Source organism: Brevundimonas sp. Bb-A (assembly GCF_009394735.1).
Lineage (GTDB): Bacteria > Pseudomonadota > Alphaproteobacteria > Caulobacterales > Caulobacteraceae > Brevundimonas > Brevundimonas aurantiaca.
In genome coordinates this window covers 167,000-275,337 of record NZ_CP045456.1, presented here as the reverse complement: position 1 = coordinate 275,337, position 108,338 = coordinate 167,000, and the positions used below count along the sequence as shown (strand labels likewise).

Sequence of the window (108,338 nt, the reverse complement as noted above, 5' to 3'; positions counted from 1 at the left end):
GGAATGACGAAAGGAGAGGGCAGCCCCAAACCAAAACGGGCGACCCGAAGGCCGCCCGTTCCGTACTCACACTTTCCGCGGCCGATCAGGCGGCGGCCTTCTCCGGGGCGAACCTGCCGTAGAAGGTCTCGTTCTTGGCGGCCATGTCGCGCAGCAGGTCCGGGACCTTGAACCGGTCGCCATAGGTCGCGGCCAGGCGATCCGCCGTTTCGACGAACTTGGCCAGGCCGATGCCGTCGATCATGCTGATCGGGCCGCCGGTCCAGGGCGCGAAGCCCCAGCCCAGGATGGCGCCCAGGTCGGCCTCGCGCGGGTCGTCGATGACGCCCTCGGCCCAGCAGCGGGCGACCTCGACGGCTTGGCGATACAGCAGGCGGGTCTTCAGCTCGTCGATCTGGGCGAAGGCGCCGGGCTCCTCGGGCGCATCGATGCCCTTGGTGGTCGGCGCCAGGTCGCTCAGCCCCTTCCAGATCGTCTTGGGCTTGGTGTCATAGTCATAGAAGCCCTTGCCGTTCTTGCGGCCGTAGCGTCCGCCCTCGACCATCTTGGCGACAATGTCGGCGCCTTCGGTCGGGACGTATTTGTCGCCCAGGTCCAGCGCCGTCTGTTTGGCGATCTTGTAGGACAGGTCCAGGGCGACGTCGTCGTGCATCTCCAGCGGGCCGCGCGGCATGCCGGTCATGCGGCCGACATTGTCGATCAGGGCCGGGCCGTAACCCTCCTCCAGCATGGCCATGCCTTCCATCAGGAAGGTGGAGAAGCAGCGCGAGGTGTAGAAGCCGCGCGAATCGTTGACCACGATCGGCGTCTTCTTGATCTTCAGCACATAGTCCAGCGCCTTGGCGATGGCGGCCTGACCCGTCTTCTCGCCCAGGATGATCTCGACCAGCATCATCTTGTCGACCGGCGAGAAGAAGTGGATGCCGATGAAGTCCTCAGGCCGCACGCTGGCCTCGGCCAGGCCGGTGATCGGCAGGGTCGAGGTGTTGGAGCCGAAGACGGCGCCTTCGACCAGCTGGGCCTCGGCCCGCTTGGTCACATCGGCCTTGATCTCGCGGTTTTCGAACACCGCCTCGATCACAAGGTCCGACCCCTTGATGTGGTCATAGTCGGTCGTCGCCGTGACCAGGGCCAGGGTGGCGTCATACTTCTCCTGGGTCATCTGACCGCGCGACAGACGCTTCTTCAGCAGCTCCTCGACATGGGCCTTGCCCTTGTCGGCGGCTTCCTGGGTCTGGTCGATCAGCACGGTCTCGATGCCGGCCATGACCTGCACATAGGCGATGCCGGCGCCCATCATGCCCGCGCCCAGGACCGAGACCTTCTTGGGATCGGATTTCGGCACGCCGGCGGGCCGCACGGCGCCCTTGTCCAGCTCCTGCTTGGACAGGAACAGGGACCGGATCATGGCCTGGGCCTGGGGCGTCATCAGGGTCTTGATGAAATAGCGGGTCTCGATCCGCAGGGCCGCGTCCATCGGCACCTGGGTCCCTTCGTAGACGGCCTTCATCAGGTTCACCACGGCCGGATAGTTGCCGTAGGACTGTTTGCGCAGCATGGCGTTGCCGACCATGAAGTTCTGGATGCCGGCCGGGTGATAGGGGCCGCCGCCGGGCAGTTTGAAGGACTTGTCGTCCCAGGGCTGGACGGCCTTGCCGCCGTTCTTGATCCAGGCCTTGGCCGCCTCGACCGCTTGGCCCTTCTCGACCACCTCATGGACGATGCCGGCGCCCTTGGCGTCGTTCGGGCGGAAGGACTTGCCCTCGCTCATCGCCATCATGGCGTTCTGGACCCCGACGAGGCGCGTCAGACGCTGGGTGCCGCCGCCGCCGGGGAAGAGGCCGACCTTGATCTCGGGCAGGCCCAGCTGGATCTTGTTGTCGTTCTCGACCACGCGGTAGTGGCAGGCGAGGGTGAACTCCAGCCCGCCGCCCAGGGCCAGGCCGTTGATCGCCGCCGCCACCGGCTTGCCGCAGGTCTCGAGCGCGCGGAAGGCGCCGTTCAGCGCCCAGCCGGCGTCGAAGGCCTTCTGCAGGTCGCCGCCGCCGGAAAGCACGCCGCCCGCCATGTCGCCCAGGTCCGCGCCGGCGCAGAAGCCCGAGGCCTTGCCCGATGTGATGACGGCGCCCTTGATGGTTTCGTCGGTCTTGATCCGTTCGACCAGTTCCGGGATCTCCTTCATCACCGCGCTGGTCAGGGTGTTCATCGAACGGCCCGGCACGTCGAAGGCGATGACGGCGATGCCGTCGGCGTCGATGTCGATCTTGAAGTTTTCCATAATCTCTCTTCTCAGATCCTCCCCCAGCGGGGGAGGGGGACCGCGAAGCGGTGGAGGGGGCCGCCGCCGACGCCGGCGATGGGTTCGCCCCCTCAGTCAGCTTCGCTGACAGCTCCCCCGACGGGGGAGCAATGGATCAGACGCGTTCGATGACGGTGGCGGTGCCCATGCCCCCGCCGATGCACAGGGTGATCAGGGCCGTCGACTTGTTCGAGCGCTCCAGCTCGTCCAGCACCGTGCCCGTGATGATGGCGCCGGTGGCCCCCAGGGGGTGGCCCATGGCGATGGCGCCGCCGCAGACGTTCATCTTGTCGTGCGGGATGTTCATGGCCTGCATGTAGCGCAGCACCACGGCGGCGAAGGCCTCGTTCAACTCCCACAGGTCGATGTCGTCGGTCGTCATGCCCAGCTTGCCGAGCAGCTTCTTGGACACATATTCGGGTCCGGTCAGCATGATCGACGGTTCCGAGCCGATCGAGGCGCCGCCTAGGATCTTGGCGCGCGGCTTCAGGCCCAGGGCCTGGCCGGCCTCAAGCGAACCGATCAGCACGCCCGCCGAACCATCGACGATGCCGGAGGAGTTGCCGGGGGTGTGGACGTGGTTGACCCGCTCGACCTCGGGATAGCGCTGGTTGATCACGCTATCGAAGGCCATTTCGCCCATCATGGTGAAGGAGGGGTTCAGTCCGCCCAGGGTCTGCATGTCCGTGTTCGGACGAATGGTCTCGTCGCGGTCCAGAATGGTCAGGCCCAGCTGATCCTTCACGGCGATGACCGACTTGTTGAACCGGCCCTCGGCCCAGGAGCGGGCGGCGCGCTTGTGGCTTTCGACCGAATAGGCGTCCACGTCGTCGCGGCTGAAGCCGTACTTGGTCGCGATCATGTCAGCCGAGACGCCCTGGGGCACGAAATAGGTCGGGAAGGCCGACGAAGGATCGGTCGGCCAGGCGCCCATGTCCGAACCCATGGGCACGCGGCTCATGACCTCGACCCCGCCGCCGACGGCGAAGTCGGACTCGCCCGACTTCACCTTGGCAGCGGCCATGTTCACGGCTTCCAGGCCCGAGGCGCAGAAGCGGTTCACTTGAACCCCGGCCGTATATTGCGACCAGCCGGCGGACAGAACGGCGGTGCGGGCGATGTCGGCGCCCAGTTCGCCCACGGGCGTGACGCAGCCCAGGATGACGTCATCGACCTTGGAGGTGTCCAGGTCGTTGCGGTCGCGCAGGGCCTCCAGGACCTGGGTCGCCAGGCTGAGGCCGGTGATCTCGTGCAACGAGCCGTCCTTCTTGCCCTTGCCGCGGGGTGTGCGGACGGCGTCGTAGATATAGGCGTCAGCCATGACAGGGAGTCTCCATCTTTGGGCCGGAGCGACGTCGCCCGGAAAGGGCGGCGCGGCTTACGGCCGGGTCGGATCAAAGCTTGGTCGCCAAGAACCCTACGTTTACGTCAACGTCAAGTAACAAGGCGCGTGAGGCGGTCGAGGCGCGGCGCCCCAGCCGTCAGTCGCCGGGGATTCGGCTGGCGACGCCGCTGATCCGGCAGGCGTAGTCGGTCTCTGGACGGCCGGTCTGCAGACCCGTGGTGACCAATATCCCCTGCCGCGCCGTACAGCGCGCCTCCAGGGCGTCCAACTCGGTCTGGTAGCGGTTTTCGACGCCGGTCGAGGCGCAGGCGGCGATCAAAGGCAGGGCGACCAGGGTCGCCGCCCAGATGCAGGATGTGGCGTGGCGCATGGCATTCTCCTATGGGCGAGGCCCGCAGGGGCGGGCCCGCGCTTCGCTAAAGACTACTCGGCCGCAGCCAGTCGGACCAATTTTCCGTCGCTCTCGTCGGTGATCGCCCAGACGGCGCCGTCTGGGCCGATCGCCACGTCGCGCACACGCTCGCCCAGGTCGGTCAGCAGCCGCTCTTCCCCGACGACGCGATCATTTTCGATCACGAGCCGGGCGATATGCTTCTCCTTCAGCGCGGTGACCAGCAGATCGCCGTCCCAGGCCGGGAACATGGCGCCCTGGTAGAAGACCGCCCCACCCGGCGCGATGACCGGATCCCAATAATAGACGGGCTGTTCCGTGCCGGCCTTCTGGGTCGCGCCGCTGTTGATCGCGCCGCCCGGATATTCGACGCCGTAAGCCGCGTCGGGCCAGCCGTAGTTCAGGCCCGCCCTGTCCAGATTGACCTCGTCGCCGCCGCGCGTCCCGTGCTCGATGGTCCAGATCGCGCCCGTGCCGGGCTGGACGGCGATCCCCTGGACGTTGCGGTGGCCCAGGCTCCAGATCTCGGGCAGGGCGCCGGCGCGGCCGACGAAGGGATTGTCCTGGGGAACCGTGCCGTCGGCGTTGATGCGGATGGTCTTGCCCATGTGCGAGCCCAGGTCCTGGGCCTGGGGCCGCATCGGCCGGTCGGAGCGTTCACCCAAGGTGATGAACAGCTTGCCGTCCGGCGCAAAGGCCAGGGACGAGCCGAAATGTTTGTCGCCGTCATAGGCGGGCAGGGCGCGGAAGACGACCTGGACATTGTCCACCCGCGCGCCGTCGTCGGACAGCCGCCCCCGTGCGACCGAGGTGGCGTTGCCGCCCTCACGAGGCTCCGCATAGCTCCAGTAGATTAGACGGTCCTGGGCGAAGCCGGGGCTGACGGCGACGTCCAGCAGGCCGCCTTGGCCGCGCGCATCGACAGCCGGCAGACCCTGGACCGGTTCGCTGATCTGGCCGTCGGCCGTGATGATCCTCAGCCGGCCGGGCTTTTCCGTCACCAGCCAGCGCCCGTCGGGCATCAGGGCCAGGCCCCAGGGATGCGACAGGCCCGAGGCGACCACGCTGTGGCGCATCGCCTGTTCGGTCTTCACCCCCGGCGCCCGGGTCTGGCCGGGGAAGGCGGGCTGCTGGTCGGGATTGTTGGCGGGCCGGGTCTCCAGCGGGGCGCCCGACTGGCCGGATGCGGAGGCGGTCTCTCCGTTCGCGCCGCAGGCGGCGGCGAGGACGAGCAGGGCGGTCGAGGCGGCGAGGGCGATGGGGCGCATGGGCGGCTCCGGGCGGGTTGGGGGCGTCGGTAACGAAGAAACCCCAGCGTTATCTGTCCGCTCCTGCCCCGTCTTGCGCCCTATCGCCGCACGATCTGCATCGACACGACTTGAACCGCGCGCGCGACGGCGATATAGGCACGCCTCTTTCGCGCTGGCCCAGGCCTCGCGAAGGCCCGGATGCGGGATACGACTGGGTAGCTCAGATGGTTAGAGCGGTGGATTCATAACCCACAGGTCGGCGGTTCGATCCCGCCTCCAGTCACCACCTTACCCCCACATTCGGTGGGTGCGGCGTTCGGGCGCACGAATCGTGCCAAATCCCCATGCAGCGTGACCTTCACCGGTGCGCGCGGTTCCGCGTTCACCGGTTCGATGTCGATGCGGGCGATCAGGTCGCGGACGGCGTCGACCACTTCACGCTCGGCCGGGTCGGCGCTGTCGCCGGCCTGGGCCAGGCGCGCCTGAAAGTCGGCGATGCGATTCGCATAGGTCTCGGCCGCGCGGGGGTGAAGCCGGACCGGCGGCGGCGCGTCCGCCTCGACCTGGGCCAGGGCTTGCTGGATCTCGGTGCGCTCGCGGCTCATCTCGGCCAGCTTGGGGCCGATGACGGCCGCCGGCGTGTGGCCGGCCAGCAGGGCGTCGGACCCTCGGTCGATCGCCCGATCCAGCTCGGCCAGGCGGCGGGCCAGAGGCGCGCGGCGATTTTCGTTCTCTGCCGCCCGCTCGCGCCAAGCCTCATGGTAGGCGCGGACGTAGGCGGCGACGGCTTCAGGCGCCAGCAGCCGTTCGCGCAGTCCGGTCAGGACGCGCTGCTCGATCATGGCGCGCGAGACGTGCCGGTTGTTGGTGCAGGCCGTCGCGCCCTTTTCACGATAGTTGACGCAGACCAGCCGCCCTGCGCTGAGCGAGGTGTAGGAGCCGCCGCACCGGCCGCACTTCAACAAGCCGGTCAGCAGGCCGGGGCGACGCCGCAGCTTGACCAGCTGGGACGGATCGACGTTCCTGCGGCTGAGGATGCGGGCCTGGGCGCGGTCCCACAGCGCCCGGTCGAGGACGGCCAGGTGCGGCACGGCCACCCGCTGGTGCTCCGAGGCGGGGCGGGTGATGGACAGGCGCCGTCCGGTCTGGCGGTCTTTCCGGCGTTCGACGCGGCCATAGACCTTGACCCCCGCATAGATCTCGCTGTGGAGCACGCCGTTCGCGCGGCTGGCGGAGCCGGTGATGGTGGAGGCCGTCCAGGGGCCGCCCCTGGCGGCGGGGACGTGTTCGCGGTTCAGCAGATCCGCGATGGCGCGGGGCGTCATCTGCTGGTCCGCGTAGAGGGTGAAGATGCGGCGGACGACGGCCGCCTCCTCGGGCACGATTTCGATCAGGCCGCCGGGGGCGGTGCGGTAGCCGTAGAGGCGGGCGCCGGTCGCCAAGCCCTTTTCGGCGTTGGAGGCCAGGCCGCGCTTGGTCTTCTGCGACAGGACCTGGATGTATTCCGCCGCCATGAAAGATTTGAACGCCACCTGCATGCGCGACACCTGGACCGTCGCCAGGGTGGAGATCGAAACGCCGGCGGCGCCCAGCCGGTTATAGACGTGCCACTGGTGCTCTTCGTCGCGGGCCAGGCGGTCTTCGTCCTCGACCAGGAGGACGTCGTATTCGCCGCGCTCGGCCGCCGCGACGGCGTTCAGCAGGCCCGGCCGGTTCGCCATGGACTGACCCGAGATCGCCGCGTCCATATAGGAGGCCGCCACCGTCCAGCCCCGCGCCTCGGCCGTGGCGGACAGGATCTGCAGTTGGTCGGCGATCGAGCGCGGATTCTGGCGGTCGTCGCTGTAGCGGGCGTAGAGGGCGGCGCGGTTCATGGGCGACAAGAGGGACTCAGGCGCCGCCCGGACGCAAGCCTTGGGTCGCGTGCGCCTGAACCACGGACGCCTGGGCGGCGTCATAGTCGCGGCGCGCGTCGGCGCGCGCCATGGCCTGGATGATCCGCAGCAGGGCTGGATCGAGGCCGCCGGGGCGCTCGATCCGTTCCGGCATGTGCTGCTGCGGGATGAGGGGCATCAGTAGGGCGACTCGCCGTCGCCATCCGAGCCGACAGAAACCCTGCCGCCCTTATGAAGGCGCAGGCTCCAGCAGCTCCAAAAATAGCCGTCGTGCCGATAGTCCCACCAGCAGACCTCGGCGCCGTAGGGGTCGCCACAGGGCTCTCCCCAGCGTCCGCGCAGGATGAGCGTCGTGATCCAAAGACGGATCGCAAACCGACGAATGCCTTGCAGCCAAGTTGGCCAGCCCCAGTGCGACTGCAACACCTCGGAGGTGCCGTGGGTTGAATGCCGGCCAGGCTGACGGGGCGGATCGCCGCGCCACAGCGCCGCGAGTGCGCGCCCTTCCTGTTGGCGCTCGATCGCTGCGCAGGCTCCGAAGATTTCATCGTAGTCCAGGCGGGTCAGGCCGTCTTCGTCTCTGGCGCAGTCGTAGCGCGCCTCCATCGCAGCGATTGCGGCGTCATTGATCGCCAGGCGTTCCGAGATGCTGTGTCCGCTCACGACTGGACCTCCGGATATCCATCGTGCTGGACGCCGTCGAGCAGGCGGCCGGCGGCCTTTTTGCCGATGCGGATGCTGGCGAAGCCCTGGGGTTCCCAGTCGTGGTTGCGCGGGTCCGAGTGGCCCACGGCCCATTCCAGGCCTGAGGCGTCGGTCTGGTCCTGGGGCAGGTAGTCGCCCCACTGTTTGAACAGGAACGGCGTGCCGGCGGCGGCGCATTGGTCGCGCAGGGACCGCGCCCAGTCAGGGTGCATGGGTCGAGCGCCGGGGCCGCTTTCGCCGCCGACGACGACCCAGTCCAAGCGGGATTCAAGGTCGGCCAGCGGGACAAACGGGCCGTCGATTCGGCCGAGCCCTGCGCCGGTCAATGCGTTGCGAAAGGTCCGGCCCGGAGCCTCAACCTCAATGTGCTGGAGATCGACCGGCCCCAGCAGCGGCTCGGCCGAGATCCAGCGGACGGCGGCGGGCGTGTCCAAGAGGACCGGAATCCGTTCGTCGGCGCGGGCCTGGTCCTCGACGCTGACGCCCAGCCAGACATTGGGGAGCATGCCGTTCGTCGTGGATAGGATCACGCCCTGGCCTTCGGCGGGCGGTTGGATGCGTCGGATTGCGTCCAGCCAGCGGGAGTGGGGTCGGCCCTGCAGATAGGCGCGCATCCGCTCGGGTCGCTTGGTCAGGATCTGGAAGACGTGCTGGGGGCACAGGGCCATGACGGCGAAGATCTGATCCAGCCAGTCGTCGGAGACGCCGTCATGGAACAGGTCGCCGTGGGCGCAGACGAAGATCTTGCGCGGCTTGGTCCAGCGCAGGGGCTGGTCCAGCCATTGGGCGTTGAACCGCACCTGGCCGTTCCAGACCGGCCCGGCCTTGCTGTCGGCCGTCAGGCCCTGGCGGGACGGGTGGTCGCGCAGCCGCGTGCCCGCCAGCTTCATCGCATAGCAGTTCGTGCAGCCCGGCGAGACGAGGCTGCAGCCCGTGACGATGTTCCAGGTGGCGTCGGTCCATTCGATGTAGGTGTGGTCAGCCATGGTCGGCGGCCTCTCCGTCTTTTGGAGCGGCGGTCGATTTCAGGGCGCCGAGGACCTCCTCGGCGAGCGAAGAGACGTCGATGGTCAGGAACGCCTTTGGCGTCGGGATCGCCAGGGTCGCGTTGTCGTCTTCCTCAACGGACGCATCGGGGTTCTGACGCATCAGGTCGCCGTGGATCGCGTCCATAATGGCGGTGTGCAGGTCGCCAGGTCGCGCCCTGTCGGCATCGGCGACTGGGGTCGGACGGATTTCACCGCCAACCGTGCTCTCGTTGAACGACCGCTGGAACTTCTCCACGGAGATGCCGAAGGTGTGGGGCTTGCCGCTGTCATCAGCCCACGGGAAGCTGATCGCGTCTGAAATCGCGTTGAGGGTGCGCTGGTACGGGAAGTCGAACGCCACAGGGGCTCCCGCCGCCCCTCCGTCGAAGGCGGGGGCGGGGGCGGGGGAAAGAGAAATCTCGGAGAGCGCCCCATGGATCGCGTCGATCAGGAGGGCGCGTTCCTTTTCGTTCGGCGTGTAACAGCCGCCTTCGCCGTCGGCGCGGAACTCGTATTCGGCCACATAGGCTTCGACGTCGAAGCTGTTCGCCCTGACTGTTTCGAGAGGCTGCGGCGGGGCGGCAAGCCGTGTCTGCAGTCCGTGGTTCTCCGACGTCAGGTTGAACTTGCGGGCGATGGCCTGGTCAAGGTCGATGCCTACGGCCATGGCGATCAGGTCGGCGCAGATGACGACGTCGGCCAGTTCCTCGGCCAGTTCCTGGATCGTGGCGCGCGAGCCTCTGATGCCCAGGCGTTCCCGCTCCAGCTTTTTGATGACGTTCTGCGCCTCGCCGCACTCGCCGCCCATTTCATTGCCGCGATAGGCGAGGGTGATCCGGTCGTCGGGGTCCCATTCGGCCTGACGGGCGAGGTTGGCGGCGCGGAGGGTGGGGAAGGTCTGGCTCATCAGTAGTCCCCGACCGAGGTGACCACGGCGTCCTCGTCCAGGATGATCCTGGTCCCGGCCGCATAATAGGCCCGGATCCTGTCGGGCAGGCCGTAGCTCCGTCCGATGTGCTGGGTGTCCTTGATGTCCCGTTTATCAAGGCGGGCGCTGCTGATGGTGCCGTCCTTATTCAGCAACAGGCTGTGCCTGCACTGGTATTTGTCGCGGCGCGAGTGGTGCTCCTCTTCGTCCAGATAGAGCCAGATCGAGCCGTAATCGTTGTGCTCGACGATGACGGTGATGACCTCGCCGTAGCCATCGTCGTCGTACCGGTCCTTGATCATGTCCCTGGCGATTTCCGACAGTTTGATTTCGGCGGGGGCGATGTTCAGCAGTTCGCGGATGTCGTTAGCCAGGCGCGCGTCGATCAAGGCGCCGGCGTGATCCTTGACCTGTTTCTCGATCATGCCGGTGACGAGGAGCCCGTAGGACGGGAGGTTGAGGTCGTTGACCTGGAGGCTGGCCGTCACCGCCTCTTTGATCTGTTTTCCGATGTCGCTGTAGCTGCGGAGCGCATCGTCGACCGCTTCGGTGACCAGCTTCTGGACGCGGGTCGCCACCTGGGTCTTTACGAAGTCGGGCGTCATGACTTCGGCGACGGCTTTGTTGATCAGATCGGTTGTGTCGCTCATCACGCCGCGTCCTGCATGCCGGCGGGCAGGACCAGGCGGTTGCGGCGCAGGGCGGCCTGGAGCGTCTCGCGGCCCCGGCCGTCGAGGTAGGCGTGGCCGATCAGGCGGTCGCGGTCGTTGGCGGCGTCCAGGGTGAAGACGGTGACGGCGCGGCGGGGTCGGGGGTCGCCCTGGATCTCCAGATCCTCGGTCTCGACCAGCTCCAGGGCCTGAAGGCCGCGTTCGCGCTGGATGTGGCGGGCCAGGGCCTCCAGGTCGGGGAAGACCCTGGGCTTGGCGGCGGGGTCGGCGGACAGGACGGCGTAGCGGGCGTCGGCGGGCATGACGGGTCTCCGGCGATAAAGGTCGGCTGGGCTGGCGGCGGGGTGGTGATGGGCCGCCAGCAGGGCGGCGGCCTCGGTCCAGGGCGGGCGCATCAGGCGGCCTCGTCCTGAGTGTCGTCGTCCTGGTCGGAGCAGCCCTGGTTCAGGTCGGCGTTCTCGGCCGCGCGCTGCTGAGGGGTGGGTTCGGCCATCCACAGGTTCAGCCGGTTGCGGCAGGCGGCCGGCGCCGGGCAGGCGGCCAGTTCGGCCAGAACCTCGGCCGCGCCCTGGGCCAGGGCGGCCAGGCGTCGGGCGCGCGGGCCCAGCCGGGCGTCGGCGGCATGGCGGCGGGCCAGGCGGCGCTGGCGTTCGGCCTCGGCCCGCGCCCAGTCGATCTGGCGTTGAAGCCGTGAGGGGCGGACGGTCACAGCAGGCGCTCCCTGTGGGTGAGGGCGAGGATCAGCCGATGGGCCGTGATCAGGACCTGGGCGAGGGCGAAGGCGGCGGTCATTGGCGGCCCCGCAGCGACACGCCCATCTGGCGGGCCAGATCCTCGCGCGCCTTGGCGTAGTTGGGGGCGACCATCGGATAGTCGGCGGGCAGGCCCCATCTGGCGCGGTATTCGTCGGGCGAGAGGTTGTAGCGGGTGCGCAGATGGCGCTTCAGCGACTTGAACTTCCGGCCGTCCTCAAGACAGACGACATAGTCGGGGTGGATGCTCTGGCGGATCGGCACGGCCGGGGAGCCTATGTCGGGGCGGGCGATCTCTTCACCCGGCAGGGGGTCGAAGGCGCCGGCGGCGGCCAAGGCGTCCTCGCCCCAGCGCACAGCCTCGGTCAGCTGGTCGTGGAAATAATCGGCGTCGTCGGCCGTGATCGCAACGTCGCCGTCGTCAGCGTGCAGCGCCGTCAACACCGGCTCCAGACGTTCGATCAGCACCTCCAGCGCGGCGCGCAGGCCCTGACGTCTCTGGTCGGCCGCTTCATCGGCCAATCCCTTCAGATGGGCGCTCATGAGGTTGGCGGGGGCGGGGGCGGGCGCGGGTGCAGACGTCACCGGCGCCGAGGCTGCGGTCAGGGGCGGCACGGGGGTGCGGTTATGCGGACGCACATAGGGCGCGTCATCCTCTGCGTCCTCTGTCGTGCGTGATCCGCCGCCCGAGTTGGCCTGCCGCTTGTCCCAGCCCAAGGCATAGCGTGCTTCCTTGGCTCGGCTGGCGTTGAGATGATCCTTTCCGGCCACGACAAAGGGGCCAGCGATGCGGTCGGCCCACTCAATCAAGGTCTGGGGGGCTTCGGGCCATTCGCGCCTCAGCATGTCCTCGATGGCCGCCTGATAGGCCAGGGACGGGGTGCCGGCGACGGTCGGCTGGGTGACATAAAGCCGGCAATCCATCCGTTCGGCGCGGAAATGGGCCCGGTAGCGCGTTTCACCCTCGCCCCCGTCCTGTTTGAACAGCGCCAGACTAGCGTCTCGGACGGCGGGGATCTTGTGGACCGGCGCGCTGTGCGTCTGGACGTGTATCCACGAGGAAGAAGACTGAGGCTGCAGCACCGCCGGGCCGTGGTCGGCGATCTGATCCGACAGGGTCGGCGCCTTGGGCGTCGTGACGCTGGCGCGCAGGGAGTCCCAGCTGCCGGTGCGTTCGTAGTCGGCGATCGCCTGGGGCGTGGCCTCGCGGGCGATCTTCAGCTTTTGCTGGACGTCGCGCAGGCCGGAGGTTTCGCCTTCTTTCACCCGGCCGATCTGGCGGGCCAGTTCGGCCGCGCTCCAGTCCGTGGCCTGTTGCAGTTTCAGCAGCTGCTGGGCGTCTTCCCAGGGCGACATGTCGGCGCGTCGGGCGTTGGCGACCAGGGTGATGACCAGGGCGGTGGCGGGGTCGGCCCGGCCCTCCTCGAACGGCAGGCCGTCGGCCAGCCAGTCGGGCAGGTCGGCGCCTTCCTCGAACGCCTGGTTCAGCAGCAGTTTGGCGGCCGCCCATCGGTGTTCGCCGTCGATCAGCATGCGCACGCCGTTCGCGTCCGGCTCGGTGGCGATGACGCGCTGGACCAGGCCGGCCGGGCCGCGCATGGAGGCGGCCATGTCGGCCAAAACCTCGCGGCGGACGGGGCGGTTCAGCGGGTTGGGGCGGAACTTGTCGATCGGCCACTGGCCCCGCGCGCGGCGCTTTTCGGCGCCGTGCTGGGCGCGGCGATAGGCGGCCAGCTGTTCGCGGCCGGCGTCGGTCAGGCCGTCGGTCATCGGCTCGGCGTGGACCAGGTTCGCCTCGGCCAGGGCCTTGAGGGCGCGCATGGTGTTGCTGGGGTCGCGGTCGAGGCGGGCGGCCAGGGTGGAGCGGGTCCAGCCCTCGGTCGGGCTGTCTTCCAGGGCGGCCAGCAGTTCGGCGTTCTGAAAGGCCAGGATGTTGGGCTCGGTCATTGGTCGGCGCCCTCCTGGTTCAGGCCGGGAGCGGCGTCTGGAGCGGCGACGGGCGCGCGCGTGCGCCAGTCGGGATCCAGCCGGTTCAGCAGGGTCAGGCCGTGGTTCAGGCGGGCGGCGGCGACGTCGCCGTCCTGAACCAGGCCCTGGACGATCCAGGCCAGGGCGACCACGGCCGCCCGGCCTTGTTCCGGCGTCAAGGGATCATGGCCGTGCGCCTCGCGGTACAGGGCCGCCTTGTCGGGCCAGTTGCCGAAGACGCTGCCGGTGGACAGGCCCGCGGCCGCCGCGATGGCGCGGAGCGTGGCCTGTTCATAGCCGACCTGGGCGAACCGTTCGGTCGCGGCGGCCAGGACGCGGGCGCGGGTCATGGCCTTGTTCTGCTGGCGGCGGCAGTCAGGCGAATGGCGACGGCGCGGGCGGGGCGGCGTTGAGGCGAGGGCGGGATTGGGCGTGTCGAGATGGGACAAGGCGGGGTCTCCGAGGGGTGTCAGGCGGCGCCGAACAGGCGGGCGCAGATCAGGGCGACGACGGCGCAGACGATCAGAGCGCCCAGGCCGTGGGGCGTCAGGGTGCGGGCGAAGCGGGGGCGCCGAGCCGGCGACCAACGGCGGCGCATCACAGCCGCCCCCCGGCCTCTGGCGCCGGTTGGTACAGGCCGTCCTTGACCAGGGCGGCGATGCGGGCGGCGCGGCGGTCGGGCCTGTCCAGCACGGCGACGCTGAGAACCGCGTCGATGAAGGCGTCCAGGGTGACGCCATAGACGCGGGCGATGCGCCGTTCCTGATAGAGGACGTAGAAGACGTGGGGGTTGTCGGTCGTGGTGTCGGGTTCGGCGTCCAGCCGGGCGGCGGCCACGCCCGCGTGACGGGCGATGGAGCGGACCGCGTCGCTGGCGCGCGGGCCGACGACGCCGTTCAGAATCTCGGCCCGCTGAACCCGGCCGACGCCGGGGGCGAAGTCGATCAGGATGCAGGGGCCGGCCAGCTGGTCCGCCAGGGACAGCAGGCGGTCGCGGGCGTCGGCGAGGGCGGCGGGGGGCGTCATTCGACATCCTGGGTCGGGCGGACGCCGGCGGACCAGTCGTGCAGGGCGGTCAGCCGGTCCTCGGCCTTGCGCCCCGCCAGGGTGAAGACGTCGGCAAACAGGTCAGCGGCGCGCAGGTTCGGCTCAAGCCGGATACGCAGGGCCAGGAGCGCCGCCTCCAGCGTCGGCAGGCTCCAGCTCTGTCCGTCCATGCGGACCACCACAATCGGCTGCATGACCGAACCGGTGATGACCACGGTTCCGTCGATGTCGAAGCTGCGGGCCGGGCCGTGGTGCAGGGCCTGGATGATCTGATCCGCCGCCAGATCATGCGCGTCGCCGGGGTCGGGAATGAAGCCCAGCTGCGAGAAAAGGGACGGGCGCGAGAAGAGGGACGGGGCGCGAACGCCGTGCGCGTCCGGAACTGACGTAGGCGGGGGCGAAAAGGGCGTGACGGCCATGGGGCGCTCCTGTGAAGAGGGCGCCCGCACCGGCGGGTGGAGGGATGGCGACCGTCAGACTGTATGCGGCGTGTCGCGCCCCGCCGGTGCGGGAGCGTCGTCGCGATCATCGCGACAACGGCGCGACAATGTCGCGCGATTCGCGATACGTCAACCCTAGTATGTCGTGGTTACTTGGTCTGCGGAGGCAGCAATGAAGCGTTTGATCTGTTCAGCGGTAGCGTTGGCGACCTTTTCTGCCGCAGGCTGCGACCGGTTGCCCGGCACGCCTCGCGCAAAGGCGCGAGAACTGGTTTCGAAGGTCCTGCGCGACCCCTACTCGGCCAAGTTCGAGTACGTGGTTGTTAGAGACGACGCCGTTTGTGGCTTGGTAAATTCGAAGAATGGATTGGGTGCATACGGAGGCGCCTCTCCCTTCATCGCAAACCTGGAGAGTGACCAGGTGATGTTCTGGGACGAGGCGCCTAGCCTTTCCGACTATCGAAGATGGTCGGACGATCCGGAGTCGCGGGGGGGTCTGAGAGCCTACTACCGTTTGCAGACCGGCTGCGCCTTCCCCACTGAATGGTCGTGGCAGTGCGGAAGACAATGGATAAGCGGCGATGTGGAGCCAGAGGTTTGTCGTCTCTGGCTAGCCAAAGACTTTAAAGGTCTGAATGACCTTGCCTTTCAACGGCGATAGGCGACGGCGTGGATCGCCTTGACCTTTGAGGCATCCACGCGGACCTCTTTGTCGGGGTTGTACTGGTGCAGAAAGACAACGCCGTCGCGCTGACCCTTGTACTGTTTCACGATCCCGGTTCCGTCGTGGAACTCGACCACACAGTCGCGATCGCGCTGGGGCGACATGTTCAAGCCGATGATTACGGTTTCGCCGCTGTAGAGGCGAGGCTCCATGCTGTCGCCGGCGACGCGAACGCCGATCGCGCGGCCCCGAACCAGACCGGCCGGAACCTCGATCCGATCGATCACCTGGTCTGACGCCAGGCCGATGCGATCCTCTCCGCCCGCCTGGGCGTAGCCATAGACGTCGATCAACTCGAACGCGGGCCCGGCGGGTTCATCGCCCGCAAAGAAGCTTTCGATCTTTTCAGCCTCTTCCGCCGTCATGCGGCGCCCGCCCTTGGTGTCTGGGCCTTTCATCAAGCGGCTTATGGAGTCTTTCGACACGCCGAGGTGCCGCGCCAGATCAGACTGGCGGCGTCCGGACGTCCTTAGGCGGCGATGCACGTCTTCAACCTTCATACGCGAAGGTGTCGCGAAAAAAGCGACGCGCTGGTATTGCAGATTTTCGCGAATCACGCGCGACATATATCGCGATTAACGCGACACTGACAAGAAGCTGCGCCATGAACGCGACCCATCCCACGCCGGCGGCCCGATTCATCGCCCGTTACGGCGTCCAGAGACTGTCGAAATGGTCCCGTCGGGACCGGTCCCGCATCCATGCCTGGACGTGGCCAAAAAGCCGGGGCGGCACAGGCGGGGTCATTCCCCATGCCGTGCGTGATCCGATCATTACGGGGGCGAGGGACGACCTGAACGAGGAGATCGCCTTCTCGGACTTCGAGCCTCGGGATGGCGAATCCTACCTGTCGGAGTGCGGGGTGGCCCAGGAGCCCCAGCCATGAACCGCTACGGCAATCTGAAGGCCGGGCCGGACAATCGGATGACCGACGACGACGAACGGTGCTGGCGCGATCTGATCGCGGCGGCGGAAGGCGCGGCCCAGGGCGCGCCGTCGGCGGCGGTTCCCGAGCTGAAGCGGGTGGCGGACGCGGCCCGCAACGCCTGCGCCCCCGGCGTGGTGACGCGGGACAATCCGTGCGTCGTCCTGGCCAAGCTGGCGCGCCGCTATGTCGGCGAGACGACGGCCGGCCGGCGCGATCTGCAGGCGCAGCTGGCGACGGCGGCGGAAGCCGCGCGCGAGGCCCTGAACGCCGGGGGCCGGCGTGAACGGAAGGATATCGACGGATGAGCGGCTCTGTCGGAAGCGCTGGCCGGGTGACGCCGTCGCGCGCGAAGTTCGGAAGTCGGCCCCAGCCCAGCGCGGGCCAGCTGGCCCTCGCGCTGATCGCGGCGGCGCGGATCATGGGCGTGGCGCCCGAGGCGGTGTTCGACGGCCGTCAGGGGGCGCGGCGGGCGCGGATCCTGGCCGGGGCGGCGCTGAAGGGCTGGACCGGGTGTGTCGCCAGTCCTCTGGCGGCGGCGTTGCGCCTGTCGGGGCCGGAGCTGTCGCCGTCCATGGTGTCGCGCGCCGGGGTGACCACGGACATGATACTGGAGGTGGTCGAGGCGTTGAACGGCGTGACGCCGGCCGCGATGGCCTCCGACGTCAGGCCCGTCGGCGAAGGCGATGCGCGCCCTCTTCCTGCGGCGGCGGAGGCGGAGACGCCTGCGCGTAAGGCCGCGTCGGAAGCGCGTCCTGTTACAGTCGAGCCCGTCGCCCAGCCTGTTTCGGCGCTTGCGTCGGCGGTCACGGACACGTCTGGCATGCGCGGGGTGTTCAGGGTCGGCCGCAGACCGAAAGCAGTCACGCCGCCAGAGGCGCCGTCTGTCCGGACGTTCGAGCGCGCGGCGGCGGTCCAGAGACTGAAGCCCATGACGTCTGCCCGGCTGCGTTACTGCGGCTGGTTCGTTGCGGCGGGTTGGGACCTGCACGAGGTCGCGGACCTGTTCGACGTGCATGAAGACGCGCTGGCGGATGCGCTCGAGTTCGGGGTGGCGGCATGAGCCGCGTCGAGGTCATCGGGCCTGCGACGCTGTACCTGGGCGACAGCTATGAGATCCTGCCGACCTTGGGCGATCAGGACGCGGGCGTGTTCGATCCTCCCTACAAGTTCTCGACGTCGGGCGGCGGCCGGTTCCGCAAGGCGCGACCGTCCATGGACCAGATCGCCGCCAAGGGGTTGGACCAGGGCTTTGACGACACGATCGTCAGCCCCGCCCGGTTCCGGTCTGTCGCCGTGTTCTGTCACAATGATCAGCTGGCGGAGCTGCTGCCGCGTATGGCGGCGCGGTATCACCGGGTGGTGGTGTGCAGCTGGCATAAGACCAATCCGCTGCCCGTGGCGAACAAGCACTATCGGCCGGACACGGAGTTCTGGATCCATGCCTGGCTGGAGGGCGCGCACCCCGTCGGGACGCTGGCCGATAAGGCGCGGTGGATCCTGAGCGAAAGCGGCCGGTTCAGCGGCGTCGCTCATCCGACGGTGAAGCCCGAACCTGTCATGGATAAGGTGCTGGCGACGATGAACGCCGCCTCGATCTGCGACCCCTTCATGGGCAGCGGATCGACCGGCGTGGCGGCGATCAAGCGTGGGTTGGGTTTCACCGGGATCGAGGTCGATCCGGCGTATTTCGACATCGCCTGCGGTCGTATCGCCGAGGCCGTGCGCCAAGCCGAGGCCGGTTGATGGCGAAGTGGCCTATCAGGATCGCGCCCGGGCAGGACCTGACGCCGTTCAAGGCGAAGGTGCTGAAGATCGTCGGCGACGCCGGCGAGGCCGGGACGACAGCGACGCCGATGACGCCGGGCGGCACGCTGGGCGCGCTGGCGCAGTTCGGTCTGCTGGAGCGGGCCCCCACGCCTGCCGGCGACGTGCTGGGCGGGAGCCGGTATCGGGCGACCGAGGCGGGCCGGAAGATGCTGGCGCGGCTGAAGGGGCGGGTTTGATGGGTCGCCGCAAGCCGAAGATCTATTGCTCCGACTGGGCCTGCCCTTCGCATCAGGTCTGCGCACGGTCGTGGTTCCGAGCCGAGGAATACTGGAACTTCAACCAGGACGACTTCGACCGGGGCCGGGTCGAGACCCGCGTGTTCGCGCGCCGCGCCGGCGTCGATTCCTGCGACGACTATGAGCGGGACACGCCCCGCGAATGGCTGAAAGACGCCTTCACCGCCCAATTCCCGATGACGCCGCCGCCGCGCGGCTATCCGCTGCACCTGGTCAAGTGTGAGGGGCGGGCATGATGGACGACCGTCTGTTCGACCAGGCCCGCGAGCGCGTCCGCTGCGAAGAGGTGGCGGGGCGTCGGGTGAAGCTGGCCAAGGTGGGGGCCGGGTGGCGCGGAGTGTGCCCGCTGAAGGATTGCGGATCCAAGAGCAAGGCTGCGCCCTTCGCCGTGTTCAGCGACGGCCGGAAGTGGAAATGCTGGAGCTGCGACCCGCGCGGCGGGGACGTGGTCGATCTGGAGCACCGGCTGTTCGGCCGGGGCGATGAGACGGTGCGGGACGCGGCGCTGCGCCTGGTCGGCGGCATTGTGGCGGAAGAGACCGAGGCATCGCGCGAACGGCGTGCGCAGGCGGCCGAGGCGCGCGAGCGCCAGGCCATGGCCGATGCGGCGTGGAAGGCCGAGCTGGCGGCGCGGCTGTGGCGCGAGGCGGGGCCGTCTGAAGGCACCCTGGTTCAGACCTATCTCGAATCGCGGGCGATCCGGGGGCCGGTGCTGGCCCGGGCGCTGAAGATACTGAGGTTTCACCCGGCCGCCTATCACAGCGGGGATCCGGAGGCGGGGGTTCGCCTGCCGGCCATGATCAACATCTGCATGACCGAGCTGGGGCCGACCGGCGGGATTCATGCGACCTATCTGAGCCCCAACGGCCGCAGCAAGACGCACCGGGCGCCGGCGAAGCGGATGTGGGGGCCGCAGGGCCTGTTCCTGGCGGCGCGGCGCGACGGCGCCTATGGGCCGCCGGTCCGGACGCGGGGCGTGCCGATCGAGGGCTATGTGCTGCGCGGCGGATACTGGCTGAGCCGGCCGGACGCGCCGGGGCCGCTGGCCGTGGCGGAAGGGCAGGAGAACGCCCTGAGCCGGGCCATGATGCTGGCCGGGGATCTGAGCCTGCCGGTGCGGGCCGTGGCGGCCGGGTCGCTGGATTCGCTGCAGGGCTATGAGCTGACGGACGGCGAAGGGGTGTTGGTCGACGTCTGGGGCGGGACCGGCGACCCGATGCGGCCGCCCTTCACCTGGCCCGAGGACCCCCGCGCCCCCTGGGGCGTCGTGGACATCGCCTGCGACAGCGACATGAGCCCGATCACCGTCCAGGGGCGCAGCGGCAAGAACCGGGTGGGGCGCAGCCGCGCGATCGGCGTGCGGCGCGAGGCCGCCGAGCGAGCGCGGGTGTGCGGACGGCTGGCCGTCGCAGCGTGGAAGCGGCGGCTGGCGCCGGGATCGGAGACCGGGGTGAAGGCCAGCGCCCCGCCGCCGGGTCTGGACTTCAACGACATGATCAGAGCGGCCGAAGCCGCCGGGGACGAGGCTGCGGCGTGAGCGACGATTTCGTGATTTCAGAGAGCGACGCCGAGGGCGCGGACAAGGGGACGACCGCCTACGTCAACCCCAAGGTCGAGGACTGTCCGGTGATTCCGCTGGGCTTCCTGGGGGGCGACGTCGTCTTCGCCCTGCCCGAAGGTTCGATCCGGCGCGAGAAGGCGGCGCGGATCGCCCAGATGCTGAGGACCGACATCTACGCCAGCGTGGCGGGGGCGATGTTCCTCGGAAACTGGCGCGACGAAGAGGGCAAGATCCAGCTGCAGGAGGCGGCGCGGTGGCTGGTTCGGCAGTGCCGCGAGCGCGGCGTATGGGACGAGAACCGTCAGGAGCGCGGTTACGGCGTCTGGGCCGGGGACGACGGGCCGATCGTCCATTGCGGCGACGCCGTGGGGCGCTGGCCGTTCGGGCCCGACGACTGGCGTCCGGTGGCGGCGGCCCTGCGCGAGGATATCGACGGGCCTCTGTGGCTGCTGCGGCCCCGGACGGCGCGGCCGGCGAAACCCGCCACCGTCAAGGAGGCCAAGAACCTGAGGGCCGCGCTGAACCTGTGGTCGTTCAGCCCCCTGGACCCCCGCGCCCCCGAGGGGTTGAGCCAGGCCGACGCCCTGTTCGGCTGGCTGGGGGTGCAGCTGCTGGGGGCGTGGCCGCGGTTCCGGCCGACCGTGAACGTCAGCGGCGGGGCGGGGACCGGCAAGACGACCCTGTCGCGCCTGATGCAGGCGGCCGGGAGTGCGAACGCCGGAGATCTGCTGGACAGTTTCTCGGAAGCGGGGCTGAAAAACAGCCTGTCGGGCGAGGCGCGGGGCCTGTTCCTGGACGAGGCCGAACCCAGCACGGACGGCCAGCCGGGGCCGGTGGAGAAGGCGCTGGAAGTCTTGCGCCGGATGGCGACGGGCGAGGGCAGTTCGGGGCGCAAGGGCTCGATCAACGGCGGCACGGTTTCGACCTCGGCCGTCGGGTGCGCCTATCTGGCCAGCATCTTCCCCGTGCCCCTGGGGGACGCCATGGCGACGCGGACGCTGGAGATCCGCATGGGGCGGCTGGACGGCCGGAAAGGGACGACGGACGACGACCTGGAGGCCGCCATCGAGGCGGCGCGGGCCGCGTCACCCGGCCTGCTGGCGCGGGCGTTGAGGGAGGCGAAGCGGTTCAGGGCCGACGTGGCCGCGATCAAGGCGGCCCTGGTCGAGACGAAGCAGGCGCCACGGGCGGCGGACCTGATCGCCAGTTTGGCGGCGGGACGAAGGCTGCTGCTGCACGACACGGCCCTGACGGAAGAGGAGGCGCGGGAGGAGGCCCGGATCTGGATGGGCCTGGCCCAGGCGCGGGACGAACGGTCGTCGGCGCTGAACCCAGGACAGGGGTGTCTGCAATACATCTGGGCGCTGAACTCGGGCCACCTGGGGCATGACAGGGCGCTGACCATAGGCGAGCTGATCCAGGAGGAGCTGGAGAGCCCCGGCGCACGGGCGGGAAAGGTGCTGAAGGCCTGGGGCCTGATCGTCGAGAATGGGCATGCGGGGACCGACAGGCCAGGGCCTTGGCTGTTGGTCGCCAACAATCACCCGGCCCTGGAGAAGGCTCTGCACGGGACGCAGTACGCCAACTGGCGCGGGGTGCTGGAGCATCTGGCGGACCTCGGCCCGTCGGTGGCGCCCAGGCCCGGCGACGGGCCGAAGCGGTTCGGCATGCACCAGAGCCGCGTGCTGTGCGTCCCCCTCACCCCCTGGTTGGACAGGCCCGTCGCGGTCGGGGCGGACCCCAGAGAGCCGCACCCCTTCGAGCCGCCGCGTTGGGGCCGGACCGAGGCCGCGTCCCATGATTCGTCCCACCCTGCGTCCCACGGGGAAACCCATGACTGACGGGGCTTTGAGGGGGCGTTGGGACGCTGGGACGCTTGGGACGCTCAGTCCGCCTCATGTGTGCGTGCGTAGGCGTAGGCGTAGGCGCATGACGCCACAGGTGCGTCCCATGCGTCCCGCGCGTCCCATGAGTTATTTTTACGAGATTGAACAAAAGAATAGACGGGACGCCCCGATGGTACGGCTTGGGACGCCCCGCTCAGCAGAGAAGGGGCTCTCCCAGTGACCGCGTCCGCCGTTCAAACCTCCGGCCTGGGTCGGGCCTGGTACGTGGTGGTGACCCACGTCCACCAGGAAAAGCACGCCCGCTATCAGCTGGAGCAGCAGGGGTTCACCGTCTATCTGCCGATGGTCCCGCCGCCTGTTCGGGCGCGCGCCCGGAACGGCGTGGCGCCCGGTCCGCGCCCTATGATCCCGCGCTATCTGTTCATCGAAATGGATCTGGACCAGGACCGCTGGCGAGCCGTCTTCTCGACCATGGGCGTGACCGAGGTGATCATGCGTGGCTCGGGCGAGGCCGCCCGGCCCAGCCCCATCCCCAGCCGGTTCATCGAGGAGCTGAAAAAGCGCGAGATCAACGGCCTGGTCGTGTTGCAGCATGCCCGCAATGACAACGGAAAGGGGGGCTCGGCGGGCCCTCGGTTCAAGCGGGGCGACAAGCTGAGGGTCGCCGGGCAGACCGCCGACTACGACGTCATCTTCGAAGAGATGGTTGACGGCGACCGGGCTGCGGTCATATTCACGCTCCTAGGCCGCGATTCGCGCCAGATCATTTCACTGCCGTCAGAAGACTGACGCGCAGTGCGGTAGCCATCCAGAGCCCCGCCATCCCAACCACCCGCCCAGGCATCGCGCTGGGCGGGTTTTTCGTTCCCGCTCAATGACTTAGGTCGGCCGCCCGCGATCGCGGGTCCTTCCCCCCGACCCCAACGCTATACGGTGCGGCAGAGCGTTTTCGTTCCCTAGTGAGCGATGTTGCGAGGGGTGCAACGGGTGTTGCTAAGCAACGCGGAGTGCAACGGCATGGAACAGCCCTTCCTCCTCGAACAATCGAGCCGCCGGTGGGTGAGCGTTAGCGAGGCGGCAGCGCTGGAGACCCAGGCGGGCCGCCCGATCAACAAGTCCTCGATCTCGCGATTCATCGCGCGGAACGAGGATCTGCCCGTGAAGCGGGACGGGCAGGGGCGGGTGAAAGAGGTCGATTACGACGCTCTGATCAAGGCGCGCGGCGAGTCGCTATCGGTGCTGGACAGTCGCGAGGCTGCGCCGGCGGCGCCGAAGGCGGCGGCTGCGCCGGCGGGGTCCCGAAAGCGTCAGCTCGAGGAAGAGAAACTTGAGCTGGATCTTGCGGACCGGAAGCGCGAGCTGCTGTCGAAGGCGGCGGTGACGATGGCGGTGGAGGCCATGGGCGTGGCCTTCACCCAGGCGCTGGAGCGCCGGCGTCGCACTCTGGCGACGGAGATCGCCGGGTTAGGAGACGTCCGCCAGGCCGAGCTGGCGCTGAAGACGGCGGATCGGAAGCTGCTGAACAATCTGGTCGCCGAACTGACCAAGCTGGCCGGCGGCTTCGAAGAGCCGGAGCAGGCGGCGGCCTGAAATGAGCCTGTTCTCCGCGCAGGAGATCGCGCGCCAGGCGGCGACGCTGGTCTTGGCCATGGCCGCCGCCGTGACGCCGGCGCCGGATCAGACGATCAGCGCCTGGGCTGAAGGCCGGATCAATATTCCGGGCGAGACCGGCACGACCCGCGAGGGCGAGCTGTCCTGGGACGGGTTCGAATATCTGATCGAGCCTCTGGACCGGCTGCATCCAGACGATCCGGCCCGGACGGTCACCTTCGTCGGGTCGGCGCAGATCGCCAAGACGACGGTCGGCGTCATCGCGACCCTGTACTATTCGACGGTGATCGCCCGGCCTTGGGGCGTGGCGCTGCCGAGCGGCGACGAGGCCCTGAAGTACAACCGCACCAAGTGGCAGCCGCTGGTGGATGCGACGCCGGAACTGCGGCGCAAGATCCGGGCGGTCACTTCGCGGGACGAGCAGGGCTCGACCAACACCTACAAGCGGTTCCCCGGCGGCTACGGCCAGTTCTTCGGAACGACCAGCGCCAAGCCGCTGCAGATGGTCACCTTCTGCCTGGTCGTGAAGGAGGAGACGCCGAACTGGAGCCTCTCGGTCGGCGACCGGGGCGACCCGCACAAACAGATCGAGGTGCGCCAGCTGCAGTGGGAGTTGGCGGGCGCGAAAACCTTCCACAATTCGACGCCGGGACTTGTCCGCCGGTCCGAGGAAGGGACAGGCGAGGCGACCGGATGCCCGGTGACCGCCGACTTCCTGGCGGGAGATCAGCGCCGGCTCTATCTGCCCTGCCCGCATTGCGCCCACCTGCCCGGCGGGGTGCTGATCCGGCTGGATCGGGAGGCGATGCTGGGGGTGGAGAAGGGCGAGACGCCGCACTTCTGCTGCCCGTCCTGCGGCGGGGTGATTGAACACCGGCACAAGCGCGGCATGGTGGCCGCCTGCCGGCCGGACCGCCAACCCGCGAACGGCGTGCGCGGCGGCTGGATCCCGTGCTTCCCCTCGGAAGACCCGACCAATCCGGCGCCGGGAAGCTTCATTCCGGCCGGCGAGTACGAGGCCTGGCGCGCGCGGCCCCTGGAAGGGCGTCAGCCCAGCTATCACGCCTGGCAGGTGGTCTCAGACGCGGTCGACTGGGCCTATATCGCCAAACAGATTCAGGAGGCCGACGACGAAGAGGCCAAGATCGCCCTTCATCAGCAGATTTTCGGCGAGGCCTATGAGGTCACGGTCCAGCAGGCGGACGTCGATAAGCTGCTGGAGCGGCGGGACAACCGGCTGACCAAGGGCGTCGTGCCGTCGGGCTATGAGATCGTCACCGTGGCGGCCGACCTGAACGGCGACTGGGCGCAATGGACGGCCTACGCCTGGGGCCCCGAGGCCGAACACGTCGTCGTGGACAAGGGACGGATCGAGGGCGGGCCGTCGGAGCCGCAGATCTGGGCCGAACTGGCCGAGCTGGAACGGCGGCGGTGGCCGCACGAGGATGGCGGGTTCGTCACGACCGAAGTGCAGGGCGTCGACTCCGGGTACGGCACCTATCACGTCTACGCTTTCTGCTCGTCGCACGCGAAGTCGAAGGCCCTGGACGGGGCCAAGGGCTGGGGTCTGACGCCGCTTCGCCGCAGCACCGGCAAGCCCCAGAAGCTGGAGGGCCCTGAAGGTCGGGTCGTGACCTGCCGCACTTGGCGGGTCGGGACGTGGGATCTGAAGCGGACCCTGATGAACGAGGCCATTCCCCTGAGCCTGGAAGGCGAGAAGGGGGCGCGGGCGCCGCGTCGTCCGCATTGGCCGGGCTGGGTCGAGCGGGATTTCTTCGAGGAGCTGACGGGCGAAGCCTTGGTCTCTGTTCAGGACAGCAAGACGGGCGTCGTCAAGGACGAGGCCTGGGTTCGGGTCCGCCGACGGAACGAGGAACTGGACCTCTGGGTCTACAACAAGGCCCTGGCGGCCTCGCTGGGCATCGGGGTTCCCGGCGCCGAACCCGATTGGCTGGAGCTGGCGCGTCGTCGCCAGGCGCAGCAGGCGGGCCTCGAGGCGCTGTGGGAGCGTCCGCCGTCTGCGGGCGCCCGCTCGGCGTCCGGGCTGCCCGCCACCGCCAACACGGCGCCTGCCTCGCTCGACGTCGAGGCCGCGAAGAGGAAGTGGAGCTTCTGACATGGCCCTGACGCCCCAACAGCAGACGTTGCTGAACGACTATCGCGCCGCCTACGGCCGACTGAGCACCGGCGGCCAGGTCACCGAGATCACCAGCAACGGCCGCACGGTCAAATACGCCAAGGGCGACATCGCCCGGCTGGAGCGCGACATCGCCGAACTGGAAGCCCTGGCCGCCCGATCCTCGGATCTGCCGATCCGCCGTCGCGGCGCGCTGAGCATCCGCCTGTAAGTCTTCTCCGCGCCGTTCCCCACGCCCTGCCCCGGGTTCGAGGGCGCCGGCGATCCTGCGATCCCTGATCGTCAACACCGGGCGCGGACGTCGGCATGCCGGCGGTTCTGAGCGGTGAAGGTCGTCACACCCGGACATCATTCACCAAGGAGGCCCTCATGAGCCGATCCCCCAAGACACCCGCCGCCGAACCGACCCCGCCGACTGAGGCTCCGACCGAGGGCCTGCCTGTGGCGACCCTCAACCTGGGCGAGGTTCCCGCCGTCGCCGCCCTGGTCGGCCTGATCGGCGCCGTCGCGGCCCTGGCCGGCTTTCCCAGCCGCCCTGTTCCGGACTCGCTGCTGCAGAACCTGGCCAAGGCCCGTGAAGCCTTCGTGGGCGCCCTGGCCGAGCCGCTAACCTTTCCGGCCGTGGCGGCCGCCGGCGCTTTTCCGGATGACGCCTCTCCCGCCGGGGCCGCTCCAGCCTATGACGACTCCTGGATCAAGGCCGCGTTCGAGAGCCTGAACGAACAGCTGAAGGCCCGCTTCGAGGGCCTGGAAGTGTCGCTTCAGAAACTCGCCGACTTCGAAGCCTCGGCCCGCGCGCCTCTGGCCGAACGGCTCTCTGCGCTTGAGGCGTCCGTTCAGGTGTCACAGGCGCCGGAAACGGCCGTCGCCGAACCTCAGGCCGCCGCCGAAGCCTGATCATGCGCACGCCGTTCGCCCCTTCCGGTCTGGTCGCGCCCTCGGGCCGGTCGATCTCGCGTCTTGAGGTCGCCCGCGTCCGCGCCGGCGCGATGACGGCCGAGCCCGTCTCGGCCGGCTATCCCCTGGCCTATGAGGGGGCGAGCGGTTCGGGCACCTATTTTGCGGAATGGCCGGCGGCCCTGCGCTCGGCGGACAAGGACTGGCTGCCGAACCGCGCGCCGGTGACGGCGCGGGTGCGCGAGCGGGTCCGCAACGACCCGGTCGCCGCCTCGGCCAAAGCCCGAAAGGTGAACGCCGCCGTTGGACGGGGTTGGCGAGTCAAATTCCGGCCCAACGCCCGTGCCCTGGGCATCGACATTGAAGCCGCCCGCGAACTTGGCGCTCAGCTGAGCACCGAACATCAACTGTACGCCTATGGTCACGCCTTCACGTCGGACGCAGAACGGCGATTGACCTTCGGCCAGCAACTTAGGTTGGCCGCCAACCACGTCGTCGTAGACGGCGAAGCGCTTGGGCTCGACGAATGGGCCGAGGAAGCCACGACGCGATACAAGACTCGTCTTCGCCTGGTCGATCCTGATCGTCTATGCAATCCAGGCGGCCGTCCAGACCGCGACGATCTGAAAGGCGGCGTCGAGTTCGATCCCTGGGGCGCGCCGGACGCCTACCATATCCGCGAGCGGCACCCGACCGACTATGGAGGACCGGGCCAGTTCCGCTGGAACCGCTTCGAGCGGTGGACCGAATGGGGCCGCCCCAAGGTTTTTCATGTCTTCGAACCTGACCGGGCCGGACAGACGCGCGGCATCAGCCGGTTTGCCTCGTCTCTCAAGAGTTTTCGGGCCCTGTCGCGTTTCACCGACGCCACCCTGCAGAGCGCCACGGTCAACGCCTTGATCGTGGCCTTCATGAAGTCGAACGCCGGGCCCGGTGCGGTCAGCGAGAACTTCGAAGCCAAGGACGTCCGCGAGTTCGAGACCTGGCGCCAGGACCACTACAAGGAACACCCGGTCAATCTGGCCAACGGCGCGCAGATCCCCGTCCTGCCCTATGGCGACGAACTGACGCTGCAGACGGCGTCCAAGGACGTCGGCAGTTTCGACGCCTTCGTCCGGTCCATCCTGCGGCTGATCGCGGCCTCGCTGGGCGTGACCTACGAAGAACTGTCGATGGACTATTCGCAGACGAACTATTCGTCTGCGCGGGCCGCCCTAATCCATTCTTGGGCCGAGACCGTGGCCTTGATGGGCCTGCTCGAGGATCAATTGGTCCGGCCTCATATCGTCGCCTGGGCGGAAGAAGCCTTCGACCGGGGTTATGTCGAGATCCCGGACGGCGCGCCCGACTTCTACGACGCCGTTGACGCATACTGCCAAATCCATTGCATCGGTCCAGGGCGCGGCTTCATCGATCCGACCAAGGAAATCGACGCCGCCGCCGCACGCATCGAGGCGGGGGTCAGCACCCTGGAAGATGAGTGCGACGATCAGGGCAAGGACTGGGAAGAGGTCCTGGATCAACGGGCTCGAGAAAAGGCGGCGCTTGAAGAGCGCGGCCTCGCAAATCCCCAGGGCGCCTTGGGCAAAACTGCGCTCACCAGCCGCGATCCTGCGCACCAGACGGCTCTGGATCAGCGCCCCGCCGCCTGACGCGCGTCAGGCCTCATCCCCCGAGGTTCCATGCGAAATCCCGCCCAACTGGCGGCCGCCCTGTCCGGCCGTCCCCTTCTGATGCGCGAGGCCTCGGTCCCCGCCCTGGCGCGGGAGCTGGGCATCGCCGGCGGCGAGCGGGGTTCGCCCCTGACCGCCTTCTTCGGCCGCGCGCGGCGCGCCATCGCCGGCCGTGGCGAGGCCGAAATGCGGACCGAGCCCCTGGCCACGGCGCCGCGCTTCGTCGGCGAGCCTGATGCGGTCGGCTACGGCTGGGTGCTGAAGGACGGGGTCGGGATTCTGGAGATCGACGGCCCGTTGATGGCCGAAGGCTTCGGCTGGGGCGACACCTGGTACCACGGCTACGACACCCTGCACGTCGCCTATGAGGAGATGATCGCCGACGCCCGCGTGGGCGCCATCTGGGAGGTGGTTCGGTCGCCCGGAGGCGTGGTCGATCAGGGTCTGCCCGAACTGGCGGCCCTGAAGCGCGACCATCGGGCCGCCAGCGGCGGCAAGCCGATTCACAGCTTCATCCGCGACGGCTACAGCGCCGCCTATTGGGCGGCCAGCGCGTCGGACCAGATCACGGCCGCCCGCGAAAGCGGCGTCGGCTCGATCGGGGCGGTGGTGACCCACTGCGATTTCTCGGGCGCCTTCGCCAAGGACGGGATCGTCATCACCCCGTTCAAGTTCGGCAAGCGCAAGACGGACGGCAGCTGGATGGAGCCCCTGTCGGAAACCGCCAGCGCCTCGCTGCAGGCCGAGATCGACCAGTGCGGCCGGTGGTTCGTGTCCGATGTCCTGGAAGGCCGAGCGAACCTGACGGAAGAGGCCGTGCTGGCGACCGAGGCCGGCTGTTACTTCGGCGATTCCGACGATCCGGAGCTGTCCGGCCTGGCCAAGGGCCTGATCGACACGGTGGCGACCGCGCGCACGGCGTTCGCAACCATCCGCGAGTTGGCGCGCGAGCGTCTGGCGTCTTCCGCAGCGGGCCCGGCGCCGTCCGCATCCAAACCCGCATCCACCCAGGAGAGTGAAATGAAGCGTTCCGCCGTACTCGCGGCCGCCAAGAAGGCCGGCCTGCCCGAGAACCACATCAAGGCCCTGTCCGAGGCCCTGCCCAAGGCCGAGGCGGCCGAGGACACGCCGTCCGACAAGGACGACGACGAAGAGGACGTCCCCGCCGACGAAGCCGAAGGCGACGACGCGGCCGAAGGCGCATCCCAGGACAATAAGGACGACGACGACAAGGCCGAGGGCGAGGCCTCGGCCATCGCCGCCTCGCCCGAGGCCAAGAAGCACCCGGCGCTGGCCCTGGCGGCCATTCAGTCGGGTCAGACCCTGGCCCAGTTCCGCGCCTCGGCGGCCGTCGCCGCGCCCGCCCGGACCAGCCGCCTGGATCAGGTCATGGCCGGAGCCAACAGGCTGAAGCCGGACGCCGCCAAGGGGACGAAGGGCCTGTCCGGCGCCGTCCAGGCGCGGATCGAGAAGAATCGGGGCGCCCAGGCCTAGGCCCGGATCCCGCCAGCCCGCCGGAGCTGGTCGCGATCCGGCCCCATCCACCTTTCTGAGCAGAGGAGGCCGTCATGAAGGCCTATACTTCCGAGACCGGCCTGCCCGGCCTCAGCGATCTGATCCATTCGGAGTATGATCCGACCTATACGACCGACAAGCGCGTCGGACGGGGCGGCGTCGGCACGGCGCGCGCCTTCCCCGCCTTCGCCCTTACCGCCACGGTCCTGATCGGCGCGGCGACCGTCACCGCCGCTGCGGTGGTCGGCACGGGCAACGGCGCCATCGGCGCGGTGACGGCCGACGCCGGCGCGGCGGCCGGCGTCTACCAGGTCGTCATCATCGAACCGGCGGCGAACGGCGGGACCTTCCAGGTCATTCGTCCGGACGGCGTGCTGGACGGGACCGGCGTGATCGGGACCGCCTACAACGGCGCGATCAACTTCACCCTGGCGGACGGTTCGACCGATTTCGTCGCCGGCGACCGGATCGGGGTCACCGTGGCCTATGGATCGGGCGTCGTCGCTAAGGACGTGCCCTGGGCGCCGGCGGGAACCGACGGTTCGCAGACGATCACCGGCATCAACCTGGTCGAGGCGGCCGCCCCGGTCGGGGTCGATATCGAACTGACCGTCCTGGCGCGCGGCCCGGTGATCATCCGCCGCGAAGCCATCGCCTGGCCCGAAGGCGTCACCGACGCCCAGAAGGCCGCCGCCTACGCCCGCCTCGCCGAACTGGGCATCCAGCCGCGCATCAGCGGCTGACGTCCAAACCCACGGGCCGCTCTCCGGGGGCCCTCTTCTGCAAAACCTGAATGAAAAGGAGGGCTCCCTATGGATCCCGAAGAACTGGCCTCCGGCGCCTCGCTGCTGCCGCTGACCGCCGCCGACCACGGCGGACTTGTGAACTCCATCCCGACCACCTTCGGTCAGGTCAACGCCGACGGTCTGTTCCCGACGCGCGGCCTGTCGACCCCCTATGTGCGGATCGACATCCACGACGGGGTGATCACCGCCCTGCCCGTGACCGAAAAGGGCCGCCCGTCCACCATCTCGAGCCACGGCAAGGGCAAGGCCGTGATTTTCGAAATCCCGAACATCAGCCACGAGGATTCCGTCCTGGCGGCCGACATCCGGGAATGGCTGGCCTATGCCGAGCGGACCAATGTTCCGGAAGAGGCGCTGGTCAACCGGGTCGAGGAACGCCACCGCCGCAACCGGCTGAAGTTCGACATCACCCTGGAGGTGATGAAGATCTCGGCCCTGAAGGGCCTGATCGTCGACGGCGCCAACCAGGAACTGTACGACCTGTACGCCATCTTCGGCGTCACCCAGCGGGTCGTCTATTTCAACTTCGCCGATCCCGACGAGGACGTGCCGGGTCGCATCGAAGACGTGCTGTCCGGCACGGAAGACGCCCTGATCAACGACACCATGACGGGCGTCGAGGCGCGTGTGGCGCCGGAGTTCTACAACAAGCTGATCCGCCACCCGTCGGTGGAGAAGTATTTCCAGAACACCCCGGCCATGTACGAAATGCTGCTGCAGCAGCAGCGGCAGAACGTGAACGGCGCCTTCCGCCGTACCATCACCATCGCCGGCATGACGTTCAAGGAATACCGGGCCAAGGTGAAGATGTGGGGTTCCGACACCACGACCCGCCTTATCCCGGCGACCGAAGGCTACGCCAATCCGGTCGGCACCCTGGACGCCCACAACACCTTCGTCGCGCCGCCCCTGGACATCCGGGAGCTGAGCGGCGCGGCGGCGGGCACCGACGACCTGATCCACATGACCGAAGAGGTCATGAAGCACGGCGGCGGTCTGGAATGGAAGTACCAGGCCAATGCGGTGCCGATCTGGAAGAAGATGGACCTGCTGACCAAGCTGGTCGATGGCGAAGAGCCCTAAGGTCAGGGCAGATGGGCTTCGACAAACATCTGTCGGCCCTGGTCGCCGAGGTGGACGACCACCTCGGCGATCGCGCCCGTTGGAGCGGGGTGGAGGGCGAGGTGCGCATCCATCCCTTCGACGGGGACGAGACGGCGCGCCTGGGCGCGACCGAGATCTTCATTACGGGGCGGATGATCCAGGTGCATCGGCGCTGGGTCGCGGATCCGCGCCCGAACGACATCATCGAACGGCTGGATGACGACGGCGTCACGGTCGAGACGCTGAGAGTGACGGCTGAGCCCGAGATCGACGGCGACGGCTATTGGCGCTGCGTCGTGACGGGCGCCTAGGATCGAGGGTCTGACATGCGGCATTCGGTCGGGGGGCGGGAGAGCCTGGACGGGCTGGAGCGCGGGCTGGAGGATGAGATCGCCGGTTTCGTGACCAAGGCGATCCGCGAGGGGGCGGACGAGGTCAAACAGGACTGGCGCGACCAGATCATGGATGCGGGCCTGGGGCAGAGGCTGGCCAACACCATTCGAACCGAGATTTATCCTCGCGCCCAGAACAGCCTGGACGCCGCCGGCCTGATCTCGACGAAGGCGCCCAAGATCATCGACTCCTATGCGCGGGGCGCGACGATCCGCCCGGCGAACGGCGGGCGCTATCTGTGGATCCCGACCGACGAGGTCCCGAAGATGCGGAACGGGCGGGCGCTGGACCCGCGCGAGGTCGAGGCCCGTTTCGGCAAGCGCTTCGTGATCATCAATCCGCAGGACTGGCGGATGCGGACGTCCAGCACCGCGGTGAAGCGGGGCGTAGCCTATGCCGGGTTCACCGGTCTGGCGATCCGAAGGGCCTCGGGCCGCTGGCGCACCGCGACGCGGAACCAGATGACGCCGGGCCACCGGTCCTACCGCGAAACCACCCGCCAGTTCGTGATCATGTTCACCCTGGTGCCGATGGTGAAGGTCAGCAAGCGGCTGGACCTGGACGCCATCGCCGCCGCCGCCGACGCCCGGTTCGACGGGCTGCTGAGCAAGCACTGGAGATAGGATGGCCAGTCGGCGCGAGGAGGTCGTTCAGGCCGTGCTGCAGCTGGTGCGGGACGCCCTGCCGAATGCGGAGGTGGAGCGCGACGCGCCCTGGCCGCAGAGGGCCCAGCCCGGCGGGCTGGTGATCGTCCGCGACGGCGATCCCGGTCCGGCGGAAGAGTGTTTCTCGCCCCGCAGCTACACCTATCGTCATGAGATCGAGGTCGAGGTCTTCGGCCCGGAGGGCGCGGCGGACCGCCACGAGGTTCTGGACGCCATGCTGGTCGCCCTGGGCGTCGCCGTCGCGGCCGATCCGAGCCTGGGCGGCCTGTGCGACTGGTTCGAAGTGGCCGGCGCGCCGTCGCCCGACGATGTGACGACCCAGAACGGTCAACCGGTGCGGGCCGCCACCGTGGCCCTGACGGCTGAATATACGACGACGAACCCTCTCGCCTGAGACTTTCCGCCTGAGATCGCCCGCTGCGGCGGCGGTCCGGCGTCACCCTTTCAACATGGAGAACTGATATGGCTCGCGCACGCGGCGCCAATGCGCGCCTTCTGCTGGGCATGGAGGCGTCCTATGGGGCGCTGGCCTCGGTCCTGACCTGGTTTCAGACGCCTTTCGTCACCGCCAATCTGGGCGATGAACAGGGGCTGATCGAGAGCGACGTGCTGGGCTTCGGCCGCATGCCGCAGCAGCCGGGGCGGGGCGCGGTCAACAACGCCGGCGACGTGGTCGTGCCGCTGTGCGCCCGCAACATCGGCCTGTGGTACACGCTGCTGTTCGGCGCGCCGACGACGGTCGCCGGCGTCGCCGCCACCGGCGCCCTGACCTTCGTGTCCCAACCGGCCAACAACGCCATCATCACCGTGGGTGGTCAGGCCTTCACCTTCACCACGGGCACGGCCGGGGCGAACCAGATCAAGATCGGTCCGACGCTGGACCAGACCCTTGCGAACGCCGTTCGTGTGCTGAACACCAGCGCGGTCGCCGGCGTCGCCGCCGCGACCTATTGGGCAGAGGATGGAACTCGCAAGATCCAGGTCCTGCATGACGCCGTGGGGACTGCGGGCAACAGTTTCACCCTGGCCAGCAGCTCGGCGGCGATCACCGTTTCGGGCGCGACGCTGGCGGGCGGCGCGGCGAGCGGCGGCTATCGTCACACCTGGAAGGTCGACGGGGCGTCGCTGACCACGCCGTCCGCCTCGGCCGAAGTCGGCATGCCGGAGGTGCCGAGCTATTCGGTCAACTACGGCGCCAAGGCCAACACCTACGGCATCCCGCTCCAGCGCAGCGGCAATCTGAACGCCACCCTGGGTCTGATCGCCCAGGGCGAGACGCCGACGGCGACCATGACGACTGAGGATGAGCCTTCCGTCCTGACGCTGCGCAAGTTCAGCAGCTTCGCCGGGACGGCCCGGCGGAACGGCGTGCCCTTCGGACCGTCGCTGGTCAGCGGACAGTTCAACTATTCGAACGGGGCCGATCCAGTCCCGACCGTCGGTCGCGGCGACGGCCGGATCGGCGGCGTGGACGAAGGCATGGCCGGCGTCAGCGGATCGGTCGGCATCCGCTACGATTCGACCGAGATGCAGACCCAGGCCGAGAACGGCGAGGCCTGCGAACTGACGTTCAGCTGGGCCATTCCCGGTTCGACCTTTGCCCTGCGCCACATCGCCCATGCAGTGTATCTGCCGAAGGCCAAGCGCCCCATCACCGGGCCGGGCGCGGTCCAGGCGGACTATAACTGGCAGGGCGCGCAGGACCCGACTACGGGCCGGTTGGTCACCTTCGTCCTGGACAACGACGTCGCCGAATACGTCGTGCCGGAGCCCGCCTGATGCTGCAGCTGGTTCAACCGCCGGCGCCGGAGTGGGTGCAGGTCGTTCCGGGCCTGAAATGCCTGTTCCGGCACGGCCCGTCGGAGGCCCTGGTCTTTGGCCGCCGGTTCGTCCGTCAGGCCGTCGAGGCCGACGACCGGACCGATCCACAGTTCGCCTTCGTCGTCGGCTGCGTGGTCTGGGGGCTGGTGGACTGGGACGGGGTGGGGGCGCCGGCGCCGGTTCCGCCCGACGAGATCCTGAAGGGCCCGGCCGAGGCCCTGGCGTCCTGGCGCGAGGCGAACCCGGCGCCGGAAGGCAATGCGCCGGTGACGGCGGACTATGTCGCCGCCCTGCTGCGGCAGAACCCGGCCGTCTATGATGCGATCGACCGGACCTATGTCGAAAGCATCGTCCGGGCCGCCGCCGAAAAAAAAGGGTCAGGGCCCTCGCCGAATGGCATTTCGGCGGCGGCCAAGCCTTCTGCGACGCCTGCGGCGACTGCGCCGAATGCCCCTATCGCGAGCACGAGCCCCGCACCGAAGCGGGCCAGGCGGTCTGGCGCATCGTCCAAAGTTGCGCCGGCCAGCTGAGGGTCGGGATGAACGGGGTGATCGGGTTGGATTACCCAGCCTGGATCGCGTTCGCCCAGCTGCGCCCCCTGTCGCCCGATGCTGCGGACCTGCTGTCCGCCTGTCTGCCTGAAGTCGAGCTCGAGGTCCTGAAGGGCTTCAGAAAGGATGATGAGGAATGACGACGCGGCAAGTCGCCTTTCGCCTGAAGTCCGAAGGCAAGGCCGAGGTCCTGCGCGATGCGCGCGACGTGGGCGAGGCGCTGAAGGGCGGCTATCAGGCCGCCGAACAGGGCGCCGCCGCCGCGACCAGCGCGGCCGACAGGCTGGAGCAGAAGTACCGGCGCATGGCCCAGGCGGCGCAGGACGCAGCCCAGGCCCAGGCGGCGCAGGCGCGCATCAATGCGGCCATCGGCGTGCGCGAACCCACGCGCGGCTCGGCCGCCGCCAGCGCCTCTGTATTCATGCAGGATGATGACGACGTGCGTCGAGTCGAGGCCCTGCGGGCGTCGATCGACCCTCTGACGGCGGCGCAGAACAAGCTGAACCACGAGCTGCGCGAGTATCAGACCCTGGCCAACGCCGGTAAGATCACGACCGGCGAACTGGCCCAGCTGCAGGCGCAGGCCAAGACCCGGTTCGACGAGACGGCGGCGGCCATCAAGCGGAACGAGCAGGGCCTGACCCGGCTGGCCTTGGCTTCGCGGCTGAACCTGGGTCGCCAGGGCGCCGACGTTCTGGTGACGGCGGCCATGGGGATGAACCCGGCCATGATCGCGCTGCAGCAGGGGCCGCAGATTCTGGACGCCCTGGCGACCAGCGGGATCAAGGCCTCGGCGGGCCTGATCGCCGTGGGCGGCGCCTTGACGACAGCGGCGGCCGGGGTGGTCGTCATGGCCGCCGCCTGGCAGAGGGCGCAGGGCGCGGCGGCGGAGCTGGAGGACGCCACGACGGGCGTCGGGCGGACGGCTGGACTGACGGCGGACCAGCTGCGCGACCTGACCGTGGTTTCGGCCGCCGCCGGCGAGGTCAGCCGCAAGGCGGCGCGCGACATGGCGGTGGAGTACCTGGCGACCGGCCGGATCGGCGCCCAGGTCCTGGGCGATCTGATCGCGACGACCAGGGATTACGCCTCCTTTACCGGTCAGGACGCCGCCGCCGCGACCAAGGATCTGGCCAAGGCCATGCTGGACCCGACCAAGGCCGGCGAGGCGATGACGGCCCAGTTCGGCCTGCTGAGCCTGGAGCAGCTGGACAATATCGAGAATATGCAAAAGCAGGGCGACCTGCTGGGCGCGCAGAAGGTTCTCTTGGACGAACTGACGTCCGCCGTTTCGGGTCACGCGGCGCGGGCTGGGGAGATCACCGACGCTTGGAGCGCCATCGGTCGTTCGATCTCGGACGCCTTGGATAAGCTGGGCGAGTTTCTGTACGCGACCGAGGACGAGCGGATCGACAATCTGCGCGACCTGCTGGCGTCACGCAGCCTGAACCCGTCGGATCGCCGGCGATTCGAGGGTGAACTGTGGGTCGCCGAGCGGCAACAGGGCATCCGCGCCCTGCTGGACGAAGGCGTCGCCGACGAAGCGCAGCGCAACCAAACGGCCCTGCGCGAACGCCAGGCCCGTGAGGCCCGCGAACGCGAAGGCCGCGCCGCCGCCAATCGCGCAGCGGCGGCGGCGCGACGCGAAGCCGCCGAGGCGGAACGGGCGCGGCGCGAGGCGCTTCAGCGGGAGCGCCAGGAAGAGGATCGGGCCGCACAGATCTCGCTGGAACAGGCGCGCGGCCGGGGCGATGAGGCGCGGGTGCGCGCGCTGGAAGATGCGAACGCCGTTCGCGTCCGCGAGCGCCAGCTGATCGACGCCGGGACGGCGGGCGAAGCGGCCCGGACCAAGGCGCTGAAAGAGCAGCAGCAGTTGATCGACGCCCGGTCCCTGGCTCAGGCGCGCGAGGTGCGGGAACAGGCGCGGGCGCGTGAGGTGGAGGTGATGCGGCTGCTGGGCGAGGACCGGTACGCCGACAATGTGGAGCGGCGGCTGGAGCTGACGCGGCGCATCAACGAACTGGAAAAGCAGGGGCTGGACAACGGCACGGCCAAGACCCTGGCGGGCAAGGAAGCCCTGGAGCTGGAAGAGGCGCGGGCCGTGGTCGCGGAACGATCGGCGGCGGTGCGGGAGCGGGAATGGAAGACGGTCCTGGCCCAGGCGTCGGGCGACCGATCGGCGTTGCGCGACCTGAACCGCGAAACCTGGATCGCCAATCGGGCGCGCGAGATTGAAGGCGACAAGACCAAGCCGCTGAACTTCGGCGAGGGCGTGGAGCAGGCGACGCGGGAGTATGCCGAACTCATGCGGGCGCAGACCGTCGGCGGCATTCGCGAGGGGTTCGGCGATTTCATCGACGATTTTCGTCGCAGCGGCAGTCTGCGCGAGGCCGTGGTGGAGCAGCTGTTCGACGCCGGCGAACGTTGGCTGGATCGGCTGTTCGACCAGATGAGCAAGGTGGACTGGTCGCAGTTCTTCAAGGGCGGATCGGACGGCGAGGGCGGCAGCAACCTCATCGCCAAGGGGCTGAACTTCCTGTTCGGTCGCCAGAACGCCCATGGCACGGACTTCTGGACCGGGGGGCCGACCTGGGTCGGAGAGCGGGGTCCGGAGCTGCTGGACCTGCCGCGCGGATCGCGGGTGATCGAAAACGCGCGGTCCCTGGACATGATGCGCCGGGCGGCGAGCGGCGCCGGATCGGCGGCGGGGGCGGCGCCGGTGAGCCTGGTCTATGCGCCGGCCCACACGATCAGCGGGGTCGATACGGCCCGGATCGAAGAGATCCTGCGCCAGGATCGTGAAGAGTTCCGGTCCAAGGTGGTGTCCGTGGTCAAGGACGCCTCGGCCCGTTTCGAACTGGCGGAGTAGGCGGCGATGGCCCTGATCTTTCCGCGCGCCATGCCCCTGGTCGGGCCGTCCAGCCAGTATTTCGAGATCGAACGGTTCGACGCCCTGTCGCCGACCTCGGACGGACGGGTGGACGGGGTGACGATGGGCGCGCCCCGCTGGACGGCGCGCTGGACGTTGAGCGAAAAACTGATGCTGGCCCAGTCGGACGAATGGCGGGCTTTCGTCGATAGTCTGAGAGGCGCGCAGCGGCCCTTTCTGGCGCGGGATTACGACCGGCCCTATCCGCGTTCCACGCCGAACGGTTTCGACGGGCTGAGTCGGGCGGGGGGCGGCGCCTTCGACGGCTCGGCCGCCAGCTGGTCCGTCAACGCCGACCGGGACACGCCGACCTTGAGCGGCCTGTCTGCGGGCCTGGTTCTGAGCCCGACCGACTATGTGATGTGGCGCTGGACGACCGGCGGAATACAGCGGCGATCGCTGCACCGGGTGATCGAGGCCGCCGCCGCCACCGGATCGGGCGTCGTCGCCGTCGCCGTCGAACCGCCCCTGCCGACCCTGATCCCCAGCGACGCCGTCGCCGACCTGAACCGGCCCGAATGCGTGATGAAGCTGGACGTCAGCCAGACCAAGCTGGGCGAGCGGACCCGCGCCGGCCGCGTCGGCGGGGTGATCGCGGGCGTGCAGGATCTGCGCGCCTGAAGGCGTGCGAACGCCGTTCGCATCGGAGGCTCCATGAAGATCTACAGTGCGGAGGCCGTCGCCGAGATCGAGGCGGGGACGGCCCTGGTTTCGGGTGCGGCCTGGTTCGGCGGCGATGATCCGATCGGCCTTTGGAGCGGCGACGGTCCCCTGGCCTTTTCGGTCAACGGCGTAAACCGGGCCTTCATCGGCATCGGCGAACGCGCCCTGGCGGGGGTGGCGGCCGGGGCGCTGGGCGGCGCCGAACAGGGGATCAGCCTGACGCTGTCCGGCATCGATGCGGATGTGGCCGGACAGCTGGACCTGGACAGTCTGCGCGGCCTGCCGGTCATCCTGTGGCGGCTGGTGTTCAACGGCACGGGGGCGCGTCTGCTGGACGCAAGGGTGCACCTGAGAGGCCGAGTGGACACCGCCCCGCTGGAGGATCAGATCGGCGGCGCATCGACGCTGACGATCAATATCGAGGGCGCCGCGCGCGGACAGGGTCGCCGTTCGGAACGGATGCGGACCGATGCGGACCAGCGGCTGATCAGCGCGACCGACACCGGGCTGAGCCGCGTCTCCTACGCCGGCGAAAAGACCATCTATGCCGGCGGCAAGCCGCCTGAGCGGGCGGGAACGGCCCTGGGCGGCGTCAGCGCCGGCCAGGCCGCCGCCCTGTCGCTGATGACCAAGGGGGTGTTCCGTGGCGCGTGATCCGCATGCCCTGATCGCGTTCCTGGAGGCGCGCGCCGACTGGACCTTCGGCTATGGGCCTGAGCCCCGGACGCATGATTGCGCCCGCTTCTTCTCGGCCGGCGTCGCGGCCGTCACCGGGGTGGCGCCGCTGGATCGGTTCGCCGGGCGCTGGACGACCGAACTGGGAGCGGCGCGAGTGCTGCGGCGGGCCGGCGGGCTGGACGCGGCGGTCAGCCGCATCATGACCGAAATCCCGATCACCCTAGCCCAGCGCGGCGACGGCGGACTGACGTCCGGCGACGCCCTGGTCCTGATCGAAGGCGAGACGGTCGTGGGCCTGAGCGAGCGGGGCTATTATCGCCTGCCGCGCCACGCCCTGCTGAAGGCCTGGACCATCGCCTGATGTCCAAGGTCGCGAAGTGGATTTTCCCCGCCGTCGGCGGCAAGGACGGAATCGTCGGCACGGCCAAGGCTGTGGTCGGCTTCATGACCGGCAACGCCGGCCTGGTCATGGACGGTTTTCGCCAGGTGGCGGGCATGGGCCGCAAGGGCGACGCCCAAGCCCGGCAGGCCAGCATTCTGACGCTCACGCTGGGGGAGACGCCGCGTGAAGCGGTGCTGGGACGGGTCTGCACGGCGGGGTCGCTGATCGACGTCTTCAACTTCGGCGGTCAGTACGGCACGGACAAGGTCACGCGCTGCATCGCCCTGGCGGACCACGCCATCGACGGGATCGAGGGCTTCTACGTCAATGAGGTCTATTACCCCTGGGTCGGGGAAGGGCAGCAGGCGGCGTTCAGCAACAAGCTGAGCTTTCACTTCCGCAATGCTTCGCCCGACGGCTATGAGCCGCCGCTGCACGTGCAGCAGAACGGCGGCTGGACCGCGACCGACCGCCTGTGCGGCGTCACCCACATCTGGATCGACTGGTATGTGGACGACAAGGTCTGGCCCCAGGGGCATCCGGAGTTCCGGTTCGTGCTGCGGGGCCTGCGCGTCTATGATCCCCGTTTCGACCCCCAGTTCGGCTATACGGGGCCCAACCCCCAGACCTGGGCGGATCGGTCCAGCCACCGGTTCAGCCGCAACGCCAAACTGCTGCGCTACGCCTATACGCGCGGGATCTTCGCCGAAGGCCACCACGGCGATCCGGCATATCTGCTGATCGGGCGCGGGCTGAGCGAGGAAGAGGCGCCGGCCGACCGGGTGATCGCCGACGCCAATCTGTGCGACGAACTGGTGGACGGGGTGGCCCGATACTGCGCTGACGGCGTGATCTCGGCGTCCCAGCCCTTTATCGAGGTGGACGGCATGTTCGCCGCCGCCATGGCCGGGCAGATCGTCCAGCGCGAGGGCACGGTGGACGTGGAGGCGGGGCAGGCCAAGGCCGTCGTCGCCACCATCACCGACGCGGACCTGGTGACGGGCGAGAAGGTCGGTTTCTCGCGCTTCCTGGGCGACCAGGACGGGGGGCGGCTGAACACCTTCATCGGCCGCTATATCGAGCCCCTGCTGGGGTGGAAGGATCACAGCGCGCCGGTCCTGCGCGATCTGAACGACATACAGGCGGACGGCGGGCCGCGCCCATCGACCCTGTCTTTGGCGCTGGTGACCGAGGTCAAGCAGTCGCTGCGGGTGACCGAGATCGCCCGTCGTCTGGCCCGGCTGGAGCGGCGCGGCAACATCGTCCTGCCGCCCCGGTTCGCGGGGCTGGAAGAAGGCGACTGGATCGCCTGGCAGAGCGCCCGCCGGCACAAGGGGGCGACGGTCCGTTACCGGATCGAAGCCTATCGCCAGCCCGAAAACTGGCGGCTGTATCTGACGCTGCGCGAGATCGCCTCCTCCGCATACGGCGTGCCCGATCCGTTCGAGGCCGTGGTGACGCCGCCGCCGGCGCCGACCCCGATCGACGCCCTGGCGCTGAGCGGCGTTACGGCCGAGGCGATCACCCTGCCGGGCGAGGACAGCGCCCTGCCGGCGGTTCGGCTGCGCTGGGACGCGCCGGTCGATGCGGCGGTTCTTGCCATTCGGGCCGAGGTTCGCCGGGTCGGAGAGACGGAAATCGCCCCGACCCGGACCGAGGCGGTCAACGACGGGATCATGGTGGCGACGAACGGGGTGGCGCCGAAGGCGTCGCTGGAGTGTCGCCTGGTTCCCATCGGCGATCCCTCGCGGCCCGTCCTGCCGTCGAACTGGATCACGGTCTCGACGTCCGGCGTCGTGGCGGGAGATCTGGGGCCGGGCAGTCCGGTCGTGAAGCGCATCGACGACATCGTGGTCGATGTGCAGGGGTTGACCGCCACCTATGGCTCGACCGCTGCGGCGGCCGTGAGTGCGGCGGCGGCGGACACGGCGCGAGCCCTGGCTGAGACCGCGAAACAGGGGGCCGTTGACGCCAAGAACGAGAGCGCCGCCCAGGCCGTGGCCTCTCAGACCGCGCGTCAGGGCAGCGAGACGGCGGCAGCGGCCTCTCAGTCCTCGGCCCAGACCGCCAGCACGAAGGCGGATGAGGCGGGTCAAAAGGCGTCGGCGGCCGAGGTGGCGCGCGCGGCGGCGGCGACCGAACGCGCCCTTGCGGAGTCGGCGCGAACTACAGCCGTGGCCGCCGCCGAGACGGCCACGGACGCCAGCGCGCAGGCGGAGCAAGCCTATGAGCTGGCGGCGAAGACCGGCGCTCTACGGCCAAACCTCGCGATCAACGGCGGACTGGAAGACGGCCTGACGGGTCTGAACGGCGCCGGCGCGGTGCTCTACATCGAAGATTCTGCGTCCTGGGGTCGGACCCTGCGAGTGACCCCTGACGGTCGGGCGACCTACATCGTCCTGTGGCCCACGATCAAGCATCAGCCGGGTGCGCAGATCACCATCAGCGGCGACAGCCTGATGTTCGCCGACAGCGGCGCCGCCTACTTCGACCTGGAAGCCCTGGACGCGACAGGCAATGTCCTGGCCGGCGGCGACGGGCCGCAAAGCCCCGTCGTCGGCGCCCATGACTTTTCCGACGATCCCAACCGCATCCAGCAGCATGCGTCGTCCTGGACGCCTCCGGCGGGGACGGTGGACCTTCGTCCGCGAGGGATATTCGAAAGCGTCGTGAACCCGACTGCCCTGGGGTTCCGGCGACTGAAGGTCGAGCAAGGCGGCCTTCCGGCGACCGCCTATACGGCGGAGCGTCAGGTCGCCGAGACGGTCGCTCGCCAGAAGGTCGAGGAGGCGGTCCGGGCGTCTCAGACGGCGGCTCTGGCGACCCGGCAGTCGTTGATGGAGGCGCAGGCATCGGCGCCCGCCAATGAGTTCGACGGCGCCGACATGTCGCAGGGTGTGCGGCCCTTCCCCCAGCGCTGGTCCGGCCCCGACAACATCCCGGTCACACGAGGGCTGAACGCCGATGGCTCCCTGTTCGTGCTGAAGACCGGCAACGGCAACGAATGGGCCGGAGTCGGTCTGCTGATGGGCTCGATCTCGCTCGCCGGCGGACCGCATAATCAGATCGCGGGCGCGCCGGGGGCTTGGCGGGTCTTCGCGGGCGAACGGATCGGCATCGCCGCCGATGTTCGGGCCTCGTCCAATACGTCCACGACGATGCTGCTTGTGCCGCGCTACTACAACGATGCGGGCGAGCAGATATCGGATCTAGCCCAGATTCGAGGGCAGAATTTCAACGGCACATATGAGCGGGTGGGCGCCGTCATCGACGTTCCGGGCAACGGCTATATCCAGATCGAAGCCTATCTGTTGCGCCAAGGCTATCAGCAGGGGCAGTACGCCGACGCCCATATCCGCAAACTGACCTTCGCGCGCATGGCCCCCAGCGCGACGGCGCTGCCAATCTACGGCGCGCCCGGCGGGGGCGTTATGGCCGCTCGGCTGACCAGCGCCGAAGGCGTGCTGGCGACGGTCGAGGGGCGTCAGCAGGCTTGGCTACAGAGGCGGGTTATCGCCGGATCGGCCGAGGCCTTTGCCGAGATGATGGCCCTGGACGAAAACGGCGTCCCGACTTCTGCGGTCAACGCCGGGGCCAGACGGATCGGCCTGTGGAACCCGGTGGACGGCGGCTGGATCGAGGTCGTGAGCGTCGCCGACGGTCGGGCTAAGATCGACGGGGCGGTGGACATCAACGTCGGGACGAACGCCGTGACGATCCGATCGGCCGCGACCGGCGCCCGCATTGAGATGACCGGCTCTCGACTGTCGATGTACGATGGTTAAGCGCAACACCATCGGCCTGCTGAGCAACGGCTCCTGGGGAATCGACATCAGCCTGCCCGGCGTCGACGTCGATACGGCCGCCCTGAGCCAGATGGCCTTCTCCTCGCGTTGGGCGAACGGCTCGGTCATCCATCAGACCGGCATCGTCACGAGTGTGTTCGACGACGGCGGCAAGACGGTTTCGTTTCCGGCCCTGCCCTATGTGCCCATGGTCTACCTGGTGGCCCGGCGGGACGACAACGGGACGATCCGGTCGTCGGTCCAGTATATGAACCTGAACTACAACGACCTGCGGTTCATGTTTCACCCCTTCTGCCGGGTGACGACCTCCAGCCTGTTCTTTGATTCCCAGCAGAACGGGCGGCTGCCGGGCATCAACTACGACTGCCGCTATGTGGTCTTCAAGACGCCTGGGGCTTGAGAGGGGGGAGCTTGAGTATGACGCGGAGACTCGTGATGGGCGATCTGGGGTCAGGGCCGTGGGCCGCCCGCATCAGCAAGCCGGGGGTGGACGCCCTGACCGGCGACCGCGCCCAGATGATGTTCGATTCCGATCTCGCCAGCACCCGCATCCTGATGGCCGGATCGGTGACCTCGTTCTTTTCTTCGTCCAACTCGCGGACACGGGTCGAGAACCAGACGGTGCAGCTGCCGGCCATCGACTATGAGCCGATCGTCTTCTGCGGCTTCATCAACCGGGTGTCGGACCAGGCGGGCAATGGAGTAGTCGATCCGCTGTCGGGGCAGAGGCTCGCGTCTCTGTGGTTCAGCGGCGTCACAAACGCCAATCCCAAGGACTATGCCGACTGGGCCTGGAACCCGTCGACCTATCAGCTGACGTTCAACGCCGAGTGCATCAACACCTGGTGGCCCTTCGCCCGTGCCGGCAGTCAGCCGATGATCTTTCGCTACATCGTCTTTTCGTCGCGGAGCAACTGAGGTGGTGGAGCGTATCAGGGTCGAGCCGGGCGTCTTTCGCATCAGCAAGCCGGGGGTGGACGTCGGCTCGGCCTCCGCGACCAGTCCGGACAACTTTATCCTGCATGAGGGCTATCAGAACCTCGGCGTCTTCATGACGGGGACGGCGACCCTGGCCGCCTACGCCGAGGACGGCAACGGCTCCTATAACGGGCAGACCATCCTCTATCCCTACGACCTGGGCTACATCCCACTGGTCATCGCCCATTGGTTGCTGCTGCCGGGCGAGGCTTTCGCCTCCTACGCCAACTCCGAAAGCTGGCGGTACATGGAGCCCGACGTCGAGACGACCGACCGGGGCTTCTATGTCTGGCCCATGCGCGACCGGCTGAGGTGCACTCGCTGGGGCAACTCAAGCCTTGGGGACGTGACGATCCGCTACACCGTTTTCTTCGCCAAGATGGGAGACGCCTGATGATCGTGGTCTATGACCAGCAGGGCCGCATCCAGTACACGGTGGATGATCCCTATCCGCCCGAACTGGAAGAGACCTATTCGGCGCTGGAGGCCGAGCAGGCGGATTTCAACTATCACGACGAGCCCCAGGCCGACATCATCGGCTGCTATGTGGACATGGTTGGGCGGGTGGTCACGCCGCGCCCTGAGATGGATGTGGCGGTGACGGGCGCTACGCTTTCGAACCTGCCGGCAGGCGCAACGGTGGCGGTGGATTCGGTTTTTGTGGTCGAGGACGCCCCGTCTGCGGTGACGCTGGAGGCCGTCGACGCAGGCGCCTATTCCGTCCGGGTCTCCAAATGGCCCTACTTGGATTTCGAGACGACGATGGAGCTGACGCCATGAAGCTGATTGTCAGCAAGCGCTCGGACCATCACTGGGCGCCGGTGCGCGCTGAACGCGACCGCCTGTTGGCCCTGACCGACGCCTATCTGACCGGCGACCGGCTGGATGAGACGCAGACGGAGACGCTGAAAACCTATCGCGCGAGGCTGCGGGATTTGCCGCAGAGCCAGGTATCGGCCGCCGATGTCGTCTGGCCCGACCTGCCGCCCTTCGTCAAAGACCCGACAGGGCCATCGAGGGTGTGAGCTCGCCCTGACGCATTTTCCGTCGATTGGAGACAGACCATGACCCAGACCAAAACTGATGAAGAACTGGCGACCGAGGCGCAATCCGCTCTTGACCAGGCTGCAGCCATCACGCGCGAGATCGCCGGCCGTCAACTGGCGAAGGTTCAGGCATTCGCCGACGCCATAGCGGCGGGCGACGTGGCGGCGGCGCGGATCGCCGCCGAGGGGTTGCCGGACCCAGCCGCCAGTCACGCCCGAAACTGGCTGACCGTCACGGAGGGCGTGCCGAGCCTGATCGCCGCCGAGATCGACCGACTGAAGACGGCGGCGGCCGAGCCCAGTTCGCCGTCTGATATGTCCCAAGCCTGACCGCCCGAACGGCGTCGAGGGGCTAGAGGTCCTTCGCCGGGCCGTCGGGTTCGTCGGGCTCGCCGTCGGCGTCCTTGTCGGTGAAGTGAGCGGGCTTGCCCCATCCCTCGATCCGTCCGGACACCGCAAACAGGGCGCCCGCCAAGATCACCGCGCCTATGCCGATCCAGATCAGTTCCATGTTCAGGCGTCCTCCCCGTTCCGGCGGCGGCTCTTGGTCGCGGACGCCGTCAAGACGATTGCGGCGATCAAGAGCGCCAGCAGCATTGTGGTCATGTCCATGACCGGGAAGCGCCCGCCCGTCCAGATCGGTTCCTTAAGCCGCCCCAACGGCTGTTTTCCCACGGCCTGACTCATGGAGGGGCGCATGTTCGACCCGCGCGACTTTGCAGCCTTCTGGGGCCTGTGCGGCGGCCTGATCGCGGGCGGTCTGGGCATGATCCCGGCCTATGGGTCCAAGGGCGCCACGCCCGAAGCTCGCCGTCGGGCCTGGCTGTCGCTGATGATCGGCGTCTTCGCCGGGCCGGTGGCGGCCGAGGCGGCGACGGCCTCGATCGTCGGCCTGGTCAAGGTGCTGGACGCGCGGGCCGTGGCCCTGGCGATCGGCTGGATGGCCGCCAACGATCCGCGGGCCTTCTTCTCTCTGGTGGGGCGCATCATCCGGGCGGCTTTGCGCGCCGCCATCGAAAGCAAGGAGGCGTCGTCATGACGCATCAAGCCTGGGTCGTTCTGACGGGCCTGCTGTTCCTCTCGTCCGGCGGGGTCATGACGGTCGTGTTCCGGCTGCTGGGACCGACCTATCACACACGGATCAGCGGCAGCTGGTTCCTGCGCCTGGTCGTCTTCCTGATCGCCGTCTTCCTGATGGTGCGGGGGGCGACGACCATCTTCCCCGGCCGGCTGGTGAAGGTGGAGCATATGAGCCCGCTGCTGCCGGTCGGGGCCCTGGTCGCCCTGGTCCTGACCCTGATCGTCCTGGACTTCGTGCAGCGGGATCGGAGCCCCCCGCCGTGGAGCGTTCACGCCCTGCGGGTTCTGGCCCTGTTGCGGCGCGACGACCTGGTCGCAGATCTGGCGATGAAGCTTCCACCGGCCGGGCTGCTGGATCGGCCGGTGTCGGACCGACCGTGCTTTCGGATCCGGCTGACGTTTCTGATGACGGCGGGGATTCTGGTCGCGGCCGGGGTTCTGGTCGTGGCGATCAACGGCCTGTTCGCCTGACGAACCGGGTTCGTGTCAGGAGGCGGTCACCGGGGCGGTCTTTGCGCCGGACGCGAATTCAATCTGCTCGACAATCCGGCTCTCGATCTTGTCCATATCCGGAGCTGAAACGGATCCGACAGCCTCCCCCGCCTCCCTCGTGTTGGGATTTCCGCCGATGAAGAGCGTCCCTGCCTCGTCCGCCCAGGCGGAGAGCCGTCGCTCCATTCCCCGTCCCTTGGCCAAGACGCTCAGGCCGCCGTTCGGCCAATAGAGGTCGTTGTCGTCAATGGTGACGGCCAGGCCCTCGGACAGTGAGCTGTTCAGTTGCGACACCAGCTGTTGGAGAAGAGGGCGAGCCGGAGCGAAGCCCGCTTTTGGCCCGGATGGCGGCGGCGGCGCGGGCGGCGTGCTGATTTGCTCGGCCTTCCATTTTTGCTGGGCGGCGACAGCTGCGGCAAGGCGTTCTGAGGTGTCAGTCATAGTGCTCCTCCGTCGGGCGTGTTCGGATATGTGTGCTGCGGACCGAGACCGCCAGGGTGAATATGTCCCGTTCGCGAACGGCGTGCGCGTCAGGCGAGGATTCGGGCGAGGGCGAAGGCGCCGATGGCGACCGCCAGCCACAGAGCCGCGCCGCCCAGGACGGCGGCCCACGGCCGTGACCGCCTGTTGTCGTTCTGAGGCTTCATGAGAGGCGCCTCAGCCGCTCGGCGGCGGCGCGATCGATGATCCGGCTGAGGATCGACGTCAGCTCAGGGTCGTGCGCCAGGTCGCAGTTGTAGAGAAGCTCGCGCGCGGTCCGCAGCACGGCCATGGGGTCTGGGCCCCTATCGAGCGCCTCCAGCGCCGCATCCAGGTCGACCGACGGCGTCGCTCCGCCGGGGTGACGGTTGGGATATCGGTCGCTCCAAGCGCTGAGGTTCGCCAATCGCAAACCCTGAACCAGTTCGTCGGGCGTCACGTGGTCAGGAAGTGCGCCGAAAGCGTGAGCGAAGGCGGCGAGGCGAGCCAAATCCAGGTTGACGACAAGCAGAACCGACATCGTAGAACCCCCGTCTTTCGCGACAACCATAGATGCGGCACATCACGACCACAAGTCACGCCTGACACGGCGTCACTAGGCGTCGTGGGGCGGTTTGGAAGACGAAACGCCGTTCATCTACGACTGGCCGAAAGGGCGCCGTCCCCGCCTCAGGCCGCTCGACAGCGGGGCGCTGAACATTTGGGCGGCGGGGCCGACCTGGTGCCCGCGTCAGTTCTATCCCGGCCCCTTGGACCCGTGGCCCTGCAAGCTCAATCCTTGCGCCGCCCAATGGCCGGACGGGGTGAACCCGGTCTGCCGGCTGCATCCAAAACATCCCAACACTGGAGAACTGACCATGCCGTATGTGCTGGGCGCGGTTTCGCGCGCCAATCTGAAGGGCGTCCACCCCGACCTGGTGCGGGTCGTGGAGCGCGCCATCTCGATCTCGAAGATCGACTTCAAGGTGATCGAGGGCGTCCGATCCCGAGAGCGGATGATGGAGAACTACGGCAAGGGCCGCACGGCCGCCCAACTGGCGGCGAAGGGCATTCCGGCGAAATACGCCCAGCCGTCGGTCGCGAAGGTGACGTGGCTTGCCGACCCGTTCAACTCCAAACACGCTGTCCAGAAGGACGGATACGGCCATGCCGTGGACTGTGTGATCGCCCCTTATGACTGGAAAGAGGGGCCGGGATGGCGGCTGATGTACGACGCCTTCATGGAGGCCGCTCGGATCGAGAAGGTCCGCGTCCGCTGGGGTCGCGACTGGGATGAGGACGGCGTGATCGGAGAGAAGGGCGAGAGCGATGGTCCGCACTTCGAGTTGGTCCGATGATCCGCGCGGCTCTCACCGCCCTCGCCCCCTGGGCGCTCGCCGCCGTCGTCGGCGCCCTGCTGTGGACCTGGACGCCGCTCATCGGCCCGGCCGCCCGCTACGCCCGTCTGGAGTCCGACCGCGACGCCAAGGCCGCCGCCGCCAAGGCGTGGGAGGCCCATGGGCGCGGCTGGATGGCCAGCTTCCACGCCGCCGAGGGCATCCGTCGCGATGAGCGCCAGAACAGCCGCATGGCGACTGAACAGCTGGCCGCCCAGTGCGACGCCCGCGTGGCCCAGGCCCGTCAATCCGCCCGCGTCATCGAACGCATCGTCACCAAGGAGCCGACCTATGATGAGACCCGTTGTCCTGTGCGCAGCCTCGTTGATCCTGGCGAGCTGCGGCGGGCGCTCCAGCCTGCCGACTGAGCCGATCGTCCCGCCGGCGGCGAAGGCGACGGACCCGCGCCTGTGCGCGCCGCTGAAGCCGGAGCCGCCGGTGGAAGGCTCGATCGTCCAGCCGGTGACGGCGGCCGAGGCGGACGCCACCCGCGATCACCTGGCCAGCGACGCCGAGGCGCGGGCCTGGGGCCGTGAGGGATGGGCGCGGGCGGCGGTCGCGGCGGAAGGCTGTGAGCCGCCGCCGGGCGCGCCGCTGAGGCCGGGGTAGGGTGTGATATTGCAGATTGCACAGGGCGCAATCATGTGTCTCCATGCCCAGGGAGGCATTTCTCCCCAGGAGGTATGACATGCTGAAGTCTATTCGCGCAGTTGGGATCGGGCTCGTCGCCGCCATGGCCGCAGCCTCCGCTGGACCGGCACTGGCCCTACCAGCTGAACATGAGTACTGGGTGTATTATTCTGACGCCACCTATCAGATGCGGACAGGCACCCTCGCTATCCATTGCACTGGCCGCATCGTGCGGACGGGGTACGAAACGGAATTCGCCGTTCTGGAAATCACCAAACCTTGCTTCGTATTTCCCGACCCGAGAGGTGGGGATCGCTGACTGAAAGGCCCGCTCTCTTCGGAGGGCGGGGCCTTCTTCGGTGAGAGCGAGTAAGGGTTGCGGGAGGTGCAATCTTGTGTCGTTATTCCGTCGGGAGATCGGCTCCCTCGGAGAAATGCGATGACTAGAACGCTCAAGACGATCGTTGCTTCCCTCGCGCTCATCGGCGCGTCACTGACTGCGCCGACGATGGCCAGCGCCGAAGACGAGGCTTGTTTGTTGCGAAGCGGGTGCTTCTTCACCAATACCGATACGGGCGGGTACTGGACGTGCCCTGGCCCCCAAGTCTACCAAGACTGTGTGACGCCCGCAGGCTGACGATCGTCCCGCCGGTCTGGCCTAGTATTCCGGCAATCCCGAGTAACTGAAGGCGAGCGCCGTCGCCCGCAGGGGCGGCGGCGCTCTTTTGCGTTCAGGGCAGATATTCGTCCAGGGCTTCCATCAGGGCCTTGCGCCCCGCGCTGAAGCGGGGCTGGGAAAGATAGTCGAGGCAGTCGCCCGGCGTCCCGTCCGGAAAGTCGGGGTCGGCCTTGGCGTCCCGCGCCAGGTCGCCGACCGGATCGTCTCGGTCGGCTTGGTCGAAAAGCCAGCGGGTGAAGCCGGCGGGCGACGGGGCGGCGTCGGTGATCAGCCGCGCCAAGGCGAGCGCATCGCGCCGCGCTGACGGAAGGGCGAGGCTGATATCGCCGCGTTCCACCGCCAGCGACAGAGACGCGCGCTCCAACGCCAGTTGGTGCCGATGCTTGAACTTCTTCCAGTCGTCGTCGCCCAGTTCCAGGTCGACATAGGCGGTCTTGCCCAGGCCCATGCGCTCGGCCATCTGGGCCTGGGTCAGGCGGGCGCGCTCCCGAAGGTCTTTCATTTCCTGAACGCTCATAATCACTCCTTCAGCGGCTGAGGATCAGGGCCGCCCCCTTTCGGAGGCGACCCCTTTCCGCTACATTCGGAACTTGACGGTCAGTCTAAGTCCGATCCAGCGGAGGACCAGTTTGAGGTGCAAGCTCATCTGGTTCTCCCTGCTTTCGTCAGCGGGATTGCTGACACGCTCTTTATGACCGGTTTCCGGTATTTATTCAAGCGATTTGACCGTTTTCCGGTATTTATTTCGCTTTCGACGCTGGACTGTGGTCGCGAGCGGAGCGATGGTCGGCTCATGGAAAACGCACAAACCATCGAGTTCTGGATCACCCGCAACGGTCGGCTGACGGCCGACGGCGAAGTGATCGGCCAGTTCGGCAGCGAGGCCGCCGCCGCCGACGTCGCCATCCGTTTCGCCCAGGATGCGGGGGTGTTCTACCGGATCTATTATTCGTTGTGAGCGGGCGGAGGCGAACCCCCGCCTTGTGCTCGGCTCGCGGCATGGCTTTACGAGGCCGTCGGTTCAATCCTTGCGGTTGGACTAAAGGGATTGATGGGTTATCAACCCACAATCTTCCTTGAGTCGTGTGGAGTCGATTTGCCGAGAGCCAGATGCGGCGCCTGAGCCCCACGCAGAAACTATATCACCAGCGCCGCGCTCGTAGGAATCTACGGTGGAAGCATCGGCTTAATCTGCCGAAAGTACTTCCCACACCAGACGGCCAGCGCTTTCTCAACAACGCAATGGAGGCGGGGTGGGTCATCCTTCCTGCTCCACGCGATCTGTCGTGGGCAGATACCAATCTGCACCGGCTATGCACCTATCTAGCGAAGATACGGCGTGAGGTCAGCCTACGCGGTCGGAAGGTCATCGTAGATCTCAGTCCTTGTTCGAAGATTTCGTCTCTAGCATGTATGATGTTGGCCGCAGAGATTGAGCGGTGTCAGCAACTGCATCCTGACTCGATCAACGGGTTAGATCCCTTGAACAAGAAAGCGAGGGCGATGCTCTATGCGATGGGATTCTATGAGCATCTGAAGATGAACCGGCCGCCTGTGACGGAGAGGGCACCACAGGCGATTCAAATACGCTCGGGATTAGGGTCTGACGAAACCATCGCTGCCGACGCTCACGAGGTCGCCGAGCTCGCGAACAAGGTTTTCGAGGACGACAATTTTGCAAAGCGAGTTCACTCGGCTCTCAACGAGGCGCTGGGCAATGTGCAGATGCATGCTTACGCCAACGAGGCAGGGGTTTCGCCTCTTGCAGGGCGATGGTGGATCGCCGGCCTGGTCGATCACAAGAACCACGAAGCCTACTTCTTCGCTCTGGATCACGGCGTCGGAATCCCCGCTACGGCCCCAAAGAGCATGGGGGAAGCACTGGCAAGCCGCTTGTCGGCGGTCGTCGGTACCGCCGTGGCTCGCGATCACCAGATTCTTCAAGCGGTAGTAGACGAGCGCCGAACCCGCACAAAGAAGGCCCAGCACGGCAAAGGCATCGCCTCTATGATCAGCCTAATCGAGCTGGCTGGTGAGGGCGAGTTTCGGATTTTCAGCGGGAAGGGGCTCTATCTCCTCGATTTTGTGAAGGGTGGAGCAACGGAACCTCAAGCTTTCGCGCTGCCTTTGGGCTATACATTCCCAGGTACGCTCATTATCTGGCGTGTAGCTGGGCCGGCTGAGAATGCGGAGTCCACGGGAGATGATGGCCAAAGTGATCAAAGTCGCGAGTGATTTCACGCGCTTCCCTTATGGGCGGTATCGGTCGCAAGGAAAATTCAGCGGCGAGGCCTTCCGAGACGATGTGCTTCTGCCTCTGCTGAAAGCGGGCCAATCTGTTGAGGTGGATCTTGATGGGACGAGCGGCCTGTCCCCCTCGTTCCTAGAAGAAGCCTTCGGAGGGTTGGTGCGCGCCGGCCTCGAGGTGGAGCGGATCTTGCAGCAGGTCAAAATCAAGTCCGACGATGATCCGTCCTACATCGATGAGGTGAAGGAGTACGTGCGCGACGCAGGCTTGGTGCACTGAAAGTTGGCCGATAGCCTGGGTGGAGCACTGACTGGCGCGCTGACGGGAGGCACGGTCAGTCTCTTGATGGGCATTGGACACGCCTACGCCAGACGCTTCATGGTGGCGGTAGACGCAGAACTCGGCCGTTTGGACGACTTAATCGACAGCGCCGTGGGCCTTGCAAAGGTTCGGGGCGGCGGGTTGGAGGCCGGATCCACCGACACTGCCGCCCTCTTTGAACGTCGGTACAGGCTGGGGCGAAATTTGAAGCGCCTTATGGGAACTCGGCCGGGGTACGCAAACGTTGCCACCTGCCTTGCGCTGTTCTCTCGTCATCTGGCCAAGTTTGACCCGTGTGAGGGCGACGCCTCTCTCGCGTCTCCCGATGAGATCGAGGCTGACGGGCAAGCGCTCAGGCGAGCCGTATGCGCTGTTGCAGGAAAGAATTGGTACTGGCGATATTTCAGGTCTCTTTAGGTCTTTATCTTAGCGCCGCCAACGCTCCGTCCGGCAGCGCCCGCTGAAGGGCCTTCGTCTCTGACCACGGCGCCGTCATCCACGTCTCGATCTCGTCCGGCTGCGTCAGGATTACCGGCATGGCCTTGGGGTGGACCGACTTAACCGGCTCGCTGGGGTCGGTCGTCAGGAAGGCGAAGAGGTCGGCGGTTTCCCAGCCGGTCTTGATCTTGCGCACGCCCTGCCAGCCCTGAAGGTGGATGCCGGCGAAGAAGGCCAGGGGCTCGGGATCGTCGCCGGCCAGCTTGAACCACACCGGCCGGTATTTGCCGGCGGCGTCGCGGCCAGGCTCGCTGAAGGCCGTGAAGGGGACCAGGCAACGGTGGGCCGGCTCCAGCCAGCGTTTCCAATGGGCCGAGGCGGTGTTGCGGACATTGGTCGTGCCGCTGTCCGGCTCCCTCTTCAGCAGCTCCTGAAAGTCGAACTCGGTCCCCTTGGCGCGCAGCTTGTCCGCGCGCTTGGTCGCCGCTTCATAGACGGCCCTGGACGACGACGGCATGCCCCAGCGGGCCAGGGCCAGTTCGCGCACGCCGTTCGCATCATTCCGGACGATCGGCGCGGCGTAATCAGGATAGATGTCGCCCGGCGCCAGGTTGCCGACCGAGGACGTCATGGCCTTTGCCATGTCCATGATGGCCTGGGGGCCGGTGCGCTGGCGATAAAGGTTGCACATGGGCGAACGCTGACACGGCGCGTCAGGTTTGTGGAGTCCGCCGCGCCGCCCTCTGGGCCGCGCGTCGGCTTTGGACCTGTCGATAGGTGAACAGCCAGTCGCTGTGCGCCTGAAACCGCGCGGCCCCGTCTGGGGTCAGCAGCCATTGGGCGCGAAGGCCCCGGTGGATCTGAAACCGGATCATGCCCAGGCAGTCGCCGTTGGTGCAGAACGGCAGGCGATCGACCAGGGAGAAGTCGCGCCCCTTAACGGCGGCGATGCGCTGCAGATCGACGTCGGCGAAGTCGCCGCAGCACTCACAGTGGCGCGTGGTCCGGATTCCCTCATCGATCAGCTCGCCGACGGTGCATCGCGGGATCACGTCGCTGGCGACAGCAGACCCAGCCTGGCGGCGTCGGCGATCAGGCGGGCGTTCTCGGCCGGGTGCAGATAGACCACGTTCGAGCCCGGCGCCGGCGTCGGCGGCAAATCCGGATGCGGCGGCGGGCAGCCGGTGCGCGCGTCCAGTTCGGCGATCAGCTGCAGGCGCTCGTAAAGAGAAAGGGTTCGAGGCGAACCCGGTTCGTCGGTCTTCATCCGTTCCTCCTCCATTCATTCCGCTCCACGTCCGGGGCGGGATCGGCGCGTTGCCGCGCGCCGATCTGCGGGCCGAACCCCGCACGACCAGGACCGATCGGCCGCCCGGTCGATCGCCGCCCCCGCTCACGCGAGCCGGGGACTCCTAACCGTGCGAAAGGCGACTCCGCAAATGAATTGTTCTCGTAATGTTCTCATCGTCACCCAGCGGCCCGTGGCGCCGTGCGAGCCGCCGGCCGCCTGGCTGGGCGGCAAGCGGAACCTGGCCCGCCGCATCTGTCAGGTGCTGGCCGCCACGCCGCACGACGCCTATGCCGAGCCCTTCATCGGCATGGGCGGCGTGTTTCTGCGGCGCCGGGTTCGGCCGGCCGTCGAGGTGATCAACGACCTGAGCGGCGACGTCGTGACCCTGTTTCGCGTGGCCCAGCGCTTCCCCGAAGCCCTGATCCGCGAACTGGCCTGGCGTCCGGCCGCGCGGGCCGAGTTCCAACGGTTGCGCGAGACGCCCGACGCGGATCTTCTGGACATCGAACGGGCCGCCCGTTTCCTGTATCTCCAGACCCTGGGCTTCGGCGGCAAGGTGGCGGGGCGGTCGTTCGGCGTCAGCCCCAGCAGCCCCCACAACTTCGACCTGACCAAGATCGAGCCCCGGATTCGCCAGCTGCACGACCGCATGGCCGGGGTGGTGATCGAGAACCTGGACTGGCTGGCCTTCATCACCCGGTACGACCGGCCGGGGACGCTGTTCTATCTCGATCCGCCGTACTGGGGCGGGGAGGGCGACTACGGCGCCGACATGTTTTCGCGCGACGATTTCCAGCGGATGGCGGACAAGCTGCAGGGTATCGCCGGCCGGTTCCTGCTGTCCATCAACGACCGGCCGGAGATCCGCGAGATGTACGCCTGGGCGGAGGTAGAGGCGGTGAAGACGACCTACTCGGTCGCCGGCGGGGACAAGGCGTCAACGGCGGCGGAGTTGTTGATCGGGAAGGGCGTGGAGTTGGCGCCGGCGGCGGCGCAGCCTGGTCTCTTCTAGCAGGCGATCTTGATCGCTGGAGATGTGGGTCTAAGGATGATCCCGCCTCCAGTCACCACCTTCCCCTTGTTCTCCGACATCGACGGTTCGGCCACAGGCGCAACCGGTACGCCCCTGCGGCGTTCACCGGCGGACAACCTTGACCGGAGAATTCGCATGACCATCCGCAAGTCGATGCTGCTGACCGTCGCCGCCGCCTTCGCCCTGGGGGCCGCCGCCTGCACCCAGGCGGAGCAGGAAAAGACCGAGGCCCATGCCGAGGCGGCCGCCGACAACACCGCCGAGGCGGCGTCCCAGGCCGGAGAAGTGATCGAATCCGGCGCCATGAAGGCGGCTCAGGCGGTCGAGAGCGGGGCCGGCAAGGTCGCCGACAAGCTGGAGGAAAACCAGGCCGAGGCCGCCGCCGAAGGTCGGCCGGGCGCCGTGGACCCCGCGACCGACCGGCGCGTGCCCGACGAAAACTGAGGCTCCGCCCGGATCAGGCGGCGGGCGCGCCTTCCGCCAGCAGGGCGTCGATCAGGGCGTGGGCCTCGGGACTGTTCCAGTCGGCCTCGCCCGCAAAGATCGCGCGGATGCGGCCTTCGCGATCCAGGAAGACGGTCTGGGGCATCTTGCCCTTGCCCGGAAACTCGAACGGCAGTTGGAAGCGGATGTCGCTGTACAGCGGCAGAGGCTCGTGCACGTCGATGAAGCTCCTGGCGTCGGCCAGGGCGTCGGCGGTGGCGTCGACATTGATCGGCAGGACGATCAGGTCCTCGTTGGTCTGATAGGACCGGGCCAGGGCCGCCAGGGTGGGCATTTCGGTGCGGCAGGGGGCGCACCACATGGCCCATAGATTGACGACCACCACCTTGCCCTTGAAGGCCGAAAACCGCACGGCCGTGCCGTTGCGGTCGCGGAACATATATTCGGGCGCGGGCTTGAGTTCGGACGGCGTCTGGAGCGCCGCCAGCGGCCCGACGGCGAACCGGGCCAGATCGCTTTTTGCGACGGGCGTCGTCTGGGGTTGCGCCTTCTGCCTATGATTGGCGTATAGCGACATCGCCAAGCCGCCGGCGCCGGCGAGCGTGCTGATCAGCACCAGAGCGCCGACGACCGCCCAGATCGCCTTTCTCGAGCCACTCATGACCGACGCCGCCTCCGATACCGCCCAAGTCGATGCTTCTAAGGCCCCGGCGAAGCCCGCAGGTCAAGACATGTGGGGCGGCCGCTTTTCGTCGCGCCCCGCCGAGATCATGCAGGCGATCAACGTCTCCATCGGGGTGGACCGGCGTCTGTGGCGTCAGGATCTGGCCGGATCGCGCGCCCATTGTCGGATGCTGGCCAAACAGGGCGTGATCCAGTCGGCGGACGCCGAGGCCATTCTGAAGGGGCTGGACGCCGTCGAGGCTGAGATTCTGAACGGAACCTTCCCCTTCCGCGACCAGTTCGAGGACATCCACATGAATGTGGAGGCCCGACTGTCCGAGCTGATCGGCGAGCCGTCGGGGCGGCTGCACACCGCCCGCAGCCGCAACGACCAGGTGGCCCTGGACTTCCGCCTGTGGGTCCGCGACGCCTGCGACCGCTCGACCGCCCAGCTGAAGGCCTTGCAGGCCGCGCTTCTGGACCGGGCCGAACAGCATGCGGCCGACCTGATGCCCGGCTTCACCCATCTGCAGACCGCCCAGCCTGTGACCCTGGGCCATCATCTGATGGCCTATGTCGAAATGTTCGGCCGCGACGCGGGCCGGTTCGCCGACGCCCGGACGCGGATGAACGAAAGCCCCCTGGGCGCAGCGGCGCTCGCCGGTTCGCCCTTCCCGATCGACCGCCATATGACGGCGGCGGAACTGGGTTTCGACCGGCCGATGGCCAATTCGCTGGACGCCGTCTCGGACCGCGACTTCGCCCTGGAAAGCCTGGCCGCCGCCTCGATCACGGCGGGCCACCTGTCGCGCCTGGCGGAAGAGATCGTGGTCTGGATGACGCCGATGTTCGGCTTCGCCACCCTGCCCGACGACCTGACCACCGGTTCGTCGATCATGCCGCAGAAGCGCAATCCCGACGCCGCCGAACTGGTTCGGGCCAAGACCGGCCGGATCATGGGCTCGCTGGTCGCCCTGTCCACCGTAATGAAGGGCCTGCCGCTGGCCTATTCCAAGGACATGCAGGAGGACAAGCCGCCGGTGTTCGAGGCGTTCGACGCCCTGGACCTGGCCCTGGTCGCCATGACGGCCATGGTCTCGGCCTTGCGGCCCAATACCGAACGGATGGCGGCCGCAGCCGGCGCCGGCTTTTCGACCGCGACGGACCTCGCCGACTGGCTGGTGCGCGAACTGAACCTGCCCTTCCGCAAGGCGCACCACGTCACGGGCGCGGCGGTGAAACAGGCCGAGGCCCTGGGCGTGGACCTGTCGCAACTGCCGCTGGAAGAAATGCAGAAACTCGAGCCGGGGATCACGGAAGCGGTTTACAAGGTGCTGACCGCCGAGGCTTCGTGCCGGAGCCGTCAGAGCTATGGCGGCACCGCGCCGGAACAGGTCCGCGCGCGTATCGCCGACTGGAGAGCCCGCCTATGAAGAAGACCATGATCCTCGCGGGCCTGCTCGCCCTGTCGGTCGCCGGCTGCGGTCGTATGGCCGATCTGGAATCGCCCAGGCGCGAGACCGAGCGGGCGCCCCGCAGCAGCCGCGCCCCCAGCCTGCCCGAGCCGGCGACCATCAACCGGCCGTCCAGCAGCGTGCCGATCGACGGCGGCCCCTCCAATCCCTTCGGCGCCAATCCCGCCGCCAACGACCCCCGCTAGGCCGCCTTGCACCATTTCGATCTCAAGAACGGCGCCTTGCACGCCGAGGGCGCGCCGCTGGAGCTGATCGCCGACGAGGTGGGCACGCCCGTCTATGTCTATTCGACCGCGACGCTGAAGCGGCACTACGGCCTGCTGCGCGCCGCCGCCGACGCCCACCGCGACGCCCTGGGCGAGGCCCTGATCGCCTTTGCGGTCAAGGCCAACTCCAACCTTTCGGTCCTGGCGACCCTGGCCCGGCTGGGTTCGGGCGCCGATACGGTTTCGGAAGGGGAGATCCGCCGGGCCCTGGCTGCGGGGGTGCCGGCCGACAAGATCATCTTCTCCGGCGTCGGCAAGACCGACATGGAGATCGCCTTCGCCATCAGCGTCGGGGTGCGCCAGATCAATATCGAGTCCGGGGCCGAACTGGACCGGCTGATCGCCGTCGCCGCCTTGATGCAGGCCGCCCCGGCCGTCGCCGTGCGGGTCAATCCGAATGTCGGGGCCGGCGGCCACGCCAAGATCACGACGGGCGGCAAGGGCGACAAGTTCGGCGTTCCGGTCGAGGAGGCGATGGCGCTCTACGCCCGCGCCTCGGCCTCGCCCCACGCCACGCCCGTGGGCCTGGCCTGTCATATCGGCAGCCAGATCACCGACCTGGCGCCGCTGGAGGCGGCCTTCACGATCCTGGCCGACATGACCCGCGAGCTGAGACGCCAGGGCCACGCCGTGACCCGGCTCGACCTGGGCGGCGGTCTGGGCGTGCCCTACGCCGGGGGAACGGAGCCGCCGTCTCCGGCCGACTATGTCGCCATGGCGGCCCGCGTCCTGGCGGAGCTGGAGGTCGAGGCGGCTTTCGAGCCCGGCCGTCTTCTGGCCGCCAACGCCGGGGTGCTGCTGAGCCAGGTGATCCAGGTCAATGAACGCTCGGACGGCCGCCGCTTCCTGGTGCTGGACGCGGCGATGAACGATCTGATGCGTCCGGCCCTGTATGACGCCTATCACGACATCCGCCCGGTCAATCCCCGGCCCGGCGCGGCCCGACCCTATGATGTGGTCGGCCCCGTGTGCGAGACCGGCGACACCTTCGCCCGCGAGCGGCTCCTGCCGCCGCTGGAGCCCGAGGATCTGGTGGTCTTCACCGGCGCCGGCGCCTATGGGGCCGTCATGGCCAGCGAGTACAACAGCCGACCCCTGGTCCCCGAGGTTCTGGTGGACGGCGAGCAGTGGGCGGTGATCCGCCCCCGCCCCACCTATGAGGAGATGCTGGACCGCGAGCCTTTCGCCGACTGGCTGTAGGGGCGATTTGGGCTCGACTGTTATAAAGTAACAAGCTATAGGGCCGGTCATGTCCCCGCCGTCCGACCCGCCTGTCCTGTTGTCTCTCCTGGGAGGCGGCTTCGTCGCGGCCTTCCTGCATGCGGCCCTCCCGACCCACTGGCTGCCCTTCACCCTGGTGGGGCGGGCGCAGGGCTGGCGCGCGTCGCGGGTGCTGGCGGTGGTGGCCGTCGCCGGCCTGGCCCATATCGCCACCACCGCCCTGGTCGGCGGGCTGATCGTGGCGGCGGGCCTGGCGCTCGAGCGCTGGGTGGAGGGTCTGCTGCCGCATCTGGCCGCCGTCCTGCTGTTCCTGTTCGGCGCCTTCTATCTGGCGCGGGCCACGCTGAAACGCCCGGCCGTGGCGGGCGGCCCCGCGTTGGAGATCGCCGCCCCCGCCGTGTCGGACAAGGCGGCCTTCCTGGGGCTGGTGGCGATGATGGCCGTGTCCCCGGGCGAGGTTCTGCTGCCCATCTATCTGTCTTCGGCCTCGGAGGGGATGGCGGCCCTGGCCCTGTTGACCCTGATCTTCGCCCTGGGCACCATCGCCGGCATGGCCGTCTTCACGGCCCTGGCCAGCGCGGGCGCCTCGATCCTGCGGCTGGAGCGATGGGCGCGCTATGAAGGCGCGGTGCTGGGCCTGGCCCTGATCGGCCTGGGGCTGCTGGTCGCGCTGCACCAGCATTGATGGGATATTACATGATAACATTCAAAGCGTTATCATGTAGCAGCTTCGCTGTTTGCGGAATTGGCGTATAGGCGAGAGCCATGACAGCCCAGCCCGAAAGCCCCTCCGCCCACCACGACCATGATCACGACCATGATCATGCGCACGACGGTCATCACCACGCGCACGGGGGACGTCATCATCACCATCACGGCCACGGGCACGCCCATGGCCCCGTGGACACAGGAGACTGGCGCTACGCCGTCGGCCTGGCGGTCAATCTGGCCTTTGTGGTCTGCGAATTCGCGGCCGGGCTGATCGCGGATTCCACCGCTCTCCTGGCCGACGCCGGCCATAATCTGTCGGATGTCCTGGGCCTGGCCATGGCCGGCGGGGCGGCCTGGCTGGCGCGGCGCGGGGCGCACGGGGCGGCGGGCGGACGGAGCACCTACGGTTTCGGCAAGGCGACGGTCCTGGCGGCCCTGGCCAACGCCGTGCTGCTGATCTTCGCCTGCGGCGCCATCGCCTTCGAGGCCGTGCGGCGGTTTGCGGAACCGGCGCCGGTCGGCTCGGGCGTCATCATGACGGTGGCCGCCGTCGGCTTCATCATCAATCTGGGCACGGCCCTGCTGTTCATGAAGTCCCAGCACGATCTGAACGCGCGCGGCGCCTATCTGCACATGATGGCCGACGCGGGGGTGTCTTTGGGCGTCGTCCTCGCGGGGGGCATGATTCTGCTGACCGGCTGGTCCGTGGTCGATCCGATCGTCAGCCTGGTCATCGTCGCCGTCATCCTGTGGTCGACCTGGGGCCTGCTGAAGGACTCGGTCCATCTGGCGATGGACGGGGCGCCGGACGACGTCGACATGACGGCGCTGGAACAGGGACTGTGCGCCCTGCCGGGCGTGCGCGCGGTGCACGACCTTCACGTCTGGGCCCTGTCCACGACCGAGACCGCCCTGACGGCCCACCTGGTCCACGACCGGCCGGACGGCGATACGCTTCTGCGAGAGGCCCAGGGTGTGGCGCGACGCCATGCGATCCGCCACACCACGCTCCAGCTGGAGAACGAACCCCTGCCGGACTGTCCGGGGTGTTGAGCCGCTGCGCTTAAGCCTGATCGAAGGTCAGCGGGGCGCCCCAGAAGCGGGCGATCAGGTCCGACTGAGGCCCGGCCTGGCCGGTGGTCAGGAAGTCGCGGCGGCCGCCGTCGCCCAGGGCGTATTCGGGATGGCGGGCGAAATAGCGATCCAGGGCGTCGGCCACCGCCGTCGGCTGTTCGATCAGGGCCGTCCCAGGCGGCAGGGCGGCGGCGAACAGTTCGGCGATGATCTCATAGTGGGTGCAGCCCAATATGGCCTTGTCCGGGTGGCGGCCGATGCGGCGGCGCAGCGCGTCCACGTGATCATTGACCACGACCGTCAGTTCTTCGACCGGGGCGCCCAGTTCGATCAGGCCGGCCAGGCCGGGGCAGGGTTCGCAGAAGACGGCGATGTCCTCGCGCCGTTTGTCGATCTCGATCTCGAACACGCGGCTGATGGCGGTGGCGGCGGTGCAGAAGACGCCGGTGATGTCCACCGCCTGGATCTTTTCGCCCTCCTGGGGGCGTTCGGCCTCGAAACTCCAGGGCAGGCCCGTCGCGGCCTCGATGGTGGGCACGATGATGCCCAGCACGTTCACAGGTCGGCCCAGCCGTTCGCGCAGGCCGGGGATCCAGGTCTGTTGCAGGCGACGCAGGGCGATGGCGCTGGCGGTGTTGCAGGCCAGGACCACGACCGAGGCGCCGGCCTCGAACAGCCGCTCGCACCCGGCCTTGGTCAGATCGACGATCTCCTCGCCGCCGCGCCCGCCGTAGGGGGCGTGGGCCTGGTCCGCCAGATAGACGAAGTCGCGCTGCGGGAACCGCCGCGTCAGTTCACGATGGACGGTCAGGCCGCCCACGCCGGAGTCGAAAACGCCAATAGCCATAGGCGCGCTTTAGAACAGTGCGACGACGTATCCAACCCGATCGGCGAGAAGATTGCGTCTCTGTCAGGTGACGCGCGATCCATGTGCGCCTAAGTGTACGGTCGAAATGGTTTTCCTACGGAGCATTCGATGCACAGACGCCAGCTTCTCATCGCGGGCGGCAGCCTGATGGCCCTTTCGGCCTGCGGAACGACGGGTGGCGCCGGCGGGGGCGGGGTCTCGCCGGTCTCGGTCGCGGAAGAGGCGCGCATCGCCCGCGCCGTCCTGCCGAGCGCGACGCCGAAGGCCGAACTGCTCCAGCCCTGGACCGGCCCCTATGACGGCGTGCCGCCGTTCGACAAGGTGACGCCGGCCAAGCTGCGCGAAGCCATGCTGGAGGGAATCGAGCTGCAGCGGGCCGACATCGCGGCCATTGCGAATAATCCCGAACCGCCCACCTTCGCCAACACCCTGGCGGCGATGGAGCTGGCCGGCGAGCCGCTGGACCGGGCGTCGAACATCTATGGCGTCATGACCTCCAACATCGGCGGCGAGGCCTATGACGCCGTCGACACCGAACTGTCGCCCATCCTGTCGGCCGCCTCGGACGAGATCACCTTCAACGAAAAGCTGTTCCAGCGCATCAAGACCGTTGCCGACAACGCCGACGCCATGGGCCTCAGCCCCCAGCAGAAGCGTCTGGCCGAACGTCGCCGCGACGCCTTCATCCGCTCCGGCGCCAATCTGGACGCGGCCGGCAAGGCCGAGCTGGGCCGGATCAACACCGCCCTCTCCAACGCCTTCACCCGTTTCGGCCAGAAGGTGGTGGCTGATGAGAACAGCTGGACCCTGATCCCGAACGAAGCGGGCGTCGCCGGCCTGCCCGCCTCGAACAAGGCCGCCGCCGCCTCGGCCGCGCGCAGCCGCAATCGGCAGGGCTGGGCCATTCTGAACACCCGTTCGGCCGTGGACCCCTTCCTGACCTTCGCCGACGACCGGGCCCTGCGCGAGCAGGTCTGGAAGAAGTTCGTCAACCGCGGCGACAACGGTGACGCCAACGACACCAACGCCACCATCGCCGAGATCGTGAAGCTGCGGGACCAGCGCGCCAAGCTGTTGGGCTATCGCAACCATGCGGAACTGCGGATGCAGGACACCATGGCCAAGACCCCAGCCAATGCGCAAAATCTGATGGACCGCGTGTGGGCCCCGGCCAAGGCCCGCGTCGCCGAAGAGGTCGCCGACATGAAGGCGATCGCCGGTTTCGACATCGAACCCTGGGACTATCTCTACTTCGCCGAGAAGGTGCGTAAGGCCAAGTACGACCTGGATCAGAACCAGCTGAAGCCCTATTTCGAGCTGAACGCGGTCCGCGCCGGCTCCTTCGCCATGGCCGAGCGTCTGTACGGCTTCAAATTCACCAAACTGCCCAAGGGCTCAGTTCCGACCTTCGAGCCGGACGTCGAGGTCTATGAGCTGCACGACAAGGCCACCGGCAAGCTGATCGGCCTGTATTACACTGACGACTACGCCCGTCCGGGCAAGCGTTCGGGCGCCTGGATGACCACCTATCGGTCCTTCTCGACCCTGGACGGATCCAAGGTGATCCTGGGCTCGAACAACAACAACTTCACCAAGCCCGAGCCGGGCGAGCCGGTGCTGATCTCGCTGGACGACGCCGAGACCCTGTTCCACGAGTTCGGCCACACCCTGCACTATTTCTCGTCGAACGTGACCTATCCGTCGTTCGGCAACACCCCGCGCGACTTCGTCGAATATCCGTCGCAGGTGCACGAGCACTGGGTGCTGAGCCGGCCGATCCTGGACGGCTATCTGAAACACTATCAGACGGGCGAAGCCATGCCCCAGGCCCTGGTCGACAAGATCCAGGCCTCGTCCACCTTCAACCAGGGCTATGCGACCGTCAGCTATCTGTCCTCGGCCATCGTCGACATGGACCTGCACACCCAAGCCGTGCCGCCGACCGACATCGACGCCTTCGAAAAGGCCAGCCTGACGCGGATCGGCATGCCCAAGGAGATCGTGATGCGGCACCGCCTGCCGCAGTTCAATCACCTGTTCACGTCCGACGCCTATTCGGCCGGCTACTACAGCTACCTGTGGTCCGAGACGATGGACGCTGACACCTGGGCCTATTTCGAGGAGTCGGGCGACGTCTTCAATCCGGACATCGCCGGCCGCTTCAAGTCGATCATGCTGGCGCCGGGCAACACCACCGACCGGGCCGAGGCCTACCGCGCCTTCCGCGGCCGCGACCCCGACGTGGCGGCTCTGCTGAAGGTCCGGGGCTTCCCGGTCTCCTGATCCGGGGGCCTGTTTGAGACCCCAACGGGCTGAATGACGTTTGCGGCCGGCGGAGCGATCCGCCGGCCGTTTCGTTTGCGCGCGGTCTGGCCTAAGTCGGGAGGACTGCCGAAGAAAGAAGAAGCGCCCATGCCCGTCGTCGCCTCCTACGTCTATCGCGACGGTCAGAGGGAGCGCGCCGCGCCTCTGACCCGCGAAGGACTGACCCTGCAGCCCGGCGAGTTCGTCTGGATCGGCCTGCACGACCCGACCGACGCCGAGTTCGAGGTTCTGGTCCGGCGCTTCAACCTGCACCCCCTGGCGGTCGAGGACGCCCTGTCGGCCCATCAGATGCCCAAGGTCGAGGTCTATGGGCGCGAGCTGTTCGTGGTCGCCCGGACGGCGGAAAAGATCGAGGACCATATCCAGTACGGCGAAACCCACGTCTTTGTGGGGGATGACCACGTCATCAGCATCCGTCACGGCTCAAACCGCGCCCACACGGCCCTGCGGACCCAGCTGGAGGCCTCGCCGGCCCAGCTGCGGGCCGGCCCGGACTTTGTGCTGCACGGCGTGCTCGACTTCATCGTCGACGCCTATGTGCCCATCGTCGATCATTCCGAGGACGCCGTGCTGGAGATCGAGCAGAGGGCGTTGGAGGCGTTTCTGTCGCGCAACGAAATCCGCCGCCTGTTCACCCTTCGCCGCGAACTGCTGAAGTTTCGCCGCATCCTGGGGCCGATGGAGGAGGTGGCGGGCAAGCTCCAGTCTCTGGACCTGCCCTGTATCGACCCCGACGTCCGACCCTATTTCCGCGACGTCGGCGATCATGTCCGACGGGTCAACAGCCGCCTGAACGGCCTGACCGAAATCCTGTCGTCCGTCTTTGAAGTCGCCAATCTGCTGGAACAGCAGAGGCAGGGGGTCATCACCCGCAAGCTCGCCTCCTGGGCGGCGCTGCTGGCCGTGCCCACCGCCATCGCCGGCATCTATGGCATGAATTTCGAACACATGCCGGAACTGCACTGGCGCTACGGCTATCCGGCCGTCATGGCGGTGATCGCCGCAGTCTGCCTCGGCCTCTACGTCGCCTTCAAGCGGACCCGATGGCTGTGAAGCGGCGAACCGGCGAGGGACGCAGCGCCCCTCGCCGGTTCGCCGTTCAGCCTTCGTTGGACGCGGTCGCGGCGCGAACGACGGGACGGGCGTCCCGCGAGGCGCGGACATATTCGACGCGGCGGACGCGCGGCAGCTGGCGCAGAGCCTCGGCCCGCACAGCCGCGCGGCAGACGCCCCGATTGGTGATTCGGGTCGAGGTGAAGACGAGGTCGCGGCACAGACGCTCGGCCGCCTGATCGAGGCGGGCGTCGAAGGCGGCGGCGCCGGCGGTCGAGGCCAGGTCCAGATCGCCAACGGGGATACGGGCTTCCTGAGCCAGGGCGGAGGAGGCGGACAGGACGGCGACGGCGAAGAGAACGGGGGAGAGAACCTTCATCGTTTTAGCTCCTAGGGAACGATAATCGCCCAAAGCGGCGATGAAGGCGCAATACCTTTCTTCTGCAACGGCGCAGTGAGACTTGCGGCGCCGATCTGTGACGATTGAATTAAATCGGATTGAGGGTGGCGGCGGAAATCAGCCGCTGTTCCTCAGACCCGCAGCCACGCCGTTGATGGCCAGCAATATGCCTTCGCGGACGCGGGGGTTTTCGTCCCCGGCGCGACGGCGACGGATCAGCTCGATCTGCACATGGTTCAGCGGCTCGACATAGGGCATCCGCAGTCGGATCAGACGGTCCAGTTCCGGCTGGCCGCCCAGCAGCTTGTCATGGCCGGTGATGGCCAGGATGGCGTCGTGCGTCCTCTGCCATTCGTCGCGGATTTCGCCGAAGATGGCGGCGGCCAGACCCGCGTCGCTCACCAGGGTGGCGTATCGACGGGCGATGGTCATGTCCGACTTGGCCATGACCATTTCCATGTTCTGAACAAGAGTCTTGAAGAAGGGCCAGGCCTCGGCCATCGCCTTCAACTCGCCCATGTCGCAGCCCTGGACCGCCGAGCCGAAGCCGAACCAGCCCGGCAGCATGACCCGGCTCTGGGACCAGCTGAATACCCACGGAATGGCGCGCAGATCCTCGATCCGGGTCGAGGCGGTCCGCGACGACGGGCGCGAACCGATCTTCAGGTCGGCGATCTCGGCGATGGGGGTGGCGGCGCGGTAATAGTCGACGAAGCCGTCGGTCTCATAGACCAGCTTGCGATAGGCGGCCATCGACCGGGCCGACAGGTCCGACAGGGCGGCCCCGTGTTCGGCGGTGAAAACCTGGTCCTGGCTCTGGCCCAGCGAGGCCAGCACGGCGCCGCAGGTCAGGGCGTCCAGATTGCGCAGGGCGATCTCGGGCTCGCCGTATTTGTTGGCGATGACTTCGCCCTGTTCGGTGGTGCGTATGCGTCCCTGGACCGTGCCTTCCGGCTGGGCCAGGACCCCGGCGAAGGCCGAGCCGCCGCCGCGTCCGACCGTGCCGCCGCGCCCGTGGAACAGTTGCAGCTTCAGACCGGCGGCCTGGGTCACCTCGACCAGGGCGCGCGACGCCTCATGCAGTTCCCAGCCCGAAGTCAGATAGGAGCCGTCCTTGTTGGAGTCGGAATAGCCGATCATCACCTCCTGCACCCCGCGCGCCTTGGCCACGGCGAGGGCGGAGGGCTCCTTCAGCAGCCGCTCCAGGGTGGGGCGAGAGGCGCGCAGGTCTTCGATGGTCTCGAACAGGGGGGCGGCCTGAACCGGACAGGCGGCCGGGTCTTCGGGGCGGTAAAGCCCGACCTCCTTCAGCAGCAGATAGACCTCCAACAGATCCGAGGCCGCGTCGGTTTTGGAGACGATATGGGTGCGGATCGCCTGGGGCCCGAAGGCGGCCAGGGCTGCGGCGGCGGCCTGGAGGATGCCCCGCTCCTTCAGGGTCTCGGCGGCGTAGTCGGCATAGGGGCTGAACAGCAGGCGGGGCGAGGTCAGTTCGGCCGCCAGGACGGCGAGCCGCCCCTCTTCGTCCAGGGCGGAATAGTCGTCGCAGACCCCGGCCGTCTTCAGCAGGTCGGCGACGACCCGCTCATGGACGTCCGAGTTCTGGCGCAGGTCCAGGGTCGCCATGTGGAAGCCGAAGATTTCGACCGCCGTGATCAGATCGTTCAGCCGGTCGTCGGCGAACACCCCTCCGTGGTGCGAGACCAGGCTGTCGCGCAGGATTCGCAGATCGGCCTCGAAGGCGTCGGGGCCGGGATAGGCCTCGGCCGAGACGGCCGCGCGGCGCGGGGGCAGGGCGCCGCCCCGCGCCTCATAGGTGGCGGCCAGACGCGCATAGACCCCGGTCAGGGCGCGGCGATAGGGCTCGTCCGCCCGGTGCGGCGACGGGTCTTGGGCGGCGTCGGCCAGGGCCGCCAGTTCCGGAGAGACCTCGGCCAATTCCGCCGCCAGGCTGAGCTCGGCGCCGAGGGCGTGGACCTCTTCCAGATAGAAGCCCAAGACCGCCCGCGCCTGGGTGCGGAAGGCGGCGCTCAGCACCGCGCCGTCCACGTTCGGATTGCCGTCCCGGTCGCCCCCGACCCAGGTGCCCACCCGCAGGAAGGGCTGAAGCTGGGGCGCGTCCAGCAGACGACGCCAGGCCGACAGCTGTTTCGGCGCGACCCGCAGGAAGATGCGGTCCAGGAAGGAGACGACGGTGTCGATCTCGTCCTGCACCACCAGACCCTGGGTGCGCACCAGGCGGGTGGCCCACAGGATGACGATCTGGCGGCGCAGGGGTTCGTTGATCTGGGCCGTCGAACAGGCGTCGCCGGCCTTGTCGCAGGAATCCAGCAGATCGGAGATGGCGGTGATCCGGTCGATGACGCTCTTGCGCCGCACCTCGGACGGGTGGGCGGTCAGGACCGGCGAGATCAGGGCCTCGTCCAGCAGGGCGCGCACCGCCGCCTTGTCGATCTTCTGATCGGCCAGCCGCAGCAAGGCGCCCTCGGGCGTGTCGGGACGCGCGCCGGCCTCGGCCTGGTGCTGGGCGCGTCGGCGGGTGGCCCGGTCCTCGGCGATGTTGGCGAGCAGGGAAAAGAGGGCGAAACCGTGCGCCAGACCCGCCGCCTGATCCACGCTCATGGCGGTCAGCAGCTTCTCCAGCCGCTTCGCCGGATGGGAGGCGGGGTCGCGGTGATAGGCGACGGAGGCCTGGCGCACGGCCTCGACGTGTTCGAACAGGGCCTCTCCGCCTTCGGCGCGAATGACCTCGCCCAGAAGCCCGCCCAGCAGTCGGACTTCTTCGCGCAGGGCGTCGTCGGCGGCAGGGCTCATCATCGGCGAATATCCTCGGTCGGCGTGGGGAGAAGCCCATCTGAGGGGCCGCAAACACGCCCGTCAACGCACGATCCGTGACAGCCGCCCTCAGCTCCAATCGTGGTGAACGCCCGTTAGGATTTCTTAACTGAGCGCATGGCAGCATGGGGGCGAAGGATTCCGCCCCGTGTCCATGTTCGCCAAACGCCAGTCCGCCCTCGCCGCCGCCGCCGGCGCCCCGCCGGCGCCGCGCGCCAAGCCGAGTCTGAAACCCGTCGTCGCCGTGCTGAAGAAGCCGCCGGTGGTCGCGGCCCTGGCCGGCGTCTTCCTGCTGACCTCGACCGCCCTCTTCTTGACCGTCCTGGGCGACCCGCGCGCCGGCACGCCTTCGGCCCGCATCGCCCTGGACCGGGCGCCGGCCGCGCCGGACGCCCCAGCCCCGACCGGATTCGAAGCCTTCTCCATGGGAGCCATGGGCCTTTATCAGGATTTGACGGGAAGCGGCGATCCGTCGGGCGCGGCGGGCGGCGAGGCCTTGATCACCCTGCCGGACGGCGCTTCCGTCGCGGGCGGCGCCAGCTACAGCGCCCCGGTCCAGCCGGCCTCGCCCCTGCCCAAGGCGCCGATCGCCGGCCTGTCCCAGCCCGGCCCCAGCGGTCCCCTGCCGATGATCGCGCCCGACGGCCGCGTCCCGGCCCAGGCCTACGCCCGGCCCTTCCGCTCGAACGGCAAGCCGCGCGTGGCCCTGATCGTCGGCGGCCTGGGGCTGAACGCCGTCACCACCCGCGCCGCCATCGAACGCCTGCCGGCCGAGGTGACCCTCAGCTTCGTCCCCTATGCCGACAATCTCCAGTCCTGGATCGACCAGGCACGCGCCCAGGGCCATGAGGTCATGCTGGAAATGCCGATGGAGCCCAGCGGCTATCCCGACAACGACCCCGGCCCCTATACGCTTTTGGCCAACGGCACGCCCGACGATGTCGAGGCCAAGCTGGACTGGCTGCTGGGTCGCGCCACAGGCTATTTCGGCGTGACCAACTATCTGGGCGACCGGTTCGCCGGTTCGGACGCGGGCATGGGCGCCTTCCTGACGATTCTGCGCCAGAAGGGTCTCGCCTTCCTGGACGACGGCTCCTTCCAGCGCCGCCCCGGCGCCTGGGCCCGCGCCAGCGCCGACAAGGTGATCGACCAGACCCAGTCGCCCGCCGCCATCATCGGCGCCCTGAACAGTCTGGAGGCCCAGGCCAAGCTGCGCGGCTCGGCCATGGGGACCGGCTTCGCCTATCCGGTCACGGTCGAGGCCGCCGCCCGCTGGACCGCCGGCCTGGACCAGCGCGGCCTGCAGCTGGCGCCGGCGTCTGCGATGACGCTTCGGCCGGGGCGCTAGGAAGTGGCGAGTGGCGAGTGGCGAGTGGCGAGTAAGGACGCTCGCCGTCCGAGCGCACAGGTGCGTTCGTTCTTCCTCGCCAATCGCCACCCGCCACTCGCCACTCGATGACCGACCTCACCCTCTACCGCCCCAATGTCGGTGTCGTGCTGTTCAACGCCGACGGCCAGGTCTGGTACGGCCGGCGACACGCGACGCCGGGACCGCATAACTGGCAGTTTCCGCAGGGCGGGGTGGATGACGGCGAGGATCTGACGGCGGCCGCACTGCGCGAGTTGAAGGAAGAGACCGGCGTGACCTCGGTGGAGTTCCTCGCCCGGACCGACGACTGGATCCTGTACGACTTCCCGCCCGAGACCCTGAACAATCCCAAGGCTTGGCGCGGCTTCAAGGGGCAGCGCCAGCAATGGTTCGCCTTTCGCTTCACCGGTCAGGACAGCGAGATCGATCTGGCCGCCGACGAGGAGATCGAGTTCGACGCCTGGCGCTGGGGCGATCTGTCCGAGGCCTGCGACCTGATCGTGCCGTTCAAACGCCCGGCCTATGAACAGGTGGTCGCCGCCTTCGCCCATCTGGCGGGCCGAAAGCCGGTATAGAAAAAGGGCGGCGCAAACGCCGCCCCTTCCAGTTCTGTGGGACCGATCAGGCCGCCTTGGCCGCTTGCTGTTGGGCCTTATCCGTCTTGCTCTCGATCAGGGGCTTGGCGCCGCCGATCTCGATCCGGCGGGGCTTCAGCGCCTCGGGCAGTTCGCGCTTCAGCGAAATCGACAGCAGGCCGTTGACCAGATCGGCCTCGGTCACGACCACATAGTCGGCCAGCTGGAAGCGGCGCTCGAAGTCGCGTTCGGCCAGGCCGCGGTGCAGATAGGTCTTCTGCGCGGCGGCGTCGTCATTGGCGGTCTTGCGCCCGGTCACGGTGAGCAGATTTTCCTTCACCTCGATGTTCAGCTCGTCGGGAGAAAATCCGGCGACGGCGATCTCGATGCGATAGGCGTTCTCGCCCGTGGTCTCGATATTGTACGGGGGATAGCCGCTGTCCTGACTGGTCCGCGCGGCGGTTTCCAGCAGATTGGCCAGGCGGTCGAAACCGACGGCCGAACGGTACAGCGGGGTGAAATCATAGGTACGCATCAGCATCCTCCTGAGGATCAGCAAGGTTGAGCCGCCCGGCGATTCGCCCGGACGGTGGGAGTTCAGACCGACGACCCGAAACCGGCTTCGTCCGTCCGGAGAGCCCGACATCGGCGCTCTCGGAAACAAAGATGGGAGGCGCAGATCGGCCGTCAAGGGGCGCCCAGGCTGCGACCGAATGCCGGTGTCTCGGGATCGTCATTTGCGCCTGTCCTCAGGTCTCTTAAGGAAGGTGACCCGCACCAGGAGCCCGTCCCCCATGCGCCTTCATCTGCTCGGCCTCGCCGCCGTCCTCGTCGCCCTTCCCGCCGCCGCCCAAACCGTCCCAGCCCAGACGGAAGGCGCGTGGACCCCGCCGCGCTCGGCCCTGTCCAGCACCCTGCCGATCCTGGAGGAAGATAAGGCGCTTCAGGCCGCCGTCGCCGCCGAGACCCGCCCGGCCGAAGACCGCGCCCGCGACGCCGCCCGCCATCCTTACGAATCCCTGACCTTCTGGGGGCTGCAGCCCGGCATGACGGTGGTGGAGATCGAGCCCGGCCGCGCCAGCTGGTGGCGCCATATCCTCGAACCCTACGCCGCGGCGACCGGCGGTCGATACGTCGCCGTCAACCGCCCGCTGGAGACGATGGAGGTCGCCCCCGGTTCTGCCGACTTCATCCTGGTGGCCCGCGCCTTCCACAACTGGTCGCGCGACGGCCGCACCGAACCCTATCTGAAGGCCTTCTACGCCGCCCTGAAGCCCGGCGGCGTATTGGCGGTCGAGCAACACCGCAGCGCCGAAGGCCTGAACGTCGCCGACGTCGCCTCCACCGGCTATGTCCCGGAAAGCTATGTGATCCATGAGGCCCAGGACGCCGGCTTCGTGCTGGAGGCGCGCAGCGAGCTGAACGCCAATCCCAAGGACGACCACGACCATCCGTTCGGCGTCTGGACCCTGCCGCCGGTGCGCCAGTCCCAGGCCCGCGACGGCTCGGGGGCGCTCACCCCGGACCAGCGCGCGGCCTTCGACGCGATCGGCGAAAGCGACCGTATGACCCTGCGTTTCCGCAAACCCGAATAGTCTCTTTTGACCCGCGTCGCGAACGTGGGTAAGCCCGTTCGACCAAGGTTAGCCGGACGCGGGGGCCGGCTTCCGAGGGGGTGTTTTGATGGTTGATCTTTCTGCGACGTCCCACGGCCTGTCCCGCCGCTTCCTGCTGACCGGCGCGACCGGTCTGGCCCTGACCGGCCTGGCCGCCTGCGGCCGCAAGAAGGAGGCCGCTCCCGAGGCGCCGCCGGCCCCGACCGGTCCGCCGGAAGGTTCGCTGGAATGGGCCGTCGCCGGCCCCTGGCGCGCCCAGGACCGGCCGCGCGACGCCTTCCGCCACCCTATGGAGACCCTGCGCTTCTTCGGCCTTCAGCCCGGTATGACGGTGGTCGAATTCTGGCCCGGCAGCGGCTGGTACACCGAAATCCTGGCTCCCTATCTGGCGCGCGGCAAGGGCGCCTATATCGCCGCCCTCTTCCCTGAAGGGCCCGCCGCCGATCCGGCCCAGACCGCGCTGAACGCCGCCTTCCAGACCCGGTTCAGTGCGGACAAGAAGCTGTACGGCGAGCCCCAGTTCACCACCTTCGGCGCCGCATCCGGCCCCGTGGCGCCGGCCGGGACGGTGGACCTGTGCCTGTTCATGCGCACCCTGCATGGCTGGATGGCGGCCGGCATCGCCGAAAAGGCCTTCGCCGACGCCTTTGCGGCGCTCAAGCCCGGCGGGGTTCTGGGGGTGGTGCAGCACCGGCTGGCCCCGGAGGAGGACCAGGATCCGGTGGCCGCCAACGGCTATGTCCAGGAAGCCTTCGTCAAACAGCTGGCGGCCGAGGCCGGCTTCGTCTTCGTCGCGGCCTCCGAGATCAACGCCAATGAGAAGGACACCAAGGACCATCCGTTCGGTGTCGACACCCTGCCGCCGATGCGTCTGACCGCTCCCCAGGGCCAGCCCGCCGACCCGACCTTCGACCGATCCAAGTTTGAAGCGATCGGCGAAAGCGACCGTATGACCTTGAAGTTCAGGAAGCCCGAGTGAACCGCGCCCAAGCCTTCGCCGCCAACGCACCTCTTATGGGGGTTCCCGGCGCGTCCTCGCCGCCCGGCGGCAAGGGCGAATGGTATCGGGGCGCCGGCGGCATGCGGTTGCGCGCGGCCATTTGGAAGCCGTCGCACCTGACTGCGGAACAGCCGCGCGGCACCGTGGTGCTCAGCCCCGGCCGCACCGAGCCGATCGAGAAATATTTCGAGGTTATCGGCAACTTCCTGGCCCGCGGCTGGTGCGTCCTGACCCATGACTGGCGCGGCCAGGGCCTGTCGGCCCGGCTGCTGCCCGACCGGCTGAAGGGTCATGCCCGGGCGGTGGAGGAGTTTCTGGACGACTACGGCCGGCTGCTGGACGCCTTCGAGGACCAGTGCCCCAAGCCCTGGATCATGGTCGGCCATTCGATGGGCGCCTGTCTGAACCTGCTGACGCTTGAGGCGGGCGAGACCCGCTTCTCGGGCGCCGTCCTGTCCAGCCCCATGCTGCGGATCAAGACCGGCAAACGGTCGATGTGGTCGGTCAAGCTGGCGGTGCGCTGGAGCATCCGCCACGGCCATGCGGGCGACTATCTGCTGGGCGACCCGGACGATCCGTTCGACCACACCTTCGCCGAGGACGCCCTGACCTCGGACGAGACCCGCTATGAGATGTGGCGCCAGCAGCTCTACGCCTGCCCCCACCTGGCCATCGGCGGCCCCACCTACGGCTGGCTGGCCTTCGCCCTGGACGCCGGCGAACGCGCCCTCAAGCCCAAGGCCCTCAAGACGGTCAAGATCCCGGTCGCCATCGTCCAGGCCGACGCCGACGACGTGGTCTGGAAACAGACCGCCCGCTGGGCCGCCAAACGCCTGGGCCGCGGCCGCTATGTCGAGGTCCCCGGCGCCAAGCACGAAGTCATCATGGAAGCCGACCCCATGCGCGCCGTCTTCCTCGACGAGTTCGACGCCATGGCGGAATATGTCTCCCCGCCGAAGGGGGCCGTGGCCGATCCGTCGGCGCGGGTCGAGGACGTGACGGAGGAGACGCCGTCGGTGGCGTGAGGGGCCTACTCCCCTGTCGTCATCCTCGGGCTTGCCCCGAGGATCGAACGATCCGCCGCTTGTGCGAAGGGGGCAAGCGCAGAGCTCGATCCGCGCCCGGTCCTCGGGTCAAGCCCGAGGATGACGGCAGGAGAGATTTGTGCCGCTGAGGTTAGGGCAAGGTCGGATTTCGGCGCCGAGGTCTATTTCGCAAATCGACCCGTAGCGGCTGTTGACGCGACTGGGTTACAACGGACGAATGGTAAACACCGAACCGCCGGCATTTTTTCTCCGAAGGATTGGATCTGATCCATCCGGTTGGGTCACCGTCCATCGTCACTGGATCACAGGCAGGCTGTGGAAGAGGCACTTTCCAAACGGTGACAGTCACGGCGGGGGAGAGGCCCGTTTCGAGCCGATTACTCGACAGGAAGCCGACCGCATCTTGAAGGTATGAGACCGACGCGAAGATGATGTTCGGCTTCCTCCGCTTGTGGCAAACCTGCGGTTCTGGGAATGATGGTTCCATGACTAAAGAGCACTATCCTGACGCGATCCCTGCCGATGAAATCGTCGATGAGATCGGGAAGCGAAGGGTCGCCCATCCAGTGTTTCGCTATGGCTACGAGTGCCTGTTCATCGCAGCGAAATCGACCAGACTTCCATGGAGTTCTCGCTTCTTCCCGCAGAGCTCAACTCCCCGGATTGGAGATCATACGTCGTCCAGCAGATTGAACGCGCAAAGGAAGACGCTCGCGTCGGCGAGACCGTCTACTTTGATGCTGACAGATTTTGTCCGGTAACCACCCTTTGCAGCCAATCCCGACGTCTGCTTTCAGGCCGCCGCCCGCTTCAACGTCACCAGCGCCTGCTCGATCAGCCGCTCATCCCCGACGGCCAAAATCTGCCCGCTCCCGTCCGGCGCCTCCCCGCGCCAGTTGACCACCCGGCCGCCGGCGGCCTCGATGACCGGGACCAGGGCCGACCAGTCCCAGGGTTTCAGGCTGGTTTCGGCGACCAGATCCATCCTGCCCGCCGCCACCATGGCGTAGGCATAGGCGTCGCAGCCCAGGCGGGCTAGGCGGGCGGCGGCGCGGACCTGGGTCCAGGCGCCCAGTTCGGCGCCGTTGAAGATGTTCGGATCGGTGGTCGAGATGACGGCCTCGGTCAGATGCTCGCACGCCCGCACGGCCAAAGGCGTCTCGGTTTCGCCGCGCAGCAGCCGGGCGCCGGACGGGCCGCCGATGAAGATTTCGTCCAGATAGGGCTGGGCGATCAAGCCCACGGTCGGCTTGCCGCCGACGCGCAGGGCGATCAGGGTGGTCCACAGCGGCAGGCCCGAGATGAAGGCCCGCGTCCCGTCGATCGGGTCCAGAATCCACACATGTTCGGCGTCCGGCCGGTCCTCGCCGTATTCCTCGCCGATGACGCCATGGTCGGGATAGCGTTCGGCGATCAGGCGGCGAATGGCCGCCTCGGCCTGTTTATCGGCCTCGGTCACGGGGTCGAAGCCCTTGGCGCCGCCCTTGTCCTCATGGCCGATATCGGAACGGAAGAAGGGCAGGGTGACGCGCGCGGCTGCGTGCGCCAGTTCCACGGCAAAGGATTCGAACTCGGTCATGCGCGGCTCTTAGAGCATGATCGATCGGGACGGAACCGAAAGGGGCCCGGCTGAGGCGTCAGATCAGGCGGCGACGTCCTTGGAGTCGTGCAGCGACTTGGCCAGGTCCAGCAGGCGGCGGCGCGGGCGCTCTTCCAGCTGATAATAGGCCTGGATCAGATCCAGGGTCTCCTTGCGCGAGAAGACCTCCTGGGCCGTGGGCAGGCCGCCCTTGGTCTCCAGGGCTTCGGCGACGCCGTCGTAGAAATAGCTGACGGGCGTCTCCAGCGCCTGGGCCAGCTGCCACAGGCGGGCGGCCGAGATGCGGTTGGCGCCGCATTCGTATTTCTGAATCTGCTGGAAGCGGATGCCCACCTGCACGGCCAACTGCTGTTGCGTCAGCCCCAGCAGGCGACGGCGACGCCGCAGACGGCGGCCCAGGTGGAGATCGATGTCGGTGGCCATGGCCCCCAATTCCTCATCTGCAACCCGTCCCGAATTGGCACGGCTCGCCCGAAACCTCGCAATCGCCATGCCGGAATCGGGCTTCGCAAGGGCTGGCGGCCCCTGTCCGGGAATCGGGACGGGGTTGCGCAACCCGATCGGGGCGGACGCATTTAGTCGGCAGCTTGGCTTTTGAAGGAAGGGACCAAACTCATGGGCATTATCGCCTGGATCATCATCGGCATCGTCGCGGGCTGGCTCGCGGAACAGATCATGGGTCGTAACCACGGCCTGATCACCAATCTGATCGTCGGCGTCATCGGCGCCCTGATCGGCGGCTTCATCGCCGGCGCCCTGGGCATCAGCTGGGGCGGCTGGATCGGTTCGACCATCGTCGCCACCATCGGCGCCGTGATCCTTCTGTTCCTGTTGGGCCTGGTCAAGCGTCGCGCCTGACCCCCGACTTAAGGCAATATAAGACGAAGGGGCGGTTCGCAGGAACCGCCCCTTCTTTTTGTCCGGCTCGGATCACCGACACAGGAAGGGCGGCCGGCTGAGCCGACCGCCTTCCAGGATCAAGCCTTCAGAGGCTTGCCGCGATCAACCCTGGGGGCTGGCCGGCGGGGTCGTCGGATCGCTCGAGGTCGCGGGGTCCGTCGGTTCAGTCGGCGCCGGCTCGGCGGGCAGGGTCGGCGGCGTCGGTTCCGCCGCGTCGGGCGCAGTCGTCGGCTCGGGCGCGGTCGGGGACGTCATGGCGTCGTCAGCGGGCGGCGTCGTCGCGTCGGGGGTGGCGGAAGCCTCGCCCTCGATGGCGGCTGCGGCGTCGAACTCAGCCTTGGTGTAATCCACCTTAACGGCTTCGCCTTCCTGGCGAATGCCGTTCAGCGGCACGGCGCGAACCTGGCCGTCCGCGCCGCGGACAGTCAGCTCCTGAGCGCCCGAGGCGTTGGTCTGAACGCCTTCCAGCTTGCCCAGCTCGCCGTCAGGGCCTTGCACCGAGACGCCCGGCGTCAGTTGCAGGCTCTGTTGGCTCGAAGCTGCGGCCGCGGCGTCTGGAGAGGCCGGCGGGGTCGAGGCGGCGTCTTGGGCCAGGGCCGGCGCGGCGATCAGAAAGGCGGCGGCGGCGCTGGTCAGAAAAGCGGTCTTGATGTTCATGGGACTATACCCTCGTACAAGCGGGCCCGGCGCCCGCATCGACCAAACCCGCCGTGTTACGGATTGTTTCACGCGCCTCTAAATGACCTTGGACCCGCCCCGGTTGGACGAGTCTTGGTCTATGATGGGGCGGAAAAGGCGAATCGGGGGGCTCTGTGAGCCAGAAGAACATCTATGGGCCTCGGCTCGTGCGGCGGCTGCTCGGGCTGGCCTATGAGCTGACGCCCCAGGTTTTCGCCGTCCTCGCCTTCGGCGCGGGGGCGCTGATGCTGATCTCGGCGGTGACGCCCGAGTTCGACGAGCGGTTACGGCTCCTGACGGGCGTCGTCTCGCCCATACTGATCGACCTGTCGCATTTCATGGCCAGCATCGCCGGCTTTATCCTGCTGTTGCTGTCGGCGGGCCTGTGGCGGCGCAGGCGCGGCGCCTATTGGGCGGCGATGGCGGCCCTGGCGGCGGGGGCGGTCTTTTCTCTGTTGAAGGGGCTGGACTGGCGGGAATCGATCGATCTGATCCTCGTGGCTGTCCTGCTGGCGCCGTGCCGCTCGGCCTTCAACCGGCGTTCGCGTCTCAGCGAGCCTCTGCGGCCGGGCTGGCTGCTGCTGTTGATCGCCGTGGTGATCTCCATGCTGTGGTTGGGGTTTTTCGCCTATCGGGACGTGGCCTATTCGGACGAACTGTGGTGGCGTTTCCTGGTCGATCGCCAGGCTTCCGGCTTCCTGCGGGCCGGTCTGGTCCTGTCCCTGCTGACCCTGTTGGTCGCAGGCCGGTCTCTGCTCAGTTCGCCCGGCGCCGACAGCCACGGCCCGGCGTCGCGCGAGGAGATCGAACGCGCGCGTCAGGCGCTGGAGACGGCCGACGCCGCCGCCCCGGAAGCCTGGCTGGCCATGCTGGGCGACAAGGCCCTGCTGTTCAGCCCGTCGGGCCGCAGCTTCCTGGCCTATCGCGTGCGCGGGCGGCGCTGGATCGCCATGGGCGAACCCGCCGGCCTGATGGCGGAGCGGCAGGAGCTGCTCTGGGCCTTCGCCGAAATGGCCGACAGCTACGGCGGTTCGGCGGTCTTCTATTCCGTCGGCGACGACATATTGGGCGAACTGGCGACCATGGGCCTGGCCCTTCGCAAGGTCGGGGAGACGGCGGTGATCCGCACGGAAACCTTCACCACCGAGGGCAAGGGCAAGCAGAACCTCCGCACGGCCCTGAACCGGGCCGAGCGGGAAGGGGCGCGGTTCGAAGTCCTGCCGCCCGGGTCAGCCCGGCCTCTGGAGGCCGAACTGCGCGCCATTTCGGACGCCTGGCTGGCCATGCACAACGGGGCCGAAAAGGCCTTCTCTCTGGGCCGGTTCGACATCGACTATCTGGACCTGACGCCGCTGGCGGTGATGCGCGAGGGCGACCGGATCGTGGCCTTCGCCAATCTTCTGGTCACGCCGGGCGAGGCGGCGGTGGATCTGATGCGCTATACGCCCGACGCCCCGCACGGGGTCATGGACTATCTGTTCACCCGCTGCGTCCAATGGGCCAAGGCCGAGGGGATCGCCGAGTTCGACCTGGGCATGGCGCCCCTGGCGGGGCTGGAGGATCGCCGCATCGCCCCTGTCTTCGCCCGCGTGGGCGCCCTGGTGTTCGAAGAGGGCGGCGCCCTTTACGGCTTCCAGGGTCTGCGCAGCTACAAGGGCAAGTTCGGCCCGGAGTGGAAGGCCCGTTTCATCGCCGCGCCGGTCCCCACGCCCCTGCCCCTGGCCCTGCTGGACGTGGCCCTGCTGACCAGCGGCGGCTGGCTGGGGATGTTGGGGCTCCGGCGGGCGCGCTGATCTCGACGTTCGTGGTCGAAGCCGTCATGGTGCGCCCATGTCGTTCAAAGCCCTCTTTTCACGCGCCCTGTCCCTGGCGCCTGAGCGCCTGCATTTCGCCGCCCACAGCCACCATCTGTGGCCTGACGCCTCATTCGAGGCGCAGCAGCAGGCCTGGCTCGACGCCAATCTGCACGCCGATCGCAAATGGGACCTGATCTTCGGCGAGGTCATTCCCCGGGCCCAGGCGGAGGTCGCGGCCGAACTGGGGCTTCCCGACCCGAACAGCCTGGTCTTCGCCCCCAACACGCACGATCTGCTGCTGCGGGTCTTTTCGGCGATCGAGCGCCGGCCCGTGCGGATTCTGTCGACGGACGGAGAGTTCCACTCGTTCCGTCGCCAGGCCGACCGGTGGGAGGAGGCGGGCCAGGCCGTCGTCACCCGCGTGGCCCTGGCCCCGTTCGAGACCTTTGCAGAGCGGTTCGTCGCGGCGGCTCAGGGCGGCGGCTACGACTGGATCGTCGTCAGCCATGTCTTCTTCCGCACCGGGGGGCTGTTCGACCGGATCGAGGCCTTGGCGGCGCTGGCCCGGCCGGAGGGCCCCTGGGTGCTGATCGACGGCTATCACGGCTTCATGGCCACGCCGACCGACCTGTCGGGCGTCGCAGGCCGGGTCTTCTATGTCGCCGGCGGCTATAAGTACGCCATGGCGGGCGAGGGCGCCTGTTTCCTGCATGCGCCGGACGGTTTCGGCCCCAGGCCCGTCATCACCGGCTGGTTCGCCGAGTTCGGGGATCTGTCGGGGCCGCCCGGCGGGGTTCAGTATCGCTCGGACGGCGGCCGTTTCTGGGGGGCCACCTTCGACAGTTCGGCCCTGTACCGGTTCAACGCCGCCCGCGGGATGCTGAGCCAGGCGGGGCTGACGACGGAGGATGTCGCCGAACACGGCCGGGCGCTGGCATTGCAGTTCCAGGCGGCGGTCGGTGCGGGCGAGGCGGGTGTTTTCGGCGAGGCCGAGATTTTGAACCCCGTCGTCGGCGACGGGACGCGCGCCCGGTTCCTGGCCCTGCGTCATCCCAACGCCCAGGCGTGGCGCGCGACCCTGCTGGCGGCGGGGGTGGTGACGGACGTCCGCGACGACGTGATCCGCTTCGGCTTCGGCCTTTATCAGGACGCCGCGGACGTGGATCGGCTGATCGCGGCCTGCCGGGCGGTGTGAAGGCGGCGTGAAGGGGCGGGAGCCCGATCAGAAAAAGGTGCTGTCGTCCTGGGTCTTGGGCGTCGGCGCGGCGCGGGGCGGCGGCGTTCGGTTTGTGGCCTGCCCATTGGGGGCCGTGCCCTGGGCGCCCGGCGTCGCCGCGCCTGGAGCCTGTGGAGCGGCGCCGGGCGCGGCGTTCGCCGGCGGAATGGCCGGCAGGTTTGGATAGGGCAGGGCGGAGGGATCGGAGCCCGGAGCGGGCGTTTCACCGCCGTAAGGCGCCGAGGCGGCGTCCGCATCGGGCGTGGCCGTCCCGACCCGATCCGGCGCGTTCAGGTCGTCGCGGATGAAGGGCCAGGCGCGGCTGTCGGCGCAGCCGCAGGCCTTCAGGAATCCGTCCCGGTCCCGCCACAGCACCAGCGGATAGGTGATCTGCACGCCCGCGTCCTTCAGCAGTTCGGTCAGGCGGGCGTCGAACTGACGACTGGCCTCGACCACGGCGGCGCGGGCCAGATTGCCGTCGGCCGCCGGAATGCCGGCCGCCGTCCATTCTCGCGCGGGTGTCTGGATCCAGCGCTGGTACAGCGACCAGTCGCGGGTCAGCCACAGTTCGGCGACGGTGGCCCGTTCGGCCGCCGTGGACTGGGCTGCGCCTTCCCGGTCGGCCCGGGCGAACAGGATGATGCGGGGCTCCACTCCGGCCGCCTTCAGCTTGTCGATCTCTTCGCGGACGTAACGCTGGGTCGAGGCGCTGTCGCGATAGCCGATGACATAGAGGGGGTCGCCCCCGCCGCCGCCCGAGACCCAGGAAGCCTCGTCCAGCAGCTGCTGAATCTGGGCCTGATTGCGCGTGATGGTGACGGGCTGGAAACGCGAATAGAAGTTCCAATAGGCCCAATAGCCCGTCCCGGCCAAAACCAGACCGACCACGGCGGCCAGAACCGACCATATCAAGAAACGACGCATCAGTCGGGGTGCTCCAGCTTCACCGTTGGCACGGTTAACGCATAGCATCGAAAACCGTTGTCCGCTTCATTCACGCAGACCCAGATCGCCGAAATCTCAGGGTGACGTGCGCGCGCCACATCTGTCGGGCGCGCGGCCGCCGTCAATCAGGGCTGCCAGCCCGAGACCTGATCCGCCTCGCTGTCCCCGCCCAGGGCGCCCCGGGTCTTCTTCACCTCGGCCCAGGCGGCGCGCAGCAGGGCGGGCACGCCCTCGCCGGACACGCCCGACACCAGCATGGGCCGGCGGCCCGCGACCGCCTCCAGGGCCTTCGCCTTCTCTTCGCGCTCCTCAGGCGACAGGGCGTCGATCTTGTTCAGCGCTAGGATTTCGGCCTTGTCGGCCAGGCCCTCGCCATAGGCTTCCAGCTCGTGACGGATGATCCGGTAGGCCTCGGCGACGTCCTCCTGGGTCCCGTCGATCAGATGGATCAGGCTGGCCGAGCGTTCGACATGGCCCAGGAAGCGGGTGCCCAGGCCCGCGCCTTCGCTGGCCCCCTCGATCAGGCCGGGGATGTCGGCGATGACGAACCGTTCGGTCGGCGACAGGTCCACCATGCCCAGATTGGGCGCCAGGGTGGTGAAGGGATAGTCGGCGATCTTGGGCTTGGCCGCGCTGGCCGCCGACAGGAAGGTGGACTTGCCCGCATTGGGCAGGCCCGCCAGGCCGATGTCGGCGATCAGTTTCAGCCTCAGCCAGACCCAACGCTCCTGGCCCTCCTGGCCGGGGTTGGCGTAGGCGGGCGCCTGGTTGGTCGGTCCCTTGAAGCGGACATTGCCCCAGCCGCCATTGCCCCCCTTCAGCAGCAGCTCGACCTTGCCGGGCGTATCCATGTCCAGCAGCACCGTCTCCTTGTCTTCGTCCAGCACCTGGGTGCCGACCGGCACCTTCAGGACCACGTCCTCGCCCTTGCCGCCGTGCATCTGGCGGCCCTGGCCGTGGTGGCCGGTCTGGGCCTTGAAATGCTGCTGGTAGCGATAGTCGATCAGGGTGTTCAGCCCCTCGACCGCCTCGATCCAGACGTCGCCGCCCTTGCCGCCGTCGCCGCCGTCGGGGCCGCCGTTGGGAATGAATTTCTCGCGTCGAAACGACACGGAGCCCGCGCCGCCGTTGCCGGAGCGGATATAGATCTTGGCCTGGTCGAGGAACTTCATCGCGGGCTTATGCCAAAAGACGGCGGCGAGGGCGAGGCGCCCCGTCATTCAGAGGGTGTTAAGCCTGTCGCGCCAGACTCCCTCCAATGAATGTCTCGGTCGCAACCTCCATGACGACTGTCCTGGCGGAAAGTCGGGCGCAGCGGGAAAAACAGGTGCAGGAGCGCGCCGAAGCCAAGCTGCGCGCCGCCCGTTCCGCCGTGGAGACCCTGAAACAGAGCGCGAGCGCCGCCGCCGATGACGCCAAGGCGCAGCGCAAGGCCGCCGCCAAACAGAAGGTCGATCAGCTCAAGGCCCGCATCCGCATGCTGCAAATGAGCGGTTCGGCCGATCCCAAACTGCTGGCCCAGCTGGCGCGAGAGCTGAAGGCCGCTGTGAAGATGTACGGCGGCGACGCGGGCGGCGGCGTGGGGGCGGCGCCCGTCCAAGGCGAGGCGGCGTCAAACCCGGCGGATTCCGACGCGAGCGCCGAGGTCGCCGTGAGTGAGGACGCGCCTTCGACCGAGACGGCGACTGAAACGACGCCGGTGACCGAGGGTCAGAACGAACGGGGCTCTGACGAGACCGGGGCGGAAAACGAAAAGTCGGGCGAGGGCGCCAAGGCGGACGCCAATCCCTATCGCCGCATGGCCGAGGAGGCCCAGGCGCGGATCGCGGAACAGGCGCGTCGCGGCGCAGCCCAACACGAGGACCGCGACTTTCTGAGGGAGGTCCGCGACCTCGCCAACCAGATCAAGGCCCTGGCCAAGCGCGCTCAGCAGCAGGCGAGCTCAAACCCCGCCCAGGCCCGACAGGCGGACGAGGCCGATCAGGCCGCCGCCGAGGCGCTGCGCGCGGTCGAGTCCGCCGGCCGCGAACTGGGGGCGGCCGGCGTCTCGCTAAGCGTCTAGATCAGCCCTTGGCCCAGACGCCGAACGGATCGCTCCAGTCCATGCCCAGAGCCTGGGCGACCGCCGGATAGGTGATCTCGCCCTTCAGAACGTTCAGGCCGCGCGCCAGGTGCGGGTCCTTTTTCAGCGCCTCCAGACCGTGATCCGCCAGGGCCAGGCCGAAGGGCAGGGTGGCGTTGTTCAGGGCTTCGGAGCTGGTGCGGGGCGCGGCGCCCGGCATGTTGGCGACGCAATAGTGGACCACGCCGTCGATCACATAGGTCGGGTCTTCGTGGGTCGTCGCGTGCGAGGTCTCGAAACAGCCGCCCTGGTCGATGGCCACGTCGATCAGGACCGAGCCGGGCTTCATCGTCTTCAGGTGCTCGCGTTTGACCAGTTTCGGCGCCGAGGCGCCGGGCACCAGAACGGCGCCGATCACCACATCGGCCTTGACCAGCTCCTCCTCGATCGCGCCGATGGAAGAATAGCGGGTGATGACGCGGCCGTTGGTGACCTCGTCGATATAGGCCATGCGCGGGATCGAGCGCTCCAGCACCACCACCTCGGCGCCCAGACCCATGGCCATGCGCGCCGCGTTCAGACCGACCACGCCGCCGCCCAGCACCAGCACGCGGGCCGGCGCCACGCCCGGCACGCCGCAGAACAGCAGACCCATGCCGCCGTTGTGCTTCAACAGAGTCTCTGCCGCCGAGAAGACGGCGATCCGACCGGCGACTTCGGACATGGGCGCCAGCAGGGGCAGGCCGCCGCGCGCATCGGTCACGGTCTCATAGGCCACGGCCGCGCATTTCGACGCCAGGAGGCCCTTGGTCTGCTCCGGGTCCGGCGCCAGGTGCAGATAGGTGTAGAGGATCTGGTCCTCGCGCAGCATCTCCCACTCGACCTTCTGCGGCTCCTTGACCTTCACGATCATGTCGTTGTTGGCAAAGACGGTCGCCGCGTCGGGGACCAGGGTCGCGCCGGCCTTCTCGTAATCCGCATCGGTGAAGCCGGCGCCCAGGCCGGCGCCGGTCTGGACCGACACCGAATGACCGTGGGCCACATATTCGCGCACCGCCGTCGGCGTCAGGCCGACACGGTGTTCGTTCTTCTTGATCTCGCTGGGAACGCCGACTCGCATGGGGCCTCTCCGTGATGGGTTCAAACTTCCGCCTCTCCTGGGCGGATCGCAGACGGCACATATAGCGCCGAGCCGAACGCAGAATCCTGTTCATTTCAGGGCCTGATCGCCGTACATGCGAATTTTCTGCGAAGAGGTTGACCCATGAAGACCGTTTCCGCCGTCGAACTGGACGGAACCGACAGGAAGATGCTTCGTCTGCTTCAGCAGGACGGCCGCATGACCAACGCCGACCTGGCCCGTCAGGTGGCCCTGTCGGAAAGCGCCTGCCTGCGCCGGCTGCGGGCGCTCGAAGCGGCCGGGGTGGTCGATCATTATGCGGCCGTAATCAGCGAACGCGCCGTGGGCCTGCCCATCAGCGTCTTCGTCACCGTCACCCTGTCGTCCCAGTCCGAGGCGGCGCTGAGCGCCTTCGAACAGGCGGTCGCCGCCGCGCCCGAGGTGATGGAATGCTATCTGATGACCGGGGGCGCCGACTATCTGCTGCGGCTGGTGGTGCGCGACGTCGACGATCTGGAACGGGTCCACGCCAAGACCCTCACGCGCCTGCCCGGCGTCCACCGCGTCTCGTCCAGCGTGGCCATGCGATCGGTGGTCAAGCGCGGGGTCCTGCCGGTCTGAGCCTCATCTCAACGCCAGGGTCACGGTCTTCACATCCACATATTCGTCTATGCCGTGGATCGAGCCCTCGCGGCCGTAGCCGGACTGTTTGACCCCGCCGAACGGGGCGACGGCGGTGGAGATCAGGCCGGTGTTGACCCCGCACATGCCCGCCTCGATCCGGCGGCTGAAGCGCATGGCCCGGTCCAGGTCGCGGGTGAACAGATAGGAGGCCAGGCCGAACTCGCTGGCGTTGGCCTTGTCCAGCGCCTCGTCCTCGGTGTCGAAGGCGAAGACCGGGATCATCGGGCCGAAGGTCTCCTCCTTGCGGAACAGGGCGTCGTCCCCGCCCAGGGTCACGGTCGGCTGGAAGAAGCGCCCGCCCCGTTCGTGGCGCGATCCGCCGGTCAGAACTCGCCCGCCGTCGGCCCTCACCGCCGCCACATGTTTCTCGACCTTGGCGATCGCCTTGTCCTCGATCAGGGGGCCGACCTTGACCCCCTCTTCGAAGGCTGCGCCCACCCTGATCTTCGCCACCTCCGCCGCCAGCTTCTCGGCATAGGCCTCGGCGACGGACCGCTCGACATAGACCCGGTTGGGGCAGACGCAGGTCTGGCCCGAGTTCCTGAACTTGCCCTTGATGGTCTCGGCGACGGCCAGGTCCAGATCGGCGTCGGCGAAGACGATCAGGGGGGCGGCGCCGCCCAGCTCCATCGACACCCGCTTCAAGGTCGGGGCGCACTGTTCGGCCAGCTTGCGGCCCACGCCGGTCGAGCCGGTGAAGGACAGTTTGCGGATCAGGGGGCTGTCCGTCAGCGCCTTGCCGATCACCGCCGCCTCGCCCGTCACGATCGACAGGGCGCCGACCGGCAGGCCGGCCTGATAGGCCAGCTCAGCCAGGGCGATGGCGGTGAACGGGGTCTGGCTGGCCGGCTTGACCACGGCGGTGCATCCCGCTGCAAAGGCCGGTCCCAGCTTGCGCGTCAGCATGGCAGCCGGGAAGTTCCACGGGGTGATCAGGGCGCAGGGCCCCACCGCCTCGCGATAGGTCAGCAGCAGATGGCCCAGCGGGCTGTCCTGGGTTTCGCCGATCAGCCGCTCGGCCTCGCCGGCGAACCATTTGATGAAGCCGTTGGCGTAGGTCACCTCCCCCTTGGCCTCTTCGAAGGGCTTGCCGTTCTCCAGGGCCATCAGGGCGCCCAGGCCCTCGAGGTTCTGATCAATCAAGGCGGCCCACTGGCGCAGGAAGGCCGCGCGCCTGTGCGGATCGCCGCGCGACCAGTCGGGAAAGGCCTCGGCCGCCGCCTGGATCGCGGCCTCCGTCTCGGCGGCGCCCAGGTCGGGCACATGGCCGATCACCTCGCCGGTCGCCGGGTCGTCCACCGCAATGCCTGACCCGTTCGCCGGGATCGGCTCGCCGGCGATCAGGGCGTGCTGGCGCATCAGGGCGAGGCCGGCGTTCTTGGCGGTCTGGTTCACGATCAATCTCCTGAGGCTGTCCCGAAACGAACAAGGCCCCGACGAAGCGGGGCCTTGCAAGTCCGATGCGGCTCGCCTGTCGGGAAGGCGAGGCGGCGGCGGCTTAGTTCTTGGCGTCTTGGGCGGCGCCGGTCACGGCTTGGCCGGCGGCCTGGGTGTCGCGGCCCACGCCTTCGACGGTGTTGCAGGCGGCGGTGGTCAGGGCGGCGGCGGCGGCGACCAGGACAAAGATCTTACGCATGAGAAGGCTCCGGTTCAGCCGACATGGGAGTCTGTCGGTCTTGCCCTAGGAACGCGACGCCACGGCGGCGGTTCCCTCCGGCTTCAGGCCTTGTCGGCCGGGTCGGCGGGCGACAGGGCTTCGGGCGTGGCGAAGGTCATGCGGGCGATGGAGCCGCCGCCCGGCGCCTCCACGAACTCAGTCTCGCCCCGCAGCTGTTTGGCGAAGGCGCCCATCAGGGTCTGACCCACGCCAGCCTCGGCGGCGGCGGAGCCCCCCGGACCGTCGTCCTCGACTTCCAGAATGGACGTCTCGCCATAGACCCGGAAGCGGACCTTCAGCGCGCCGCCGCGACCGGCGAAGGCGTGCTTCTGCGCATTGTTGACGGCCTCGACCAGCCACAGGGCCAGGGGCGCCAGCTTGTCGGGATCGACATAGAGGGAATCGGCGTCCACCGAACTGACCACCACATGGCCGCGCACCGCCTCGCCGGCGATGAGCTGGCCCACCAGCTCGTTCAGGAAGTCGCGGGCGTCGGCGTGGCGGATGTCCTCGCTCTGGTACAGGGTGCGATAGATCAGGGCCAGGGCCGAAATCCGCTGGCGCGTGTCGCCCAGCGCCGCCTTGGCCGGGGCGTCGGTCAGGGCCCGCTGCTGCATCGACAGAAGCGAGGAGATGATCTGCAGATTGTTCTTCACCCTGTGGTGGATTTCGCGCATCAGCGCGTCCTTTTCGGCCAGGGAGGCGTTCAGCTCCCGGTCGCGCTGGGTGATGGCCTCGGCCATTTCGTCCAGGGTCCGAGCCATGACGCGGATTTCCGACGGGGCGTTCATGGCCTGGAGCGGCCGCACCGAAAAGCGACCGCGCGCATAGAGGGCGGCGATCCGTTCCAGATAGTCCAGCCAACGGATGAAGATCCGCTCGGACAACAGCATGACGGCGGCGAAGGCCGTCAGCCAGGCGCCCAGGGGCAGCAGCAGGGTGCCGATCGGATTGAGCCGCGCCCAGGACAAAAGTCCCGGCGCCGGCGCCGAGAGCAGGGCGTAGAGATCGCCCCCGGCCAGAACCGCTCCGGCGTAGTCGCGGCGCTGGCCCTGGCTGTCCTTGCCCGCAAAGACGGCCGAGCCCTGGTCTCGCGCGCGCTCCACCCAGCCGGTGACGTCCCCCCCGTCCGACAGGCGGAAGGCGGCGGGGTCGCTGGCGAGCAGCACCCGCCCTGCGGCGTCCGTCAGGGCCGCTTCGGACTGGTCGGGCAGGGCCGGATCGCGAGTGTCCGGCTGAAGCGCCGACAGGGGGATGACGGCCGCCATGGCGCCGTCGAACCGGCCCATCGGCCGTTCGGCCCGGATGGCGACGATCAGGGCGGCGGGATAGCCAGCGTAGACGGGGGCGCGAACCACCACCAGATCCTCGCCGCGGCGAAGCCGTTGAAACCAGGTCGAGCCCGCCGCCGGCGTCACGCCCGACCGCAATCCCTCGGGCCGACCGGACGAACAGACGGCCTCGCCCGTCGGGCTGAGGCGATAGAGGCCCTCATAACCGTCCAGCCGATCGACCAGGGCGGTCAGCCGTGGCGCGCAATAGGGGCCCAGGGCGTCGGGGCTGAGGGCGCGCAGCAGAACCTGGGCGCTGTCCAGCCGCGCCTTGGCGCTGCCGGCGCTGCGTTCGGCGGCCAGTTGCAGATCGGTGCGGCGATCATCCGCCTGCCGGCGGAAGTCCGCCTGGGTCTGGATGATGATCAGGATCAGGATGGGCAGCAGGGCCAACGCCATGGCCGTGCCCAGCCGGAAGCGAATGCCTTGGAAGCGGGCCGAATTCCAGCGTCGTCCCAGGCGAGGCCTCGGAGCGGGGGCGTCGGATTGGGCGGCCTGGTTCACCGAGGCTCAGGACCGCGCGCCGGCCAGCCTGTCGGCCTCGCCGAGAATGGTGCGCATGGCGTCCCCGGCGGCCTTGCCGTCGCGGCTGTATCCGCCCTTTTCCAAGGTGGTCAGAAGCGCGCGGCGCGCCCGGCTGACGCGGCTCTTGACCGTGCCGACGGCGCAGCCGCAGATCTCGGCCGCCTCTTCATAGGCGAAGCCCCCGGCGCCCACCAGGATCAGGGCTTCGCGCTGCTCTTCCGGCAGGGTCTTAAGGGCCTGTCTCAGCTCGTCCAGCGCCACCGGCGCCTCGGGGTCGTCCACCGCCACCAGGGTCCGCTCGGCGGCCTCCTGGTCCAGCTGCGACTGACGCCAGGATCGGCGTTTCTCGGAATAGAACTGGTTGCGCAGGATCATGAAGGTCCAGGCCTTCATATTGGTGCCCATCTGGTAGCTGGCGCGCGCGTCCCAGGCCTTCATCATCGCATCCTGGGCCAGATCGTCAGCGGCCGTCGCATCGCCCGTCAAGGTGCGGGCGAAGGCGCGCAGATGCGGAATCAGCAGGACCAGTTCCCGCTTGAAGCCCTCATCATCCGCAGAGGCGGGTTTGGGCGCGGCGCCCAATCGGGACGTGCTCATGCGCCACCGTCCGACGCCTTGGCGTCGGCGCGCTTCAGAATATCCAGGAATTCGTCAGGCACGGGCTCGTTGACCACCTCGTCGAACATGTGCCGCAGCTTGACGCCGATGGCCTGTTGACGAAGGCGAGCTTCTTCGAGCCCCGCCTCCCCCGTGTTGCCGGCGCCCTTGCGCCGCGAGGAATCGGAAGAGTCAATCATAGACAGAACACCGCCCACCCAACTGCAGTGCAGAAATGCAGGTCCATTAACGGTCCCTCTGGCTCCGGGTTCCTCAGATGCGGTAATAAAAATCGACAGAGCGCAAGCGCTGCGGAACCGCATCGGGGCTTTGGCGTTTTCAGCCTCTGTATCGCTGTCGTCCATCCTCGGGCGCGCAGCCTCTGTCGGGGACTATCCAGCATGAGCCTTCTGGCCAGACTTGCGCCGCATCTGCCCTATGTCCGCCGCTATGCGCGGGCCCTCACCGGCGATCAATCGACCGGCGACAACTATGTGCGGGTCGCACTCGAAGCGCTGGCTGCGGGAGAGCAGCAGCTCTCGCCGGACATGACGCCGCGCGTCGCCCTCTATCACGTCTTCCACGCCATCTGGTCCTCGACCGGCGCCCAGTTGGAAAGCGGCTCTCAGATCGGCGCCTTGGGCGACGGCCGCGACGAGGCTTCGCGTCGCCTGATGCGGATCGCGCCGCGCTCGCGCCAGGCCTTTCTGCTGACGGCCCTGGAAGGCTTCACGCCTTCGGAAGCGGCCCAGATCCTTTCGGCCGATCCCCGCGACGTCGAGCGGCTGATCGCCGACGCCCAGTCGGACATCGACGCCGAACTGGCCACCGACGTCCTGGTGATCGAGGACGAGGCCATCATCTCCGCCGACATTCAGAGCCTGGTGAAGGAACTGGGCCACCGCGTCACCGGGGCTGCGACCACCCATGACGAGGCCGTCGAGGCGGTGGCTCGCCACAAGCCCGGCCTGGTTCTTGCCGACATCCAGCTGGCCGACGGCTCTTCCGGCATTGATGCGGTCAAGGACATCCTGAAGGACATCGACGTGCCGGTGATCTTCATCACCGCCTTCCCCGAACGCCTTCTGACCGGCGAAAGGCCTGAGCCGACCTTCCTGATCACCAAGCCCTTCCAGCCCGAGACGGTGAAGGCGGCGATCAGCCAGGCCCTGTTCTTCCATCCGTCGCGCCACAAGGAAGCGGCTTAATCTCGGACGCCCTTGCGCCCGCCGAGGGCGCGGATGAAGCCCCGGCCGCCTCGGCGCCGGGGCTTTTTCACATCAGCTGGACGGCTGGGTCGGGGCGTTGACGTTCGCCGCCTCTCCGGTCGGCACGGGCTGCGGCTCGCCGTTCGGGCCGGTCGGCGCGTCGGCGGCCGGCGGCGTCGCCGCATCGCCGCTGAAGGCGCGCGCATCGACCGCCTGGTCCCCGTCGTTGGCGTTGGTCTGGGACAGGCCGCCCTGGCTGAACATCCAAAGCAGACCCAGCAAAAGCGCCGCGCCGCCCAGGGAGGCGATAAGGATCAGCAGGATTCGGCTGCCGGATCGGCCCTGGCGAGCCGAGCGCGCATCTACGCCCTGACGATCGACCAGACGATCGTTGTTCGGTTGCGGTTCTTGGTGCGTCATGGTCTGCGTCCCGGCTGTTGCTTATGACCAGACACAACGCCGCCTGAGTAACGGCGTTCCTACCCGGGATCTTTCGCGCCAGGCACGAAAAAAAGCCGCCCGTCGTCGGGAACCGGGGTTCACCCACGCCGTTAGGAGACTGCGGAGGCGGCGACGCCCCCCCGACTTGAGATTGGCGACAGCCAATCTGCCGCCTCCGCACCTCATTCTCGATGATGCCACTTCAAAGGCGGTCCGCTTGGACCGCCTTTTTCTTTTCAACCCGGCCCTCGACCCGCGCCGCGCGCAGGGCCAAGATGATCCTCAAAGAAAACGCACGGAGAGAGAGACATGGTTTCCAACGCCAAGATCAATCGTCAGTGGGTGCTGCGTCAGCGGCCCAAGGGCCTGGTTCAGGCCGGCGACCTGGAGCTGGTCGAGACGCCCGTGCCGGAGGTGAAGGAATCCGAGGTGCTGGTCCGCACCGTCTATCTGTCGCTGGACCCCACCAACAGGACCTGGATGAACGATTCCGAAGGCTATCTGCCGCCTGTGGGGCTGGGAGAGGTCATGCGCGGCCTGACCCTGGGGGTGGTGGAGCACAGCCGGTCGGACCGGTTCAAGGTCGGCGACGTCGTCATGCCCGCCGCCGGTGGGTGGGCGGACTACGCCGTCGTGCCCGAAGCCGGGCTTCGGCCCGTGCACCGGGCGCCCGGCCTGCCGCTGACGGCCAATATGTCGGTCCTGGGCATGACCGGGCTTACGGCCTATTTCGGCGTCACCGACGTGCTGAAAGCCAAGGCTGGCGAGACGATGGTGATCTCTGCGGCGGCGGGGGCGGTGGGTTCGATCGCCGGCCAGATCGCCAAACAGCGCGGCTGTCGCGTCATCGGCGTCGCCGGCGGGCCTGCGAAATGCGCCTGGCTGACCGACGAACTCGGGTTCGACGCGGCGATCGACTACAAGAACGAGGACGTCGGCGACGCGCTGGACCGGCTGGCGCCCGACGGAATCGATCTCAATTTCGAAAACGTCGGCGGCGACATCATGATCGCCGTCTTCAACCGGCTCAAGGTCCACGGCCGGATGGCGGTGTGCGGCCTCGTCTCATCCTACAACGCCACCAAGGCGCCGCCGTCGCCCAACTTCGCCCGGATCATCACCCATCGGCTCCACGTCCAGGGCTTCCTGGTGCTGGACTATGCGCCTCGCGCCCGCGAAATGGTCGCGGAGATGGGTCCGTGGCTGGCCGAGGGCAAGGTGAAGTGGAAGGTCCACGTCGATGACGGCCTCGAAGGCGCGGTGGACTCGTTGAACCGCTTGTTCACCGGCGACCACGACGGCAAGCTGCTGGTCCGTGTTTCCGAAGAACCAGGCTGAAGGATTTCCATGAGCGACCCCCTGCTCGTCCATTTCGAGGATCTGGAGACGGGGCAGGTCGTGCCCCTGGGGGCCTGTGCGGTCGATCCGGGGGCGCTCGACCTCTTCGTCGAGCGGTTCGCGCCCGGCTGGGACGCCGCCTATGGGGCGCCCGATGCGATGATCTACGCCCTGTGGAGCCGGTTGGCGGCCGAGAAGTCGGGCGCCTGGGCCCAGACCAAGGTCCTGGCGGTCGACGGGCTGCGTTATCTGCGCAATCCGCCGCCGGGCGAGCTGCTGCGGGGCCGGATGACCGTCATGGGCAAGGATCCGGTCGGGGACGGAAAGGGCATCGTCATCGCCCAGCACGATCTGCTGGACGAGGCCGGGCGGCTGGTCTTCTCCTGCCTGACCCGCGCCCTGTTCTCCCGCCGCTGAAATTGAAAACGCCCGCCGGTGCGACCGGCGGGCGTTCTCCTTGACGTCAGGCCGAGGCTCAGTTGACGCTGGCCGGGGCCTGGCGAAGGAAGGCCAGGGCGATCAGGCGGTCCCAGCCCAGCAGCGACACCAGATGGGCGTAGATCTGGCCCAGGGCGCCGTTGTCGCGCAGCTCGGCCAGCTTCTCGGCCGGCAGGGCCCTCAGCTTGTCTTCCGACACGGCGTAATATTCGGCCAGCTTCTGGGGCGCGCCGGGCGTGCCGTCCGGGTTGCGCGGGGTGAAGACGGCTTCACGCACGTCCAGCAGGTCCAGGTCCTGGATCAGCTTGACGAAGGCTTCGGTGCGCTGACGCTCCTGTTCGAAGTTGTTGCAGAACTCCATCGCCATATTGGTGTAGTCGCTGGGCTTGCCCTCGACGAACAGCGGGTTCTGGCCGCCCTCGGCCACGATCGAGGCGCCGCGGTCGATGCACAGGATCAGGCGCTGATTCTGCTTGTCGTCGGCGAAGACGAACGGATAGCGGCGCACATAGGCGGGGATGTAGGCGTCGGGGCGGAAGTCGCCGTCGTCCGCCACGAACAGGTTCTCGCCCTGGCGCAGCCCCATGACCACGACCGGCTGGCGGTTCTCACCGGTGAAGATCACCGGATAGGACAGGGCGGCGGCGGCGAACTCGGTCACCGTCAGCGGCACGATGTTGGTCTGGCCGACGAAGGCGTAGGGCTTGTCGGCGGCGTTGACGCCCAGCGCGCCGTGCAGGGCCGGGTCCAGCGGTTCCGGCTTCGTATAGAAGAGGACGTTGCCTTCGAGCGGCGAGTTGTTCGTATCGGTCATGAGGAGCCAGGCGCTCTTGGAGTGGAATGAGGCGGGCCTTCTAGCCCAAGCCCGCCTCAGCGGCAAACGGCCCCGATCAGGAACCGGTCAGAAGGCGTAGGAGACGCCGATCCGCAGGTTGCGCCCAGGCAGGGGCGCGATGTCCTTCAGGAAGGAGGTATGCTCGCGCGCCTCCTCGTCCGTCAGATTGTGCGCCTCGGCGAAGACGGTGACGTCCTTGTCGGCGAACGGCCGAACCGCCCCGCGCAGATTGACCAGCGTATAGGCGTCCGTGCGCAGTTCGCCTTCCGCCAGCCGGTCCTGTTCGCCGACGTGGCGCACTTCGCCGGTCAGGTCCCAAAGCGTCGAGGTCCAGGCCAGGCGGGCGGTCGCCGACCAGGGCGGAATGCGCGCGGCCGGGCCCAGGTCGGTGTCGGCGCGGACATAGTCGGCCGCCCCCTCCAGCGACAGTTTGCGATCCCCGTCCTGCCACAGGGCGTAGGCGGCCTCGGCCTCGAAGCCGTAGAAGTCCGCGTCGGTCTGGACGAAGCGATAGACGGGGAAGGTCTCGCCCTCGTCGGTGGTGAAGTCTGCGCCGGTGCGGCGTTCGTCGATGAAGCCGTCGTACCAGGCCTTGTAGAGGTGCATATCCCCGGAGAACCGGTCACGGTCGAAGTGGACCGTGCCCTCCAGCGTGGTCACCTTCTCGGTGTCCAGGCCCAGGTCGCCGGTCTCATAGGCGGCGGTGGCGACGTGGACGCCGTCGGCGAACAGTTCGACCTCGCTGGGCGCGCGTTCCGTCCGCGACAGGCTCAGCCCCAGGAACAGGCCGGCCTGGGGACGCAGGAAGGCGGCGCCGCTGGCGGACCAGTTGTCGAACTGACGCTCCACCTCGGCCGTCTCGCCCAGCGGAACGGCGCTCAGGGTGCGGCGGTCATAGCGCAGCCCGCCCTCGAAGCCGTAGCGGTCGCGGTCATAGCGCTGGACCGTGTACAGGCCCTGTTCCTCGATCTTGACGGTCGGGACGAAGGCCTCCTCGCCGATCGCCTCGAAATTGCGCTCCAGGGCCTGGACGCCGACGGCGCCGTTCCAGCCGTTCCGCTCGCGCTGGACCAGTTCGCCGCGGGTCTCCCAGCCGTCGGAGTTGAAGACGGTGCCCGGCTCGCCCGGTCCTTCGAACTCGGTGTGGGTGTAGTCGGCGTGGCCGTAGGAGGCGCGGACCTTGGCGAAGGGGCCGGCGTCGAACCGGTATTCGCCGCGGCCGTCCCAGCGCTCCTGCTCCAGATTGATGAAGACCTCCGGCTCGGCGACCGTGCCGTACTCGCTTTCGGTCTTCTTGTAGGACAGGCCGACGAAGCCCTTGTCGGCGATATAGGAGCCGCCGACGCCCCAGGCGTTCAGCTCGGACCAGGAGTTCGGCTGTTTGTCGCCCGCGCCGCGCGGCTCGCCGTCGCTGTCGGCCAGAACCTGGGACCGGGCGGGGGAGGGGATGTCATAATCGTCCGTCTTGCGGGTCACGCCGCTCAGGTTGAAGGCGAACCGGCCGGCGCCGACGGTGACATGGCCCGAGGCGCCGCGGCCGTCGTCCACGCTGGAATATTGGGTCGAGACCCGACCCTCGACCCCGCCTTCAGGCAGGGCTTCAGGGATGCGGTCGTCGATGATGTTGACCACCCCGCCGATGGCCGAGCCGCCATAGACCAGGGTGGCCGGGCCGCGCACGACCTCGATCCGATGGGCTTCGCCGGGATCGGTGGCCACGGCGTGGTCCGGCGAAACGGAGCTGGCGTCGATCTGGCCCAGGCCGTTGGTCAGCACCTGGACGCGCGGGCCGGACAGGCCCCGGATCACCGGGCGGCTGGCGCCGGGGGCGAAGTCGGTCGAGCGCACGCCCGGCAGGCCGTTGACCAGATCGCCCAGAGACGTCGCCGGGGCGATGGCCAGGGCCTGGTCGTCCAGCACGTCGGTGGCGATGGTGGTGGCGCGCTGGGTGACGCCATAGGGGGTGGCGGTGACGATGACGTCATCGACCTGGGCCGGACGGCCGGGGCCGGTCTGAGCCAGGGTCTGGGCGAGGGCGGCGCCGCCCAGGGCGCTCCAGGCGACGGCGGAAAGCAGAAGCGAGCGGGTGACGGTCTGACGCATGGACATCACTGGGGTTCAGGAGAGGAAGCGTTTCTGTTATGAGATAACATCACGGACTGCAAGCCGTGTTCTGTTGCGGCCGGGCTTATCAAGGATTAGCTGTGGCTCATGAACGCCGTCTGCGACCATGATCATCTTCATTCCGGCCTGGACGGCGCACGCCTGGACCGCGCCCTGTCCGAGGCGGAGGCGCGGGTGGTCTCGGCCGGCGAGCGCATGACCCCGCCGCGCCGCCGGGTGCTGTCGCTGCTGCTCGAGAGCGGCGAGCCGGTGAAGGCCTATGATCTGATCGCCCGGTTCGGCGAGGACGGACAGGCCGCCAAGCCGCCCACCGTCTATCGCGCGCTCGAATTCCTGGAACGCCACGGCATGGCCCATCGGATCGCTTCGATCAGCGCCTATGTCGCCTGCGCCGGCCAGGAGGTCGGGGGCAGCCATGCGGCCGCCTTTCTGATCTGCGACTGCTGCGGGGTGACGCGCGAGATCGACGGGCCGGGCCAGGACGTCATCGCCGCCGCCGGCGCCGCCGCCGGCTATGCGATCGCCCGCACCACGATCGAGGCGCACGGCCTGTGCGCCGCCTGCCGGGATGCGGCCTGATCATGGATGCGGCCCTGATGTCGCCGCCGCGCCGGCTCAGCGTCCCGATCGACAATCGATGGGGCGGGGGGCGGATGTCGGTCTTGGACTTCGGGGATCCGAAGCGTCCGGTCGATCTGATCTTCTCCCACGCCAACGGTTTCAACGCCGGCGCCTATCGCAGCCTGTTATCGCCCCTGTCGACGTCGCTGCGGATCTGGGCCCCGGACCTTCGCGGCCATGGGGCCTCTGACCTGCCGGTGTTCGCCCGGCCCAAGACCAGCTGGCGGGATCACCGCGACGATCTTCTGGCCCTGATGGAGACGATCGACGGTCCGCCGCCGGTCCTGGCGGGCCATTCCATGGGCGGGACCGCCTCCCTGCTGGCGGCGGCGGAGCGGCCGGACCGGGTCGCCAGCCTGGTTCTGCTGGACGCAGTGATCTGGCGGCGGTCCGCCATGCTGGTGTTCAACCTGCCCTTCGCCCACCGGTTTCTGTCCCGCATTCCGATCGCACGCGCCACGCTTCGCCGCCGCGCCCTGTTCGCCAGCCGCGAGGAGGCCATGGCCGCCTACCGCGGTCGGGGGGCGTTCAAGGGCTGGCCCGACATGGTGCTGGCCGACTATCTGGCCGAAGGTCTGGTGGAAGGCCCCGACGGCTTCACCCTGGCCGCCACCCCGGCCTGGGAGGCGGCCAACTACGCCGCCCAGGCGCACGATCCCTGGCGGGCGCTTCGCCTCTATCGCGGTCCAATCCGCATTCTAAAGGCGGAACACGGCGCCTTGACCCACGTGCCCTCGTCGCCGCGCGGCCTGCCGCACGTCTCGGTCGAGGTGGTGCGCGGCGGCGGCCACATGTTCCCCATGACCCACGCCGACGTGACGCGCGAAGCCCTGTTCGAAGCCGCCGTCTGAGGTCGGACGAATAATCGGGGGACAGGGCGGGCGCCGCCATGATAAGGCCGCCTTGAGCATAACCCCCGAGACGCCTCGCTTGCCCTTCTTCCACGCCGGTCCCGCGCCCCAAGGCGCCGGCCCCCGACAGGGGGCGCTTCGCGATGGGCTGATCCTGACGCCGGGGATGAAGGTCGGCCTGTTCGGCGGATCGTTCAATCCGGCCCATGAAGGCCACGCCCATGTCGCCGAGACGGCCATGCGGCGACTGGGCCTGGATCGGGTGGTCTGGCTGGTCTCGCCCCAGAACCCGTTGAAGGACGCCCGCGACAGCGCCCCCCTGGCCGAACGGATGGCCTCGGCTCAGGCCCAGATCCGGGGCCCGTCCATGATCGTCTCGGATTTCGAAAGCCGGGCCGGGGTGGTCTGGACGGTCGAGACCCTGCGCCTGCTGGTCGCCCGCCATCCGGGCGTTCATTTCGTCTGGGTCATGGGATCGGACAATCTGGCCGGCTTCCATCGCTGGCGGGGCTGGACCGACATCATGCGGCTGATGCCCGTGGCGGTGATCGCCCGGCCGGGATCGCAACTGGACAGCCGCACGGCGCCGGCGGCCGCCCGCTTCGCCGCCTTTCGCATCCCGGCGGAGCAGGCGGGCCTTCTGCCGACCCTGGCGGCCCCGGCCTGGACCTATCTGACGGCGCCCCTGAATCCCCTGTCCTCGACCGCCATCCGGGCCTCGAAGAGGCCGGACGCGGGCTCGTGATCCCGGCGCCGGTTCACGTTCGCCCCCATCCGTGCTAAGGGGCTGCTTTAGTCAATGCTCCTGGAGCCCTCCGCTGACCCCCTCGCCCGCGTATGACGCGCAAGACGCCGCCGTTTCGAACACGGCGCACGAGATGGACCCTATAGAACCTCTCCATTCCGAAGACGGATCTGAAACCGCCGCCGCATTCGGGGATTCCGTCCCCCGCCCGGTCGGATCGACTCCGCTTGAAGAAGCCCTGCTGAGCCGCCTCGACGAGGACAAGGCTCAGGACATGGTCCTGATCGACCTGAAGGGCAAAAGCGCCATGGCCGACACCATGATCGTCGCCTCCGGCCGCTCGCACCGCCACGTCGGCGCCATCGCCGACCACCTGCTGCGCACCCTGAAGGACCAGGGCCTGGGCAAGGCCAAGGTCGAGGGCCTGCCGCACTGCGACTGGGTTCTGATCGACGCCGGCGACGTGATCGTCCACCTGTTCCGCCCGGAAGTGCGGACCTTCTACAATATCGAGAAGATCTGGGCCGTGGACTCGGCCCACCGCATGGTCCGCGACTAGAGAATGAAGCTGAGCATCGTCGCCATCGGCCGACCGGGCCGGGGGCCTGAGGCGACGCTCGCCGACGACTACGCCCGGCGCGCCACCCTTGCGGGACGCGCGCTGGGCCTCGGTCCCCTCGAACTGATCGACCTGGAGGCCAGGAAGCCGGGCAAGGCGCCGGAGGCCGAGCTGATCCTGGCCGCCGCCGAGGGGGCGCACCTGATCGCCTGCGACGAACGGGGCAAAACCTATTCCTCGCGCGCCTTCGCCGACCATGTCGCCAAGCTGCGCGACCAGGGCGAACGCCGCCTGGTCTTCGCCATCGGCGGGGCGGACGGGCTGGACGAAAGCGTGCGCGCCGCCGCCGCCTCGACCCTGGCCTTCGGTCCCCAGACCTGGCCCCACGCCCTGGCCCGCGCCATGTTGGCCGAACAGCTCTATCGGGCCGTGACCATCCTGGCCGGATCGCCTTATCATCGCGACTGACATGGGCCGCGCCTCAGCACTCTCTCTCGCCCTGATGACGGGCCTGGTCCTCGCCGCCCCGGCGGCGGGGCGGCAGGCGTCTGAGAGCGAGCTGGCGCGGATCCAGGCCGACTATCGCGACGAGGCGGTGCGGGCGCGGCGTCTGCGCGCCGACGCCGAGGCCGCCAAGGCCGAACTGGCCCAGCTGGAGCGTCGGCTCGCCGCCCTGCGCGCCGACGAACGGACTGACGACCGCCAGATCGAGGATCAGAGGGCCCGGCTGAAACAGCTCAGCGAACGGGAGGCGGACCTGGTCACGGACCTGGCCCGCGAGCGCGGCGCCCAGGGACGTCTGCTCAGCGCGCTTCAGATGATGAGCCGCCGCCCGCCGCCGCCGCTTCTGGTTCCCGCCGACAAGGCGATCGACACGGTGCGCGCCTCCATCCTGTTGAAGGCCATGACGCCCGAGCTGGAGCGCCGCGCCAAGGCCCTGGCCCAGCGTCAGGCCGAGATCATGCGCATTCGCCGCCTGGCGGTCCTGTCCTCGGAACGGCTCTTGACCACCGAAAGCGCCCAGGGCGATCGCCGCGCCCGGATCGAGGGGCTGACCGCGCGCAAGACAGCCCTCACCGCCGTGCTGAACGCCGAGGCGCGCAGCGCCGAACGGGCGGCGCGGGCGCTGGAGGCCCGAATCCGCGACCTGGGCGGCGCCGTCCCCTCCGCCCAGGAGGCCGAGGCCGCCGAGGCCGAGACCGCGCGCCTGCCGGCCGGCCGCAACCGGCTCAGTGCGCCCGTGCGCGGCGCCCCGACCCAGACCTGGGGGGCTGGAACCTCGGGCTGGCGCTGGCGCGCCGACCGCGCCCCCGTCGCCGCCCCGGCCGACGCCAAGGTGGCCTACGCCGGTCCCCTGACCGGCTGGGGCCAGGTGGTGATTCTCGATCTCGGCCCCGGCTGGCGGGCGGTGATCGCCGGGCTGGAGCAGTTGGACGTCCAGGCGGACACCCGCGTCTCCGACGGCCAGACCCTGGGCCGCAGCGGGCCGGACGGCGACATCTATTTCGAACTGCGCCGGGACGAGCGCCCGATCGACCCCGGTCCCTGGCTGCGATGAGCGGCCGGATGCGCCCTCGGACGACGATTGGCCTTGCTTTCCCGCCGGACGCTGATTTTATCGGACCGACGCCGCCCAGCCACGATTTCGTCGTGTCTGTGCGGCCCTACCCTCCCAACGGGCGCCTTCCATGATCGGCCCGACCGAAAGAGACCGAATGCGTAAACTGCTCCTCGTCGGCTGCGCCGCCCTGGTTCTCGGCGGCTCGGCCGCCGTCGCCACCAGCCAGACGCCCCGCAACGAAACCTTCCGCATGCTGGAGCTGTTCGGCGACGTGGTCGGCATTGTCGAGCAGGCCTATGTGGTCCCGGTCGACAACAAGAAGCTGATCGAGGCCGCCCTGGCCGGCATGATGACGGCGCTGGATCCCCACTCCAACTATCTGCCGCCGTCCAACTATGACGAACTGCGCGAGCGGACCGAGGGACAGTATTCGGGCGTCGGCCTGACCATCACCTCCGAAGGCGGCCTGGTGAAGGTCATCTCCCCGATGGACGAAAGCCCCGCCGCCAAGGCCGGGGTTCAGGCCGGGGACGTCATCAGCGCCATCGAGGGTCAGAACGCGGCGGGCCTGACCGTCAGCCAGGTGTCGGAAAAGCTGCGCGGCGCGGCCGGCACCAGCGTGCGCGTCACCTTCCTGCGCGACGGCGAGGAGCCGCGCGAGGTGACCCTGACCCGCGAGATCATCAAGGTCCAGTCGGTCACGGGCCGGGTCGAGGGCGATTTCGGCTATCTGCGCGTCTCGACCTTCAATGAGAACACCGGCCGCGAACTGTCCGAGGCCATCGCCAAGATCAAGGCTCAGAAGCCGGGCGTGAAGGGCTATGTCCTGGACCTGCGCAACAACGGCGGCGGCCTGCTGAACGCCGCCATCGACGTGTCCGACGCCTTCCTGGAGCGCGGCGAGATCGTCAGCCAGCGGGGCAGGAAGCCCGAGCAGATCCAGCGCTATTCCGCCAAGCCCGGCGACCTGACCGGCGGCCTGCCCCTGGTGGTCCTGGTCAACTACGGCTCGGCCTCCGCCTCTGAAATCGTCGCCGGCGCCCTGAAGGACCACGAGCGGGCGACCATCGTCGGCCTGACCAGCTTCGGCAAGGGATCGGTCCAGACGGTCATCCCGCTGCGCCAGGGCCGCGACGGCGCCCTGTCGATCACCACGGCCCGCTACTACACCCCGTCCGGCGCCTCGATCCAGAAGATCGGCATCGAGCCGGACCTGGAGGTCGCCCGGTCCGAGGCCGAGGCCCGGATCGTCTCGCGTTCCAGCTTCATCTATTCCGAGGCCGCCTATGCGACGGCCCTGGACTCCTCCATCGGCGCGGAACGCAAGGGGCCGCACACGCCCCGCGAAGCGCCGGGCGAAGCCTATGACAAGGAAAAAGACTACCAGCTGCAACGCGCCCTGGACGTCCTGCGCGCCGGCGGCGACCTGTCGAAACTGTCCGCCCCGCCGGAGGGGATTGTCGTGACCGAGCCGGGTTCGGAACCGAAGACGGACGAAACCCCGGCCGAGACGCCCGAGGAGCCGTGAGGAGCCGCGCTCCTTTCTCTTTCGTCATCCCCCGGCAAGCCGCGTCCTCGCGGCGCAGACCGGGGGAGCCAGCGGCGCCGAAGGCGAAATCTCTCCGTCGCAGGATGCCGGAACGTCTCGTCCGCAACAGGTTCGCGCTCGCGCGCGCCGCTGGGTCCCCCGGTTCCGCTTCGCGTCCCGGAGGATGACGAAAGAAGGGGAGGTCGTAGGATTCGACATTCCCCGAGTTTTCCTTCATAAGCCGCCACTTCCGACGCAAGTGAACCTCGCGTCTCCACCGGGACGACAGCTTTTCTGTTGTGCTATCGCGCTTAGCGCTACTTGAGCACGGCCCTTTCGGGCTCAAGCAGGCCGAAGGCCGGTAGCCCCAAGGAAAGAACGAGCCCGGCGAGAACCCTCCGCCGACGTGATCGTCGCCGGGGGTCGTTGTCGTATGGAGCCGTTTCACCTGCGCCACATGAGGTAGTGAATGTTCGAGGCTCTGAACGAGCGGCTGACAGGCGTCTTCGACCGGATCACCGGCCGCGGCGCCCTGTCCGAAAAGGATGTCGCCGAGGCGATGCGCGAGGTGCGCGTGGCCCTGCTCGAGGCCGACGTCGCCCTGCCGGTCGTCAAGGAATTCATCGCCTTCGCCACCGAGCGCGCGACGGGCGAAGAGGTCATCCGTTCGGTCAAGCCGGCCGATCAGGTGGTCAAGATCGTCTATGACGGCCTGATCGAAATGCTGGGCGGCGAAGAGCCGGTCCCGCTGAACACCAACGCCACTCCGCCCGCCGTGGTGCTGATGGCCGGCCTTCAGGGCTCGGGCAAGACCACGACCTCGGCCAAGCTGGCGCTGCGCCTGACCAAGTTCGATCGCAAGAAGGTCATGATGGCCTCGCTGGACACCCGCCGTCCGGCGGCGATGGAACAGCTGGCCACGCTCGGCAAACAGATCGAGGTCGCGACCCTGCCCATCGTCGCGGGCGAGAGCGCGGTCCAGATCACCCGCCGGGCCCTGCAGTCCGCCAAGCTTCAGGGCTTCGACGTCCTGATCCTCGACACCGCCGGCCGCATCACCCTGGACGAAGGGCTGATGAACGAGGTGGCCGAGGTCGCCGACATCGCCAAGCCGGTCGAGACCCTGCTGGTCGCCGACAGCCTGACCGGCCAGGACGCCGTCCGCACCGCCAAGGCCTTCCACGAACGCCTGCCCCTGACCGGCCTGGTCCTGACCCGCGCCGACGGCGACGGCCGCGGCGGCGCCATGCTGTCGATGCGCGCCGTCACCGGCCTGCCGATCAAATATCTGGGCGCCGGCGAAAAGGTCGATGCGCTGGACGTCTTCGACGCCCGCCGCGTCGCCGGCCGCATCCTGGGCCAGGGGGACATCGTCGCCCTGGTCGAAAAGGCCGCCCAGGACCTGGACCAGGCCAAGGCCGAAAAGATGGCCAGGAAGCTGGCCAAGGGCCAGTTCGACCTGGATGATCTCGCCGGTCAGCTTCAGCAGATGAAGCGGATGGGCGGGCTTCAGGGCATCATGGGCATGCTGCCCGGCGTGGCCAAGATGAAGGCCCAGATGGCCGACAGCGGCGTCGACGACAAAATGATCCTGCGCCAGGAAGCCATCATCTCCTCGATGACCAAGGCCGAGCGCAAGAAGCCGGACCTCCTGAACGCCAGCCGCAAGAAACGCATCGCCGCCGGCGCCGGGGTCGAGGTCCAGGACGTCAACCGCGTCCTGAAACAGCACCGCCAGATGGCCGACATGGTCAAACAGATGGCGCGCGGCGGTCCCAAGAAGATGCAGCAGATGGCCGCCATGCTGGGCGGTCTCGGCGGCGGCGGGGGCATCCCCGGCATGGGCGGCGGCCCCGATCTGAACCGACTGAAGGCCCTGGGCGGCGGCAAGATGGCCGAGCCCTCGGCCGACGAATTGAAAGCCATTCAGGACCGCCTGGCGGGTCTGGGCGGCGGACAACTGCCGGGGGGGCTTCCGGGCCTGCCTGGCCTTCCCAAGAAATAACGACTTCCTAGAAAGAGACTTGAAATGCTGAAGATTCGTCTGGCCCGCGGCGGCGCCAAGAAGCGCCCCTACTACCACATCGTCGTCGCCGATTCGCACGCCCCGCGCGACGGCAAGTTCATCGAGAAGGTCGGCTCCTACAACCCGATGCTGCCCAAGGACGGCGCCCAGCCGCGCGTCGCCCTGAAGGTCGAGCGGATCGCCGAATGGCTCGGCAAGGGCGCCCAGCCGACCGACCGCGTCGCCCGCTTCCTGTCGCAGGACGAGACCCTGGGCGCCAAGGTGAAGTGGTCGCAGGGCAACAACCCGAACAAGGGCGCCCCCGGCAAGAAGGCGCAGGAGCGCGCCGCCGAACGCGCCCAGCGCGAAGCCGACCGCCTGGAAGCCGAAGCCGCCGCCAAGGCCGAGGCCGCCGAAGCCGCCGCCCGCGCCAAGGAAGAGGCCGAAGCCGCCAAGAACGCTCCGGCTGCTGAAGAGGCTCCGGCCGCCGAAGCCGCCGCTGAAGAAGCTCCGGCTGCCGAAGAGACCACCGAGGCCTAAGGCCTTCGGTCTCGACATGATCAAGGCGGCGTCCTGCGACGCCGCCTTTTTCATGCGCTATCAAACCCTCTCCCGCTTGCGGGAGAGGTGGCCCGGCGATCGGCGCAGCCGATCCAGGGTCGGAGAGGGGAGTGTTCTTCCAAGGAAGAGGACTTCCCCCATCGTCAGGCGTGCCGCTTCGCGTCACGACCTGACACTTCCCCCGCAAGCGGGGGAAGATCTAGGACGACGGACCCAGACCATGACCCAGGAAAGAAGGCTCATCCTCGTCGGCCAGATCGGCGGCGGTTTCGGGGTGCGGGGCGAGGTGCGGGTGACCGCCTTCACCGCCGATCCCCGGGCCCTGACCGCCTATGGTCCGCTGCTGCGCGCAGACGGCACGGTGGCCCTGACCCTGACCTCGACCCGGCCCGACAAGAACGGCGTCGTCGGCCGGGCCAAGGAGGTCGCCACCAAGGAACAGGCCGACGCCCTGCGCGGCCTGAAACTCTACGTCCCCCGCGACCGCTTCCCCGAGCCGGAGGAGGACGAATTCTATCTCGCCGACCTGATCGGCCTGGAGGTCCGCGACATCGCCGGCGCCGTCATGGGCTCGGTCAAGTCGGTTCAGAATTTCGGCGCCGACGACATGCTGGAGATCGCCCCCGCGACCGGCGGCCCGACCTGGTATCTGCCCTTCACCAAGGAAGCGACGCCCGAGCTGCGGCTTTCCGAAGGCTGGCTGACCGCCGTGCCCCCGACCGAAGTCGGCGAGCGCGAGCCGGACTGAGGTATTCGCGCCCAAGGGTGTTGCGAATGGCGCGGCGGGCGCCGACATAGGCCTATCGCAAAGCCGAGGCCTCTCCATGACCGACCTGTCCGCCTTCCCGATCACCACCCGCTGGCCGGCCCAGCATCCCGATCGGCTGCAGCTCTATTCCCTGCCCACGCCCAATGGGGTGAAGGTCTCCATCATGCTGGAGGAGATCGGCCTGGCCTATGAGCCGCACCTGATCGACATCATGGCCAATGAGACCTGGGGGCCGGAGTATCTGTCGCTGAACCCCAACGGCAAGATCCCGGCGATCCTCGATCCCAACGGCCCGGGCGGTCAGCCTCTGGCCTTGTTCGAATCCGGCGCCATCCTGATCTATCTGGCGGAAAAGACAGGCAAACTGCTCTCGAGCGATCCCGCCACACGGTACGAGACGATCCAGTGGATCATGTTCCAGATGGGGGCGATCGGCCCCATGTTCGGCCAGCTGGGCTTCTTCCACAAGTTCGCGGGCAAGGACTATGAGGACAAGCGTCCGCGCGACCGCTACGTCGCCGAGAGCCGCCGCCTGCTGGGCGTGCTGGAGACGCGGCTGGAAGGTCGGGACTGGCTGGTGGGCGACTATTCCATCGCCGATGTCGCCACCCTCGGCTGGGTTCGCAATCTGATCGGCTTCTATGAGGCGGGCGAGATCGTGGGCTTCAAGGACTTCCCCCGCGTCGCAGCCTGGCTGGAGCGCGGCCTGGCCCGTCCTGCGGTGCAGCGCGGTCTGAACATCCCAGCGCGGAACTAGGCGCGACGGAGCAGGCGGCCCGCGCCCAGGGCCGCAAATCCGACGACCAGCCCCCAGAAGGCCGATCCCACCCCGAACAGGGCCAGGCCCGAGGCCGTCGCCGCAAAGGTCAGGACGGCGGCCTCGCGCGAGGGCGCCTCGGCCGTCAGGCTCTGCAAGGCGCCGGTCAGGGGGGCGATCAGGGCCAGTCCCGTCACAGCCGCCAGCACTGCCGGGGGCATGGCGATGAACAGGCCCGCCAGCGGCGCGGCGAACAGGGCCACGATGAGGTAGAAGCCCCCGTAGATCACCCCGACGATCCAGCGTCGGCCCGCATCCGGATGGGCGTCAGGGCCGGTGCAGATCGCCGCCGTGATGGCCGCCAGATTGACCCCATGGGCTCCAAAGGGCGCGGCGATCAGGCTGGCGATCCCGGTCGACAGAATCAGCCGATTGGCCGGCGGCGGATAGCCTGCGCTCTGCAACACGACCAGCCCCGGCAGATTCTGCGCCGCCAGGGTCACCAGAAACAGCGGAAAGCCCAGACTGACCGCCGCCTTCCAGTCGAAGGCGGGGGCGACGGGCTCCAGATGTCCGAACAGGCTGGTTCCCGCAGGAAGCGCCAACTGCCCCCGCATCGCCAGCACCGCAAACGCCGCCGCCAGAACGGCGGGCAGGGCCCAGGTCGGCCAGAGCCGCCGGAAGACCAGAAAGACCGCGATCAGGCCCACGACTAGAACCGCCTCGTCCGGCACGACCTTGAACAGTCGCATCACGAAGGGCAGCAGCACGCCCGCCAGCATGGCCGAGGCGATCGCCGACGGGATTCGCCCCGCCAGCCGTCCCAGGGCCGGGATCAGGCCGGTCAGGATCATCAGGGCGGCGGAAATGACGAAGGCGCCGACCGCCGTCGCCCACGACAGCCCCAGCGTCGAAGCGGCCAGCAGGGCTGCGCCCGGCGTCGACCAGGCCAGGACGACGGGTATCTTCAGCCGCCAGCTCAAGAGGGCGCCGGGAACGCCGATGGCCAGGCACAGCGCCGTGACCATGGAGCCGATCTGCCCGGCGTCCGTGCCCAAGGCCTGTCCCGCCTGCACCACCAAGGCCACGGTCCCGCCGAAGCCGATCACTGTGGCGACGGCGGCCGATGAAAAGGCGGAGGCGGGCGGGGGGCGCATGGAAAAGGCCGGAGCAGTCATGCCCCGGCCTTAAACCTTCGCCGCAGATGGCGGAAGCGGGTTCAGCCCTCGATGTCTTCCGGCAGGCCCACGGCATGGAAGCCGGCGTCGACGTGGACGACCTCGCCCGTGGTCGAACGCCCCAGGTCCGAGCACAGCCACAGGGCCGCGCCGGCGACGCCCTCCATCGAGGTCTCTTCCTTGATCAGCGAGAACTGGGCGCTCTTGGAGTGCAGGCCGCGCCCACCCGAAATGCCGGCCAGCGACAGGGTGCGCATGGCCCCGGCCGAGATGGCGTTGACGCGGATGTTCTTGGGGCCCAGGTCGCGGGCGATATAGCGGGTCGCCGCCTCCAGCGCCGCCTTGGCCACGCCCATGGTGTTGTAGTTCGGAATGACCCGTTCCGACCCCAGATAGGTCAGGGTGATCAGGCTGCCGCCGTTCGGCATCAACTTGGCGGCGCGACGCGACACGTCCACGAAGCTGAAGGCCGAGATGTTCAGGGCCAGAAGGAAGCTGTCGCGCGTGGTGTTGTCCACGAAGCTGCCCTTCAACTCGTCCTTGTTGGCGAAGGCCACCGAGTGGACGACGAAGTCGATCGTGCCGAAGGTCTTTTCCAGCTCGGCGAAGGCGGCGTCCATAGAGGCGTCGTCGGTGACGTCGGCCGGGATCAGCAGCTTGGCGCCGACGCTCTCGGCCAGAGGGCGCACGCGCCGCTCCAGGCTCTCGCCCAGATAGGTGAAGGCCAGTTCGGCGCCCTGCGCCGCCAGCTGCGAGGCGATGCCCCAGGCGATCGAACTCGAATTGGCCACCCCCATGATCAGGCCCTTCTTGCCCTTCATGAGGTCGCCGGTCGGCATGTCCCAGCCTTCGGATGTGGCCATGGTTCGTCTCCTGATGATTTGCCGGGAGGGTTAGCAGGGGTGGGCGCGAACCGGAACCCCTGCCGCCTTCCCTTGCGTCACAGCAGGGCCGAAACCGCCGCCCGCGCAGCCTCGCCCAGGTCTGGGCGCTTCAGGGCCAGGGCGACGTTTGCGCGCAACAGGCCGATCTTGTCGCCGCAGTCGTGGGTCACGCCTTCGTATTCGACGGCGGTGAAGACCTGGGTCGCCATCAGTCGGGCCATGGCGTCGGTCAGCTGGATCTCATTGCCGGCGCCGCGTTCCTGGGTGGCCAGCAGGTCGAAGATTTCCGGCTGCAGGATGTAGCGGCCCGAGATCGAC

General features: G+C 68.2%; 123 protein-coding genes, 1 tRNA gene and 2 pseudogenes (1 of these 126 cut by a window edge). 77 read left to right on the top strand and 49 right to left on the bottom strand.

The annotated features are described in order from the left end of the window. Window positions 1-85 precede the first annotated feature (85 nt). The 4 genes from BSP_RS01430 to BSP_RS01415 all read right to left on the bottom strand — a co-directional run bounded on the left by BSP_RS01430 (window position 86) and on the right by BSP_RS01415 (window position 5,303). Window positions 86-2,278, bottom strand: coding sequence for a 3-hydroxyacyl-CoA dehydrogenase NAD-binding domain-containing protein (locus BSP_RS01430; RefSeq protein ID WP_152949074.1), 2,193 nt, complete (start codon window positions 2,276-2,278; stop codon window positions 86-88). Window positions 2,279-2,414: 136 nt separating this feature from the next. Next, window positions 2,415-3,620, bottom strand: coding sequence for an acetyl-CoA C-acetyltransferase (locus tag BSP_RS01425; RefSeq protein ID WP_152949073.1), 1,206 nt, complete (start codon window positions 3,618-3,620; stop codon window positions 2,415-2,417). A 160-nt stretch (window positions 3,621-3,780) separates the two neighbouring features. Continuing rightward, entirely contained in the window at window positions 3,781-4,014 is a 234-nt protein-coding gene (locus tag BSP_RS01420; protein WP_152949072.1) for a hypothetical protein, read from the bottom strand. Between the two features lie 53 nt (window positions 4,015-4,067). Next, window positions 4,068-5,303: a PQQ-dependent sugar dehydrogenase gene (locus BSP_RS01415; protein WP_152949071.1), complete on the bottom strand. Its 1,236-nt coding sequence runs from the start codon at window positions 5,301-5,303 to the stop codon at window positions 4,068-4,070. Between the two features lie 191 nt (window positions 5,304-5,494). Between BSP_RS01415 and BSP_RS01410 the strand changes: the two genes are divergently transcribed. Continuing rightward, window positions 5,495-5,571, top strand: a tRNA-Met gene (locus BSP_RS01410). Here the strand turns inward: BSP_RS01410 and BSP_RS16570 are convergent. The 14 genes and pseudogenes from BSP_RS16570 to BSP_RS01340 form a co-directional block, all read right to left on the bottom strand. Further along, on the bottom strand, window positions 5,528-7,159 hold the full coding sequence (locus tag BSP_RS16570) for a recombinase family protein (protein WP_227976091.1): 1,632 nt from the start codon (window positions 7,157-7,159) through the stop codon (window positions 5,528-5,530). The genes BSP_RS01410 and BSP_RS16570 overlap by 44 nt on opposite strands. Window positions 7,160-7,357: 198 nt before the next feature. Further along, window positions 7,358-7,843 carry a hypothetical protein gene (locus BSP_RS01390; RefSeq protein WP_152949069.1) on the bottom strand — a complete coding sequence of 162 codons (486 nt, stop codon included), beginning with the start codon at window positions 7,841-7,843 and terminating at the stop codon, window positions 7,358-7,360. After that, window positions 7,840-8,871, bottom strand: a complete 1,032-nt coding sequence (locus BSP_RS01385; RefSeq protein WP_152949068.1) for a DUF5131 family protein — start codon at window positions 8,869-8,871, stop codon at window positions 7,840-7,842. Before BSP_RS01385 ends, BSP_RS01390 begins: the two co-directional genes overlap by 4 nt. Beyond that, window positions 8,864-9,820 (bottom strand): MazG-like family protein, encoded by a 957-nt coding sequence (locus BSP_RS01380; protein WP_152949067.1) that lies wholly within the window; start codon window positions 9,818-9,820, stop codon window positions 8,864-8,866. The genes BSP_RS01385 and BSP_RS01380 overlap by 8 nt, the downstream gene beginning before the upstream one ends. Beyond that, the gene (locus BSP_RS01375) at window positions 9,820-10,491 is read right to left on the bottom strand and encodes a hypothetical protein (RefSeq protein ID WP_152949066.1); all 672 of its coding nucleotides are present in this window, start codon (window positions 10,489-10,491) and stop codon (window positions 9,820-9,822) included. The genes BSP_RS01380 and BSP_RS01375 overlap by 1 nt, the downstream gene beginning before the upstream one ends. Beyond that, on the bottom strand, window positions 10,491-10,907 hold the full coding sequence (locus tag BSP_RS01370; protein ID WP_152949065.1) for a hypothetical protein: 417 nt from the start codon (window positions 10,905-10,907) through the stop codon (window positions 10,491-10,493). Before BSP_RS01370 ends, BSP_RS01375 begins: the two co-directional genes overlap by 1 nt. Further along, window positions 10,907-11,221 carry a hypothetical protein gene (locus BSP_RS01365; RefSeq protein WP_152949064.1) on the bottom strand — a complete coding sequence of 105 codons (315 nt, stop codon included), beginning with the start codon at window positions 11,219-11,221 and terminating at the stop codon, window positions 10,907-10,909. Before BSP_RS01365 ends, BSP_RS01370 begins: the two co-directional genes overlap by 1 nt. A 79-nt stretch (window positions 11,222-11,300) precedes the next feature. After that, a pseudogene (locus BSP_RS16270) lies at window positions 11,301-11,555 on the bottom strand (MucR family transcriptional regulator); the annotation flags it as partial. 1,209 nt (window positions 11,556-12,764) lie between these two features. After that, window positions 12,765-13,034: pseudogene (locus tag BSP_RS16265) on the bottom strand (ParB N-terminal domain-containing protein); the annotation flags it as partial. A 173-nt stretch (window positions 13,035-13,207) separates the two neighbouring features. Beyond that, entirely contained in the window at window positions 13,208-13,681 is a 474-nt protein-coding gene (locus BSP_RS01355) for a TetR/AcrR family transcriptional regulator (protein WP_227976009.1), read from the bottom strand. Window positions 13,682-13,701: 20 nt separating this feature from the next. Beyond that, complete coding sequence (locus BSP_RS16450; RefSeq protein ID WP_255478924.1) at window positions 13,702-13,830, bottom strand: hypothetical protein; 129 nt, start codon at window positions 13,828-13,830, stop codon at window positions 13,702-13,704. Next, on the bottom strand, window positions 13,830-14,258 hold the full coding sequence (locus BSP_RS01350; protein WP_152949062.1) for a hypothetical protein: 429 nt from the start codon (window positions 14,256-14,258) through the stop codon (window positions 13,830-13,832). Before BSP_RS01350 ends, BSP_RS16450 begins: the two co-directional genes overlap by 1 nt. Then, on the bottom strand, window positions 14,255-14,698 hold the full coding sequence (locus BSP_RS01345) for a hypothetical protein (protein WP_152949061.1): 444 nt from the start codon (window positions 14,696-14,698) through the stop codon (window positions 14,255-14,257). The genes BSP_RS01350 and BSP_RS01345 overlap by 4 nt, the downstream gene beginning before the upstream one ends. A 669-nt stretch (window positions 14,699-15,367) precedes the next feature. Then, entirely contained in the window at window positions 15,368-15,841 is a 474-nt protein-coding gene (locus tag BSP_RS01340; RefSeq protein WP_227976008.1) for a S24 family peptidase, read from the bottom strand. 206 nt (window positions 15,842-16,047) lie between these two features. Here BSP_RS01340 and BSP_RS01335 point away from each other — a divergent pair, with 206 nt between their 5' ends. Further along, window positions 16,048-16,329 carry a hypothetical protein gene (locus BSP_RS01335; RefSeq protein ID WP_152949059.1) on the top strand — a complete coding sequence of 94 codons (282 nt, stop codon included), beginning with the start codon at window positions 16,048-16,050 and terminating at the stop codon, window positions 16,327-16,329. A gap of 4 nt (window positions 16,330-16,333) precedes the next feature. On the opposite strand, the gene BSP_RS16565 is transcribed toward BSP_RS01335, so the two are convergent. Continuing rightward, the gene (locus BSP_RS16565; protein WP_370513369.1) at window positions 16,334-16,486 is read right to left on the bottom strand and encodes a hypothetical protein; all 153 of its coding nucleotides are present in this window, start codon (window positions 16,484-16,486) and stop codon (window positions 16,334-16,336) included. On the opposite strand from BSP_RS16565, the gene BSP_RS16560 reads away from it, so the two are divergent. The 33 genes from BSP_RS16560 to BSP_RS01170 all read left to right on the top strand — a co-directional run bounded on the left by BSP_RS16560 (window position 16,467) and on the right by BSP_RS01170 (window position 45,827). Beyond that, window positions 16,467-16,676: a hypothetical protein gene (locus tag BSP_RS16560; protein WP_370513368.1), complete on the top strand. Its 210-nt coding sequence runs from the start codon at window positions 16,467-16,469 to the stop codon at window positions 16,674-16,676. The two genes, BSP_RS16565 and BSP_RS16560, sit on opposite strands and share 20 nt — an antisense overlap. Next, a complete protein-coding gene (locus tag BSP_RS01325) occupies window positions 16,673-17,431 on the top strand; it encodes a hypothetical protein (RefSeq protein ID WP_152949057.1) in 759 nt (252 codons plus the stop codon). Before BSP_RS16560 ends, BSP_RS01325 begins: the two co-directional genes overlap by 4 nt. Continuing rightward, the gene (locus tag BSP_RS01320) at window positions 17,428-18,114 is read left to right on the top strand and encodes a DNA methyltransferase (RefSeq protein WP_152949056.1); all 687 of its coding nucleotides are present in this window, start codon (window positions 17,428-17,430) and stop codon (window positions 18,112-18,114) included. The genes BSP_RS01325 and BSP_RS01320 overlap by 4 nt, the downstream gene beginning before the upstream one ends. Then, window positions 18,114-18,374, top strand: a complete 261-nt coding sequence (locus BSP_RS01315; protein WP_152949055.1) for a hypothetical protein — start codon at window positions 18,114-18,116, stop codon at window positions 18,372-18,374. The genes BSP_RS01320 and BSP_RS01315 overlap by 1 nt, the downstream gene beginning before the upstream one ends. Further along, window positions 18,374-18,670, top strand: coding sequence for a hypothetical protein (locus BSP_RS01310; RefSeq protein ID WP_152949054.1), 297 nt, complete (start codon window positions 18,374-18,376; stop codon window positions 18,668-18,670). Before BSP_RS01315 ends, BSP_RS01310 begins: the two co-directional genes overlap by 1 nt. Beyond that, window positions 18,667-19,971 (top strand): CHC2 zinc finger domain-containing protein, encoded by a 1,305-nt coding sequence (locus BSP_RS01305; protein WP_152949053.1) that lies wholly within the window; start codon window positions 18,667-18,669, stop codon window positions 19,969-19,971. Before BSP_RS01310 ends, BSP_RS01305 begins: the two co-directional genes overlap by 4 nt. Next, window positions 19,968-21,836 carry a hypothetical protein gene (locus BSP_RS01300; RefSeq protein ID WP_152949052.1) on the top strand — a complete coding sequence of 623 codons (1,869 nt, stop codon included), beginning with the start codon at window positions 19,968-19,970 and terminating at the stop codon, window positions 21,834-21,836. Before BSP_RS01305 ends, BSP_RS01300 begins: the two co-directional genes overlap by 4 nt. A gap of 222 nt (window positions 21,837-22,058) precedes the next feature. Continuing rightward, on the top strand, window positions 22,059-22,631 hold the full coding sequence (locus BSP_RS01295; protein ID WP_152949051.1) for a transcription termination/antitermination NusG family protein: 573 nt from the start codon (window positions 22,059-22,061) through the stop codon (window positions 22,629-22,631). A gap of 228 nt (window positions 22,632-22,859) precedes the next feature. Further along, window positions 22,860-23,432: a hypothetical protein gene (locus tag BSP_RS01290; protein ID WP_152949050.1), complete on the top strand. Its 573-nt coding sequence runs from the start codon at window positions 22,860-22,862 to the stop codon at window positions 23,430-23,432. A gap of 1 nt (window position 23,433) precedes the next feature. After that, on the top strand, window positions 23,434-25,569 hold the full coding sequence (locus BSP_RS01285) for a terminase gpA endonuclease subunit (protein ID WP_152949049.1): 2,136 nt from the start codon (window positions 23,434-23,436) through the stop codon (window positions 25,567-25,569). A gap of 1 nt (window position 25,570) precedes the next feature. After that, window positions 25,571-25,801, top strand: a complete 231-nt coding sequence (gpW, locus tag BSP_RS01280; protein WP_152949048.1) for a gpW family head-tail joining protein — start codon at window positions 25,571-25,573, stop codon at window positions 25,799-25,801. A gap of 158 nt (window positions 25,802-25,959) precedes the next feature. Beyond that, complete coding sequence (locus BSP_RS01275; RefSeq protein ID WP_152949047.1) at window positions 25,960-26,487, top strand: hypothetical protein; 528 nt, start codon at window positions 25,960-25,962, stop codon at window positions 26,485-26,487. A 2-nt stretch (window positions 26,488-26,489) separates the two neighbouring features. Next, the gene (locus tag BSP_RS01270) at window positions 26,490-28,139 is read left to right on the top strand and encodes a phage portal protein (RefSeq protein ID WP_152949046.1); all 1,650 of its coding nucleotides are present in this window, start codon (window positions 26,490-26,492) and stop codon (window positions 28,137-28,139) included. Window positions 28,140-28,169: 30 nt separating this feature from the next. After that, window positions 28,170-29,654, top strand: a complete 1,485-nt coding sequence (locus BSP_RS01265) for a S49 family peptidase (RefSeq protein WP_152949045.1) — start codon at window positions 28,170-28,172, stop codon at window positions 29,652-29,654. Between the two features lie 74 nt (window positions 29,655-29,728). Beyond that, complete coding sequence (locus BSP_RS01260) at window positions 29,729-30,418, top strand: head decoration protein (protein ID WP_152949044.1); 690 nt, start codon at window positions 29,729-29,731, stop codon at window positions 30,416-30,418. Window positions 30,419-30,487: 69 nt separating this feature from the next. Beyond that, window positions 30,488-31,564 (top strand): major capsid protein, encoded by a 1,077-nt coding sequence (locus tag BSP_RS01255; RefSeq protein WP_152949043.1) that lies wholly within the window; start codon window positions 30,488-30,490, stop codon window positions 31,562-31,564. Window positions 31,565-31,575: 11 nt separating this feature from the next. Continuing rightward, entirely contained in the window at window positions 31,576-31,896 is a 321-nt protein-coding gene (locus BSP_RS01250) for a hypothetical protein (protein WP_152949042.1), read from the top strand. 15 nt (window positions 31,897-31,911) lie between these two features. Then, window positions 31,912-32,601 carry a DUF6441 family protein gene (locus BSP_RS01245; protein ID WP_152949041.1) on the top strand — a complete coding sequence of 230 codons (690 nt, stop codon included), beginning with the start codon at window positions 31,912-31,914 and terminating at the stop codon, window positions 32,599-32,601. A 1-nt stretch (window position 32,602) separates the two neighbouring features. Next, window positions 32,603-33,037, top strand: coding sequence for a hypothetical protein (locus tag BSP_RS01240; protein WP_152949040.1), 435 nt, complete (start codon window positions 32,603-32,605; stop codon window positions 33,035-33,037). 68 nt (window positions 33,038-33,105) lie between these two features. Continuing rightward, window positions 33,106-34,422 carry a phage tail tube protein gene (locus BSP_RS01235; RefSeq protein ID WP_152949039.1) on the top strand — a complete coding sequence of 439 codons (1,317 nt, stop codon included), beginning with the start codon at window positions 33,106-33,108 and terminating at the stop codon, window positions 34,420-34,422. Continuing rightward, complete coding sequence (locus BSP_RS01230; protein ID WP_152949038.1) at window positions 34,422-34,994, top strand: hypothetical protein; 573 nt, start codon at window positions 34,422-34,424, stop codon at window positions 34,992-34,994. Before BSP_RS01235 ends, BSP_RS01230 begins: the two co-directional genes overlap by 1 nt. 8 nt (window positions 34,995-35,002) lie before the next feature. After that, on the top strand, window positions 35,003-35,155 hold the full coding sequence (locus tag BSP_RS01225; RefSeq protein WP_152949037.1) for a hypothetical protein: 153 nt from the start codon (window positions 35,003-35,005) through the stop codon (window positions 35,153-35,155). Beyond that, a complete protein-coding gene (locus BSP_RS01220; protein ID WP_152949036.1) occupies window positions 35,152-37,884 on the top strand; it encodes a phage tail length tape measure family protein in 2,733 nt (910 codons plus the stop codon). Before BSP_RS01225 ends, BSP_RS01220 begins: the two co-directional genes overlap by 4 nt. A gap of 6 nt (window positions 37,885-37,890) precedes the next feature. Further along, a complete protein-coding gene (locus BSP_RS01215; RefSeq protein WP_152949035.1) occupies window positions 37,891-38,565 on the top strand; it encodes a hypothetical protein in 675 nt (224 codons plus the stop codon). 33 nt (window positions 38,566-38,598) lie between these two features. Beyond that, window positions 38,599-39,261: a hypothetical protein gene (locus tag BSP_RS01210; RefSeq protein WP_152949034.1), complete on the top strand. Its 663-nt coding sequence runs from the start codon at window positions 38,599-38,601 to the stop codon at window positions 39,259-39,261. Then, window positions 39,251-39,646, top strand: coding sequence for a hypothetical protein (locus BSP_RS01205; protein ID WP_152949033.1), 396 nt, complete (start codon window positions 39,251-39,253; stop codon window positions 39,644-39,646). The genes BSP_RS01210 and BSP_RS01205 overlap by 11 nt, the downstream gene beginning before the upstream one ends. Continuing rightward, entirely contained in the window at window positions 39,646-43,452 is a 3,807-nt protein-coding gene (locus BSP_RS01200) for a hypothetical protein (protein WP_152949032.1), read from the top strand. The genes BSP_RS01205 and BSP_RS01200 overlap by 1 nt, the downstream gene beginning before the upstream one ends. Further along, window positions 43,445-43,873 carry a hypothetical protein gene (locus tag BSP_RS01195; protein WP_152949031.1) on the top strand — a complete coding sequence of 143 codons (429 nt, stop codon included), beginning with the start codon at window positions 43,445-43,447 and terminating at the stop codon, window positions 43,871-43,873. Before BSP_RS01200 ends, BSP_RS01195 begins: the two co-directional genes overlap by 8 nt. A 17-nt stretch (window positions 43,874-43,890) precedes the next feature. Then, window positions 43,891-44,391, top strand: coding sequence for a hypothetical protein (locus tag BSP_RS01190; RefSeq protein ID WP_152949030.1), 501 nt, complete (start codon window positions 43,891-43,893; stop codon window positions 44,389-44,391). Window position 44,392: 1 nt separating this feature from the next. Then, window positions 44,393-44,845, top strand: a complete 453-nt coding sequence (locus tag BSP_RS01185; protein ID WP_152949029.1) for a hypothetical protein — start codon at window positions 44,393-44,395, stop codon at window positions 44,843-44,845. After that, window positions 44,845-45,231, top strand: coding sequence for a PEGA domain-containing protein (locus BSP_RS01180; RefSeq protein ID WP_152949028.1), 387 nt, complete (start codon window positions 44,845-44,847; stop codon window positions 45,229-45,231). Before BSP_RS01185 ends, BSP_RS01180 begins: the two co-directional genes overlap by 1 nt. Continuing rightward, window positions 45,228-45,476 carry a phage tail assembly chaperone gene (locus BSP_RS01175; protein ID WP_194166989.1) on the top strand — a complete coding sequence of 83 codons (249 nt, stop codon included), beginning with the start codon at window positions 45,228-45,230 and terminating at the stop codon, window positions 45,474-45,476. Before BSP_RS01180 ends, BSP_RS01175 begins: the two co-directional genes overlap by 4 nt. 39 nt (window positions 45,477-45,515) lie before the next feature. Then, on the top strand, window positions 45,516-45,827 hold the full coding sequence (locus tag BSP_RS01170) for a hypothetical protein (protein ID WP_152949026.1): 312 nt from the start codon (window positions 45,516-45,518) through the stop codon (window positions 45,825-45,827). 22 nt (window positions 45,828-45,849) lie between these two features. Here the strand turns inward: BSP_RS01170 and BSP_RS01165 are convergent, their stop codons facing one another. Further along, window positions 45,850-46,008 carry a hypothetical protein gene (locus BSP_RS01165; RefSeq protein ID WP_152949025.1) on the bottom strand — a complete coding sequence of 53 codons (159 nt, stop codon included), beginning with the start codon at window positions 46,006-46,008 and terminating at the stop codon, window positions 45,850-45,852. Window positions 46,009-46,010: 2 nt separating this feature from the next. Continuing rightward, window positions 46,011-46,184, bottom strand: coding sequence for a hypothetical protein (locus BSP_RS01160; protein ID WP_152949024.1), 174 nt, complete (start codon window positions 46,182-46,184; stop codon window positions 46,011-46,013). Window positions 46,185-46,194: 10 nt separating this feature from the next. On the opposite strand from BSP_RS01160, the gene BSP_RS01155 reads away from it, so the two are divergent. Next, a complete protein-coding gene (locus tag BSP_RS01155) occupies window positions 46,195-46,536 on the top strand; it encodes a hypothetical protein (protein WP_152949023.1) in 342 nt (113 codons plus the stop codon). Continuing rightward, entirely contained in the window at window positions 46,533-47,048 is a 516-nt protein-coding gene (locus tag BSP_RS01150) for a hypothetical protein (protein WP_152949022.1), read from the top strand. Before BSP_RS01155 ends, BSP_RS01150 begins: the two co-directional genes overlap by 4 nt. Before the next feature lie 15 nt (window positions 47,049-47,063). On the opposite strand, the gene BSP_RS01145 is transcribed toward BSP_RS01150, so the two are convergent. Together BSP_RS01145 and BSP_RS01140 are read right to left on the bottom strand one after the other, a co-directional pair. Continuing rightward, entirely contained in the window at window positions 47,064-47,510 is a 447-nt protein-coding gene (locus BSP_RS01145; RefSeq protein WP_152949021.1) for a hypothetical protein, read from the bottom strand. 202 nt (window positions 47,511-47,712) lie between these two features. Next, entirely contained in the window at window positions 47,713-48,069 is a 357-nt protein-coding gene (locus BSP_RS01140; RefSeq protein WP_152949020.1) for a hypothetical protein, read from the bottom strand. Window positions 48,070-48,406: 337 nt separating this feature from the next. Here BSP_RS01140 and BSP_RS01135 point away from each other — a divergent pair, with 337 nt between their 5' ends. The 4 genes from BSP_RS01135 to BSP_RS01120 all read left to right on the top strand — a co-directional run bounded on the left by BSP_RS01135 (window position 48,407) and on the right by BSP_RS01120 (window position 49,874). After that, window positions 48,407-48,886, top strand: a complete 480-nt coding sequence (locus BSP_RS01135; protein WP_152949019.1) for a M15 family metallopeptidase — start codon at window positions 48,407-48,409, stop codon at window positions 48,884-48,886. Beyond that, entirely contained in the window at window positions 48,883-49,293 is a 411-nt protein-coding gene (locus BSP_RS01130; RefSeq protein WP_152949018.1) for a hypothetical protein, read from the top strand. The genes BSP_RS01135 and BSP_RS01130 overlap by 4 nt, the downstream gene beginning before the upstream one ends. Then, window positions 49,217-49,534, top strand: a complete 318-nt coding sequence (locus tag BSP_RS01125; RefSeq protein WP_152949017.1) for a hypothetical protein — start codon at window positions 49,217-49,219, stop codon at window positions 49,532-49,534. Before BSP_RS01130 ends, BSP_RS01125 begins: the two co-directional genes overlap by 77 nt. Window positions 49,535-49,613: 79 nt before the next feature. Then, complete coding sequence (locus BSP_RS01120) at window positions 49,614-49,874, top strand: hypothetical protein (RefSeq protein ID WP_152949016.1); 261 nt, start codon at window positions 49,614-49,616, stop codon at window positions 49,872-49,874. A 412-nt stretch (window positions 49,875-50,286) separates the two neighbouring features. On the opposite strand, the gene BSP_RS01115 is transcribed toward BSP_RS01120, so the two are convergent. After that, window positions 50,287-50,751 carry a YozE family protein gene (locus tag BSP_RS01115; protein ID WP_152949015.1) on the bottom strand — a complete coding sequence of 155 codons (465 nt, stop codon included), beginning with the start codon at window positions 50,749-50,751 and terminating at the stop codon, window positions 50,287-50,289. A gap of 117 nt (window positions 50,752-50,868) precedes the next feature. Between BSP_RS01115 and BSP_RS01110 the strand changes: the two genes are divergently transcribed. From BSP_RS01110 to BSP_RS01100, 3 genes are all read left to right on the top strand, one after another. Next, the gene (locus BSP_RS01110; protein ID WP_152949014.1) at window positions 50,869-51,192 is read left to right on the top strand and encodes a hypothetical protein; all 324 of its coding nucleotides are present in this window, start codon (window positions 50,869-50,871) and stop codon (window positions 51,190-51,192) included. 524 nt (window positions 51,193-51,716) lie between these two features. Then, the gene (locus tag BSP_RS01105) at window positions 51,717-52,469 is read left to right on the top strand and encodes a hypothetical protein (protein WP_152949013.1); all 753 of its coding nucleotides are present in this window, start codon (window positions 51,717-51,719) and stop codon (window positions 52,467-52,469) included. Further along, a complete protein-coding gene (locus BSP_RS01100) occupies window positions 52,438-52,761 on the top strand; it encodes an STAS-like domain-containing protein (protein WP_227976007.1) in 324 nt (107 codons plus the stop codon). The genes BSP_RS01105 and BSP_RS01100 overlap by 32 nt, the downstream gene beginning before the upstream one ends. Window positions 52,762-53,224: 463 nt before the next feature. On the opposite strand, the gene BSP_RS01095 is transcribed toward BSP_RS01100, so the two are convergent. The 3 genes from BSP_RS01095 to BSP_RS01085 are packed head-to-tail and all read right to left on the bottom strand — an operon-like array spanning window position 53,225 to window position 54,508. Then, window positions 53,225-53,932: an SOS response-associated peptidase gene (locus BSP_RS01095; RefSeq protein ID WP_152949012.1), complete on the bottom strand. Its 708-nt coding sequence runs from the start codon at window positions 53,930-53,932 to the stop codon at window positions 53,225-53,227. A 22-nt stretch (window positions 53,933-53,954) separates the two neighbouring features. Continuing rightward, window positions 53,955-54,293, bottom strand: coding sequence for a hypothetical protein (locus tag BSP_RS01090; RefSeq protein ID WP_152949011.1), 339 nt, complete (start codon window positions 54,291-54,293; stop codon window positions 53,955-53,957). After that, window positions 54,290-54,508, bottom strand: coding sequence for a hypothetical protein (locus tag BSP_RS01085; RefSeq protein WP_152949010.1), 219 nt, complete (start codon window positions 54,506-54,508; stop codon window positions 54,290-54,292). Before BSP_RS01085 ends, BSP_RS01090 begins: the two co-directional genes overlap by 4 nt. A gap of 172 nt (window positions 54,509-54,680) precedes the next feature. Here BSP_RS01085 and BSP_RS01080 point away from each other — a divergent pair, with 172 nt between their 5' ends. Both BSP_RS01080 and BSP_RS01075 read left to right on the top strand, forming a co-directional pair. Further along, window positions 54,681-55,544, top strand: a complete 864-nt coding sequence (locus tag BSP_RS01080) for a DNA adenine methylase (protein ID WP_152949009.1) — start codon at window positions 54,681-54,683, stop codon at window positions 55,542-55,544. Between the two features lie 156 nt (window positions 55,545-55,700). Then, window positions 55,701-56,009, top strand: coding sequence for a hypothetical protein (locus BSP_RS01075; RefSeq protein ID WP_054764086.1), 309 nt, complete (start codon window positions 55,701-55,703; stop codon window positions 56,007-56,009). Window positions 56,010-56,022: 13 nt separating this feature from the next. Here BSP_RS01075 and BSP_RS01070 read toward each other — a convergent pair whose 3' ends face one another. Beyond that, entirely contained in the window at window positions 56,023-56,670 is a 648-nt protein-coding gene (locus tag BSP_RS01070) for a TlpA disulfide reductase family protein (RefSeq protein WP_152949008.1), read from the bottom strand. On the opposite strand from BSP_RS01070, the gene argH reads away from it, so the two are divergent. The 5 genes from argH to BSP_RS01045 all read left to right on the top strand — a co-directional run bounded on the left by argH (window position 56,669) and on the right by BSP_RS01045 (window position 61,398). Continuing rightward, on the top strand, window positions 56,669-58,105 hold the full coding sequence (argH, locus tag BSP_RS01065; protein WP_191558112.1) for an argininosuccinate lyase: 1,437 nt from the start codon (window positions 56,669-56,671) through the stop codon (window positions 58,103-58,105). The genes BSP_RS01070 and argH overlap by 2 nt on opposite strands. Further along, a complete protein-coding gene (locus BSP_RS01060) occupies window positions 58,102-58,332 on the top strand; it encodes a hypothetical protein (RefSeq protein ID WP_152949007.1) in 231 nt (76 codons plus the stop codon). The genes argH and BSP_RS01060 overlap by 4 nt, the downstream gene beginning before the upstream one ends. Before the next feature lie 6 nt (window positions 58,333-58,338). After that, complete coding sequence (gene lysA, locus BSP_RS01055; protein ID WP_152949006.1) at window positions 58,339-59,613, top strand: diaminopimelate decarboxylase; 1,275 nt, start codon at window positions 58,339-58,341, stop codon at window positions 59,611-59,613. Window positions 59,614-59,662: 49 nt separating this feature from the next. Then, window positions 59,663-60,319: a hypothetical protein gene (locus tag BSP_RS01050; RefSeq protein ID WP_152949005.1), complete on the top strand. Its 657-nt coding sequence runs from the start codon at window positions 59,663-59,665 to the stop codon at window positions 60,317-60,319. 80 nt (window positions 60,320-60,399) lie between these two features. Beyond that, the gene (locus BSP_RS01045; protein WP_152949004.1) at window positions 60,400-61,398 is read left to right on the top strand and encodes a cation diffusion facilitator family transporter; all 999 of its coding nucleotides are present in this window, start codon (window positions 60,400-60,402) and stop codon (window positions 61,396-61,398) included. A 10-nt stretch (window positions 61,399-61,408) separates the two neighbouring features. Here BSP_RS01045 and BSP_RS01040 read toward each other — a convergent pair whose 3' ends face one another. Further along, on the bottom strand, window positions 61,409-62,266 hold the full coding sequence (locus BSP_RS01040; protein WP_054764079.1) for a glutamate racemase: 858 nt from the start codon (window positions 62,264-62,266) through the stop codon (window positions 61,409-61,411). Window positions 62,267-62,395: 129 nt separating this feature from the next. Here BSP_RS01040 and BSP_RS01035 point away from each other — a divergent pair, with 129 nt between their 5' ends. Both BSP_RS01035 and BSP_RS01030 read left to right on the top strand, forming a co-directional pair. Next, complete coding sequence (locus BSP_RS01035; protein ID WP_152949003.1) at window positions 62,396-64,570, top strand: M3 family metallopeptidase; 2,175 nt, start codon at window positions 62,396-62,398, stop codon at window positions 64,568-64,570. A 129-nt stretch (window positions 64,571-64,699) separates the two neighbouring features. Further along, window positions 64,700-65,665, top strand: coding sequence for a magnesium and cobalt transport protein CorA (locus BSP_RS01030; protein WP_054764077.1), 966 nt, complete (start codon window positions 64,700-64,702; stop codon window positions 65,663-65,665). A gap of 46 nt (window positions 65,666-65,711) precedes the next feature. Here BSP_RS01030 and BSP_RS01025 read toward each other — a convergent pair whose 3' ends face one another. Continuing rightward, a complete protein-coding gene (locus BSP_RS01025) occupies window positions 65,712-66,044 on the bottom strand; it encodes a UrcA family protein (RefSeq protein ID WP_054764076.1) in 333 nt (110 codons plus the stop codon). 138 nt (window positions 66,045-66,182) lie between these two features. Then, the gene (gene ppc, locus BSP_RS01020; protein ID WP_152949002.1) at window positions 66,183-68,882 is read right to left on the bottom strand and encodes a phosphoenolpyruvate carboxylase; all 2,700 of its coding nucleotides are present in this window, start codon (window positions 68,880-68,882) and stop codon (window positions 66,183-66,185) included. Window positions 68,883-69,054: 172 nt separating this feature from the next. Here ppc and BSP_RS01015 point away from each other — a divergent pair, with 172 nt between their 5' ends. Together BSP_RS01015 and BSP_RS01010 are read left to right on the top strand one after the other, a co-directional pair. Further along, window positions 69,055-70,248, top strand: coding sequence for a divergent polysaccharide deacetylase family protein (locus tag BSP_RS01015; protein WP_152951015.1), 1,194 nt, complete (start codon window positions 69,055-69,057; stop codon window positions 70,246-70,248). 107 nt (window positions 70,249-70,355) lie between these two features. After that, a complete protein-coding gene (locus tag BSP_RS01010; protein WP_152949001.1) occupies window positions 70,356-70,844 on the top strand; it encodes an RNA pyrophosphohydrolase in 489 nt (162 codons plus the stop codon). Window positions 70,845-70,890: 46 nt separating this feature from the next. Here the strand turns inward: BSP_RS01010 and BSP_RS01005 are convergent, their stop codons facing one another. Then, window positions 70,891-71,379: an Hsp20 family protein gene (locus BSP_RS01005; RefSeq protein ID WP_152949000.1), complete on the bottom strand. Its 489-nt coding sequence runs from the start codon at window positions 71,377-71,379 to the stop codon at window positions 70,891-70,893. 259 nt (window positions 71,380-71,638) lie between these two features. On the opposite strand from BSP_RS01005, the gene BSP_RS01000 reads away from it, so the two are divergent. The 3 genes from BSP_RS01000 (at window position 71,639) to BSP_RS00990 (ending at window position 74,485) form a co-directional block, all read left to right on the top strand. Next, the gene (locus BSP_RS01000) at window positions 71,639-72,439 is read left to right on the top strand and encodes a class I SAM-dependent methyltransferase (protein WP_152948999.1); all 801 of its coding nucleotides are present in this window, start codon (window positions 71,639-71,641) and stop codon (window positions 72,437-72,439) included. 88 nt (window positions 72,440-72,527) lie between these two features. Then, the gene (locus BSP_RS00995) at window positions 72,528-73,439 is read left to right on the top strand and encodes a class I SAM-dependent methyltransferase (RefSeq protein ID WP_152948998.1); all 912 of its coding nucleotides are present in this window, start codon (window positions 72,528-72,530) and stop codon (window positions 73,437-73,439) included. After that, a complete protein-coding gene (locus tag BSP_RS00990; protein ID WP_054764071.1) occupies window positions 73,436-74,485 on the top strand; it encodes an alpha/beta fold hydrolase in 1,050 nt (349 codons plus the stop codon). Before BSP_RS00995 ends, BSP_RS00990 begins: the two co-directional genes overlap by 4 nt. An 814-nt stretch (window positions 74,486-75,299) precedes the next feature. Here the strand turns inward: BSP_RS00990 and hisN are convergent. Next, window positions 75,300-76,085, bottom strand: coding sequence for a histidinol-phosphatase (hisN, locus tag BSP_RS00985; RefSeq protein ID WP_054764070.1), 786 nt, complete (start codon window positions 76,083-76,085; stop codon window positions 75,300-75,302). Between the two features lie 63 nt (window positions 76,086-76,148). Continuing rightward, window positions 76,149-76,529 carry a helix-turn-helix domain-containing protein gene (locus BSP_RS00980; protein WP_152948997.1) on the bottom strand — a complete coding sequence of 127 codons (381 nt, stop codon included), beginning with the start codon at window positions 76,527-76,529 and terminating at the stop codon, window positions 76,149-76,151. Between the two features lie 192 nt (window positions 76,530-76,721). On the opposite strand from BSP_RS00980, the gene BSP_RS00975 reads away from it, so the two are divergent. Then, complete coding sequence (locus BSP_RS00975) at window positions 76,722-76,964, top strand: GlsB/YeaQ/YmgE family stress response membrane protein (protein ID WP_007442559.1); 243 nt, start codon at window positions 76,722-76,724, stop codon at window positions 76,962-76,964. Between the two features lie 144 nt (window positions 76,965-77,108). On the opposite strand, the gene BSP_RS00970 is transcribed toward BSP_RS00975, so the two are convergent. Next, complete coding sequence (locus tag BSP_RS00970; RefSeq protein WP_152948996.1) at window positions 77,109-77,663, bottom strand: TonB-dependent receptor plug domain-containing protein; 555 nt, start codon at window positions 77,661-77,663, stop codon at window positions 77,109-77,111. 155 nt (window positions 77,664-77,818) lie between these two features. Between BSP_RS00970 and BSP_RS00965 the strand changes: the two genes are divergently transcribed. Together BSP_RS00965 and BSP_RS00960 are read left to right on the top strand one after the other, a co-directional pair. Next, window positions 77,819-79,477: a GNAT family N-acetyltransferase gene (locus BSP_RS00965; protein WP_152948995.1), complete on the top strand. Its 1,659-nt coding sequence runs from the start codon at window positions 77,819-77,821 to the stop codon at window positions 79,475-79,477. A 37-nt stretch (window positions 79,478-79,514) separates the two neighbouring features. Continuing rightward, the gene (locus BSP_RS00960; RefSeq protein ID WP_152948994.1) at window positions 79,515-80,675 is read left to right on the top strand and encodes a class V aminotransferase; all 1,161 of its coding nucleotides are present in this window, start codon (window positions 79,515-79,517) and stop codon (window positions 80,673-80,675) included. 27 nt (window positions 80,676-80,702) lie between these two features. On the opposite strand, the gene BSP_RS00955 is transcribed toward BSP_RS00960, so the two are convergent. Beyond that, the gene (locus BSP_RS00955) at window positions 80,703-81,620 is read right to left on the bottom strand and encodes a hypothetical protein (protein WP_152948993.1); all 918 of its coding nucleotides are present in this window, start codon (window positions 81,618-81,620) and stop codon (window positions 80,703-80,705) included. A 146-nt stretch (window positions 81,621-81,766) separates the two neighbouring features. Then, a complete protein-coding gene (gene obgE / locus BSP_RS00950) occupies window positions 81,767-82,813 on the bottom strand; it encodes a GTPase ObgE (RefSeq protein WP_152948992.1) in 1,047 nt (348 codons plus the stop codon). Between the two features lie 110 nt (window positions 82,814-82,923). Between obgE and BSP_RS00945 the strand changes: the two genes are divergently transcribed. Next, window positions 82,924-83,703, top strand: coding sequence for a hypothetical protein (locus BSP_RS00945; protein ID WP_152948991.1), 780 nt, complete (start codon window positions 82,924-82,926; stop codon window positions 83,701-83,703). A gap of 1 nt (window position 83,704) precedes the next feature. Here the strand turns inward: BSP_RS00945 and ald are convergent, their stop codons facing one another. Continuing rightward, a complete protein-coding gene (gene ald / locus BSP_RS00940) occupies window positions 83,705-84,823 on the bottom strand; it encodes an alanine dehydrogenase (RefSeq protein WP_152948990.1) in 1,119 nt (372 codons plus the stop codon). A 144-nt stretch (window positions 84,824-84,967) separates the two neighbouring features. Between ald and BSP_RS00935 the strand changes: the two genes are divergently transcribed. Next, the gene (locus BSP_RS00935; protein WP_152948989.1) at window positions 84,968-85,444 is read left to right on the top strand and encodes an Lrp/AsnC family transcriptional regulator; all 477 of its coding nucleotides are present in this window, start codon (window positions 84,968-84,970) and stop codon (window positions 85,442-85,444) included. 3 nt (window positions 85,445-85,447) lie between these two features. Here BSP_RS00935 and BSP_RS00930 read toward each other — a convergent pair whose 3' ends face one another. The 5 genes from BSP_RS00930 to BSP_RS00910 all read right to left on the bottom strand — a co-directional run bounded on the left by BSP_RS00930 (window position 85,448) and on the right by BSP_RS00910 (window position 89,817). Continuing rightward, window positions 85,448-86,902 (bottom strand): NAD-dependent succinate-semialdehyde dehydrogenase, encoded by a 1,455-nt coding sequence (locus tag BSP_RS00930; RefSeq protein WP_152948988.1) that lies wholly within the window; start codon window positions 86,900-86,902, stop codon window positions 85,448-85,450. Window positions 86,903-87,005: 103 nt separating this feature from the next. Next, the gene (locus tag BSP_RS00925) at window positions 87,006-87,143 is read right to left on the bottom strand and encodes an entericidin A/B family lipoprotein (RefSeq protein ID WP_017505506.1); all 138 of its coding nucleotides are present in this window, start codon (window positions 87,141-87,143) and stop codon (window positions 87,006-87,008) included. A gap of 83 nt (window positions 87,144-87,226) precedes the next feature. Next, window positions 87,227-88,999, bottom strand: coding sequence for a sensor histidine kinase (locus BSP_RS00920; protein WP_370513367.1), 1,773 nt, complete (start codon window positions 88,997-88,999; stop codon window positions 87,227-87,229). Window positions 89,000-89,005: 6 nt separating this feature from the next. Further along, window positions 89,006-89,617 (bottom strand): sigma-70 family RNA polymerase sigma factor, encoded by a 612-nt coding sequence (locus tag BSP_RS00915; protein ID WP_054764058.1) that lies wholly within the window; start codon window positions 89,615-89,617, stop codon window positions 89,006-89,008. Continuing rightward, window positions 89,614-89,817: a NepR family anti-sigma factor gene (locus BSP_RS00910; protein ID WP_054764057.1), complete on the bottom strand. Its 204-nt coding sequence runs from the start codon at window positions 89,815-89,817 to the stop codon at window positions 89,614-89,616. The genes BSP_RS00915 and BSP_RS00910 overlap by 4 nt, the downstream gene beginning before the upstream one ends. A gap of 201 nt (window positions 89,818-90,018) precedes the next feature. On the opposite strand from BSP_RS00910, the gene BSP_RS00905 reads away from it, so the two are divergent. Continuing rightward, window positions 90,019-90,825, top strand: a complete 807-nt coding sequence (locus BSP_RS00905; RefSeq protein ID WP_152948987.1) for a response regulator — start codon at window positions 90,019-90,021, stop codon at window positions 90,823-90,825. A gap of 72 nt (window positions 90,826-90,897) precedes the next feature. Here BSP_RS00905 and BSP_RS00900 read toward each other — a convergent pair whose 3' ends face one another. Further along, complete coding sequence (locus BSP_RS00900; RefSeq protein ID WP_152948986.1) at window positions 90,898-91,245, bottom strand: hypothetical protein; 348 nt, start codon at window positions 91,243-91,245, stop codon at window positions 90,898-90,900. 330 nt (window positions 91,246-91,575) lie between these two features. On the opposite strand from BSP_RS00900, the gene BSP_RS00895 reads away from it, so the two are divergent. Next, window positions 91,576-92,604, top strand: a complete 1,029-nt coding sequence (locus BSP_RS00895; protein WP_152948985.1) for an NADP-dependent oxidoreductase — start codon at window positions 91,576-91,578, stop codon at window positions 92,602-92,604. Window positions 92,605-92,613: 9 nt separating this feature from the next. Then, entirely contained in the window at window positions 92,614-93,021 is a 408-nt protein-coding gene (locus BSP_RS00890) for an acyl dehydratase (RefSeq protein ID WP_152948984.1), read from the top strand. A gap of 58 nt (window positions 93,022-93,079) precedes the next feature. Here BSP_RS00890 and BSP_RS00885 read toward each other — a convergent pair whose 3' ends face one another. Then, window positions 93,080-93,856 (bottom strand): SapC family protein, encoded by a 777-nt coding sequence (locus BSP_RS00885; protein WP_152948983.1) that lies wholly within the window; start codon window positions 93,854-93,856, stop codon window positions 93,080-93,082. Window positions 93,857-93,943: 87 nt separating this feature from the next. Then, window positions 93,944-95,986: a TonB-dependent receptor gene (locus tag BSP_RS00880; RefSeq protein ID WP_152948982.1), complete on the bottom strand. Its 2,043-nt coding sequence runs from the start codon at window positions 95,984-95,986 to the stop codon at window positions 93,944-93,946. 102 nt (window positions 95,987-96,088) lie between these two features. On the opposite strand from BSP_RS00880, the gene BSP_RS00875 reads away from it, so the two are divergent. From BSP_RS00875 to BSP_RS00825, 11 genes are all read left to right on the top strand, one after another. Next, a complete protein-coding gene (locus BSP_RS00875; protein WP_054764050.1) occupies window positions 96,089-96,580 on the top strand; it encodes a Fur family transcriptional regulator in 492 nt (163 codons plus the stop codon). 2 nt (window positions 96,581-96,582) lie between these two features. Then, window positions 96,583-97,473 carry an alpha/beta fold hydrolase gene (locus BSP_RS00870; RefSeq protein WP_370513381.1) on the top strand — a complete coding sequence of 297 codons (891 nt, stop codon included), beginning with the start codon at window positions 96,583-96,585 and terminating at the stop codon, window positions 97,471-97,473. Between the two features lie 52 nt (window positions 97,474-97,525). Next, window positions 97,526-98,218 (top strand): nicotinate-nucleotide adenylyltransferase, encoded by a 693-nt coding sequence (locus BSP_RS00865; RefSeq protein WP_370513366.1) that lies wholly within the window; start codon window positions 97,526-97,528, stop codon window positions 98,216-98,218. A 133-nt stretch (window positions 98,219-98,351) separates the two neighbouring features. Further along, window positions 98,352-98,777: a ribosome silencing factor gene (gene rsfS / locus BSP_RS00860; protein WP_152948981.1), complete on the top strand. Its 426-nt coding sequence runs from the start codon at window positions 98,352-98,354 to the stop codon at window positions 98,775-98,777. Window positions 98,778-98,780: 3 nt separating this feature from the next. Then, a complete protein-coding gene (gene rlmH, locus BSP_RS00855; protein ID WP_152948980.1) occupies window positions 98,781-99,245 on the top strand; it encodes a 23S rRNA (pseudouridine(1915)-N(3))-methyltransferase RlmH in 465 nt (154 codons plus the stop codon). Between the two features lies 1 nt (window position 99,246). Beyond that, entirely contained in the window at window positions 99,247-100,335 is a 1,089-nt protein-coding gene (locus BSP_RS00850; protein ID WP_152948979.1) for a murein hydrolase activator EnvC, read from the top strand. A gap of 157 nt (window positions 100,336-100,492) precedes the next feature. Beyond that, window positions 100,493-101,866, top strand: coding sequence for a S41 family peptidase (locus tag BSP_RS00845; RefSeq protein WP_152948978.1), 1,374 nt, complete (start codon window positions 100,493-100,495; stop codon window positions 101,864-101,866). Window positions 101,867-102,335: 469 nt separating this feature from the next. Further along, window positions 102,336-103,871 (top strand): signal recognition particle protein, encoded by a 1,536-nt coding sequence (ffh, locus tag BSP_RS00840; RefSeq protein ID WP_152948977.1) that lies wholly within the window; start codon window positions 102,336-102,338, stop codon window positions 103,869-103,871. Window positions 103,872-103,895: 24 nt separating this feature from the next. Then, complete coding sequence (gene rpsP / locus BSP_RS00835) at window positions 103,896-104,411, top strand: 30S ribosomal protein S16 (RefSeq protein ID WP_054764044.1); 516 nt, start codon at window positions 103,896-103,898, stop codon at window positions 104,409-104,411. A 241-nt stretch (window positions 104,412-104,652) separates the two neighbouring features. Beyond that, entirely contained in the window at window positions 104,653-105,180 is a 528-nt protein-coding gene (gene rimM, locus BSP_RS00830) for a ribosome maturation factor RimM (RefSeq protein ID WP_152948976.1), read from the top strand. Window positions 105,181-105,256: 76 nt separating this feature from the next. Next, entirely contained in the window at window positions 105,257-105,958 is a 702-nt protein-coding gene (locus BSP_RS00825; RefSeq protein ID WP_152948975.1) for a glutathione binding-like protein, read from the top strand. Here the strand turns inward: BSP_RS00825 and BSP_RS00820 are convergent. The 3 genes from BSP_RS00820 to galU form a co-directional block, all read right to left on the bottom strand. Beyond that, window positions 105,955-107,115, bottom strand: a complete 1,161-nt coding sequence (locus BSP_RS00820) for a benzoate/H(+) symporter BenE family transporter (RefSeq protein WP_152948974.1) — start codon at window positions 107,113-107,115, stop codon at window positions 105,955-105,957. The genes BSP_RS00825 and BSP_RS00820 overlap by 4 nt on opposite strands. Before the next feature lie 62 nt (window positions 107,116-107,177). Next, entirely contained in the window at window positions 107,178-107,975 is a 798-nt protein-coding gene (locus BSP_RS00815) for an enoyl-ACP reductase (RefSeq protein ID WP_166622031.1), read from the bottom strand. A gap of 101 nt (window positions 107,976-108,076) precedes the next feature. Continuing rightward, a protein-coding gene (gene galU / locus BSP_RS00810) for a UTP--glucose-1-phosphate uridylyltransferase GalU (RefSeq protein ID WP_152948972.1) crosses the window boundary here: on the bottom strand, window positions 108,077-108,338 show its 3' end. It continues 617 nt past the right edge of the window; the window shows 262 of its 879 coding nt (coding positions 618-879); the start codon falls outside the window, past its right edge — the gene reads right to left on this strand; the stop codon is at window positions 108,077-108,079.

Excerpts from the sequence above, each read along its gene's own strand:
- BSP_RS01430 (WP_152949074.1), bottom strand. The coding sequence starts at position 2,278 with ATGGAAAACTTCAAGATCGACATCGACGCCGACGGCATCGCCGTCATC.
- BSP_RS01425 (WP_152949073.1), bottom strand. The coding sequence starts at position 3,620 with ATGGCTGACGCCTATATCTACGACGCCGTCCGCACACCCCGCGGCAAG.
- BSP_RS01420 (WP_152949072.1), bottom strand. The coding sequence starts at position 4,014 with ATGCGCCACGCCACATCCTGCATCTGGGCGGCGACCCTGGTCGCCCTG.
- BSP_RS01415 (WP_152949071.1), bottom strand. The coding sequence starts at position 5,303 with ATGCGCCCCATCGCCCTCGCCGCCTCGACCGCCCTGCTCGTCCTCGCC.
- BSP_RS16570 (WP_227976091.1), bottom strand. The coding sequence starts at position 7,159 with ATGAACCGCGCCGCCCTCTACGCCCGCTACAGCGACGACCGCCAGAAT.
- BSP_RS01385 (WP_152949068.1), bottom strand. The coding sequence starts at position 8,871 with ATGGCTGACCACACCTACATCGAATGGACCGACGCCACCTGGAACATC.
- BSP_RS01380 (WP_152949067.1), bottom strand. The coding sequence starts at position 9,820 with ATGAGCCAGACCTTCCCCACCCTCCGCGCCGCCAACCTCGCCCGTCAG.
- BSP_RS01375 (WP_152949066.1), bottom strand. The coding sequence starts at position 10,491 with ATGAGCGACACAACCGATCTGATCAACAAAGCCGTCGCCGAAGTCATG.
- BSP_RS01370 (WP_152949065.1), bottom strand. The coding sequence starts at position 10,907 with ATGCGCCCGCCCTGGACCGAGGCCGCCGCCCTGCTGGCGGCCCATCAC.
- BSP_RS16450 (WP_255478924.1), bottom strand. The coding sequence starts at position 13,830 with ATGCGCCGCCGTTGGTCGCCGGCTCGGCGCCCCCGCTTCGCCCGCACC.
- BSP_RS01350 (WP_152949062.1), bottom strand. The coding sequence starts at position 14,258 with ATGACGCCCCCCGCCGCCCTCGCCGACGCCCGCGACCGCCTGCTGTCC.
- BSP_RS01345 (WP_152949061.1), bottom strand. The coding sequence starts at position 14,698 with ATGGCCGTCACGCCCTTTTCGCCCCCGCCTACGTCAGTTCCGGACGCG.
- BSP_RS01340 (WP_227976008.1), bottom strand. The coding sequence starts at position 15,841 with ATGAAAGGCCCAGACACCAAGGGCGGGCGCCGCATGACGGCGGAAGAG.
- BSP_RS01335 (WP_152949059.1), top strand. The coding sequence starts at position 16,048 with ATGAACGCGACCCATCCCACGCCGGCGGCCCGATTCATCGCCCGTTAC.
- BSP_RS01325 (WP_152949057.1), top strand. The coding sequence starts at position 16,673 with ATGAGCGGCTCTGTCGGAAGCGCTGGCCGGGTGACGCCGTCGCGCGCG.
- BSP_RS01320 (WP_152949056.1), top strand. The coding sequence starts at position 17,428 with ATGAGCCGCGTCGAGGTCATCGGGCCTGCGACGCTGTACCTGGGCGAC.
- BSP_RS01315 (WP_152949055.1), top strand. The coding sequence starts at position 18,114 with ATGGCGAAGTGGCCTATCAGGATCGCGCCCGGGCAGGACCTGACGCCG.
- BSP_RS01310 (WP_152949054.1), top strand. The coding sequence starts at position 18,374 with ATGGGTCGCCGCAAGCCGAAGATCTATTGCTCCGACTGGGCCTGCCCT.
- BSP_RS01305 (WP_152949053.1), top strand. The coding sequence starts at position 18,667 with ATGATGGACGACCGTCTGTTCGACCAGGCCCGCGAGCGCGTCCGCTGC.
- BSP_RS01290 (WP_152949050.1), top strand. The coding sequence starts at position 22,860 with ATGGAACAGCCCTTCCTCCTCGAACAATCGAGCCGCCGGTGGGTGAGC.
- BSP_RS01285 (WP_152949049.1), top strand. The coding sequence starts at position 23,434 with ATGAGCCTGTTCTCCGCGCAGGAGATCGCGCGCCAGGCGGCGACGCTG.
- gpW (WP_152949048.1), top strand. The coding sequence starts at position 25,571 with ATGGCCCTGACGCCCCAACAGCAGACGTTGCTGAACGACTATCGCGCC.
- BSP_RS01275 (WP_152949047.1), top strand. The coding sequence starts at position 25,960 with ATGAGCCGATCCCCCAAGACACCCGCCGCCGAACCGACCCCGCCGACT.
- BSP_RS01270 (WP_152949046.1), top strand. The coding sequence starts at position 26,490 with ATGCGCACGCCGTTCGCCCCTTCCGGTCTGGTCGCGCCCTCGGGCCGG.
- BSP_RS01265 (WP_152949045.1), top strand. The coding sequence starts at position 28,170 with ATGCGAAATCCCGCCCAACTGGCGGCCGCCCTGTCCGGCCGTCCCCTT.
- BSP_RS01260 (WP_152949044.1), top strand. The coding sequence starts at position 29,729 with ATGAAGGCCTATACTTCCGAGACCGGCCTGCCCGGCCTCAGCGATCTG.
- BSP_RS01255 (WP_152949043.1), top strand. The coding sequence starts at position 30,488 with ATGGATCCCGAAGAACTGGCCTCCGGCGCCTCGCTGCTGCCGCTGACC.
- BSP_RS01250 (WP_152949042.1), top strand. The coding sequence starts at position 31,576 with ATGGGCTTCGACAAACATCTGTCGGCCCTGGTCGCCGAGGTGGACGAC.
- BSP_RS01245 (WP_152949041.1), top strand. The coding sequence starts at position 31,912 with ATGCGGCATTCGGTCGGGGGGCGGGAGAGCCTGGACGGGCTGGAGCGC.
- BSP_RS01240 (WP_152949040.1), top strand. The coding sequence starts at position 32,603 with ATGGCCAGTCGGCGCGAGGAGGTCGTTCAGGCCGTGCTGCAGCTGGTG.
- BSP_RS01235 (WP_152949039.1), top strand. The coding sequence starts at position 33,106 with ATGGCTCGCGCACGCGGCGCCAATGCGCGCCTTCTGCTGGGCATGGAG.
- BSP_RS01230 (WP_152949038.1), top strand. The coding sequence starts at position 34,422 with ATGCTGCAGCTGGTTCAACCGCCGGCGCCGGAGTGGGTGCAGGTCGTT.
- BSP_RS01225 (WP_152949037.1), top strand. The coding sequence starts at position 35,003 with ATGAACGGGGTGATCGGGTTGGATTACCCAGCCTGGATCGCGTTCGCC.
- BSP_RS01220 (WP_152949036.1), top strand. The coding sequence starts at position 35,152 with ATGACGACGCGGCAAGTCGCCTTTCGCCTGAAGTCCGAAGGCAAGGCC.
- BSP_RS01215 (WP_152949035.1), top strand. The coding sequence starts at position 37,891 with ATGGCCCTGATCTTTCCGCGCGCCATGCCCCTGGTCGGGCCGTCCAGC.
- BSP_RS01210 (WP_152949034.1), top strand. The coding sequence starts at position 38,599 with ATGAAGATCTACAGTGCGGAGGCCGTCGCCGAGATCGAGGCGGGGACG.
- BSP_RS01200 (WP_152949032.1), top strand. The coding sequence starts at position 39,646 with ATGTCCAAGGTCGCGAAGTGGATTTTCCCCGCCGTCGGCGGCAAGGAC.
- BSP_RS01195 (WP_152949031.1), top strand. The coding sequence starts at position 43,445 with ATGGTTAAGCGCAACACCATCGGCCTGCTGAGCAACGGCTCCTGGGGA.
- BSP_RS01190 (WP_152949030.1), top strand. The coding sequence starts at position 43,891 with ATGACGCGGAGACTCGTGATGGGCGATCTGGGGTCAGGGCCGTGGGCC.
- BSP_RS01180 (WP_152949028.1), top strand. The coding sequence starts at position 44,845 with ATGATCGTGGTCTATGACCAGCAGGGCCGCATCCAGTACACGGTGGAT.
- BSP_RS01175 (WP_194166989.1), top strand. The coding sequence starts at position 45,228 with ATGAAGCTGATTGTCAGCAAGCGCTCGGACCATCACTGGGCGCCGGTG.
- BSP_RS01170 (WP_152949026.1), top strand. The coding sequence starts at position 45,516 with ATGACCCAGACCAAAACTGATGAAGAACTGGCGACCGAGGCGCAATCC.
- BSP_RS01165 (WP_152949025.1), bottom strand. The coding sequence starts at position 46,008 with ATGGAACTGATCTGGATCGGCATAGGCGCGGTGATCTTGGCGGGCGCC.
- BSP_RS01160 (WP_152949024.1), bottom strand. The coding sequence starts at position 46,184 with ATGAGTCAGGCCGTGGGAAAACAGCCGTTGGGGCGGCTTAAGGAACCG.
- BSP_RS01155 (WP_152949023.1), top strand. The coding sequence starts at position 46,195 with ATGTTCGACCCGCGCGACTTTGCAGCCTTCTGGGGCCTGTGCGGCGGC.
- BSP_RS01150 (WP_152949022.1), top strand. The coding sequence starts at position 46,533 with ATGACGCATCAAGCCTGGGTCGTTCTGACGGGCCTGCTGTTCCTCTCG.
- BSP_RS01145 (WP_152949021.1), bottom strand. The coding sequence starts at position 47,510 with ATGACTGACACCTCAGAACGCCTTGCCGCAGCTGTCGCCGCCCAGCAA.
- BSP_RS01140 (WP_152949020.1), bottom strand. The coding sequence starts at position 48,069 with ATGTCGGTTCTGCTTGTCGTCAACCTGGATTTGGCTCGCCTCGCCGCC.
- BSP_RS01135 (WP_152949019.1), top strand. The coding sequence starts at position 48,407 with ATGCCGTATGTGCTGGGCGCGGTTTCGCGCGCCAATCTGAAGGGCGTC.
- BSP_RS01130 (WP_152949018.1), top strand. The coding sequence starts at position 48,883 with ATGATCCGCGCGGCTCTCACCGCCCTCGCCCCCTGGGCGCTCGCCGCC.
- BSP_RS01125 (WP_152949017.1), top strand. The coding sequence starts at position 49,217 with ATGATGAGACCCGTTGTCCTGTGCGCAGCCTCGTTGATCCTGGCGAGC.
- BSP_RS01120 (WP_152949016.1), top strand. The coding sequence starts at position 49,614 with ATGCTGAAGTCTATTCGCGCAGTTGGGATCGGGCTCGTCGCCGCCATG.
- BSP_RS01115 (WP_152949015.1), bottom strand. The coding sequence starts at position 50,751 with ATGAGCGTTCAGGAAATGAAAGACCTTCGGGAGCGCGCCCGCCTGACC.
- BSP_RS01100 (WP_227976007.1), top strand. The coding sequence starts at position 52,438 with ATGATGGCCAAAGTGATCAAAGTCGCGAGTGATTTCACGCGCTTCCCT.
- BSP_RS01095 (WP_152949012.1), bottom strand. The coding sequence starts at position 53,932 with ATGTGCAACCTTTATCGCCAGCGCACCGGCCCCCAGGCCATCATGGAC.
- BSP_RS01085 (WP_152949010.1), bottom strand. The coding sequence starts at position 54,508 with ATGAAGACCGACGAACCGGGTTCGCCTCGAACCCTTTCTCTTTACGAG.
- BSP_RS01080 (WP_152949009.1), top strand. The coding sequence starts at position 54,681 with ATGAATTGTTCTCGTAATGTTCTCATCGTCACCCAGCGGCCCGTGGCG.
- BSP_RS01075 (WP_054764086.1), top strand. The coding sequence starts at position 55,701 with ATGACCATCCGCAAGTCGATGCTGCTGACCGTCGCCGCCGCCTTCGCC.
- argH (WP_191558112.1), top strand. The coding sequence starts at position 56,669 with ATGACCGACGCCGCCTCCGATACCGCCCAAGTCGATGCTTCTAAGGCC.
- BSP_RS01070 (WP_152949008.1), bottom strand. The coding sequence starts at position 56,670 with ATGAGTGGCTCGAGAAAGGCGATCTGGGCGGTCGTCGGCGCTCTGGTG.
- BSP_RS01060 (WP_152949007.1), top strand. The coding sequence starts at position 58,102 with ATGAAGAAGACCATGATCCTCGCGGGCCTGCTCGCCCTGTCGGTCGCC.
- BSP_RS01050 (WP_152949005.1), top strand. The coding sequence starts at position 59,663 with ATGTCCCCGCCGTCCGACCCGCCTGTCCTGTTGTCTCTCCTGGGAGGC.
- BSP_RS01045 (WP_152949004.1), top strand. The coding sequence starts at position 60,400 with ATGACAGCCCAGCCCGAAAGCCCCTCCGCCCACCACGACCATGATCAC.
- BSP_RS01040 (WP_054764079.1), bottom strand. The coding sequence starts at position 62,266 with ATGGCTATTGGCGTTTTCGACTCCGGCGTGGGCGGCCTGACCGTCCAT.
- BSP_RS01035 (WP_152949003.1), top strand. The coding sequence starts at position 62,396 with ATGCACAGACGCCAGCTTCTCATCGCGGGCGGCAGCCTGATGGCCCTT.
- BSP_RS01030 (WP_054764077.1), top strand. The coding sequence starts at position 64,700 with ATGCCCGTCGTCGCCTCCTACGTCTATCGCGACGGTCAGAGGGAGCGC.
- BSP_RS01025 (WP_054764076.1), bottom strand. The coding sequence starts at position 66,044 with ATGAAGGTTCTCTCCCCCGTTCTCTTCGCCGTCGCCGTCCTGTCCGCC.
- ppc (WP_152949002.1), bottom strand. The coding sequence starts at position 68,882 with ATGATGAGCCCTGCCGCCGACGACGCCCTGCGCGAAGAAGTCCGACTG.
- BSP_RS01015 (WP_152951015.1), top strand. The coding sequence starts at position 69,055 with ATGTTCGCCAAACGCCAGTCCGCCCTCGCCGCCGCCGCCGGCGCCCCG.
- BSP_RS01010 (WP_152949001.1), top strand. The coding sequence starts at position 70,356 with ATGACCGACCTCACCCTCTACCGCCCCAATGTCGGTGTCGTGCTGTTC.
- BSP_RS01005 (WP_152949000.1), bottom strand. The coding sequence starts at position 71,379 with ATGCGTACCTATGATTTCACCCCGCTGTACCGTTCGGCCGTCGGTTTC.
- BSP_RS01000 (WP_152948999.1), top strand. The coding sequence starts at position 71,639 with ATGCGCCTTCATCTGCTCGGCCTCGCCGCCGTCCTCGTCGCCCTTCCC.
- BSP_RS00995 (WP_152948998.1), top strand. The coding sequence starts at position 72,528 with ATGGTTGATCTTTCTGCGACGTCCCACGGCCTGTCCCGCCGCTTCCTG.
- hisN (WP_054764070.1), bottom strand. The coding sequence starts at position 76,085 with ATGACCGAGTTCGAATCCTTTGCCGTGGAACTGGCGCACGCAGCCGCG.
- BSP_RS00980 (WP_152948997.1), bottom strand. The coding sequence starts at position 76,529 with ATGGCCACCGACATCGATCTCCACCTGGGCCGCCGTCTGCGGCGTCGC.
- BSP_RS00975 (WP_007442559.1), top strand. The coding sequence starts at position 76,722 with ATGGGCATTATCGCCTGGATCATCATCGGCATCGTCGCGGGCTGGCTC.
- BSP_RS00970 (WP_152948996.1), bottom strand. The coding sequence starts at position 77,663 with ATGAACATCAAGACCGCTTTTCTGACCAGCGCCGCCGCCGCCTTTCTG.
- BSP_RS00960 (WP_152948994.1), top strand. The coding sequence starts at position 79,515 with ATGTCGTTCAAAGCCCTCTTTTCACGCGCCCTGTCCCTGGCGCCTGAG.
- BSP_RS00955 (WP_152948993.1), bottom strand. The coding sequence starts at position 81,620 with ATGCGTCGTTTCTTGATATGGTCGGTTCTGGCCGCCGTGGTCGGTCTG.
- obgE (WP_152948992.1), bottom strand. The coding sequence starts at position 82,813 with ATGAAGTTCCTCGACCAGGCCAAGATCTATATCCGCTCCGGCAACGGC.
- BSP_RS00945 (WP_152948991.1), top strand. The coding sequence starts at position 82,924 with ATGACGACTGTCCTGGCGGAAAGTCGGGCGCAGCGGGAAAAACAGGTG.
- ald (WP_152948990.1), bottom strand. The coding sequence starts at position 84,823 with ATGCGAGTCGGCGTTCCCAGCGAGATCAAGAAGAACGAACACCGTGTC.
- BSP_RS00935 (WP_152948989.1), top strand. The coding sequence starts at position 84,968 with ATGAAGACCGTTTCCGCCGTCGAACTGGACGGAACCGACAGGAAGATG.
- BSP_RS00925 (WP_017505506.1), bottom strand. The coding sequence starts at position 87,143 with ATGCGTAAGATCTTTGTCCTGGTCGCCGCCGCCGCCGCCCTGACCACC.
- BSP_RS00915 (WP_054764058.1), bottom strand. The coding sequence starts at position 89,617 with ATGAGCACGTCCCGATTGGGCGCCGCGCCCAAACCCGCCTCTGCGGAT.
- BSP_RS00910 (WP_054764057.1), bottom strand. The coding sequence starts at position 89,817 with ATGATTGACTCTTCCGATTCCTCGCGGCGCAAGGGCGCCGGCAACACG.
- BSP_RS00905 (WP_152948987.1), top strand. The coding sequence starts at position 90,019 with ATGAGCCTTCTGGCCAGACTTGCGCCGCATCTGCCCTATGTCCGCCGC.
- BSP_RS00900 (WP_152948986.1), bottom strand. The coding sequence starts at position 91,245 with ATGACGCACCAAGAACCGCAACCGAACAACGATCGTCTGGTCGATCGT.
- BSP_RS00895 (WP_152948985.1), top strand. The coding sequence starts at position 91,576 with ATGGTTTCCAACGCCAAGATCAATCGTCAGTGGGTGCTGCGTCAGCGG.
- BSP_RS00890 (WP_152948984.1), top strand. The coding sequence starts at position 92,614 with ATGAGCGACCCCCTGCTCGTCCATTTCGAGGATCTGGAGACGGGGCAG.
- BSP_RS00885 (WP_152948983.1), bottom strand. The coding sequence starts at position 93,856 with ATGACCGATACGAACAACTCGCCGCTCGAAGGCAACGTCCTCTTCTAT.
- BSP_RS00880 (WP_152948982.1), bottom strand. The coding sequence starts at position 95,986 with ATGTCCATGCGTCAGACCGTCACCCGCTCGCTTCTGCTTTCCGCCGTC.
- BSP_RS00875 (WP_054764050.1), top strand. The coding sequence starts at position 96,089 with ATGAACGCCGTCTGCGACCATGATCATCTTCATTCCGGCCTGGACGGC.
- BSP_RS00870 (WP_370513381.1), top strand. The coding sequence starts at position 96,583 with ATGGATGCGGCCCTGATGTCGCCGCCGCGCCGGCTCAGCGTCCCGATC.
- rsfS (WP_152948981.1), top strand. The coding sequence starts at position 98,352 with ATGGACCCTATAGAACCTCTCCATTCCGAAGACGGATCTGAAACCGCC.
- rlmH (WP_152948980.1), top strand. The coding sequence starts at position 98,781 with ATGAAGCTGAGCATCGTCGCCATCGGCCGACCGGGCCGGGGGCCTGAG.
- BSP_RS00850 (WP_152948979.1), top strand. The coding sequence starts at position 99,247 with ATGGGCCGCGCCTCAGCACTCTCTCTCGCCCTGATGACGGGCCTGGTC.
- BSP_RS00845 (WP_152948978.1), top strand. The coding sequence starts at position 100,493 with ATGCGTAAACTGCTCCTCGTCGGCTGCGCCGCCCTGGTTCTCGGCGGC.
- ffh (WP_152948977.1), top strand. The coding sequence starts at position 102,336 with ATGTTCGAGGCTCTGAACGAGCGGCTGACAGGCGTCTTCGACCGGATC.
- rpsP (WP_054764044.1), top strand. The coding sequence starts at position 103,896 with ATGCTGAAGATTCGTCTGGCCCGCGGCGGCGCCAAGAAGCGCCCCTAC.
- rimM (WP_152948976.1), top strand. The coding sequence starts at position 104,653 with ATGACCCAGGAAAGAAGGCTCATCCTCGTCGGCCAGATCGGCGGCGGT.
- BSP_RS00825 (WP_152948975.1), top strand. The coding sequence starts at position 105,257 with ATGACCGACCTGTCCGCCTTCCCGATCACCACCCGCTGGCCGGCCCAG.
- BSP_RS00820 (WP_152948974.1), bottom strand. The coding sequence starts at position 107,115 with ATGCGCCCCCCGCCCGCCTCCGCCTTTTCATCGGCCGCCGTCGCCACA.
- BSP_RS00815 (WP_166622031.1), bottom strand. The coding sequence starts at position 107,975 with ATGCCGACCGGCGACCTCATGAAGGGCAAGAAGGGCCTGATCATGGGG.